Origin of the sequence: Rickettsia rhipicephali str. 3-7-female6-CWPP (assembly GCF_000284075.1) — a bacterium.
In the GTDB taxonomy this organism is placed as follows: domain Bacteria; phylum Pseudomonadota; class Alphaproteobacteria; order Rickettsiales; family Rickettsiaceae; genus Rickettsia; species Rickettsia rickettsii.
The window spans coordinates 519045-634387 of sequence record NC_017042.1; the positions used below are offsets into that span (position 1 = coordinate 519045).

The following is a 115343-nucleotide window of genomic DNA, read 5'->3' on the forward strand; positions in this document are numbered from 1 at the left end:
AATTAGGATTTAAATCAAACCGATTACAGCTAAATTCAGAAAGTTTTAGACACGATGAATTTAAAGGCAAGCTAGCTAGGCGTACAAAAGTACGTGAACACAGGCTTAGCTTGGAAAATTCGCTTGTATCAAGTAATCGAGATGACGCTGTACCTTCTTATATAGCTGCAGAAATTATTAAACAGGAGTTCTTAGAACCTAAAATAAAGTTGTTAAAAGAGAAAGATTAGTACTTGAAATCAGTGGTCCACAACATTTTCTGAATTATAATAAACATTAATATTACTATAATAAAAAAATATGTTTCCATATTTTTTCTTATAGTATTAATTTGTTTCATTAAAATTTTTAAATCATTGGAAATTTTTTTGTATTCCTCATTGTTATCAGAACGCATTGTTGTCAAGAAACCGGATAAGTTTCCTAACTTATTTTGTAAAGCTTTTAACCTTTCAGTATGTTCTTCGTATTTTAGATCGGTATTGTGATCTTGTATCATAATATATAATGCCCATTATAAGATCAGTATTAACGCCGGTATAGTAGTAATATGAACTTATGAATAAAAAGATTTATATTTTTTGTTTGTAATAAAAATTCTAACTTTTCATTTTACAGGAGTATACTATTGTTATAGTAAATTGGTTTGCGTTATTAATTTGTTGCTCATTAGTCATTTAGTTTTAATATTTTAATTACCAAATATTAAAACTATTGATTGATTTAGCAAAAACTATTTAAATTTAAATTTAACAAAAAATTAATTTTACTATATGTTATTTCAAATGTCAAGAAAAAAACCATATTTCGTGGTAATTTTTTTTATCAATATTTTTAAGCCTTATAAAAATAATAGTTATTATGTTAAACAACCTATTAAAAACTAAACTTTTTTTAGTTACAGTATTTCTAACTATATTTATTACTTTGCTAAATTTTAGTATATTTTATATTTTTGTGCCGGGTAATCTTACTCAAAATAAAACGATAATTATTGAATCTAAATTATCCGTAAATCAAATAGTTACAAAACTTTATTCTAATGAAGTAATCAAATATCCAAGAATTTTTAAGGTAATTGCTAAAATTTATTCTATAAAAAGACCTCTTAAAAGCGGTGAATATGTGTTTACTCGTAATATATCGCCTCTGCAAACTTTAAGAATATTAGCAAGCGGTAAATCTATAATACACAAGATAATTGTCCCGGAAGGTACGGTAGTTAGTGAGGTTATAAAGAAAATTAATGAAGAAAGTCGATTACTTGGAGAAATAAAAGGGATAATACCTGAAGGTTTTTTAATGCCTTCCACGTATTTTTTTTCTTACGGTGATCAAAAAGAGCAGATAATTGATCACATGAGAAATTTAATGTCTGCTAATTTAGATAAAGTAATGCAAAATCTTGCACCGGATTCTCCATTAAAAACTAGACTTGAGGTATTAACGCTAGCTTCAATAATTGAAAAAGAAGCCGGCTCAAATGCAGAAAAGCCTATTATAGCAGCAGTATTCATTAATCGTTTAAAGAAAAATATGAAGCTACAAGCCGATTCGACTACTATATATGCTTTGACTGAAGGAAAATTTAAATTAGCAAGAGCTTTAACAAAAAAAGATTTATTGCAAGAACTACCCTATAATACTTATTATATAAAAGGTTTACCACCCGGTCCGATTTCTTGTCCGTCGTTAAAATCTTTAGAAGCAGTGGTAAAATCTGCTAAAACGGATGCATTATTTTTTGTAGTTGACGGTAAAGGCGGGCATAATTTTTCTAACAATCTTAATGATCATAATAAATTTGTTGAAACTTATCGAAAAAGTTTGATTAAAGTACCTGAGCCGGCAATTGATCCTGAAAAACCATCTACTCGATGAACTTCAAAAATTGGCTACGTCGTCTTATATGGTGCTCACGTATTTAAGTATACGCTCCGCTCCTTGTCTTATAGATTCCTTGCTCTTTTTGAAGTTGATTTGCGTATATTTTTATCTACTTAAGGGATGTTATCATGAATAATAGTGAATTTAGTAAAATAGCCGAGACAACAATTGCATATATAGCAGAAAAGATAGAAGAGCAGGATAAAGAAGCAAGTATAGATGTAGATTTACAAGGCGATATATTAAACCTTGATACTGATAAAGGGGTATATGTAATAAATAAACAAAGTGTCGCCAAAGAAATTTGGTTGTCGTCGCCGGTTAGCGGTCCTTATCATTTTTTTTATGCACAAGGCGAATGGACAAATAGAGCAGGGCTTGAATTAATGGCTATTTTAACTGAAGAACTTAATATTAAATTTGATACTCGCCCCACTTGAAAAATTAGCAACAATGTCTTTGTAAGACCTCGGATGCTGAACGTTTAATATACGCTCCGCTCCTCGGCTTACAGACCGATTACTCTTTTCCAAGTTAAACTTCGTATCACTACTCTTCATTTTACTTCGGAGTATATATGAAAGATTTTGAAACTGCCGATAGTGCCGAAAAAGTTTATGATTTAATAATAAAAAATGCTCCTACTCGTGCATCTATATTCATTGATGTTGATGATACGCTTATAACTCTCCTAAATCAAAAACTTTTAAGAAGTCGCCTTATAATCAAATAATTGATAGAATTAAGGAAAATAAAAGTAGTTATGACCATTATGAGGAAATTATCAGTAATTGGCGTTTGCAGCGAAAAGTAATATTAATTGATGAAGAGTGGGTAGAAGTTATAAACAAGCTCAAGGAAAAGTTTCCGGTTTATGGTCTTACACAAATGAATACGGGAGCATTCGGCAATATTCCTTCTATGCAAGATTGGCGATATAAAGAACTAAAAGAGCTGGGTATCGAATTTTCAGATAATGAAAAATTAGTAATTTATAATTCAGGACAAAAGGATGATGCTATTTTTTATAAAGGTATATTTATAACCGGTAATCACTCAAAAAGTGGTACTTTATCAAAATTTTCTGAAGAGCTAAATGCTAGTTTTATTGTATTTGTTGATGATCGTGCGAAGCATATTGAAGATGTAGGAGATTATTGTAAAAAGAATAAAATAGGTTTTTTATACATTTTATTTGACGGGCTTAAAAATTTAACAGGCGAACCTGATCCTACACTTGCCGAATTTTAAGAATCATATTTAATAGAAAACGCTAAATGGCTTGAAGACATAGAAGCTTATGGGCTAATGGTCAGGAAGTAATAATTAAATAGAAATACATGCCTACATAGATATCGTCATTGTGAGCAGCCATATAGGCGGTGTGGCAATCCATAAAAAATAATAAAAATTCTGTAAATCAGAATTTTTAACTAGATTCAATTACTGCGTAATTTTCCTTGCAATGACGACTCAGTATCCACGCAACAATGCCACGCAGGAATGGTATCGAGAGTCGCACAACACTCTAAATAATCCCTAAAATCCATGAGTGTTAAAAATGTACTTTCTAAAAAATTTTTTGATAATATTCATAATTCTAATTTCAAATCTAGTATCCGCAAATACTTATAGGCAGATAAATTACAAAATAACACCTTTGTCTAATACGTCTGTTTCAGTTATCAAAGTTGAGACGGAAATAATCGGCAATATTAGTAGTGAGGTTGTTTTAGATTTACCCTATGCATGGGCAAATGCTACATATTACAAGCAAATCAAAAATTAGAATATCCTATTGGAAAATTACAGTTGAGAAATCAAGACTCGAATGAAGCTATTTTAAATACGGGAAAAATCAATATTATTCGTTTAAGCTACGAAATATATCAAAAAACCGGTGTAATCCTTGTGATATCCACGAAGCAATAATTAGACAAAATTTAATTCATTCACCGGGTTATGGGCTTTTTGCTACTCCCGGTGATCTAAATGGAAATGATATAGTAGCGTTTAACATTGAATGGAATAATATTCCTGATAGCTGGAAAACAATATCAGATTATGGTCTTGGTAAAAGCGTGAAATTTAAAGCTATGCCGATTGAATTATATAGTGCAGTTTATGTAGCGGGTGATTTACGTGTTTACAAAATTGTCGATCAAAAAAATCCTGTATATCTTTCGTTACATGGTCAATTTGATCTTAAAGATGAAGAAATAGTTTCTTATATAAATAAAATTATCAAGGAACAAAGAACATTTTTCCATGATAATGATTTTCCTTATTATCTAATAAGTTTAATCGAGGGGAATCAACCTAGACATATGGGCAGAACGGGCTTAACTCATAGTTTTACTGCATTTATTCCTCAAGGTTTGGACAAACAGGATTATATAACGTTACTTGCTCATGAACATCTACATAATTGGACAGGGAAGAAAATACGTAATAACTTAGAACGATTAAATTATTGGTGGAGTGAGGGATTTACCGATTATTATAGCAGGGTTTTAGCCTTACGTTCCAGTGTTATAACGCTTGAGGAATTTGTAGAAGAATTTAATAAATTCTTTGAGAATTATTATTTATCACCTGTTATAAATGAACCTAATAATTTAATCGAAACAGATTATTGGCAAGATTATGCAGTACAAAGATTGCCATATTATCGTGGATTTGTTTTGGCACTTTATTTGGACAATTTCATTAAAGAGAATAATAAGAGTAAATCGCTGGATAATGTTATGCTTGATTTATTTAAAACCTCAAAAGAACAAGAATTTTCAAGTGATTATTTTAAAAAAATAGTTAAAAATTATGTTCCAAAGGGTATAGATAAAGAGATAAACGAATATATAGAACAAGGTAAAACTATAGATTTAGCTAATGTTGCTAAAGTGCTGCCGATCGAGAAAATAACAATGGGGGCATATGATCGTGGTTTTGATAGAGATGCTTTAATAAATAATTATACAATAAAAAATATTGACGAAAATAGTAACGCTTATAAATCTGGACTTAGAAACGGGGACATAGTTATAAAATATGATTTTCCTAAATGTGGTTCTCCTGATCAGATAGTTACAATCAACACAATTAAAGGCGAGTTTCAATTTCAACCTGAAAGTGCTAATAAAAAAGATATATACAGGTTCAAGCCTACTTTGTCTAAAGAAGATACGCTAAAAATCAAAAAGTTTTTTAACAGCTAAACCTTCTTTTTATCTTAAAGTATTATTAATTTTTTAATTATTTATTAATAATATCCATTGACACAACCCAACATTTAAGTTATAATTGCGTCACGATTTAATTTTAAGGAGAAAAATCATGAAAAAAACTATACGGGGCCACAAACTGCAAAAAAAACATCTAGTTACTTTGACAGTGCTACAATTCATTTTCAAAATGCTATCAAAGCTGCGACAGATTTCACAATGTATCTACCTTAGCAACGGAACATGCTATTAATGTGATAGAAAATGGTGCAAAAACTGTATGTTCCGTTCAAGGTTTTGTTTCTGATGTGAACAACTCTAATTATTCTGTTGTATCTACATTTGCTCAAGCACCTGTAGTAAGCCTTGGAACTTTTGCTTATTATAATCCTCCGGCTCTTATCGGTGCTTTTACCTTAGGAGCAATTTTAATTTCGCCGTCCGATTCTATCGAATGTGTAAAAAATACAGTAAAAGCAGGACTAACTGCAGGATATGTAGCTTATGAAACTGTGGAAGGTTTAGTAGCAGGAACAGCAGGTATAGTTTCTCTTATTGCCGATAATATTTACGGTGATACCGCAGAGCTTGCCGGCTGCTATTAATACTAACATGATAGAGTATTATAGTTAAAATATTGTCATACTCAATCGTCATTGCGAGGAGTTGCATGGCTTCTATGTCATTCCCGCGAAAGCGGGAATGACATAGAGAGTTACGCACTAGTTAAACGCTTTATTATCTCTTCTCTATCAATCAAAGGTAAAACGCCTGTGATTTCCGGTCCTGATTCTCTGGCGGTTAAAGCAAGGCGAAGAGGTAAAAATAACTCCTTACCTTTCCTGCCTGTTATATTTGTTATTTCTTTAGTCCAAATGCTCCAGCTATCTTTAGTGATTTCACCTTTCGGTAATAATTCTGCTGCTTGCTTTAAATATTCCTTATCTAAATTTAGATTTTCTACATTCGGAGTTTGATGGCAAATTTCCCACCAATCTTTTACATCACGTAATTTTTGCAAGTTAGGGCTTACCGATAACCAAAAATGTTCATCAATATACTCGGCATCTATTTCTTTAAGGCGTTCTTTTACTGTATCAAAATCTAAACTTATAAGTAATTTATGATTTAATCTTTCTAAATCTTCCGGCTGATAGATAGTTGGACTTTTAGAGAAACTACTTATCTCAAATTGATTTGCTAGCTTCTCCATTGATTTATAAGGCAAGATTTGTGCTGATGAACCAAGTAAACTAAAAAAGCTAGCGATTGCCATAGCTTCGATTCCCATTTCTTTTCTAAGAGTTGCGATCTCAAACCCTCCAACTCTTTTAGAAATTTTCTCATCTTTATTGATTATTAAACCTAAATGCCCAAAAGTCGGAGGAGTAGTATTTAAAGCCTCAAACATTTGAATTTGAATGGTGGTATTGCTAACGTGATCTTCACCCCTAATAATATGAGTAATATCATAATCAATATCGTCAATAACTGAGCATAACATATAGGTCATACTACCGTCTGCTCTTATCACTATTGGGTCGCTTAAAGCCTTGCCGTCATATTTAACTTCGCCTTTGATCATATCATGCCAGTTAATCGGTTCATGATTTACCAAAAATCTATAATGCGGTTTTCTTCCTTGTTCTATATATTTCTTTGCTTGCTCTTCAGTGAGATTTAAGCTAGTTCGATCATAAATCGGTGGTAAACCTTTAGATAATTGAAATTTACGCTTTAATTCTAGCTCTTCAGGAGTTTCATAGCAGGCATATAATCTTTTTTTGTCTAGTAATAGATTTTTGATTTCATCATATCTACTTAAACGACTTAATTGATTAAATGTCTGATCCCAATTAATATTTAAAAATTTTAGATCTTCCTTGATAGCGTCTTTATATTCCTGTTTACTACGCTCTAAATCCGTATCGTCAAATCTTAAAATAAACTGTCCGTTATGCTTCTTTGCATATAGCCAGTTAAGCAATGCTGCCCTGATATTCCCAACATGTAACATACCGGTCGGTGACGGAGCAAATCGTGTTATAACTTTTGTCATAAATAAGTAATTTTATTAATTGTTATCCCGTGGCTTGACCACGGGATCTTGTATTACAGCCTGTGTCCTGAGACCCCGTGATCAAGTCACGGGGTGACACTAAACCATTTACGCCTGTTTCTTCTCTAATTTCGCTTTATTCTCTTCAATTAGCTTCATCGCATCATCTAAGCTTAAATTTAGAAAATCATATTTTTTTTGCACTGAAATAAATTTACCCATATATTTTATGTAAGGACCGAATTTACCGTATCCTATCATAATTTCCTCGTCGCTATCTTTATGAATACCTATTTTTAGCGGTAAGCTTAGAAGCTTTAATGCTATATCAAGTGTAATATCATTTTGGTTCAAGCTAGCAGGCACGGGGCTACGTTTCGGCTTTACTTTGCCTCCTTGTTCGCCAAGTTGAATATAAGGTCCGTAAGGTCCTTTTTTCAGATATATTTCTACTCCGTTTTTATCCGTACCTAAAACTTTATTCTCATTAGGCATAGCGGCAGGCTCGCCTTCATTCTCGTTATTATCGTTACCGCTAACAATAGATTTTCTAAAAGTACATTCAGGGTAATTACTACATGCTAAAAACGCTCCGAATTTACCAAGTTTTAAGCTAAGCTCGCCCGTGTTACATGAAGTACAAACTTTAGATTCTTTATTCTCACCGAACAAGTGATAATCAAGGGCTTTCTGTACATAGCTAATAATCTCGGTTATTTTCTGCTCGTTTACTGATTCAATATTATGGTTAAAACCGCTCCAAAAATTATTTAAAGCAGCTTTCCATTCAAGTTTGCCAGCTGCTATTTCGTCTAATTCGTTTTCAAGTCCTGCAGTAAAATCATATTCAACGTATTTTTTGAAGAAACCGACTAAAAATACCGTTACCAAACGTCCAAGCTCTTCAGGTATAAATCGTTTTTTCTCAAGAGCAACATATTTTCGATCTTGTAAAACCGATAAAATACTAGCATAGGTCGAAGGACGACCGATCCCAAGCTCTTCAAGTTTTTTTACTAAACTTGCTTCTGAATATCTTGGAGGCGGTTCGGTAAAATGTTGATTTGGAATAACTTCTTTAGTTTTAAGTGGCTCTTGTTCTTTTAAAGGCGGCAGTATTTTATTTTCTTCTTCAGCTTCATCTTCCACACTTTCACGATAAACCTTGTAAAATCCGTCAAAGGCTATAGTCGATCCGTTTGCTTTTGCCAAATATTCTTTATTTTCCGAAGCTAAATTTGCAACTACCAAATTCATTATAACATTTTCCATTTGGCAGGCTATAGTTCTTTTCCAAATCAACTCATAAAGCTTATAATAATCCTTTTCTAGTTTTTCTTTTAAGCTATCAGGAGTATAAGTAATATTTGTGGGTCTTATTGCTTCATGAGCTTCTTGAGCATTTTTTACTTTGGATTTATAAATTCTAGGGCTAGTCGGTAAATATTTATCGCCGTAACTTTTATCGATTAACTTACGTATATCTGCTATTGCATCATTTGATAATGTAACGCCGTCGGTTCTCATATAAGTAATAAGCCCTATAGTTTCCTTACCTATATCAACACCCTCATAAAGTTTTTGTGCTATTTGCATAGTCTTTTTAGCACTAAAACCTAATTTTCTTGCTGCGTCTTGTTGTAGTGATGAAGTAATAAAAGGAGGTTGTGGTTGACGTTTTTGTTGTTTTTTTTCTATCTTATCAACATGAAATTTTTGAGATTTTAATTTTTCGGTTAAATCTTTGGCCTTTTTTTCGTTAATAATTGAGAATTTTTCTAATTTCTGATCGTTTATGTGAGTCAATTTAGCAGTAAATAGTTCATTATTACTATTTTGCATTTTAAGGCTAATATCCCAATATTCTTCTGACTTAAAACGCTCTATTTCATCTTCTCGCTCACATATTAATCGCAGAGCCACGGACTGCACACGTCCTGCCGATTTACATCCCGGTAACTTACGCCATAAAAGAGGTGAAAGGGTAAAGCCGACTAAATAGTCTAAAGCTCTTCTTGCTTGTTGGGCATTTACTAAGTTAGTGTCAAGTTTCCTAGGGTTTTCAACGGCATGAATAATTGCTTTTTTAGTGATTTCGTTAAATGCTACCCTTTTGAAAAAATCATCGGATTTAACTTGATTCTTTTCTTTTATTACCTCTGCAACATGCCATGAGATAGATTCACCCTCACGATCAGGATCGGTTGCAAGATATACTGCATCAGCTTTTTTAGCATCTTTAACTATGGCATCTACATATTTACCGGCTTTATCGGAAATATCATATTTCATTGCAAAATTTTCATCAGGTAACACCGAGCCTTTTTTAGAAGGTAAATCTCTAATATGACCGAATGATGCAATGACCTTAAATTCATTACCTAAATATTTATTTATCGTTTTTGCCTTTGCCGGCGATTCTACTATTACTAATTTCATCTACTTATTATAAACTAATGATATTTTATTACCGGCGTGACGCATTACTGTCCCGGCGAGTTCTAATTCTAATATTACCGTATATAATATTATAGGAAGCGGTAATTCTATTTCTTTTTGTAAATATTCAAAGTCTATGGGTACTGTCGATAATAATTCCAATATAGCAGTACGCTCCTTTTGTGACGTAACATATCTCGTATTTACTGTTCCTAGCTCAACAAAACCCTTAAATAATCCATCATCTTTTTTCATAAATTCTTCATATTGCGGTAAATTAGCTACAATATCGTCTACTGATTCCACTAAATATGCTCCCTCTCTCATCAATTTATTTATACCTTGACATCTTGGATCTAAAAGAAAGCCGGGAACGGCAAATATTTCCCTATTTTGTTCAAGTGCAAATTTTGCAGTTATTAATGCACCGGATTTTAAGCTTGCTTCTACTACCACTACTTCTAAGGTTAGTCCCGATATTATCCTATTACGCTGTGGAAAATGTTTTCCAAGCGGGGTAGAGCCGATAGGTAACTCAGCTAATATTAAACCTTCTTCTGCTAAATTTTCAAATAGTTTTTTATTTTCCGGTGGATATATATGATCAATACCGTCTGCAATAACTCCGATAGTTTGAGAAATTGCAGCTTGATGTACGCTGCTATCTATTCCTCGTGCTAACCCTGAAACGGTTATATAACCTTCTTTTACTAAATCATTTGCAATTTTATGAGCAAAGCTTCTTCCGTTTGCAGCAGCGTTTTTTGCACCTACTATTGCAACGCATTTATTATGATTTAATAACTCTATATTACCTTTATAGCTTAATATTGGCGGTGGATCATAAATTTCAAGTAATAATTTTGATATTCCGGAGATTTATATGTGATGATCTTAGCATTGTCTTTTTCGAGAAGCTCTAACTCTTTTTCAGCATCGCTTTTACTGAAAATTTTAATTGGTTTTGACTTTCCGCCTCGCAATGAAAAATCCGGAACGTTATCTATGGCAGTTGCTGCATCACCGAATAATTTAATTAAACTAAAGAAAATTTTAGGACCAATATTTTCACTTCTAATAAGACGTAAAATATTAATTGTTTCAATATTATAAGATATTTTAGGAGCAGAAAATAATTCTTTCAACATTATTTAGGGTTATTTGATATTGCGTTAGTGCTGTATGTCATTCCTGCCTAGGCGGGAATGACATCAGAACCATGCAACAACACTAGACAAGCCACGGTAGGACAGTTTTCCACTTTAATAACAGTAATATATTACAGCTTCTCTGCATGTGAGCTTAAATAATGTGCTATACCTTCATGTGATGGGGTAATTGCTTCCTCACCTTTATGCCAGCCGGCAGGACAAACTTCGCCGTGCTTTTGATGATGAGTTAAAGCATCGATTACTTTTAATGCATAATTAATATCACGACCGATAGGTAAGTCGTTAACTAGCATGTGACGTACTATGAAATCCTTATCGATTAAAAAAGTTCCACGCAAAGCAATACCGTCTTCATTAAGTACATTATATTTTGAAGAAATATCCTTTTTTATATCGGAAACCATTGGAAATTGTACTTGTCCAAGTCCGCCTTTATTAGGCGGAGTATTTTTCCAAGCTAAATGGCTAAAATGAGAATCAACGCTAACAGCTACTACTTTAGTACGTCTTTCGGTAAATTCACCAAGCTTATTGTGAAATGCTATAATTTCCGATGGACAAACAAAAGTAAAATCTAGGGGATAAAAAAATAACACTATATTATTCCCTGCAGCATAATCGCTAAGTTTAAACTGATCGTCTATATTATTATTAGGCATAATAGCTTTAGCTGTAAAATCTGGAGCAGTTTTGCCGACAAATACTGACATATTCATAACCTTTTATTAATTAATAATCTGATATGATATATAAAACTAATTATTATTACAATAATAAATCTTTATAAATTGCTACTTATCTATTTTCGTTCCCGAAGAAGCTTTTAATTGGTTAAATATAGTTAACGCTCCAGTTATAAAACTACTCGGTTCTGAAAGATTTGCGGGTAAAATTACGGTGTTGGTATCTTTAGCCAAATTACCGAACGCACTAATATATTGCTCGGCTATTTTAAGAGCTACTGCATCACTTCCTCCCGTTTTTTGTACGGCAGTTGCGACAATCTCAATACTATTTGCCGTAGCGGTAGCGACTAAGCCTATTGCTTCAGCTTCACCTTTTGCCCTGTTAACTTGATCTGTATAAGAAGCTTCTGAATTCAGTACGATTTGTGCTTTTTCACCTTCTGCATGGTTAATTTTTGCTTGTCTATTACCTTCCGACTCTAGAATTTGAGCTCTTTTTTGACGTTCTGCCGCTACCTGCAATTCCATAGCTTTAAGTATAGTTTGCGGAGGTTGAATATCTTTAATTTCATAACGCATACATTGTATGCCCCAATTTATAGCAGCCTGATTAATAGCTGCTACAATTGCTACGTTTAAAGTTTCGCGCTCTTCAAAAGTTCTATCTAAAGGGAGTTTACCGATTTCCGAACGCATAGTAGTTTGAGCAAGCTGTGTTATGGCATAGTAAGGATTATTAACACCATAAGATGCTGCCATTGGATCAATGATCTTAACATATAAAACACCGTCTATAGATAATGTTACGTTATCGTTTGAAATAGCTGTTTGAGCGGTAACGTCTATTGCTTCTTCTTTTAAAGTATGTTTGTATGCTACTCTCTGAATGACAGGGATGAGTAAATTTAAGCCAGGCTGCAGTACCTTATCGAATTTTCCAAGTTTTTCTACTACCCATGCTTGTTGTTGCGGTACAACTTTAACCATTTGTATTATAACTAAAATCGCTATAATACTGAAAATTAATAATGCATATTCCATAATTCAATACCTTTTTTTATTTCCACTCTATATTATTTTTAATTATAAAAAAAGGATTTAAGTTAAACGGTACTTAATTATATATTTTTTTATCACTAAAATGGGTTTTAATTACTTTGAGTAAAGAAAGAATGCTTGAATATTCTTCAAGTTGTTCATTTACATTTTTTATCTCATTTAAAGCGCTATTAAACTCTTTCTGCAATAAATACGTTTCAGCAGCTTTATTTTGTTCTAGTGTTTTAAGTAAAATACTTTGTAAAAATCTATAATAATAGTCGTCTAGTTTAGGTGTATCATCAGACATAATAATAAATCGTATAATTATTGAGTTCTTAATTTATATATAAATTTTTTAATAATTCAATAATTTTTAACTAGATTTACATATACTTAAGTCTTTATCTATTATGTCGGAATCTATATTTAAACAGTCAAGGATTGAATGAAATACATAATCATGGCTAATTTCGGTATTAGCATAATTTTTAATTGAAGATACTGCTTTAGGATATTTGGCTTGAAAATCATCTGATACCCAAACTATAAGAGGTACGGTTATTTGTTCTGCAAGTAGTGGACCGCCGTGACCGTAATAACCATTTTCTCCGAGGGACTCGCCGTGATCAGATACATATAATAAAAATGCATTTTTATCTTTAAGCAAATCTATTAAATTAGATAAAAAAAAATCGGTATATAAAATAGAGTTATCATAACTGTTAACTAAAGCAAGCTTATCGCAATCACTTGCATCTCCCTTAACCTTAATAGGACAGGTAGGGGTAAAATACTCAAACTCTTTTGGATATCTCGCATTATAGTTCCAATGGCTGCCGGAAGTGTGCACTACTAAAAATTGTTTCTCTGAGTTTGTTATTATTGCTTTTATAAAAGGCAATATTTTTTCATCATGATCATTTAAAGAAAATAGGGCAGAGCCGCCCGGTAATATAGTAAAATTAACGTCATTATATATATTACTGAGGTCAAAATTTGCAAAACTCCTCATTAAAGTTTGAGTACCGATCCAGGTAGTATTAAAGCCAAGATTTGTTAAAATTGATAAAAAGCTGTTCTCTTGTCTACTATTTTCAATTTGACTTGCAGGATAACGTGAAAGTAACGACGGTACGGAAAGATAGGTAAGGTTAGAAGAAGATTTAGCTTTGAAAGAAATTAGGTTTTGAGTAGTCTTTAAGTAAGGAGTCGTATCTCTTTCATAACCGTTAATACCGAAATGATCAAATCTTGCTGATTCTCCTATAACTAAAACACCGATAATATCTTTATCTGACTTATCTATAAAGTTATATTGTTTGCTAATATCTATACATGCATAATTTTTATCACCGAAATTTCCGGCAAAATTAAGGTAGCTATTATGTAAATACTGAATGGGAAAATAATTTTTTAGTATCTTAAATGAAGGAGTAATAATATTATATACAAAAATAAGTAAGCAAGTGGCAGATAATAGTTTTGTTACGAATGATTTAGAATTTTCAGCGGCAAAAGATTTGAGAGTATAAAAACAGGTAAAAAGGCAAAAAATTATCCATATTATTAACTTAATGCTGGTTAATTCATAAACTTCGTTTAAATCCGTTGAGAAAAAACTACCTATTACTTGTTTAGTAGGATTGATTTTGAAGAAATAAATGTAATAACTAGCAATAGCGGATGTTATAAATAAAAACCCCACGCCGATTTTTAACACTAATCTATGTACGCTAAGACCGCAAAATGCTAAAAAAGAAAATATATAAATATAGCAAAAATCTTTTGATAACTCTAATATTCCTCTAAAGATTGTTGCTTTATAATAATCAAATTTATAAATCAATATTGCGGTATTAAATAATAAACAATAAATAAAGGCTAAAATCGCCGATAATTTAATTAATTTCGTATCTAAATGTTTCTGAATAGTTTTTAGCATAAATAATAATTAATAAAGTAATTTTTATAACTATCATGATCATAAAAAATCTTCAAGAATTTTATCGGCTTTTAATACCAAATGCTCCGCTTATCGCTATTGATTGCGGAAGCAAAAAATTAGGAATCGCATTATCTAATCAAGAACGTAGTATTGCTATGCCCTTAAATACTATAACCGAGATAAATACAAAAATTGTTATTACTTCCTTGCTTAATATCATCGAGAAATATAAAGTTTGTGGTGTTATAATAGGTCTACCGATTAATATGAGCGGAGCAGTAACGGAGCAAACAAATATAGTGATGCAATTTGCTGAAGAGCTAGCAAAATCTATAAACTTGCCTATATATTTACAAGATGAAAGATTAACTACCAAAGCTGCAAATAATTTCCTTAAGTCGTTTGGAGTGAAAAGAAAAGACCGTAATAATAACGATGATGCAGTAGCTGCTAGTATGATTCTTGAAACCGTGCTTGATGCTATAAAAAATATTTAATTAGGAAAGAATTGAGGAGTTGTTGTATGGATCGAAAAACCTACTCAATGTCATCCCCGCGAAAGCGAGGATCCAGACTAACAAATCTTTCATTTTGAAGATTTTTTATTATATAGTTTTTTTAAGTAAAGCTTTTAAAAAAAAGCTTTACTTTACTGGATTCCCGCCTACGCGGGAATGACATAAAACGGTCCATGCAACAAAGCCAAGAATTTATGACAAACAAATTACCTCCTATTTCACCGGGACAAATGTTACTAGCAGAATTTATGGAACCTATGGGGATTAGTCAAAGCAAACTTGCTCGTGATATTGATGTACCCGTTACTAGGATCAATAATATAATTAAGCATCATCGTTCAATTACCGCTGATACAGCCCTTCGTTTGGGTAAGTATTTTAATATTAATCCTCGTTGGTGGATTAATATGCAAGACCAATATGATTTAGAGCTTGCAGCAGATGAAGGTTGGAAAATTACAGAAGATAGCATAAGAACCTTTTCTATGGCAAGTTAATTATTTATAACTCAATATTGTTACGCACTCACAACACTATTGTAAAGATATATTATTTATGATAGAACCGATTCGGTCAAAATAAATAAAATATACTATGAAAATATTAATTTTAGGTGTTACCGGTATGCTAGGTAATAGCATATTCAGGTTTTTAAGTATTAATAAAAAATTTGACATTTTTGCAACAGCCCGAAATAATTCAGCTCGTTCTTACTTTTCTAAGGATTTATCCGATAAATTAATTACAAATGTAGATGTTGAGAACCATGATTCGTTAGTTGAGGTATTGAATCGAACAAAACCCGATATAGTAATAAATTGTATAGGGCTTGTAAAACAATTGGCAGATGCTAATGATCCGTTAAAAGCATTACCGATAAATAGTTTGTTGCCTCATAGGCTAGCTAATTTATGTAAACTAGTTAATTCAAGGTTAATCCATATTAGTACTGACTGTGTATTTTCAGGAAAAAAAGGTAATTATAAGGAAAGCGATTTTTCTGACTGTTATGACCTTTACGGTCGTTCAAAATTTCTTGGTGAGGTAGATCATCCGCATGCTATCACATTGCGTACTTCCATTATAGGTCATGAGCTAGCAGGCAATAGAAGCTTAATCAATTGGTTTTTAAGTGCAGAAGGTTCAGTGAAAGGGTTTGAGAAAGCTATTTATTCAGGATTCCCGACAGTAGAGCTTGCAAGAATAATAAGGGATTTTGTGTTACCTAATAAAGAGTTGCACGGGCTTTATCATGTTGCCTCAAAACCGATTAATAAGTTAGAATTGTTAAAATTAGTAGCAGAAATATATAATAAAGAAATTGATATTATTCCGTCAGATGAGCTTGTAATAGATCGCTCACTAGATAGCACTCGTTTTAATGAGGTGACAGGATATACGCCTCCTGAATGGCGTGAGCTTGTAAAGCGTATGTGTGAGTTTAAGTAAATTGACATAGAAGAAAAATGTCCGGTTACTATAGGCTTGTACACGGAATCCAGCATAAAGTGAGATAAATCGAGCTTTTTATGTTTGTATTTTTTATAACTGAATCCTGTGGACAAACCACAGGATGACTACCTTAGAGTGTTTCTCGATTGACACAATGACAGAATGAATAATAACAAAATAGGTATTTATATATAATGTTTGTAGATAAAACTTTAATGATTACAGGAGGCACCGGTTCGTTTGGTAATGCGGTGCTTTCTCGTTTTCTTAAATCCGATATTATTAACGATATTAAGGAAATTCGTATTTTCAGTAGAGATGAAAAAAAGCAAGAGGATATGCGTATTGCTTTAAATAATCCGAAACTTAAATGCTATATCGGGGACGTACGCAATTATAAAAGTATTGATGAGGCAATGCACGGTGTAGATTATGTATTCCATGCCGCTGCTTTAAAGCAGGTTCCGACTTGTGAATTTTATCCTATGGAAGCAATAAATACTAACGTCTTAGGTGCTGAAAATGTTTTAAGTGCTGCTATTAATAACAAAGTTACAAAAGTTATTGTACTGAGTACCGATAAGGCTGTATATCCAATTAATGCAATGGGATTATCTAAAGCATTAATGGAAAAGTTAGCAATAGCAAAAGCACGTATGCGTTCTCCAGGTGAGACTGTGCTTTGCGTCACTAGATACGGTAACGTTATGGCTTCCAGAGGTTCGGTAATTCCTCTTTTTATCAATCAAATAAAACAAGGTAAGGAATTAACCATTACAGAACCGTCAATGACACGTTTTTTAATGTCGCTTGTAGATTCTGTGGATTTAGTTTTATATGCGTTTGAGCATGGTCATCAGGGTGATATTTTCGTACAAAAATCTCCAGCAAGCACAATTGAAGTACTCGCAAAAGCATTACAAGATATATTCGATAGCAAAAATGAAATACGTTTTATCGGTACACGTCACGGCGAAAAACATTACGAATCATTAGTATCATCAGAAGAAATGGCAAAAGCTGATGATTTAAGGGATTATTACCGTATTCCTATGGACGGGCGCGATCTTAATTATGCAAAATATTTTGTTGAAGGTGAAAAGAAAGTAGCTCTTTTAGAGGATTACACTTCCCATAATACAAAACGTTTAAATTTAGAAGAAGTAAAAGAGTTATTACTGACTCTTGATTACGTACAAGAGGAGCTAAAAAATGCTTAAGGTAATGATGATTGTCGGTACTCGTCCTGAACTTATTAAACTATGCTGCGTGATTTCTGAGTTTGATAAATATACTAATCACATCCTGGTTCACACCGGTCAAAATTATGCATATGAATTACATCAGGTTTTTTTTGATGATATGGGAATTAGAAAACCCGATTATTTCTTAGAAGTAGCAGCAGATAATACGGCAAAATCTATCGGGCTTATTATCGAAAAAGTTGATGAAGTACTTGAGAAAGAAAAACCCGACGCTGTTTTATTTTACGGTGATACTAATTCATGTTTATCGGCAATTGCCGCTAAACGCCGTAAAATTCCGATTTTTCATATGGAAGCGGGAAATCGTTGTTTTGATCAGCGTGTACCTGAAGAAATAAACCGTAAAATCATTGATCATATTAGTGACGTTAACATTACGTTAACCGAGCATGCAAGACGTTATTTAATTTTCGAAGGTTTACCGCCTGAGCTTATTTTTAAATCAGGTTCGCATATGCCTGAGGTCCTGGATCGCTTTATGCCTAAAATATTAAAGTCTGATATTTTAGATAAATTGTCACTTACCACAAAGCAATATTTCTTAATTAGCTCACATCGTGAGGAAAATGTTGATGTCAAAAATAATCTGAAAGAATTATTAAGTAGTTTACAAACGCTTATTAAAGAGTATAATTTTCCTATAATCTTCTCAACACACCCAAGGACTAAAAAAAGGCTTGAGGATTTAGAGGGGTTTAAAGAACTTGGCGATAAAATAAGATTTTTGCCGGCCTTTGGGTTTACGGACTACGTCAAACTTCAGATGAATGCATTTTGTATTTTATCCGATAGTGGTACTATTACTGAAGAGGCGTCTATACTTAATTTACCTGCTTTAAATATTCGAGAAGCACATGAACGTCCTGAAGGTATGGACGCCGGAACGCTTATTATGTCGGGTTTTAAGGCTAAACGGGTACTACAATCGGTGAAAGCTATTACGGAAGAACACGAGAATAATAAACGCTTGCAAGATATCGTGCCGGATTATGCAGAAGCAGGACTTGTATCAAAGAAAATATTACGTATAGTTTTAAGTTATGTGGATTATGTTAACCGTACAGTATGGTTTAAAAAGTAATCCTATTCATTATTATCATATCAAAAACATGAAATTCTTTAAATTAATAAAACTTAACACTTTATTTTTAAGTGTTTTTTTACTAATAACTCTTATATCTTCTTTTTGCTATTCCAAAGAAAATTCTTATAAAAAAATAGTTTTCCTTGTTAGTACAGAGACATTCGGCGGCAAAGGCGTATACGCAATATATAATGAGATGAAAAAAATAGGTCATGATGTCAAAATTGTAATAGTACCTCATCCTCATCCCAATATTCAAGGAGGAATAGATACCGGGTTTATTAGTAAATTTGATACACAAGATGTGATATATCCATGCGGTAAGTATGCTTCTTATTCAAATGTTAATACAAAATGTGAAATTTCTGAATTAAAAAATTATCAGCCGGATTTTATTTTTACGCAAAACCCTTACGAAAATTTTCAAGGCTATATATCAGAACCTTTTACGGCTGCTAATTTGTATAAGAGCTTTAGAGGAACTAAAACAAAAATTATGTATATAGTCTATGGTCCTCATATCTTTCATCAAAAAAATATTGATAATGATAAGTTATCAAGTTGCATAGAGACGGTGTTTGTTGATTCAGAAAGTACAAAGGATATCTTTATTAGTAATTATAAATTTCCTAAGGATAGAGTTATTGTTTCAGGTTATCAACCATACTATGAAGTAAGAAATTATAATATTAAAGAAAAACCAAACTCGGAAACCATTTTATGGCTTCCTAGATGGGAATTATCATTTAAAAATAGAGATTTATATGAAGGAGGTTCTACTTTCTTAAATTATCACTATTTTTTCTATAATTATGCATTACAACATCCTAATATTCATTTTATTATAAGACCGCATGTTACACTATTTACCTATGCGGTCGGTAAAAATTACTTAAGCCAAAGTGATATGGATAATATATTAAGTAGATTTAACTCTTTAAAGAATGTTACTGTTTCTGCACATGCATTCAGGTCGTTACTGGATGATATAATGGTGTCAGATATTGTAATAAGTGACGGTACTTCATCTCTTGCTGAAGTAGTGGTTGCCGATAAGCCTATAATTTACTTAAGTAATGGTTGGAATAATGAATTTAATAGCAATGCTCTATCTAAAGAATTGAAAAAATATATGTATTTTGCTTATGAGCCGCAAGATATTATTAACTATATAGAATTTATTAAGCAAAATCATTATTTACCTTATCATGAAAATAGTAGTGGCAGAAATCAATTTAAAAAGATGCTTGATCCTGTAGAAAACCCTGCTGCATTTATCGCCGAATATTTATTAAAATTATAATAAAAGATTAATTCCTGGGGAAACTTATGATATTTTAGAGGTAATGCGTCATAAAATTAGCTATAAGATTTTTAAAAAAATTATAGAAGCCGATATACTTAATAGCCCATTAATGCTAAATCAAAAAATAAAAATTTTAGATATAGGTTGTGGAATGGGACATGGAACTTTCATGCTTAGCGATATATTAGGCGTAGAAATTACAGCAATAGATATCAGTAAAGAATCTATAATTTATGCTGAACAAAATTATGGAGCATCTAATATACAATATATTAAATCTGATTTAGTTAGTTTTATTAAAAAGGCAGAAAAATATGATTATATTGTATCACGATATGCACTTGAGCATATTGAAGATGGGTTAAATCTAGTACTTAATCTTAAATATAAAAAACGATTAATAGTAAATGTACCTTTTAATGAACCGGAAGGGAATATACATCATTTAGTTAATTGAATTACTGAAAAAGACTTTGAATCATATCCGAACAAAGAATTTTTCTATAAGGAGTAGATGGTGTAACTAACGACACGCATTCTGAAAAAATCCTCCTAATTCTATAATCTGTATATCTAGTAACTCAGATTTAAAGCCTATAAAACAATTATTTAACTATCCAATCTCAGCTTGGACTCTAGAATTTTTAGAAAAGCTAGGTTTGCAATCCCAAGATATATTAAAACAATTGCTGCACACTAGAGATGCATTTAAAAATAGCGAAGAGAAAAACTTAAACTATGAAATTAAATTAAATAATACTGTAACAGAGCTAAAAATAATGCTTTAGAAGAAATAAAAATTCTTAAAAATAAACTAATTATTAGTGAAGAAGAAAAATCTATTTTTCTAAAGCTCTATAGAAAATTTAAACAATAAAACTAACATTTTATAAATTATTTTTAAAAGTTATGACAATTAGGAAAGATAAACCTCTAAATATTTATCATACTTTAGTTTCCATTATTATACCTGTCTATAATGGGACTAATTATATGAAAGAAGCTATAAATAGTGCTTTAGCACAAACTTACAAAAATATTGAAATTATTGTTGTTAATGATGGTTCAAAAGATAATGGAGAGACAGAACGTGTAGCATTATCATATGGTGATAAAATACGCTATTTTCATAAAGAAAACGGAGGTTGCGGTTCGGCCTTAAATTACGGTATAAAAAACATGAAAGGGGAATATTTTTCGTGGCTTAGCCATGATGACATATATTATCCTAATAAAATCGAGCATCAAGTTGACATATTAAATAAATTAGATAATAAAGATACTATCATTTACGGTGGTTATGAATTAATCGATGAAAAAGGCAACTCTCTACGTTATATTAAACCGGATAGTGTGCTACCTATAAATAAACTTAATATTTCTTTATTACCTTTATTACGAGGATTAATACATGGTTGTTCGTTATTGATTCCTGCTAAATATTTTCATGAAGTCGGTATATTTAATGAGGCTTTACCGACAACGCAAGATTATGATTTATGGTTTAAAATTTTCCGTGTTGCCCCTATTCATTTTGACGAATCTATCCTAATTAAATCTCGTTTTCATTCAGAGCAAGGTAGTAAAAAAATATCAAATCATAACGAAGAATGTAATGTATTATGGTCATCGTTTCTTCACGAGTTAACAGAAGAAGAAATGATCAAAATGGAAGGTTCTCCTTATTTATTTTTAACTCGTACAGCTACTTTTTTATCCAATAATACTCCGTATAAAAAAGCCTGTGATTTAGCAAATACTATGGCTAAACAAGTACTAAATGATACTAAAATTAGTGTTATTATACCGGTATATAATAGAATAAATTGGGCAATTGAAGCTATAGAAAGTGTACTTATTCAAACACACAAAAATTTTGAGATACTTATAATAGATGATGGGTCGACTGATGATATATCAGAATTAACTTCAATATGCAAAAAAGATAAAAGAATAAAATATTTTCATAAAAAAAATGAAGGACCTGCTGCTGCACGTAACTTAGGTATTAAAAATGCTATAGGAAAGTATATTGCTTTCCTTGATTCGGACGATTTATTTTATAAGGATAAAATAGAAATCCAATTAAAGTTTATGGAAGAAAATAATTTTATATTTTCTCATACTTCATATCAAAAAATAAATGAAAAAGGAAAATATATAGAATCTGTTCGTTCCGGGTTTTTTAGTGGCAATGTTTTTCCTCAAGTCATACAAACTTGTCCAATAGCAATGCCGACAGTTATGGGAACTTTGACATTATTCCAAGAAAATTTATTTCCTGAAAATATAAGAAGTGGTGAAGATTGTTGTTTATGGATATCTATTGCTAGTAAAAACTCAATAGGCGGTATAGACAAAGAATTGTCTAAAGTACGAATTAGCGGTGGTACTAATACGTTTATGGACCCCAATAAATATTCAGTAGGTTTAATAAATATTACTTCTTATGTTCTTAATGATTCTTATTTAAGTAAATTTAGTCCGTTTACTATTAATTTGTTATTAGCAGCTGTTACACAATTAAGATTACTAGAAAATAAAAATGAAGACTATAAAAACAGTAATATTTCTTTTTTCAAAAATAACTATGTAATGCAAAAAATACGAACCTATTGCTTTGTGACAAAAATTTTGATTTTATTAACTATTACTTCTATAAGGCAAGAAGGAATACGTGCAACAATCTCTAGAATACAGAGATGGCTTAAAAAGCATATATAAATAACTATTCCTCAAGTATCTTAACTTTTGAGCCGTCACCAATTTTAGTCATACCTTCGGTAACGACTAAGTCACCTGCTTTAATATCGTCAGAGATAATTTCAATTAGACCTTCTGTACGTGTACCGATTTTTACATATAATTGTTTTATCGTATAACCGTCTATTTTATAAATAAAATGACCTTGATTATTTCGTTGAATACAACTTTCAGGAACGGTTAGGTTTTTATGAGGGTTAATTATAAGCGTAACATCTACAAAGCTATTATGCAGGATTTTTGTACCCATAGGTAAAATAATTTTCGCTGTTAAAGTACCATTATCTGATAAGTAATGCGATACTGCCCCGATTGTACTTTTAATTTTTCCTGCAATTAAAACTTCAGTATCGACTCCAACTTTTCCGCTTAAAGACTCCGGCAATTCAATAAAAATACTTTGTGAGTTTTCTGTTCCGGTAATGCTAAAAAGATAGTCACCTATTTTTACTTCATCGCCGACCATAGACTTAATTACGCCTATTTTACCGGAGTAGGGTGCAGTAATTATCATATCATTATATGTTTTTAGAGCTTTGGAATAATTAAATTTTGCATCTTCAAGTTCGCTTTTTGACCTTTTATATTCCTCGTTGCTTACAAATTTTTTAGCGAATAAAGCTTCTTTTCTATTATAATCTTCTTGTTTTGTATTTAATAACGCTGCTGCTTTAGATTTAGTGGTTTCTGCTATGTTTTTATCTATAACTAGCAATATATCCCCTTTTTTTACTATTTCTCCTTGATGTGCTGAGACTTGTTCCACTACTCCGGTGGCATTAGCATAATAATCACGACTATTATCATTCTGGCATTGCCCTACAATATTAAATATGTCGTAAAGCTCGGCAATTTGTACTTTAGTTGCTTTTACTCCTGTAATTTTTTCTTCTTCCTTTTTACTTGCCATAGTAGAAAGCGAGATAAGTAAGGTAAAAAGAACAATAAGTTTTGCAGACATAATATTATACTTTAAGGTGAATAGGTGTCATCTATAGTTTGTCCACGGCATCTAGGAAAAGCAACTAAAAATGTATGTTGTTGTGACATTTTTAGTTGGATACTGTGGACAAGCTACTAGATGACAAAGTATACTTTTTAAGTGCCTTATCCGTTAACCATTTATATTCTTTTTCTAGAATTTCAAATCTAATTTTTTCTAATTGTGCATCAAGAACAGGTTCAGGAACGATAGCAGAACCGGTAAACTCAAATCCTTGATAGTTAATTTTTAGGTTCTTACAAATTTCTTGTAATGATAATAAATTTTCTTCTATATCATCGATAAATATTATTGATTGTGGATAATAATTTGTTTTTCGTAATACATACTCAAGCATGCTTCCTTTATCATATTCCGCAGTGTAAATTATTCCGTCTTTTAATGTAGGTTTACCGTAGCCGGCATTAAAATCTTCTATTATTATCTCATTTTCTAAAGGTGAAAATTCTTGAAAATTTACCTTTAATTCAGTGAGTTCACGAATTCTCCATTCGATCATATCTTCAATTACGCCGAATTTACCGGTAGGAAGTTTAGTAAGACCCATTGCCGGTACATTTTTTTCTGTAAGTAGAGCAAATATCGTTAAGATATCTGGGTTAACAAATCTAGCTTTCCTATCTTTAAGAACAATACTAAGTAATAATTCACATTCTTTTCTAGTAAGTCTTTTTTCAATGTTCTTCATTAATTCTTTTCTATAATCATGTGTTAACCTAGATTCATCACTATCCATTACAATTACTTCATCTACATCAAAAAGCACCAAGCTAGTATTATCGGCTTGTTTTACCGCTTCTATAACTTCTTTAAAATCATGAACTTTATTTATTTTGCTATACATATTTATTGTTTATTTAATATTACTTAAGAGTCTAATTACTTCTTCTAAGGAATTTGTCATTACCGTTAAATCTTCTTCTCTAGATAAATTATGGTGACCGTCTTTAATTAGCTTCATTACTATTTGTTTGCTCGTTATTTTTTCTAATAATTTTACTGAAACATTATAAGGCACGTCTTCATCTAACATCCCATGCATTAGATGTACCGGTATATTTATATCAATCTGTTTCTTTGTCAATAATAAATGTTTTTTTGCATCTTCTATCAGTTTATAGCTTATAGGATATTTATGCTCACAATTTTTACCGCTTACTTCTAGTATTCCCTCTTTTTGCATCTTATTTTGATCATTTAGAGATATATTTTGCCAAATATTTTCAGTAAAATCTGAAGCAGGGGCTACACACACAAGTCCCTTTATTTTATCAGGAAATCTTAAAGCCGCAAGAAGTGCTAGCCATCCTCCCATGCTCGAACCTACTAATATCGCCTCCGTATTAATTAATTTGTCTAAAACTAGTGATACTCCTTCTAACCAATCACTAATTGTTTGATCCTTAAATTGTCCCGATGCGTTCCCATGGCCGAAATTATCAAAAACAATAAAATTATAATTGTTTTTTTTACAATAATCTATTAAATAGATAGCCTTAGTTGATTGCATACTAGACATTAAGCCGTGTAAAAAAATTACAGATGGAATATTTGTATTAATTATTCTATAATTATCATAGACAATAAATTTGTCTTGTGTTTTATTATAAAGCTTGTGCATTTTAAATATTTTAATAGATTGAGATTTAATGCCTTCATTAAAGTCAAGTAAACGATACAATAAATATACTATTTTACAAGTAGTTCCTGCTCTAGTTTCGGGAGGGGTTGAAAGAGGTACTATAGAAGTTGCAAAATATCTTAAAATTCTCGGTCATACTCCTATCATAATTTCAGCAGGCGGTACTCTAGTTAAAGAGTTAGATAAGGAAGATATATTGCATATTGAAATGAATAGTAGCAGTAAAAATCCTTTTGTAATTCTGAATAATGCAAAATTGATAGCAGAAATAATCAAAAAATATAATGTTGATATAGTTCATACAAGATCAAGAGCACCGGCATGGAGTTCATATCTAGCAACAAAATGGACAAATGCTAAATTTTTGACTACCTTTCATGGGGTTTATAATATTCCGAATAGTTTTAAAAAATATTATAATAGCATAATGCTAAAAGGCAAGAAAGTTATTGCCGTGTCTAATTTTGTAAAACAACACTTGCTCGAAAACTATAAAATTGATGAAGATAAAATAGTAGTAATTAAGCGTGGAGTGAATTGTAATTATTTCGATCCCGCAAATTTAACGCCGGAAAAACTCGCAAAATGTTGTGATAAATATGATGCACCAAGTAACATGCCGATAATATTCATGCCTTCTAGAATGACAAGCTGGAAAGGACATCTTGTTCTAGTAGAAGCATTAAGTAAATTAAAACATAGAGACTTTTATTGTTTAATGGTCGGTGATATATCTAGACATCCCAATTTTACTAATAGAGTAAAAGAGCTTATAGCTAATCTAAAACTTCAAAATAAAATTCAAATTTTTGGTAATGATTCGGATATAATAAACCTATATGGGATTTCCGATATTATCGTTTCTGCCTCAATCGAGCCTGAAGCTTTCGGGCGTACTATTATAGAAGGGCAGGCGATGGAGAAGCTTGTTATTGCAACTAATATCGGCGGGGCAGTAGAGACAATAAATAATAATATAACCGGTTTCCACGTAGAACCAAATAATGCCGAAGCGTTAGCACAGAAAATCGATTATTGTTTCTCGATTTTAGGTACTGATACTGCTAAGAAAATCCAAGAAGCGGCAAGACATACGGTAATTAATAATTTCTCTCTTGATCTGATGCTAAGAAAAAACCTTGAAATCTATAAAGAAATCTTAAAAAACTCCCATAATTGAACATCTAGATTTAGTATATACTTATGATAAATGAAAAGTAGTCAAGTATATAGGGTTGAATAGAATAGCTATTCTCCTAATAATTTTATTTCAGCATACAAATCTTCAAGATTTATATACTGATCATAAAAATTATTATAGTCATGAGATTTACTGTCATGATGCACTACAAGCATTAAAGTTTCCGGTAAAAATTCTTTTAAATCTTGTTGTGCATTTTCTATAGATATTTTATCAAGATTAGCAAATATCTCGTCTAAAATTAATATTTTAGGGTTTAAAATTATAGCTTTAATGATTCCAATTTTTTTCTTTTGACTGCCACTTGGTGCATTTATTACATCATAATTTTTATCACTTAAGTGCGTAATTAATGTACCTAGATCTAATTTTATAAATAGTGTGTTAATTTTTTCTTCTAATAATTGCTTATTACTTTTAATGATTGATTGATCAAGGCTGGAGGTTATTATTTCAAATAAGTAGATTAAACCGGTATGTAACTATTCTGATCAATAAATATTATTTTTGGATTGTGATAATGGGTAGGTATGGAAATTTCACCAATGCTATGGCGCATGGATCAGCAATACAATTGACTAAACTCTTTAAAAAAGTAGTGTGGCCTTTTCCTGAGGAAGCTGAAAGAATATAATGTGCTCCTAGTTTGAATACTAATTTTTCAAAACTCAAAATAGTTCTTTCTTCTATAATTAGGTTATAATCAGAAATTACAAGTTCATCGTTTGTATCATTAGTAGACCATGTTATTCCTTTTTTATTCTCAGAAGAAATTGCCTCTATTAATTTTGTAATTCTCGCTTGTGATATAACTGCTCCACTAAAGATTATTTTTAATGAGGAACTTGTTAAGAACGATTTTAAGGTTTCAAGCCAAGGATTAAGTAGTAGAGCTTGCTCAGGCGTAATCTCTTTTTTACTTTATAAATATAGTAAAGTGATTTTATGAATTTATCGGAGATATCTAGTATAGTAGTTATAGTATTTTTTGTGCTATCTAAAAACAACATTTTCTTTGATATTTCTTTTTTAGCTTTAAATTGCTTGGCATATTGATTTTGTACAAATTGAGCAGAATCAGTTAACAAGATATTTGAAGTATTAGAGGATATATTTCTTACTATAGAAGCTTTATTTTCGTTAATTTTCTCTGCTTCTTGCCTGTAAGAAATATCCAGTTGATATAATATATTTAAAAATCCTTGCTTAATATTTTCAAACTCATTAAATATAATAGCTCCTGGAACTAAATTCATTATATCTTGCAATGCAATAAGCTGTATAATTTTTTGAGTGGTTAATTTCCCTAATTGTAAAATTCCAATAGTGAAAGTATTATTAAGATCATTAAATAAATTATTAGTAATAGCTTCTTATATCCTTTAATCCTAAGATTTTACTTTTATATTCCTCGTTTAGTAACAGTTCTAAAGCTTTTTGTTCGATTAAATCTTGAGTATTTTGTGTTAAAGAAGCTTTATATGATTGGAATAGTGTGCTTATTATATTTTTGCCACACCATAAAATACTGATTTTTGCTCCTTGAGAAACAAGAGGTCCTATAGCAGCATTAGGGTCCTGTATGAGTAAGGTTAATGCAATTAATGTATTGCCATCATTTCCGGTATAGTTAATAAAACTACTAATTTATTTATGCTTCAATTAAATCTAAAACCCTTGGGTTACATCTTTAATTTCATTTTTTGAATCATGTTTAAAATTGTTAGAAAGTATATTAGAATCAATTACCCTAATATTAGGAGTTAAGTTTGTCTGCATTTCTTTTAAATTTTCCTGATAATTTAAGAAATCAGTCCCATAATATGCTAAGCCTACTATTGCAACTGTAGAAGTTAAATAAATTGGTACTGAATAATTAGGAAAAGTTGTGATGAGATTTGTAGTAATAGGGTAGATTAAACTTCCTTTAAATGTGGCAGAAGTAAGATAATGTTTCTGAAAATACCCTTCGGTTATTAAGATTTCATCAGCAAGAGTGGCCGAAACAAAAAGACTGCTTCCTGTTGTCCCATTTATAATAAAACCAGTTATACTGCTAATTATTAAATGCGTTCCATATGCTAACTTCTTGGAAAAGGTAGAAGCAGTATTATATGTTCTTAAAAATAATACGCAAGTAGAAACAATTATTATATATAGGGCATTATTTATTAAAAATAGGTATTAGGTATCGTCATTGTGAGCGGGCGTTGTTGTGTGTATCGAAAAAGGCACTCGGTGTCATACCGTGGTTTGACCACGGTATCCAAAAACAACTAAAAATACTAATAATGTTAGTATTTTAAACTGGATCCCGCGATCAAGTCGCGGGATGACAACTGAAAAACTGATCCACACAGCAATACCTTTCGGGCGATTGAAAGTAGCGTGGCACTCCATAAAAATAATAAAAAAATGCTAATTTTTAGCATTTTTTTATTTCCTTGCTTCGTCAAAATTACAGTCTTTTTCTTAGCTCAGACGTTAAATTCTTAACTAATCTATCTTTAATAAACGCTGCCGAATTAGGTGATAAGTTGTATTATAGTATAAAGAAAAAATGTAGGTGTAGGGAAAAAAGTAAAAAGGCAGATAAATAAAACCTACCTTTTTGTAATTATTAACGAGAATATAACTCGATTACTAAATGCACTTCTGCTTCAAAAGGATATGGGACATCAGAAAGAGCAGGAACTCTTAAATATTTACCGGTTAATGAAGGTACATCAAATGATAAATACCCCGGTGTTGTTTGACCTTGTTTTGAAACGGATTCTTGGATAAGCGGTATTTGTTTTACAGATTCTTTAACTTCTATAACATCGCCTGCCTTTAGTCGTATGCTTGCGATATCGACTTTCTTACCGTTTAATTTAATATGTCCGTGTGAAACTAACTGTCTTGCAGCAAAAATAGTTGGAGCTATATTCATTCTATAAACTACCGTATCAAGTCTACTTTCAAGTAACCCAATGAAGTTTTCACCGGTATTACCTTTCATTTTTTGAGCAAGTGCAAAAATATTTCTAAATTGTTTTTCAGTGACACGACCGTAGTGGCATTTCAATCTTTGCTTAGCTTTTAAATGTAAACCATAATCTGAAGTTTTAATCATGGTATTCTGCCCATGTTGCCCGGGACGATAATTTCGTGTATTGAAAGCATCCTTGCTATCACCCCATAGACTTACTCCAAGTCTTCTACTAGCTTTATATTTAGAACGAACAATTTTTGTCACTGATAATATCCTTAACTTATTATTTGAATTACAAAAAAATATATACATTTCTTGCATCAAAGTCAATCATTGATTTTTAACCTAAAACTTTTTATATTTAATTAAAAAATATTTCATATGAGTTCTTTAGTAAGGCCAATCAATTTAGGTAAAATCAATCATTCACAAAGTACTGTTAAAGACTATATTTTACTTATGAAACCGCGTGTAATATCGCTTGTGATTTTTACGGGTTTTGTAGGTATGTGGCTTGCTCCTTATTCCGTGCATCCGTTTATTGCTGGTATTGCAGTTGTTTGCATAGCTCTTGGGGCAGGTAGTGCAGGGGCAATTAATATGTGGTACGATAGAGACATCGATAGCTTAATGAAACGTACCCAAAAAAGACCGATAGTAAGAGGAGTTATAGAATCTGATGAAGCTTTATCTTTTGGTTTGATAACGGGATTTTTTGCAGTATTTTTTATGGCTTTATGTGTTAATCTACTTGCATCCTTTTTACTGCTATTCACTATTTTTTATTATATCTGTATTTATACTATTTGGTTAAAGCGTCGTTCTATACAAAATATCGTTATTGGCGGAGTATCGGGAGCATTACCTCCTGTGATAGGTTATGCAGCGGTAAGCAATACTATATCTCTAGAGTCGATTATATTATTTTTGATTATTTTTATTTGGACGCCGCCGCATTCATGGGCTCTTGCTTTATTCTGTAACGATGACTACAAAAACTGTAAAGTACCGATGATGCCTGCAGTAAAAGGGACTTTATATACTAAAAAACAAATTCTAATTTACAGTATTCTTTTATTTATTGTTTCGCTAATGCCTTTTTTTATTGGAATGAATAATTTTATATATTTAATAATTTCTGGTATTCTTGGGGTAGTATTTCTATATTATGCTGGTTCTTTATTCTATGACACCTCTGATAACAAACAAGCTAAACGATTTTTTGCCTATTCGATATTTTACTTGTTTTTTATATTTTTACTTTTGTACTCAACTAACACTATATCCACTATTAGCTGAGAGATAATAGTGTTGGGTTACTTTTATGGAAGATAAAATTGAAACACAACGTGAAGAAACATATCATAAGTTTATTTTCATGCAAGTGATTTTTTATTTATAACTGTAATTTTTAAATTTTATGCTTTTGTTTCGTAATTTTGATAAGTAGGAAGAGTTAGAATATATATCGTATTTTATTCCATGGGAGCAACCTATCATGCAACACACTCCATCGTTGGATAAAACTACTCTTAATATACCGGCTTTATAACGTACTGCCTTGCCTCCATATTCGCTTACTTTATTTTCCTGTATATTTGGTTGTCAAATTAAAGCTTCACTCTATAATCCATTTGAGGCAATATTTCTTTCATGCTGCTTATCGTTATGCGTTAAAAATATGCATTCCGCTTTTATAAACGGTTTATATTGGTTATTTATGTATTGAGCTAAATCTTCAAATAACTTTGCATATTCGGTAAGCCAGCCTTCATAAGCAATAATAGGAGCAAAGTTTAGATGAACTTCGTAACCTGCTTCAATAAAAATATTCACCGCTTTTATTCTCTCGATAATTGGACTCGTTTTTGGCTCTAATATCTCACTCATTCTTGCTGGCATCAAACTAAATCTAATCCTTATTTTGTTTTCAGGATTAAAATTAAGTAATTTAGGATTGACATATTTAGTAGCTAAATTTACTTTAGCACGTGGATCTTCTTTAAAGCAATTAAATATCTTTAACCAATTAGTGTGTTTCCAATGCAAACTTACATTGGTAGAACAACCTATATCATATGTCCAATATTTAGAATCTGTTTGATTGGAAATTTTAGTCGGTAAATTTGCTATATGTTTATCCAATACGTGTCAAGTATTTGATCTATATTTTCATTGATATATAATGTCTCATAGTTATGACGCATAACATAACAATAACTATTTCTGCAACCTCCGGCACAGCCATACATGAAGTTAGGCATTATGTAATCAGTTGATTTGCCATTATTAGGACGTACGTGCAAAGTTTTCGTATTTTGTACTATTTTCTTAATCATACGATTTTAAATTAAAGTTTATTTAAAATACTTACTTAGCTTTACAAACTTCAGATTTATTTACTTACATTGAAATTGTAGTTATAAATTATTAATTACAAATATATCATAAGTTATGGCAAAACCAAGCTATCTAAATTTTGATAATAAAAGTTATAAATGGAAAAATGATATTGAGTATCGTAAATGCCCGGAAAGCTATAGAGTAGGTAAAGGTGAGCAAGGAGTATGCATTGGTCAACCATATAAAAATGAAATTTTGCCTTATTGGAAGTTTAAAACTCCTGAAATTGCTAAAGAAAGTAGTGAAAAAATATATGAAATATTTTTAAAATCCTTAGATGATAATGATTGTGTTGGAGCTGATATGGCGCGTAAATATTTGCAGATGGGTTTTACTAGAAGTAGACGTTATGCTAATTATAAAGGTGGGAAAAAATATAACAAAGAACATGATTATAAGAAATTAGAAAGAGGAGGGGGATCCAAAAAAAAGTGAAAAGTGCCGATATATTTTTCAAAAAATGACAAGTGGCAGAAGAGTATGAGAAATATAAAAAGATGAAAATAGAATGGAAAAAACAATATGGGTAAATATTAGCTTTACCAAGTTAGTGTTTTTATATTATGGTAGATTAATAGAGGATAAATTATGACTAAAGATGAAATTGTGGAGCTGTTTAAAAAATATCTCGATCTTCATAACAGATATCAATATCAAGAAGAAAAAGACAATCTACGACAATTCGTTGACACTGATCCTGAAGAACTTTCAAATTTTATTGAAACTTAAACTGAAAAATATAACAATAGAGAAGCTGAAGTTTGTCATAGTTTAAGTTCTATTTTAATGGAAAAACAACAAGATAATGCGATTAAATTATTAAAGAAAGCTATTGAACTAGATCCAAGTAAAGCATACTCTCACGAAGAGTTTTTTAATAAATTACATAAAAATCCGGAGGAAGTACTCGCTTCTATCAAAAGAGCTATAGGGTTAAATCCAAATAAAAAATCATTATATGAAGACCTTATTATTTTGTTGACAAAGGCAAATTATGATGAAGAAGCAGCAAAAATTACTAAAGCAATTCAAGATTTCCCTAAAAACATACCTAATTTGGTCTTAGATACTGAGGAAACAAAGGATGTGTATCCATTAGGTTTGGCACAGGAATAACTGTATCAAAACGTGGGTATTTACGAGTTTTTCACTGTCATCTAGTTTGCTTACTAACTTAAAGTCTAGAAAAAATAACTTCAACATTGTTACTACACTATATGTTTTGCTGGATGATGACATAGAGAGGAATAATAAGTCACACAATACCCGTGACGGTCACATCAAAACAGTTTCTTCAATCCTTTTTGTAGAAGCTTATTCACAGGATCTGCTTGTTGGTTTTCCTGCAGAGGGCTGTTTTGTGCCTCTGTATTTGTATCCTTTTTCTTTCTGAGACCCAAAGCATCTTTAATAATATTTTCAGGTTTCTTCTCTCCGCTTTTTAAGTCTTTAATAACGCTATTAAATACGTTTTTAACTAAATATGTTTGAAAGGCTTGAACGTCTAATTTATGCTGCGGATTATTTATGAATCCGTATAATTTAACGGCTATAGGCGGCGGTAAATCCGCAATAGTAACGGTTGCACTAACATCCATCATATATTGTGGTAAGTTAATTTGACCGCGTGCATTTGTTGTGGCAGGTGAAGCATCTAAACTACATTCATTTAAATTAAGCTTGCCTTGCATTATATTTCCGCTGGCAATTAAATTTTTGAAATATGTGGATCCGCCACTAAAGGAGCTGTTAATAAGTCGCAATACTCCTTCGGTATTTTTAGCATTATTTACCGCATCTGCGATTCGGTTTAAATCAAATCCGCTTATTTTCCCGTTATCGCTATTTACGTTAAATTGTCCATTTAGATTATTAATATATGTATAAACGCTATTACCGCGAGAAGTAAGATCGGCTTTAAAGCTTAGTCGCCCATCAGTTATTTTTATTTTACCCGATTGCGGAGTGAAACTTTTGAGATAGGCATTTTTTAAATCGATTTTAATTGCAGCGTTTTGATCTTTTGCTAAACTCACATAACCGGTGCTACTTAGTTCGCCACCGTAAATGCTTGCATTAACTGAAGTAATATTCAACGTGCCGCCGGTGATATTTAGTTTTGCTTTTAAATTATTTATGATTAATGAGTCGTTAGTTAATTTATCAATATTTGTGGATAATTGCCCTTCAATTTTATTTAAAAACCCTAAATTAATAGGATTATTTGACCAAGGAGAATTATTTTTAGCTGTAGGTATGTTTTGAGTAGCAGGACTATTAGTTTTATTTGGAGCAGGAGTAGGACTATTACTTGTAAGAATTTTATCTAAATTAACTAACGGACTGTATAAGTTAAGATTAAAATTTGGCTTCTGAGTTGCTAAATTGATATCTCCTTTAATAGATATATTAGTATTAAAAGCGGATATTTTATTATTAATATGGAAAGTATCTTTAATTTTTTGCACTTCCCCATTTAACTGCAATACTCCAATCTTACTTAAATTACTTACTCCCATAAGAGACATAAACGACTCAAAATTATTAATTTTTAGATTGTGCGAAATAGTTATATCTTGTGCTAAATTTTTAAGCTCAATATCTCCCGTTAGATTACTATTTGCAGCCGATAAATTAATATTTTGTAATTTTATTGCTTGAGAATTACTAATTATATTAGAAGTAAGTATAAGTTTTTGGTTAATAATAGGCGGTAATTTATCGGTCTTTAGTTTTAGAGCATCAAGTATAGGTTTTAAACTATCAGCTTGTAGCATAATATTTGTCTTATCTAAATTAGAGCTAATCTCGGTTATAATGTTCCCGGGATTGATAATAATATTTGATTTTAGGTTATTACGCTCTATATCATAATTTGCCTTTGCTAGTAATTCTATATTTGGATAATTAAGTCTAGCATCTTTAATAGCTATATTTTTACTATTGGCAGTAATTGCCGTAGTTAGCTCGTAGTCATTTTGTAAATCAGCAGGCATACCTAAAGTTTTAGTATTACCTTTAATATTTGCGTTACCTATGAAAGAATTATTTTCGCTATCAAATTTTCCTTCGATTTTAATTTTTTCACCGGCAAGATTAATATTGGTACTTAACGGAATTATTTTACCGATTTCTTCAATATTTCCGTCTATATTAATTTGCTGTTCCAAAGCCTTTAAAGCTAAAGTCAAATCTATAGGACCTTTAAGGCTTTTAATTTTAGTCTCTAAGTTAATATCGTTAAATATTTTCTCACTGTTTTTTTCTATATATATTACTTTGCCGTCTATGATTTTAAAATGACTAATCAAAATAGGAAGTGCTAATTCAGTTTTAGTCTCGGTAGATTCTACAGAGCTAATTTCATTTGTTTTGGATGCATTATTAGGTGTAGAAAATTGCCAATTTTTTTGTCCATTACTTAAAACTTCTAGATTTATAATCGGTTTTTGCAGTTCTATAGAAGCTACTTCGATTGCTCCTCTAAAAAGAGGAAAAAGTCGCAATGACGCTTTAGCACCTTCAACGGAAACTAGATGAGGTTCTTTTGTACCTTTTATTGATGATAATTTAATTTCTGATAGTGATATTGCGGGATTCGGTAGTAAAGATAATTTTATGTCGCCGTTAATAGTTAAATCTCTATTTGTAGCCTCTTTAACTTTATCTATTACTATTCCTTTATAATTATTTAAAGGAATAAAGAAAGGAATAACAATTAATAATAATATTATACTTATAAATATAATAAGTGAGTATTTTAAAGTTTTAGGCATAGAGCTTAACCTTCTATTTATATACATATATTAATTATAGTATTTAAGGATTAATTGTCAATTTTATATAATTTACTCAATTAAGGATTCAAATAATTATATTCTATGTCATTCCCACGAGGCGTTGTTGCGTGGACCGGTAAAACCCACTGTATCACCCCGTCCCTGTGGCTTGACCACGGGGTCCATAAAAACAATAAATACTAATAAATTTAGTATTTTTAACTGGATCCCGTGGTCACGCCACGGGATGACAGAGGTGAATAAGAATCGTAGGGTACTATAAAGAAATTGAAAACTACGGTAAATTATTCAAGTTTCTCTTTGATAATTTAAAATCACATAATCTTTAGTTATAATAGGAAAAAATTCTTTATTGAAGGGTAATAATTCGGTTGTTTGATCTGAAAATTCTATTTCAATTATGTCACCGGCACCAAAGTTAAGAATATTTTTAATTTTGCCTATTTCTTTATGATCTTGGTTTAATATCGGTAAATGAGTTAAATCCGCTATATAAAATTCATCTTCTTCTAGTTCCGGTAAACTTGCTCTTAAGCAAAATATTTTATAACCTTTTAAATTTTCAGCTTCATTTCGAGTAGCTATATCATTAAATGTACAAATTAATTCTCCTTTGGCATTTTGGCTAATTAGCTTAATATGTATATTTGCTCCTGACTCATTTACTAAATTTCTTTCAAGTATTTTTGTAGCAGGGTCGGTAAAAGATTTTAACATTACATGACCTTTAATTCCGTGACATGATTTTATTACACCGACTAAAATTAAATTTTCTAAAGAATTCATTAATTTGCCTTTAAATTTTGATAATTATATATAATAATATATTTAAAAACTTTTTTACAGACATGATAAAAAAAATAGCTGCCGGCGTCATAATTTGTTTCTCATTATTGTTATTTATAATGTTTGGTGCATTATCGTTTGTTAACTATAATTCGGTTACTAATAATTTTACCAGTCATTTAGGAATTGCGAAAGAAAATATCGGAAAAATAAAGATGAATAAATTTCCTTTGTCCTATTTAGTTATTGAGACGATAAGAGAAGAAGGAAAGTTAGATTTAGAGCAGATTAAAATTCATTTTTCGTTGTGGTCGCTTATAAAATTTAATCCTAAAATTAATAAAATAGATATATTAGATGCTAAATTTTATTCACATTCTAATGTATTAAATATTTATAATCATGAAGAGTTAATAAAGAATTTCTTTAAATATAAATTACAAAATATAAATCTAAATGTTACTAATCTAAGTATTATTAATAAACAAGATTATTCTATTTTAAATTTTAATAATTGTATATTAAAAAAAGAAAATGTTTTATCGTCTAATTACATATTTAAAACTACAAGTAACTATATAGGTAAAATTTCAGGTTCAATTAATAAACGTGACGATATAGTAGATTTTAGTCTTAATATTGATAATAATGATTATGGTTTTAAGTTATCGCAAATTTACAAAGATTCTAAGCTTACTAGCGGTAGTGGTGAATATCAGATTAAAAATTTAGCATCGGTAATGTATAATATATTACCGGATTTAAACCATCTTTTTAATAAATTTAATCAACATGAGGCAGTAAACGTTAAATTTAATATTTCAAATAATGAAGATGAAATAGAGCTAAAAGACATAGTAATAGCATCATCTTTTATTATTGGTAATGGATTTGTTAACATTGCTAAAAATGATAATATTACTACTAATGTAAAACTAGATTTTCCTAAAATAGATTTAAGGTCGTTAATTTCTTCAAATGCAGAGGTAACATTTAATACTTCTTCTTCAAATATTAGATTTATTTTTGCCGATAAATTACTTAAAGCAGACGTGGCAATTAACGAAATAATTTTAAGTAATAATGAAGAACTAGAAAAAATAGTCTTTTCTTCTAACTTATCAAAGGGTACTTTAAAGATAAATGAATTTTCAGGTAATATTAAATCAGGTGGAGAATTTAAGCTTACAGGTAATGTAACACAGAATGCCGTTAGAAGTATGTTCGATGGACAGCTATATTTAAAGCACAACGATATAAATTCGTTACTGAATATTTTAGGATTTAATGACGTTACTATTAAAGAAGCTATTCCTTTTAGCTTGTCATCGGATTTAAAACTCACTTTAATAGATTTATTTTTTAAAAATTTATTACTCAAAACAGATAATTTAAATTTATCAGGAAATTTTTCTAGTAAATTTATTGCTCAAACACCTCGTTTAGACGCTACGCTTAATATATCTTCGCTTGACTTAAGCAGTAGAACGTATCCAATAATTTCACCACTTATCGAATTTACAAAAAATTTAACTAAAGATATGAAAGCTCTAGATTATCCAAGTAAATTCATCCCTATTAGAACAATAGGATATTTAGCTAATTTAGATATTCTGATAGATAGCGTTAAGTATAACAATCATGTATTTGACAAAATGAATTTGCTTGCTAAAATCGTACCGGCTAATATAAAAATTAGTAATTTAGATTTTAAAACTGCTAACAGCTATTTATCAACTAGCTGGAACTTAGATGCATCGAGTGTATTCCCGTCTTTGACCGTAGAAATTAAGGACGGTAATCTTACTACTGATTTATTATCACCGGCAGGAATGCTTAATTTAAGAAATAAATTAATAAATGATTATAGTTTAGATAAAGCTACCTTACAAGTTTCCGGTACATTGTCGACATTATTACAAAATGATTTAATATTGAAAAATGTTAAATTTTATGTAGCAAATAATAATAATTTATTACAATTTAATAATATTGAAGCAGAATTATTAGGCGGTAAGCTTCAAGGTAACGGCAATATTTTATTAGAACCTTATGCTATAAATTTCGTATATGCTTTAAATACAATAGATTTAAACAAAGTTTCGGCTCTTATGCCTAAAATATTTACTGCAAGTAGCGGAAAAATAAGTATAAGCGGTAGTTTAGGAACTAACGGTAACACTCTTCAAAGCCAGCTATATAACCTTACTACAAAATCACAATTTGCTATAAACAATATAGATGTTAATAATTTTGCAATTGATTCTTTTATAGAAAAACTTGATACAGCTGATTATAAGGTACAAAATTTAGATAAAGATATAAATAGTGCTATAACCACAGGACAAGAAAATATTAGAGGTATCAGCGGTGATATTGAACTACAAAAAGGTATTGCCCTTTTAAAGAAAGTAAAATTTGCAACACAATATAGTAACGGTGCGGCCTCTTTTGCAGTTAATATATATAATTTTGATATAGATGCATCTAGTATTTTATCATTTTACGTACCGGCAAGGCTTGTTAAGTTAAATGCCTCAAATACAAGTTCTGATAAAGATAGTGTGGCACATCTTAATATAAAAATGCAAGGGAGTATTTTGGCTCCTAAGAAAACTTTTGATAGTAGTGAGCTAAAAAAATTACTTATACCCCAAACAACTGAAGACAAAACTACTACAGATAACCATTAAAAAATAAAAATAAATGACTAATACTAAAACTTTAGAAGCAAATATTAGCTTTGAAGAAGCTTTAAAAGAGCTTGAGGAAATTGTTAAAAAAATAGATAACGGACAAGAGAGTCTAGAGACGGCAGTTAATAGCTTTGAAAGAGGTATTTTACTTAAGAATCATTGTGAGAAAAAACTAAAAGAAGCTCGGTTAAAAATTGAAAAAATTACTAAACTTGCTAATTCTACAGTGGTCTTAGAAGAGACGGAAGTGTAGTATTGATATAAAGCATACATTGTACTAATATCATATCATAAGATGACAAAGAAATGTAATTATAGCTTTTCTGCTGAAAAAAATTATAGGTTAATAAGTGAGCGCAAGGTAAGTTTTGAAGAAATAATATCAGTTATAGAAAGTAATTGTTTATTGGATATAATAGAACATCCAAATCCTAATAAATATTCAGAGCAAAAAATGTATATAGTTAAATTTAATGAATACGCCTACTTAGTGCCTTTTATTATTGAAGTTGATGGAACAGTTTTTTGAAAGACTATTATTCCACGTCGCAAAGCTACTCAGAAATATCTAAAAATAGGAAAAAGTAATGCGAAATAAAAATAAAGAGAATATATCAAATATAATACTAGATGCTGAAGAAAACGCCTTGCTGGAGTCTTTTGAAAATGATGAATGGCAAAGAATTAAAAATTTTGAACAAGAGAAACATATAGCACAAGTGGCAGCAGCTAATTATTTAAAAAAAGATACTCGAATAAATATTCGTATTTCTATTAGTGATTTAATGAGAATAAAACAAAAAGCTGCTTATGAGGAGATTACCTTATCAAACTCTTATTTCTAGTATATTATATAAATATTCAGCAGGACATGGTTAATAATACCTATGGTTAATCATATAATTGACTTTATCTATACCGTGCCTAATATTGTTTTGATGAGTTTTTGTGCGGGATGTGTATATTTAACAAAATACATTATTCCTAATAATTTTCAAAAAGAAGAGCTTGGAAATCTTGGCGGGTTTTTATCGGGTGTAGTCGGTAGTATGTATGTGGTCAACCGGTTTTGTATTAATTTATTTACTCGGTAATTTTAATAAAGCACAAGAAGGGGTGGCAGCAGAATCTATAGTGTTGATGAGGCTTGCAGATAGTGTAGGTTGGCTTCCCCATGAAATGAGACCTGCAATTTATCTAGATATTAAAAATTATACCAAAGATGTAATGCAGCGTGAATGGCAATTAATGAAAGACGGCAAGCAAATCGATCATGAAGCTCTTAGTTTCCTCCAAGATATTAATAAGAGACTACAAGCTTATAAAGCAAGCGAGCAAATGCAGCTATTGACTAAGCAGGAAATCATTGAGGAGATAAAAGAGCTTTATACCGTAAGGTATAACAGGATTAAAATGTCCTATTTTTCCTGAAATATTCAATATTGGATAGTTGTATGTATAATGACTGCTATTAATTTAATTTTTGTCTGTATGCTTGGCACCAAGCTTTATTTACATAAGATTTTGGTTGGTTTAGTTTGTATCACTTCATCATCAATGCTTTTGTTATTATTTATATTAGACAAACCTTTTCGAGGTCCTTTTGCCGTAAATCAATATGACCTTATTAAGGCTATACATTATATTGAGAGATTAAATTAGTGATATCTGTAATAACATAACGCCATAATTTATCCGTGCCTTTAGTAATACCTATACGAGCAGTAGTAGAGTAGGGTAGCTTTAAGCCGATATCGCCGACAAAAAATTCGTTGTTATTTATAAGATCGCATTTATTATGAGAAATATTAATTCCTAAATATTTGCATAATTTACCCGGACCGTTGAGGTATAGATTTTCAGGCGAAATAACATGTACGCCTCTTATTAAGGTCGCAGCAGGGAAGCCTTTAGCTTCAGTTACGAAATTTAAACAATAATACATTCCGTAAATTAAATAGACATAGCTAAAGCCTGCAGGACCAAACATTATATCCGTTCTTTTTGTCCGCCCTCTTGCTGCATGGCAAGCAGGATCATTCTGCCCTATATAGCTTTCAGTTTCAGTAATGATAGCTGTTTTACCTTGGAAATAAAGAGCTTTACCGATTAACTCAGTGCTTACTACATTAGTATCTCTTGCAAAAAATTCACGAGGTAAAGGGATTAGTTTATTCATGTTTTTGAAAAAAAATATTTAAATTCTTATGCCATTTTGTAGGAGTGAAGTTAGTAATTTCATATTCAGCTATATTATTTATATAAAAAGGATCTTCGCTTAATATATCTTTAAGTTTAAGTTGACTTAGTTTTTCTATATTAGCTAAAATAATACCGCCAATTCTTGGATGTATAGGACCTGATAAAATAAAATATCCTTTATCATAACATGTATCTAAAAATTTTCTATGTTCCGTAATAAATTTTTCAACAGAAGAAAAGGTCTAAGCCTAAGGTACATTGAAGGTTTACAATAAACATAATTTATATTTTTTTATTAAGTGGTTTAGAATTTTTTATAGAGATTGGAACGGTATCATATCCGCCGTCGCAAAACGGTTGGCATTTGATGATTCTTTTAAAGGTAAGCCACAAGCCTTTTATGCTGCCGTGCATTGATATAGCTTCTTTGGCATATTCAGAACAAGTGGGGTGAAACCGGCAATTATTGCTAAGTAGTGGAGAAATAAAATATTGATAAAATCTAAGTAATAATAATAAGATTCTAGTCATTTTGAAGCTTGTCTATTATTTTTTCCATTTTTTCTTGAGTTAGATCTTCATAATAATCGTCATTAATCTGTACGATCGGAGCGTTAACGCATGCTCCCAAACATTCTACCTCGCTTAAAGTAAATTTTTGATCTTCAGTAGTTTCTTTGAGTTTTACACCTAATTTCTTTTCACAAATTTTCATTATATCATCACTACCACGCAGCCAGCAAGGAGTAGTAGTACATACTTGGATATGATATTTACCAACTCGCTTTAAGTTAAACATAGTATAAAATGTTGCAACCTCATAAGCCCGTATATAAGGCATTTCTAACATATTTGCGACATATTCGATAGCAGGAACAGGTAGCCAGCCGCCGTTTTGACGTTGTGCTAGATCAAGCAGCGGAAGTATTGCACTTCTTTTTCCATGCGGTGGATATTTTTTTATAATCTCTTCTGCTAGATTTAAATTTTTCTTATTAAATGTAAAATTTGTAATTTTTGTATTCATATATTTTTAGTACGGTATAGTTTTATGTCATTCCTGCGAAAGCAGGAATCCATAGAACTATTCAATTAAATCTTTCCATTCAGGATTAGTTTTTTCTATCAGTTCTATTTTCCAACTACGTTGCCATTTTTTCAAGTTTTTTTCTCTTGTAAGTGCTTCTTGAATATTAGTCAATTCTTCTGTATAAACAAGCTTTATAATATTATATTTTGAGGTAAAACCTTTTATTATTTTTTGTTTATGTTCATAAGCACGACGTATTATATTATTAGTAATACCAATATATAAAGTATCATGCTTATTAGAGCATAATATATATACCCAATACATTTTTTGTTTTTTAGTTTTATTTTATGGATTCCTGCTTTCGCAGGAATGACAGAGCAACGCAAGTACAAGCCCACGGCATGACCCATATATTACCTATCTATCTCACCAAATACTATATCAAGCGTTGCAATAATAGTAATAACATCTGCCATTAAATGACCTTTAGACATAAAATCTAGTCCTTGCAAATGAGCAAAGCCGGGTGCTTTAATACGACATCTATAAGGTCTATTACCTCCTTGCGAGTATAAATATACACCAAATTCGCCTTTAGGGGCTTCTACGGCTTTATAGGTCTCGCCGGCTGGGACGTCATATCCTTCCGTATAGAGCTTAAAATGATGAATCATTGCTTCCATCGATTCTTTCATTTTGGCTCGTGTCGGTGGTGTTAATTTAGGATCATCGGTTTTAACTGCACCTTTCGGCATTTTTTCTATACATTGCTTGATTATCTTGATTGATTCGTACATTTCAAGCATACGAACGAAATATCTGTCGTAACAATCACCGTTTTTGCCGATTGGTACTTTAAAGTCCATTTCATCGTAAACGTCATAAGGGTTTGACTTGCGTAAATCCCAAGCTATACCCGAACCTCTAAGCATTGGTCCTGAAAACCCCCAGTCCATTGCCTCTTTTTGAGATGCAACGCCGATATCTACTAAACGTTGTTTCCATAATCTATTTTCATTTAGTAGACTTTCAATATCTTGAAGTTTAGGAGGAAACTGTTCTATAAACTTATCTATATCTTCAAGTAAACCTTCGGGTAGATCTGCTGCAACCCCGCCCGGTCTAAAGTAGTTTGAATGCATACGAGAGCCGGAAACATGCTCGTAAAATTCCATGATCTTTTCTCGCTCTTCAAAGAGCCATAATAAAGGAGTAGTAGCACCGATATCTAAAGCTTGGCTGCCAATATTCAAAGTATGGTTCAAAATTCTTGTTAGCTCTGAGAATAGTACCCTGATAAACTGAGCTCTTCTTGGGACTTCGCATTCTAATAACGACTCGACAGCTAAAGCAAATGCATGTTCCTGACACATCGGCGAAACATAATCAAGACGATCAAAATATGGTATAGCCTGCAAATATGTTTTATGCTCAATAAGCTTTTCCGTACCACGATGAAGTAACCCAATATGAGGGGCGGCATTATTTACTACTTCCCCGTCCATCTCAAGGATTAACCTTAAAACTCCGTGAGTTGCCGGATGCTGTGGACCAAGGTTTAGAGTTATAGTTTTGGTGTTGTTAGTCATAGTATTTTTCCTACTGTCACCTAGTTCGCTTGACCACGGGGTCCAGTCTTTTTTATTTTTTCTAGATCCCGCGATCAAGTCACAGGATGACATTCATTTTATTTCTGGATTCCTGCTTTCGCAGGAATGACATTGGTTGCCTTCTCATCACCTGGCAATACATAACTCGGGCTATGCCAGTGCGAGCTAAAATCAAACTCACGATATTCTATGTCTAAATCGACCGGTTCATAAGCTACTTTCTTTAGCTTCTTATCATATTTAACTTGTGTATAGCCTGTTAACGGGAAATCTTTACGTAATGGATGCCCCTCAAATTCGTAATCGGTTAGTATGCGTCTTTTATCGTCATTACCCTCGAAATTTACCCCGTACATATCATAAACTTCACGCTCATACCAACAAGCGGCACTAAATATATTCATTGCTGAAGGTATAGTTTCTTTTTCAGATATATATACTTTAATTATAAGACGCTTATTTAATTTTAAGCTTAATAAATTATATACTACTTCAAACCTTTTATAGTCAATTGATTTGGACTCGCCTACATTGTCGCTCGTCGCTCTCCTATTAGTTATAGGCTTCGCGCCTTGCTCCTTGTAGCCAAGCCCAACTGAATTGACTACGTTATTCTGAGGAAAATCAGCCCCAAATAAATCAGTAAGTAAAGTGAAGCGTAATTCTTCCGATTCTTTTAAAGCTTTTAAAAACGGCAATAAAAAATTCGGCTCGATTTTATAAGCTAGGTAATCTTTAACCGTGATCGGAGTTATTAAAATGCTAGATTTAGCTGCAAGTCTTTCAATGAGTTTGTCTAGTGCCATACTTAAAACCTGTAGTGCGTTTAATTTTTTTCTGTAACTGCATAAGCCCGTAAATTAATGCTTCGGCGGTAGGAGGGCAGCCAGGGACATATACGTCAACCGGTACGATTCTATCACAGCCACGCACTACCGAATAGGAAAAGTGGTAATAGCCGCCGCCATTGGCACAGCTACCCATTGAAAGTACCCATTTAGGTTCAGCCATCTGATCATATACTTTACGTAGAGCCGGTGCCATTTTGTTAGTAAGCGTTCCTGCAACTATCATAAGGTCGGACTGTCTTGGACTTGGTCTAAATAACATACCGAAGCGATCCATATCATATCTACTTGCTGCTGCCTGCATCATCTCAACAGCACAACAAGCAAGCCCAAAAGTCATAGGCCATAAGGAATTAGCTCTCGCCCAGCCTATAACGTCATCAACTTTAGTGAGTAAAAATCCTCTATTAGAAAGCTCATTACTTAATAATTCGTCTTCTTGATAAAAATTATTTTTCATATTACTACCAGTCTAAAGCTCCTTTCTTCCATTCATATATGAACCCGATAATAAGTACGAATAAGAAAAACATCATTGAGAAAAAGCCTATTTTACCTATCCTATTAAGACTAATAGCCCAAGGCACTAAAAATGCAATTTCAAGATCAAAGATAATAAATAAAATAGCAACTAAGTAAAAACGTATGTCAAATTTTGATCTTGCATCGCTAAAAGGCTCAAAACCGCACTCATAAGGTTCTAGCTTATCTTTATTATATTTTTTTGTCGATAATAGGTTAGGTAGAATCATTATTAAACCGGAAACCAATACCGCAATACCGAAAAATATAGCAATCGGTAGATATTCTTGTAAAAGTTCTGAGTTTTGTAGCATATGTTTTTTATTATATTTTTCCGTCATTGCGAGAAGAATTGCACAGTAATTCGACGAAGCAATTTCAGGATATTTGATGAAATTGCCACGCAGCCTACGGCTGCTTGCAATGACGTAGGTTTAATGACACTTAACTCTATATTTACCTCAAATAGCATCAATTATCAATGACAATATCAGGTTTAACTAGTAGCTTCATTAAAACTAGTACCCAAATACCGCTTGATATCCACCATATTTGCCAAATATTATATGAAATCATGCCGATAATATAGTAATTTATAAAACATGCATAGGAAATTGCCTTGAAATTTTTATTTGCGAGATTACTAATTTGTTTGAGATATTTATAAACTAAGCATAAAAATAATATTAAACCTATTATACCGAGTTCAAGAGTAATTTGTAATATATTATTATGAGGATGAAGCGGCAAAGGATGCCATTTTTCTCCGTTGTAATCGATCATTTCACTATCACCAGCTTCGATATATTTAGAAGAAGCTAAGCCATAGCCTAAAATCGGTTTTTCAATGATTTTGTTTACGACGAAATGCCAAATAAATAAACGATGAGCAGCGGAAGGTTGTGTAGCTAAATATTTTTCAGATAAATCTCGTGGTTCTATTTGTTTAGCCAGCACAGGAAATAGTAACGAGCCGGTAATTAAACTTATTGCGATTAATTTGAAAAATATCGGCTTCATAAATCTTGTTACAATAAATATTACTCCTCCTATACCGAAGCCTAAAAAACTTGCTAAACTATCGGAAATACTTAGTAAATAAAGCACTAATATATATAGCATTAATGCATATCGTTTTTTACCGTTAGAAAGTAAAATTATAATCGCTACCCAAGCGGTAATTGAAAGTAAAGCACAACCACGATCTAGCATATATAAGCCAAAACTAGCTTTGAATATTCTTGTTAAAAATCCATGAGAAGAATATTCGATGAAGAATAATAATATTGCTGTGAGAATTCCAAATATTAAGACTTTTTTAAGCTGTAGGCGATTTTGAAAAGGAGCAGAATTACTAACTGCAAAGCCAAGAAATAAGAGTATAAAAACTTGAGTAAAAGTAGCTAAGCTATTAATAAGATGAGTTGCGAATAAACAAGATATAAAGCACCAAGTGGTGAATAACATTGTCATTCCGCGAGCTTGTAGCGGGATCCAGTCTTTTTTTATTTTTTGGATACCGTGGTCAAGCCACGGTATGACATTGTTACTGGATTGCCACGCTCCTTTCAGTCGCTCGCAATGATGATTATTAATACCTCGCAGGAATGATATAAGCAAAAAAATTGTAACAGTAGCTGCAGCTGATAAGCCCGCCAGCATTCCAAGGCTTGGAATTAAAAATATTAAACTTGAAATTAAATATTGCATCTAAAAACAATCTTTAGCAAAAATTTCGTAGATTGGGTGTTCAAACGTTGAAAGTGAAATGCTTGAAGAAATCATCCATCCTTGAAAGAGTAAATTAGGATCTTCGTCTATTTTATATTCCGTTATGGTCATCAACAAATAATTATCTTCATTATATGGATCAAGGTTTTTTATACATCTGTGCAATTTGATTTTTATATTACCGAAATATTTTTCTTCCCCGACTTTAAAATCTATCTCTTCAGAAGTAGCAGTAATGTTATTTAGAGCAATAATTTTGCCATTTGTATAATTCTTAAACTCAGAACTATCATTAATATTATCGTTTGGATTTAAAATAGGATGATTTTCATCAAGAGGGATAAATACGTCATTTTCAATGTCTTCGGTTGTAGTAACCGACTCTAAATTTTCTGCGAATATAGGAAAATGAATGCATATAGTAATGGTAAAAATAATTTTTAGTAATTTCATAGATAAATATATTATTTTTCAAAATTATATACTATAGGGGATTAATGGCAATGATAATTTATGATAAGGTTTTAAGGTCATTGTGAGCGACTGAAAGGAGCGTGGCAATCTCAGGAATCTTGCCTGAGATTGCCACGCTCCTTTCAGTCGCTCGCAATGACGATGTAGGTACAATATGCTCCACTCTAAAGAGCTCTTAAATTCTATTTTACGACAGGATTTTCATAGTTTTATAATTAAGGTATTTAATACTATTAATCCTGGAGTGGAGTATTTATCCAAGTAAGCATATAAGAATAATTACTGATTATTTAAATGCCGTGCAAAGCGGTGATATTAATCGTTTAATAATTAATATACCGCCAAGGAGCTTACAATCTATTTGTGTTAGCGTTGCTTGGCCTGCTTATTTATTGGGGGTTAATCCTACCAAAAGGATTATGGTTGCCAGCTATTCTCAAATACTTAGCATTAAACACTCACTAGATTGTCGGTTCATTTTAAATTCTGATTGGTATAAAGAACTTTTCCCAAGTACTATCCTTAGTAAAACCCATAATCAAAAAAGTAAGTTTTTAACGACAGCTCATGGCTTTAGATTTGCAACATCGGTTGGAGGATCGGCAACAGGTGAGGGCGGTGATATCTTAATTATCGATGATCCTCATAACCCCCCGCAAATTCATTCTTATAAAATACGTAAGAAAGTTATAGATTGGTTTGAGCAAACTTTTGTTAGCAGACTAAATAATCGTAATAAGGGAGCGATAGTTTTAGTTATGCAGTGTCTGCATACGGATGATTTATCCGGTGATCTAATAATAGCAATTCAGGGCATCATTTAAAAATTCCGGCGATTAGCATTCAAGATTACTTCTTTAAATTAATGAATAAAGAATATCAATATCTTAGTGGTAAAGTATTAGACAGCTATAAAGAACCTCCTGATTGTTTAATGAAATTAGAGCAGGAAATAGGTAGCTATAATGATAATGCTCAATATTTACAAGAACCGATAGCACAAAGGTCATCGTTACTGAATATGGAAGATATTAGCTTTTATGAAAATCTACCTTCAAGATTTGATTATTTTGTGCAAAGCTGGGATACGGTAATTAAGATTTCCGAAGATTCCGATTATAGTGTTTGTACTATATGAGGGATTCTGGAACAGAAATATTATCTAATATCATTAGTACGGGAAAAAATTAATTATCCTGAGCTTAAGAATTTGACGGAAAAATTAGCTAGAGAATATCAGCCACAATTTATATTAATCGAAGATAAAGTAAGTGGTCAACAATTGATTCAAGATATAGGATTTTTAGGTGGTAATATTAGAGTGATAGGGATTAAGCCAAGATTTGATAAAGTTACAAGATTCGCCTCGGTAGTTCCTTTATTTCAATCAGCTAGTGTTCTAATACCTAAACAATCAAGCATAATTTTAAAGGAATTACTGAATTTTTCCCATATTAAAAATGACGATATATTAGATTTAGTTAGCCAGTTCTTGAATTTTATGAAGGATAAATCGTTTAAATATCCTGCAAGGATTAGGAGTGTAATATAAAAATAGTTGCTTTTTTGTATGGATGTTGGTAGTATTCATGTCATTCCCGCGAAAGCGGGAATCCAGTAAAAATACAATTATCCGTTTATGGATTCCTGCTTTCGCAGGAATGACATAGGATTGTGGTATGACACTGATTAGGCTGGGTAGCAAAGTGGTAATGCTGTGGACTGCAAATCCGCTATTCGTCGGTTCGATTCCGACCCTGGCCTCCATTATAGAAATTAAAACATCTTATGGAATTTATTTCGCAATTCCTAGAAATGCTTTTAGCCGAGAGAGCATTGTCAAAAAATTCCATACTTAGCTATAAGCGTGACTTATTCGATTTTCACAATTATCTTGCTACACAAAAATTATCCGAATTAAATATTACTACTGAGAATATTAGAGACTGGATTGAGTATCTAGCAAGTAATGATTTGCAAGCACGCTCAATCAACAGAAAAATCTCAACTATAAAAAGTTATTATGAATTTTTAATTAGCGAAAACCATACCGCTTTTAATCCGGTTCTTAACGTAGATTTGCCCAAATATCAAAATAAACTTCCCGAAATATTATCTATAGATCAAATTAAATCGTTACTTGAACATTGCTCTCAAGATAATTCTCCTGAAGGTATCAGGCTTAATGCTATGATTCATTTGCTTTATGCTAGCGGTTTTAGAGTCTCGGAGCTTGTGAGTCTTAAGCTTGCTGATATTCTGACTAATAAAACGTCTAAAGGAGAAGTAAGAAAAATATTTTCGGTACTTGGTAAAGGTAATAAGGAAAGAGTCATAGTAATAAATGAACAGGCAGTTATCAGTATTGCTAAATATCTTGCAATTAGAGATGTTTTTGTGAATAAAGCTAAACCAAGAAATCTAATTTATTTATTTCCCTCATCATCTTTAGCGGGTTATATGACTAGGCAAAATTTTGCTATTCTGTTAAAATCTGCTGCCCTTTATGCAGGACTTAACCCTGAGCATATTTCTCCGCATATATTACGTCACAGTTTTGCAAGTCATTTGCTTGAGGGCGGAGCAGACTTAAGAGTAATTCAAGAGCTGCTTGGTCACGCTGATATATCTACTACCCAAATATATACTCATCTTCAAACTAATCATCTCAAAAAAGCATTGTTGCATCATCCTCTCAATAAAAATTAATTTATCTTAATCTTCTCTAAAGTACTTGTTAATATTTACGTAACTAAATATAATACTACTTTCTAATGTAAGGAATAAATTATATGAAGCTAAAAGAAATTATGATCTCTTGTATTAGTAAACCTAGAGAAATTGAAAAAGGATATTCTAGATTAGTTCAAAAGAAAGAATCAGGATGCAAAAATCAAGAAGTAGAATTTAGCAACTATTATGAGTTACTTAAAAAAATTCAACAAGGAGCAATAACTTTAGAAGTTCTAGAAAATTTAAGGAAATTAAAAGTAGATGATAAAAAATCTTTTCTAGCAAATGCAGAAGGGATAATATCTAACAATAGGTTACATGAGCTTAATGAAAAAATAATGAAATATGCTTTAGATTTAGTTGATTCTAAAGATGCAGTTTTTTTACTTCGTAGAACAAAAGAGGATAGTATATTTCGAGATCTAATATATTTAGAAGCAAAAGAAAACAGGTTTACTGTAGACATTGATAAAAAAGGAACTTTGAAAATTAACTTTCCTAGTGGGGTACTTGAGCTTTACAAGCTATTAATTGATAATTTCTATTTGAAAAAATTTGAGGAGGAGGAATTGCAGAAAAAATTATATCAAGAATTATTACCTGATTTCAAAATTCCTTTTGAAGAACTAATGGAACAAAAGGAATTGCAGAAAAAACTATATCAAGAATTATTACCTGATTTCAAAATTCCTTTTGAAGAACTAAATTTTTTTGAAAATTTTATTGAATGCTTAAAAGAATTTTATATTAAAAATAGTTTAGCACGAAGCATAATGGGTTTATTTGTAAGTAGAGATATTAAAGAACATGCTGTATGTGAAGAATTACTTGAATTAGATACATTTAAAAAATTATTTGAGGCAAAAATGTCATTATATGGAACTTCTGCTGATTCTAAATTATTAGTGGTTGATTATGTATTAAATGATGTAAAAGGTGTTTATATTAGCAATTTAGCATCTTCAAATATTTTAGATTTAGTAATGCATAGTCAATCGAATAATGAAACAATAGAATCAATAGAAATTTTAGGTAATAGCTAAGGACCAGTATAACTTGCTAGATACTGTTTTAAAGTTTTGATTATAAATATAGTAAAAACATCTAGAAATTAATTTAATCTACCATTAATATTTAAATAATTATAAGTTAGATTAATACTAAATATGGCTACAAAAAATAAAAAAGAAACAGTGAATACTGAAACAAAAAATTTAGCAAATTTAGTTATCCAAGAAATAGGTGACGAAAATTTTGATTTTGGTGTTTTGCAAAAGATGCAGCAGGCTTTTAGTACTGCAAGTAAGCAAAAACAAAGAGAAGTTTTTATAAGTTTGTTAGATAAAAAGCTTAATAAAGAGCAATTACATAAACTCAATCAAGCAATAATGGAAAATGCAAATGAATTAATGCCGGATAACGATCCTAATTTCGTTTGTCGTACTCCTAATAATAAAGTTTTTCAAGAAATATTATTATTGGAAGCCAAACGCTCAGGTATGAAAGCAAAATTTAATGATAAAGGAGAATTACAATCTCTTGATGTAAAAGATATAACACAGGAAATATTAGATCACTATCGTATTTTACAAGAAAAATTTTATCCCAAAAGAGATTCTAAAGATTTGATAGATAGTAGAATAGCTCAAAGTATTAATTTTTTATTATATGCTCCACTTTTCCGAGAATCAGATATATATACAAAATTAGGTTTAAAATCTGCTGAGATAGAGCGAGAAATACAAGATCCTAACGGTAAGTATGCTAAACAATTAGTAGATGCTAAAATAGGAACTAATATAAATTTTAATGCCAAAGAAAATTTAGAAAATAAAGCACATGAAGGAAAAGAAACTAAGATATCTTCAATAATTGAAAAAGCAATAACAAAACTCGAGAAAGACAAAAAAGTCAATATTGAAGATAAGAGACAAGGAGAAATAAAAAGGCATTTATCTAAATCCCTAGAAGGAGCTTCTGATTATATATTAACATTCAAAAAAAATGATTTAGTAGATGTAATATATCAAGGATTAGATAAAAGACAAACTTGGTGGTCAAAGATTGTTAATTATATAGGTATAAAATCATATTCCATTTCTAAAGAAAATCTTGAGAAAATAGGCACAATAATAAATAGTGAAATGAAAAATTCTCATACTCCTTTAAAGATAGAAGTACAAGAACAGTTAGAACAAATCTCAAAAGAGTTAAATAGATTAAATAATCCGGCATTGCCGTCAGAGGCTAAAAAGGTTCAGGCAAAATCTAAAAAACCGCCTGTTCCTCCAAAACCTGAACACCTCAAAAAAAGAAATCATGGATTGTGATGATTTTGTTGTATGACTTGAAAAATACAGTTGTCATCCCATGATTTATTCACGGGATCTAGCTTAAAATACTAATATTATTAGTATTTTTTATTGTTTTTATGGACCCCGTGGTCAAGCCACGGAGTAACACAGTGGATTTTATTGGTCCACACAAGCAAGCCTTTTGCGGGAATGACATTAATCCCTACAATAATTTATAATTTATTACTTCCCATAATATTATAACCGCAATCTACATAATGGATTTCACCGGTAACACCTTTAGATAATTCACTAAATAAATATACTGCTGCTCCTCCTACATCTTCTTGGGTAGTATTACGTTTTAACGGTGCGGTTGCAGCGTGAGATTTAAGCATAGTACTAAAATCACCTATTGCACTAGATGCTAAAGTTTTGATAGGTCCTGCCGAAATAGCATTTACCCTAATATTATTTTCTCCCATATCGTTTGCTAGATATTTTATACTAGCCTCAAGTGCAGCTTTGGCTACTCCCATAACGTTATAATTAGGTATAACTTTTTCAGCGCCGTAGTAAGTTAATGTCACAATGCTTCCGCCGTCATGCATTAAGGCTTCTGCGGACCTTGAGAGTTCTAAAAGAGAGTAACATGATATATGTAAAGAATTATGAAAATTTTCTAAGCTAGTATCAACATAACGTCCTTTTAATTCATTTTTATCGGCAAAAGCCATACCGTGAAGTAAGAAACCGAAGCTACCCCATTTCTCTTTTATATCATCAAATAAATTACTAATTGATTTTGGATTCGTAACATCAAGTTCGCTAACAAAATTACAACCTATTTCCTCAGCGAGTGGTTTAACTCGTTTTTCTAGTACTTCCGATTGATAAGTAAACCATAGCTCTGCTCCGTGTTTTTTAGCAAGCTGTGCAATCGCCCACGATATTGACATATTATTTGCAATACCTGTAATTAAGCCTTTTTTTCCTTGTAGTAATCCTGTAGTCATTTATTTACTCATTATATTAAAACTTGCTGAAATGATAGCATGATGTATTATTTTGTAAACAAATAATCGATAAAAATGTATAAACCTAAAATCATATGTTTACTGCTAGGGATATTAAGTGGTTTAGTTTTTGCTCCGACTTTCTTTATGCCGGCATTATTAACGTTATCTTACTTATGTTATATAGTTCAAAAATCCAAAAATTGGCAAGAAGCCACAAAACTTGGTTATTTATTCGGTTTTGGGCATTTTTTAAGTGGAATATATTGGATAAGTATCGGTGTTAGCGTTTATATTGCAGATTTTTGGTGGGCAATTCCTTTTGCGTTATTTGGACTACCTATAGTTTTAGCCTGCTTTATATCGGCAAGCTGCACGCTTAGTTTTTTTGCTAAAAATAATAAATATTACCAATTTATATTCTGTTTATGTTGGGTATTATTTGAGTGGGTACGTTCGTGGATTTTTACCGGTCTTCCTTGGAATTTGATTGGTTATGCTTTTTCGTTTTCAGATATTTTAATACAGCCTTTAAGTATAATAGGGATATATGGGCTTAGTTTTATAGTTATATATATTTCTACATCAGCTTATCCTTTATTTAGCAAGCAATTTACTCAGTTAAAAATATTACTAGCTAGTTCAGTCCTAGTATTAACCGTAATTGTCATTTACGGAGCAGTAAGGCTAAGTAATAACCATACAAATTTCACTGATATAAAAGTACGATTAGTGCAACCTTCAATACCTCAAACCGAAAAATGGAATGAAGAAGAATTTTGGCATAATTTAATGCTACATATTAATTTATCGGAAAATTTGGAACCTACCGATTTAATTATTTGGTCTGAGGCAGCATTAGTAGTAGTACCTGATGATATACCGCAAGTTAAATCAAAATTATTAAAAATGCTAAATTCTACAAATGCTATTTTGATAACAGGAGGAATTTCGGATAATAAAAAACAAGGTGATGAGTTTGAACTTTACTCAGCTATGTATGCTCTTGATAAAAATAATCATAGATTATTTGAATACCATAAATCACATTTAGTACCTTTTGGTGAGTATATGCCCCTTAAAAAGATACTACCGTTTAAAAAATTAACTCATGGTTTAATTGATTATAAAGAAGGACACGGAGGGCTTGTTTATCTTGAAAAATATAATCTTAAAATTAAACCTTTGATTTGTTATGAATCTATTTTTCCTGATTTTGTAAGGACGAATAATGAAATAGCCGATGTAATAATTAATATTACAAATGATGCATGGTATGGTAAATCAAGCGGTCCATATCAGCATTTTCATATTAGTAGAAGTAGAGCCGTAGAGAACGGTTTACCTATGATTAGAGTAGCGAATAACGGTATTTCAGCTATAGTAGATCCTTTTGGCAGAACAATAAAAAAACTAAATCTAAATGAAATAAATTATACTCAAGGTTTAATTCCTAAAAAACTAATCTCTCCCACTATATTCTCGCAATTCGGTAATTTTACTATTCTATTACTCATCGTTTTTATACTTTTAATTAATTATTTATTAGCCTTGATTCTTGATAACCAAAGGGTTTTAGCATTATTATATTAAATTTTTAATAAAGTTGCTTGATTAAATATAAAGTAATATATACTACATTTAAAGTTGAATAGACTTTATTAATAATTAAAACTTATTGTTAAAATGAATGATTCAATAAAACATCCGGACAAACTCGCAAGTGAACGTTTAAAAGAATGACGTCTTGCTGTAGGTATTAGCCAAAAAGAATTAGGGCAAGCTTTAGATATTAGTGCTCTCCAAGTTAAAAAATATGAAGAAGGTTTAAGTAATATACCTATAAGTAGGTTATATGTTTTTTGCAAAAGTTTTAAATACGCCTTTAAAATATTTCTTTAATAGTTCTGAAGAAGAAAAGTTAAAAGCTGACGATGAAAATACTCCTAATAATAAAATTGAATATCTATTCAAAGAAATAGAAAGTGATTTCTTAAATAATATTGCTGAAGAAGAAGGGCAATATGAACATGACGTCTCTTTTGATTATCAAAAATTATCGAGGACTATGGAAAGAGCACTTTTATCGTTAACCAGAGTATTTACTAGAGTACAAAATCCAAATATTAGAAAAATAATCATTGAACTTGTCAAATCAGTATCGATACCTTGTGAATAATATTTAAATTTTCATTGACTTAGCATTACCACAGTATTAATTTTTGTTAAGGTTTAGTAAATTCTGAACCGTCAACAATTATTAAATATATTGGAGAAAGTTTATGAGTAAAAGTAAGGCTATCGAAAATAACGGTATTAGTAATACCAATAGTCCAAACGGTAAATATATGGCTCCAAGACCGGAAGGAGTAAAACCTACCTGTGTAGTAATTACTTATTCTGTAAGCAAGGATATTAAGGCTGTTTGTGAAGTATTGAATGAGCGAGGTGCAAGTGTTCATTACATAATTGATAAGGATGGGACTCAAAAAGAATATCATAATGATTTAACAGATCAAGCTTTTTATGCGGGCAAGAGTAGTTGGAAAGGAGAAGTAGGTGTTAATAAGTTTGGTATTGGAGTCATGCTTATTAATGATGCAAAAAGTGATTTTCCTGAAGAGCAAATAGGGAAATTAAAAGAATTTCTTAAGGATGTAACAGAAAGATATCCAGATTTAGATTTAAAACATGATTTAGTCGGTCTTGGTGAAGTAACTGTAAACCGAGAAGGAAATGCTCATATAGCTCCTGGATCAAAATTTCCTTGGAAAGAATTAGCTGAAGCTGGTTTTGGTAGATATTTTGAGACTACGCAAGAGCAAAAGAGTGAATTATTATTAAGTATTGATAGTACTGGAGAAAAAGTTAATACTTTACAGGAAAATTTAAAAGAATATGGCTATGGAGTAGAACCCACAAGTATATTTGATCAATTTACTCAGCAAGCAGTTAGAGTATTTAATGATCGTTATGGTACAGGTTTACCAAACGAAGAGCCGCCTGTAAGTTGGACTGAAGCAGGTCAAGATGTTCTATCGCAATTACTAGGGCAAACGGTATTAGAACAAACAGAAAATGCATAGTTTAAGAAATGAATTCCTTTTTCATTTTGCAAGCCTTGCTGCATGGGTACTGAATCGTCATTAATAGGATGAATGGCTTGTTTAGGTCATTCCTGCGTGGATTGATTCTACCCCTGTCATCCCGCGACTTGATCGCGGGATTCAGTTTAAAATACTAAAAATTTAGTATTTTTAAATTACTTTTATGGATACCGTGGTCAAGCCACGGTATGACATCGAGTAGGTTTTTTGTAGCCGTGCAACAACTTTATGCCAATAATAACGTTTCGTAAAAGCGGTCATGAAATCGAAGTATAGGCTATCTCAAGTAATTCTTTTAGGCAATACTGTTTATTGGTTATTGACATAATCTTAAAATGGTGCTAAACATTAAAAAATTAAGAGGCTATCTGTAAATAAGTTTTAATGATCAATTAAAACTTATTTACAGATAGCCTCTAAGGTAGAGCTTTCTTGACTATTTAGCTTCTAGTCAAAGAAAGATAAGTTTTTTATCTTTACTTTATATTGCTACAGTTAAAAATATTTATGATATCTTTAAAGGTTAATAGTTTAATACAAAATTGGCATTGGCGTAGATAATTTTTTGCGTTTATGTGTTTGCTATATGCAAATTTAAATTTTGATTATTAAATTATAACTTATAACAGAATATTAAAATGTTTATCTCTAATATTTTTCAAAAATTTTTTTCTTTTCTTTTTGTTTTATTCATCACAGCTGCAGTTTATGCGGGTCAAAAAAAAGTAGCAGTCATTGTTCCAATTGAACATGCCGCAATGACTGAGATTATATCAGGAATTAAAGAGTCGCTAAAAGATATAGATGCAGAAATTATAGTTAAAAATGCTCATGCTGATTCTAATATTTTACTTGCCATTATAAAGCAAATAACAGATCAGGATATTGATGTAATAATTCCAATAGGCACGACAGCCAGCCAAACTGTTATTTCTCATATAACAAATAAACCGATTGTTTGTGCTGCTGCTATGATTAATAGTAAAAACCTACCTTTAGTTACCGGTGTTAACGATGAAATAAAAATCACTGACACCATTAGTAAATTACCTTTTTTACAGAATATCACTTTAATTTATAGCAGTGGCGAGAAAGTTATACCTGAAGTAGAAATGTTAAAATTATATGCTGGAAAAAACAATATTTCTCTGCACACGGTAATGATACAACATTTCAATGATATGCCTGTGGCTGTAAAAAATGCTCCTGAAAATACGCAGAGTTTTATAATTTTGAAAGATCATTTAATAGTCAGTGGGATTAATATTTTAAAGCAAGAAGCATTTAAACGCCGTATTCCGATAATTGCTTCCGATGAAGGTTCGGTAATTAGCGGGGCAACTATTGCGGTAGGAGTACAAGAGAAGCAAATAGGCGTAGAAGCAGGTTTAATGGCAAAAAAAATCTTACAAGGAATAGAACCGAAAGATATTCCATTTGGGGATATGAAAGACTTAACTTTATTTATTAACCTTAAATCATTGGTTAAACAAGATATTCTTACTAAAGAAAATTTATCCGTACTTCCTTTCACGCGTAAAGAACTTGAAGAGTAGTAACATGCACATTTTAGTTACTGCTCTTGAGCAATCCTTAATAATGCTGCCGCTTATTTTAGGGATGTATATAAGTTATCGGATTCTCAAAATTACCGATCTTACCGTAGACGGTACTTATGTACTTGGTGCGGTAGTGTTTGCCCGCAGCCTTTCATTTGGGTTATTTCCTGCATTAATATTTGCCGTAATAGCAGGCGGAATTATAGGCAGTATAGTTAGTTTTATGCAGAAGAATAACCGCATTAACGGGCTTATAGCCGGAATACTTGCAAGTTTTATGCTTTATTCGGTTAACTTACAAATTATGCAGCGTCCTAATATATCGGTTCTTGGTATGCCGACTCTATTATCTATATTAGATCTCGAAAATTGGTTAATACCTTTAGTAATAATCAATTGTCTTATTATATGTTCAGTTATAATGTTATTAAAAGGTAAGCTCGGTTTATTTCTTCGTGCTTTTGGTTTTAATAAAGATTTATTGATTAATTTAGGAAAACCTGCCGAGTTTTACCGTACTATCGGTCTTAGCATAAGTAATTGTTTGGCTGCCTTAACCGGTACTTTATCTGCACAAGTAAATGGTTTTGCCGATATTAATATGGGTTTCGGGGTGGCACTAGTCGGTATCGGTGCGATTGTTATAGGGCGTCATATTTTAATCCATGCTAATAATTTTAATGCGTTTAAAGAGATATTTTCTTGTTTGATAGGTATATTATTTTACTTTATTGCTCTGGGCGTTTTACTCCGAATTGGCATCGATCCCATAAATCTTAAGCTTATTTTAGGGATAGTATTGTTTATTTCGTTGAGTTCTGTAAAAAGAAAGGCTTTATGAAACCTTATTTATATGCAGAAAATATACAGTTCAAAGTTAAAGAAAGAACCGAACCTATAATTGCTGAAACTACTTTAAATATTGCTAAAGAAGAGTTTGTTGTAATATTGGGTCATAACGGTAGCGGTAAGTCTACTTTAGCTAAAATACTTGCCGGCTATTTAAAACCTACTAGCGGGAAAGTGTGTCTAGATCAAGTCAGAATCGATAAAATACCTAAAGGACAAAAAGCTTCTACATTAGTTACATTAACACAAAAAGCTGAAGAGAGGCTATTTACCGAGCTAACCCTTGCAGAAAATATCATTTTGTGGGAAAGTAGATTCTCTAGTAATGAACGGTTAACAAGTAGCGAGTTGTTAGAGCTTACAGGTTCGCCTAAACGCTTTTTGCCTTTACTTTCACAGCCATTAGGTAAATTTTCCGGCGGAGAAAAACAGATTATACTGCTGGCACTTAGCATAGCTCATCCACCTAAAATATTATTTCTAGACGAACATACAGCAAATTTAGATCCGAAAGCTTCTTTGGAAGTGATGAAAAAAACAGCACAGATTATAGAGAAACATAAGATAACTGCCGTTATGATCACGCATAATTTAGAAGATGCCGTAAATTACGGCAAAAGGCTTATAGTCTTAGATAGTGGTAAGGTAGTACTAGACTACCTAAAACCACTGGGTTTTTCTTTAAAAGAACTTAAAGAGATTTTAAATTAGAATTGAATATCTGCACCTATCTGTCCGGCTAATTCAGTACCGAAAGAATATTTACAAATATAATCTATTAACTCTGCTCTTGTATCTTCATTAATACTAATCTCAATTAATGTATTAATAATGCCATCTTTATCTTCACCGTTTTTAAAACGTTGCATAACATCTTTTAATAATTTTTCGTGTGTATTTTTTGCAAACCCTTTTCATCCGGTAAATCATAATTATAATCATTAACATCCATGTCTTTATAATTGTTGGCTGATTTTGCCCCCAAGTATTTTTGTATGGTGTTAATTTTTAATTGCTCATTAATATGAGAATTATATTTTTTTAATGCATAAACTATCTTTTCTTTATCAACACCTATCTTTACAAGTTCTGCTATACTGTGATCAAATGGATTACGCAATAGAACACCTTGTCCTATATCAGCACCTTTAGATATTAACTTCTCAAGTAACCATTTATCTCTTGATGTTAGTGCGTGATTAAAAATTGACTCACCACACGCATTAATGTTAAGATTAACGTTATTATTTAAAAATAAGTCCAGTAACGTTTTATTTTGACCTGATTCATGCTTTAGTAGCAAATAGAAAAAAGGTGTGCCGCCATAATTGTCTACTGTATCAATTTCACTGCCGGGTTGTAATAAAATTTGAGTTATTTCGTGCTGTTTAGAATAAGTTGCATAATGTATAGATATACGTCCCTTTCCATCTTTAATATTAACATCCACATTTTTTTTAAGTAAAAAGTAAAAAGCTCCTTATGTCCTATTGTTGCCGCATATATGTATAGGTGAGTATAGATATTCATGCTCAACTTCAAAACTTGCCCCTTTATCTAATAAAATTTTAGCTATTTCTTTAGTGCTTGCATAAAATAATGCCGTATTTCCTTTCTCATCCTTAGCATTGACATCATGACCTTGCTCAATTAATTCTTGAACAATATTTGCCTTTCCGGCTGAGGCTGCTATACTAAGTGGTGTACAGTTGTCTTCAGCTTCAATTAAGGTGTCATATATTTCAGGGTCTGGTGCACGTACATTGTTCTTTCCTGCTATTTCTGTAGAAGTAGTGGTTGTTACTGGTGCCGGTGCTGCTACCGGAGCTATTACTGGATTATTATCGTTAATATTATAATTAAAAAGTTTTTCTATTAATTTCTCTCTTGTAACATCATCTATATCAGAATAAAATTCAGGATTCATAATTAATCCGTTGATAATTTTATTTTTATCATCCTCATTTTTAATATTTTTCTTCATCTCAGCAAGTTTTTGTTCTGCTTTGAATTCAGGCAGTGCTGAGCGTGCATTAGCGGAATCAGTTAGTATTTCTTTAATTTCTGGTTTAGATGCATAATCTATAGGTTTTTTTCCTTTAGCATCTAAACCATTAACATCGGCACCTTGTGAAAGTAAAAGTCTAACATTATTTACATTCCCTATACGTGCGAGCATTATACATAATATTTTGAATTTCTGCAAGCTAATAGTTAATTTTTTAACTATTTATTAGATTTTGGATAAAACCAAACGAGGAGTAAACAGATTAGAAGACCGATATTTAAGAGTAGGTTATACTCTGTCATAGAAATACCAAAGATTTTGATGGCGGGTTTCGTGCAGGACGTGATTGGCTGCGAGTAGAACATTTGTTTGATGTGTTGTATAGACAAGCCTTTTGGGATACGAATCATTGATGAACAAAGAGCACTTGGTTGTACTATGCCTCTTTCTACGAAGCTATGATAGGTTGATAATATGCAAGAGCTAAGGATAGTTAGGAGAATGAATATTAAAGTATACTTACTTAACTTTCGGATGATTAAAGCAGTTAAGCAAATTTTGATTAGGGTTAAATAGGGAAATCGTTCGTAAACGCATAAAGGGCAGGGTGTATAATGGAATATATATTCAGCAATATAAGCGGTAGCAAGTGCTATTATAGAAATTGCAATCAGTCCTAAATGTAGAACTTTATAGCTATCTTTTCTGATGTAATTTATAATAGTATTAAATGGCATGGTTTTTTTTGTTCTTAATGTCATTGCGAGCGACTGCCAGGAGCGTGGCAATCTCAGGAAGTTTGATGAGATTGCCACTTCGCTTCGCTCCTCGCAATGACAGCGTTTAATTTGATATTTTACAAATAAATAAATTTAGTATATTGTCACTGATTATTAATTAAAGTGCAAGAAAAATAAATGTCAGAAATTTGGGAAGATGCTATTAAGTCAAACGCGTGGCCTTTTGTTGAGGCTAAGAAGATATTAGACAGCTTAAACGGTAAAATTCCTGAGAAGGGGTATGTATTATTTGAAACGGGTTACGGTCCTTCAGGTTTACCTCATATCGGTACTTTTGGTGAAAATGCCCGTATGGTGATGGTACAGAAAGCATTTGAGCAATTATCCGATATTCCGACTAAACTAATTTGCTTTTCCGATGATATGGACGGGCTTCGTAAAGTACCTAGCAATATCCCAAATCCTGAAATGGTGGCACAGTATATGGATATGCCGCTTACTTCTATCCCTGATACATTCGGTGAATGTGAAAGTTATGGGCATTATATGAATGCAAAGCTTCGCTCATTCCTTGATAAATTCGGCTTTGAGTATGAATTTTATAGCAGTACTAACTGTTATAAAGCTGGTATGTTTGATGAGATGCTGATAATGGTGCTTGAGAAATATGACGAGATAATGGAGCTAATGCTACCGACTTTTAGAGAAGAGCGCAAGGCTACCTATTCACCTTGCATGCCTATATGTCCGAAAACAGGTAAGGTATTGCAAGTACCTATAGAGAAATGGGATGCTAAAGCAGGCACTGTAACGTATAAAGACGAAGCCGGTAATTATATAGAAGTACCGGTAACGGGAGGGCATTGCAAATTACAGTGGAAGCCGGATTTTGGTATGCGTTGGGCTGCGCTTAAAGTCGATTATGAGATGTACGGCAAAGACCATTTGGCAAATGCTCGTCTTTATTCGGAAATTTGCCGAATCCTAGGAGGAAAGCCGCCGGTGCAGTTATGTTATGAGTTATTCTTAGATGAAAACGGTGAGAAAATATCAAAATCAAAAGGTAATAGTATTAGCGTTGATGATTGGCTTAAATATGCTCCTGTTGAAAGTATGGCATTATTTATGTATCAAAATCCGACTAGAGCTAAGCGTTTGTTTTTTGATGTAATTCCTAAAAATGTTGATAAATATATTACTTTTAACCAGAAATATCATTTAGAAGAGAATAGGGCAAAGCGTTTTGCAAATCCCGTTTATCACATCCATCACGGAAATGTACCGCAAATTGAGACTTTTGGAATTACCTATTCGTTGCTTTTAAATCTTACTTCTGTGTGTAATCCTTCGGATAAATCGGTACTTTGGGGATTTATTAGCAAATATGAGCCAAAAGCAACTCCAAATACTAGCCCTTATCTTGACCATTTAGCAGAATTTGCTATAAGATATTATAATGACTTTATTAAAGCACATAAATCATATTTATCTCCTTCTGAAAAGCATAAGGTTATTTTGCAGGATATATTAGATATGTTATCTGATATAGCTGATCAAACCGAAGCTGAAGCAATTCAGAAAGCAATATATGATATAGGAATGAAAGCAGGATATGAAAATCTGCGTGATTACTTCAAAGATTTATATCAAATATTGCTTGGACAGAATGAAGGTCCAAGACTTGGGACTTTTATAAAGCTTTACGGGGTGCAGGAAATGAAAAAGCTGGTTGAAGGGCAGTTGTAGCCTATATATCATTCCCGCATGGGTATCTAAGCGTCATTGCGAACGAACGAAGTGAGTGTGGCAATCTCAGGAAGTTTGACGAGATTGCCACGTCGCTTCGCTCCTCGCAATGACGTTAAAATAAAAACTATTAACAAATGAATGAAATTTTTTGTAGTACGTTACCTATTTTTTTAATTACGCTGCTTGGTAGTATTATCAAAAATAAATGGTTAACTTCAGAAGAATTTTGGCGTGGTATTGAGAAGTTATCGTATTTTGTACTATTTCCTGCCATGCTGTTTAATTACGTATCTACTGCCGATTTAAGTGTTGCATCCATAAGTAAATTAGTAGCAGCTCTTATTATATCCACTATTCTTGTATCCAGCGGTCTTATAATTTACCAAAAAAAATACAACATAGATAAAGTCCAATTTACTTCCATTTTTCAAGGATCGATTCGTTATAATAGCTACATTTTTTTTGGGGTAAGTAGCCCCTTGCTTGGTCCTAGCGGGCTTTCAATCGTTGCCGTTATTTCTTCTTATATGATTATTTTTACCAATATTTTATCGGTAATGATTTTCGCTTATTATATCCCTAATAAATCTGTTACTAATACTATTAGAACTAGTTTTGTTTTAATGATGAAATTAATTGTGCGTAATCCGTTAATTATCGCAAGTTTAGTAGGATTCGTTTTTAATTACTCAAATCTTGAATTACATTTAGGGCTTAAGAAAACGTTAGATAGCCTTTCTAATGCCGCTTTAGCTATCGGTATGCTAAATGTTGGGGCAGGGCTTAATTTTACTATTAGACAAGAGCTTTTACATAATGTAATGCTTACAAGTTTTGTTAAATTAGTTGCATTTCCTCTAGTTAGTGTAGTAGTACTATGGTTAATGTCTATTGACGGATTAGATAGATCGGTAGGAATATTATATAGCTGCCTTCCATGTGCGAGTACGGCTTATGTTTTATCTCGTCAACTTGACGGTGATCCTGATTCTATGGCGTCGATTATAACATTTACTACTTTTTTCTCGGTAGTTACTATATCAATTATTATGTATATAATGGGGTGAATTTACCACGTCATTGCGAGCGACTGAAAGGAGCGTGGCAATCTCAGGAATGTTGCCTGAGATTGCTTCGTCGACGCCCATTGCGTCTGCTTGCAATGACGAAAAACCAAAACAAACAAATAAAACAGGAATTTCTAAAATGGATGAAATGAATAAAATAAATTATGCTGAGGCCCTTGAATATCATGAAAAAGATAAGCCTGGTAAGATCGCTATTTCTGCAATAAAGTCTTTAGTTACTCAGCAAGATTTATCACTTGCTTATTCCCCAGGGGTTGCGGCTCCTTGCCTTGAAATTGCTAAAAATTTAGAGGATGTATATAAATATACTGCTCGTGGTAATTTAGTTGCCGTAATCTCTAACGGTACTGCCGTACTTGGGCTTGGTAATTTAGGAGCTGCCGCTTCAAAACCGGTGATGGAAGGTAAAGCGGTGCTATTCAAAAAATTTGCTGATATTGATGCAATTGACTTGGAAGTGAATACGGAAGACCCTGAAGAATTTATTAATGCCGTGAAGTATCTCAGGTATAGTTTTGGGGGTATTAATCTTGAAGATATTAAAGCTCCGGAATGTTTTATTATAGAAGAAAAATTAAAATCTTTAATGGATATACCGGTCTTTCATGACGATCAGCATGGAACGGCGATTATTACCGCCGCAGGGCTAATAAATGCTGCGTATCTTACTAATCGCAAGCTTGAAGATTTAAAAATCGTAGTTAACGGAGCAGGTGCAGCAGCTATTGCTTGCATTGATTTATTAATTGCTCTTGGAGCCGATAAATCAAAGATTATTGTATGTGATACTAAAGGCGTTGTTTACAAAGAACGCCTAGAAGGTATGAATAAATGGAAAGAGCTATATGCAAGTGATACCAAGTTTAGAACTTTAGCGGAAAGCTTAAATAACGCTGATGTATTTATAGGGTTATCGGTAAAAGGGGCAGTAACTAAAGATATGGTGAGTAGAATGGCAAGTAATCCGATTATTTTTGCTATGGCTAACCCTGATCCGGAAATTACTCCGGAAGATATAAAACTTGTGCGCGATGATGCGATTGTAGCAACAGGGCGATCTGATTATAATAATCAGATTAATAATGTTATGGGATTTCCTTATATTTTTAGAGGAGCATTAGATGTAAGAGCTAAGACTATTAATACGGAAATGAAAATAGCTGCAGCAAAAGCCATTGCAGATTTAGCCCGTAGACCTGTACCGGAAGAGGTGTATAAAGCTTACTCAGGACGTAAGATGGTTTTTGGTAAGGAATATATCATTCCCGTACCGTTTGATCCTCGTTTAATTACCGTAGTAGCAGCGGCGGTTGCCGTTGCTGCAATAGAAAGCGGCGTTGCTAGGGTTAAAGATTTTAGTATAGGTAAATATAAGAAAGAATTAGGTAGCAGATTAAATCCTACTGCTAACTATATGAATTTCTTAGCTGAAAAAATTCATAATGCACCGCTTAAACGGATTGTTTTTGCTGAAGGTGAAGAAGAAGAAGTAATTTCTGCCGCTCTTATGATGCGAGACAAGAAATACGGTCATCCGATTATAATTGGTCGTGTTGAACGAATTGAGGCTACGTTAAAAAAGATAGGTCAAGATATTAGCTTAGACGGAATTCAAATAATGAATGCGGCCTTAAGCGATAGTTTAGAGAAATATACTGATTATTTATATAAAAGACTTCAGAGAAAAGGTTATTTATACCGTGATTGTGCAAAGCTTGTTAAAACTGATAAGAATATTTTCGCTGCTTGTATGTTAGCATGCGGTGACGGTGATGCTCTTTTAACCGGTGTTACGAAAAGTTATATCGATAGTTTAGAAGATATCATGAAAGTCATTTCACCAAAAACTAATCGTAGCATCCTTGGCTATTCAATTATGATTGCTAAAGATAATAATATTATTATTGCCGATAATTGTATTACAGAATATCCAAACAGCTGGGAACTTGCACAAATAGCAACCCAAACTGCAGAAATTGCTAAAAATATGGGAATCACTCCTCGTGTTGCACTTCTTTCTTTTTCAACATTCGGTAATTCTTCTAAGGCAAAAACAGCTCGTATTCGTGAAGCAGTAAATATACTAGATAATTTTAGCAAAGACAAAGAAGAGCTGAGCGGCATGAAGGTAGATTTTGAATATGACGGAGAGATGTCAGTTAAAGTGGCTTTAGATGGTGATTTACGTAAATTATATAAATTTTGTAGATTATCAGGATCTGCAAATGTATTAATTATGCCTGGTTTAAATTCAGCTGCTATTTCTACTGAGTTGTTACAAGCATTTTCGTCAAACAGCTTTATAGGTCCTATAACAAACGGTTTTGAAAAACCCGTTCAAATACTTCAAGCTACAGCAACAGCTAATGAAATACTAAAAATAGCAACTTTTGCTTGCGTTGAAGCTATAAAAGAGGTTTAATTACTATATCTTTAAAATCAATTAACTTGTGAGAGGTAAAGTGGCGCCGATTACAGAACTTCATAAAAATATACAAGAAATTACAAAAGATTTACGAAAACATGATCCTCAAATACCTGATACCAGTAAAAAACCGTTAGCTTCTAGAGAAAATTTTGAAGATCTAATACATTCTGATTTAGGAAAGCCTGTACGAAATAAACCGCTTGCTTTTGATGAAGAGTTAAAGAAAAAAGTTCAAATCAGACAAGTAAAGGATTCTTTCGAGCAGCAAACAAAGAGTACAGAAGAAAAAATAGATAATCATGCAAAACGTATAGAAGAATTAAAGCAAAAACAGAAAGAACTAGAAGAGAGGAAAAAGGGGCTTGAAGAAAAAAAAGCTAATTCTAATATTACTAGAGAAGAAAGATGGAAAATCGCTGCAGAATTAGAAGCTATTAATAATCAATTTAAGGCTATAGAAAAAGAACATAATACTATTAATAGTGCTTCCGATAGAGAAAAAAAGTTTGATAATAAAAATAAACACTTAACTTCTACAAAAAGAGAGCCGACAGCTGCAGATTTACAGCAACAAGGAGCATTAGCAGCTATAAAACGTGTGAAAGAAGAGAAGATAAAGCAGCAGCAAGCAGAAGCTGTTAATCAATCTTCAAAAAATACTCTAACTATGCCTAGCGGTACTATACCGATGCCACCTCCAATGCCTGGAACCGGTATTCCTATTTCCCCATCGCCTCCGCCACCACCTATATCAATTCCAAAAACTATAAAAAAAGAGGCAAAGGATATTGGTAAACAAATGCCTCAAGGAGGAGATAAGCATAAAAAAGAACTAGCAAAAGCTATGAAAGCACGAAGAGAAAAAATAGAAAAGCAACACTCAGGAAGAGAAAGGTAATTATTATAGTATCATAATGGCTCTTTTTTCAAATTTTATCATAAAATGAGCTGTTAGGCTCTATGAAGATTTCTAAGAAGATTTAATTTTAGTTATTTTTTGCTGCAAATTATAAGTTTTTTTTGAAATAGGAGTAGCTATTCTTTTAAAAATCTTATTAATTTTTGCTAAAAAATACCTCAAAATAGCAAATCAATTAGAAATCTTCATAGAGCCTAGCGAATTAGAACGATTTTACAATTTAATTGCAGTTTAGCCCAAATTTTATCTGCAGTATATATAGGATAGCATGTAATTAATCCTAGGCTAATGCAAGCTCTGTCACCAAGAGATAAGCCAAATTGTTCTGTTTCTTTCTTTAAGCGTCCAATTTCTATAGCTTGATCAAAATCTAAGGCTACAATTTTATTTATTGAAGCTGAGATCATTTCTTTACTTTGAATAAAAGATATGTTCAATTTTTTATCTAGTTCAGCTACTACTTCTGCTATATTTACTGTAGACATAATAGATAACGGTAATAATTCTTCGACCTTGTCACTACCAGTTTCTGAGTTAAATAATGCAAGTAAAGCAGATGAATCTAAAATATATTTATTCATTATTAAATTCCTTTCTTCTTGATTCAATTAAAGAGTCAACTAATGATATGTTATCTTTATTTCTAGATTTTACTAATGCTTGAAATTCTTTAATTTTATTTTTTAGAGGAATCAATGTTAATTCTTTATCAAGTATTAGCATTAACTGATCTCCTGAAGCAAGATGTAATTGATCACGAATTTTTGCAGGAATATTTATCCTGCCATTTTCAGATATAGTAACTTTATATTCTAAGTGCATATTTTTAAAACGGTTAAAAATTGAATATATACCAAATATAAAATTTTATAATTAAAACTACAATAGTAAAATAAATATAAAAGATTTCTATATTGAAATTATGCTGTAGTTGTATTGCAAAAAAATCTTATAATTTGTAGACAAAAAGAGTAAAAATAGATTAAATTAATTTTCTTTCACACAGTCTAAATAGTTGGTATCATATGATGTTGCCACAAAAAGAAAATATTATATGTCTAATTCAGCTTTTTTAGTTGCATTTTTTACAACGATTATCCGTTATTATGATTATGCTCTATTCGGTTTATCGGCTAGTATTCTTGCACAAAATTTCTTACCTAATATAGAGCAGGATAAACAACTACTCGGTTTTTTTGCTATTCTTAGTGCAGCCGTTATAGTACGACCTTTAGGGTCCTTAATTTTTGGATTTATCGGAGATAAATACGGGCGTACTAAATCTATCAAGATATCAATGTTCATGAGTAGCATTTCTACCGGATTAATTGCTATTACTCCTTCCTTTGAGATAATAGGTATTTTTGCTACGGTAATACTAACATTATGTCGAATGTTTTTTTTAGCAAGCCTTGCTGGAGAAGTTGACGGAATAAAGGTTTATGTAGCTGAAAAAACAGGAGATAATCGGAAAAATTTAAATATAGGAATAGTTTCATGCTGTAGCCAAATAGGTGCATTACTTGCGGCTATAGCTTATTATTACGCTAGTAATTCCGATATCCAATATTTATGGCGTTTTAATTTCTTTATTGGTGCAATATTTGGTTTATTTGCTATTTTGATGAGAAATTTTTTTAAAGAAAGTAGCAAATTTTTAAGAACGTCATCAAAAAGTACCTTGCGGCAAATTATATGGAATAATAAACTATCCGTTATAATAGCATTACTAATAAACGGTGCTATTGGAGGAGTGTATCACTTTTTAGTAATTTTCTTAGGAGTTTTTTTAACAAAAATAGCTTTTATAAATCATCCTGAAATAAGATTTATGAATATAGCTCTTACTACTACCTATGGAATATCAGCTGTTTTTGCAGGGCTGTTTGCCGATAAAATAAACCCTTTAAGACAGATTACATGGGCTTTATTTGCCAGCATTATTGTTGCTTTAGGAATGCAAATAATGTTATACAAACAAATATTTAATATTCTCTATCCCGTTATATTAATAGGACTTGCAGCATTTTATGCAGTACCGCTACAAATTATTGTTCAATCCTTGTTTAAGACTAATGTTAAAATGAGGCTTTATAGTCTATCACATTCTTTGGGAGGTATTATTCTATCCTCCACTACTCCTTTCTTTAGTATGTTGTTATGGCAAAATTTTAAGTCACTATCTCTAACTTTAAGCTTTTTCATATTTTTGCTTATAATATTAATGAGTACAGTGTTGGTTTTACGTAGGATGTCATCCTCACAAAAGTAAAGCCTTGTTGCATAGCTCGAAAAACCTACTCAATGTCATCCCCGCGAAAGCGGGGATCTAGAAAAATAACTTCAATATTGATACAGAATTTACATATTTGACAAAATAAACACATAAAAAACTTGTTTTTTATGTGTTTTACTGGATTCCCGCCTCTGCGGGAATGACATAAACGAGCCATGCAACAAGACCCAAAAACAAGAATTAATTGCCTTAGATATTTCTTCCGTCTTTAACTGCAACCTGTAGGTTTTATGCTAGGACTACTTGAAGATTTGGAGCTTTGCTGTGCTTGTGTCCCAATTTGCTTCGCTTCTTTTGCTAAGTTTTCAAATTTGTCTTTTAAGCTTTTTGTAGTATTGCCTTTTAGCTTTAAATCGTGAGTTATTTCGTTAATATTTCAATTTTTCAGGAGTTGGATGATATATAGGCTCTTTAGATTGAGTATGTTTAGAATATTCTATTGTAAATTTTGTACGAGGTCTTATTAGTGCATTCTCTTTCCCTGTATCTTTCTGTTTTTCTTTCTCCCATTTATCCCATTCCGCTGGTGATGTCCAGTATCTTGTTATTTTACTATCAAAGCCTTGTTCAAATTTGTTTATTAAATTTTTGGTGCTATTCTCTTTAATTTCTTTACCTCGATTTTCAAACTCAAAATTTTTCTTAGGAGTTATATAGTCAAGTTGAGTATTTTCATGTTGTTTTTCTACAGTCTGTTTCTTTTCTTCTGTCCAGTATTTTTTGATTTTGCTGTCAGCGTCTGCTTCAAATTTTGCTATTCTATCTTTTATACCGGTAATTGCTCCTGTAGATATTTTAGGTTGATCTTGGGTTGATTGTTTAATATGTTTCGGAGATGTATTTTTAGATAATTCATAAGTCAAAGATTCTAAATTAGATAAATTCTTTTGAACTTTTTCTATATTGGAATTTAAATATTCTATTTTGGGTCCCTTATATTCTATTATATTTTTTAATGTGGTATTAATTTCTACAAAAGATTCTTTAATCTCTTTATTAAATTTATCATCATTATTACTTATCTTACTACAATTAGTAGAAATTTTTTGAAGTGTATCTAATATATCATTAATTCTCTCATCTTGTTGAGAAGTTGATACCATACTTGCTAAAAATTCACTTCTTCCTAAATTTCTATTAACATTACTTCAATATAGAGGTATAGTAGAGGCTTTAGTATAATCTTGTGGAAATTTATCGATCTCTTCTTTAAACCTCTTTAAGAACTTTATTGTATCATCGAATATAGGATGAGTATTCCAGGAAAGCGCAGGAGGAGTCGTTATTGCTTCCTGCATTGGATGAGTTATTGCCTCAACTTGTTTCGGGGATATATCTTTAGATAGCTTTTCATTTTGTAGCTCAGATATATAATCATCTACTACTTCTTTTAATTTATCTAAAACGGCACTATTTTGGGAAGGAGGCAGCATTCCGGTGTCATCCCACTCTAAATCAATATCAGTAGTTATCATTCCAGTATCATCCTGCTCTAAAGCGATATTATCGCTTCTACGCTCCTCACGAGGATCAGTTAGCTTATAGTAATTTTTATTTAATAAACGAGGAACACGTGAATTGTCGCTCTTTTCATATTCCTTAATTTCTTCAAATATACCTAGTGTCTTATAAATATTATCTATTTCTTCTTGAGTAAGTCTTTCATTGCTTACTTCTTTTTGTTGGATAGATTTTTGTAATTCTTTTATGGCCGTTAACTTATCTTTTGCTGTATTTGAATTTGATAAAATTTTCGCTTGTGCTAAATCAAGAGCTTCAATTAAATTAGTAGAGCTGTTTTTTCCAAATGTGATAGATAATTCTTCTTGACTTGAGCCTATTCCTGAATCAATAGAAGAAGATCTAGAAACGGTATTAGATTTAGGATTAATATTTGCCTGTTGTACATAAGATTTGCCGGCATCTATTAATATTTTATCAGTGAATTGTGCTAGTGCATTAAATGAATTTTCTAGTTTTGCAAAAAGTTCTGTTGAGGAATGTACTATTGCCAGTGATAATTTAGGTATAGCATCTTCAGGTATAGTTTCTAAAGAAGGAGAATATTTACCTGTTTTTTTTTAGTACCGATATTTTGCTTGATTAAATTTGATATATTTTTAAATTTATTTGCTAATTCTTCAGATAATAATATCAATCTTGTTATTACTTCCGGCATATAAGACTAGAGCCTCCTTTATATTTTGCGAGATATTATCTGCATGATCTATTAACAACATCTTATATTGTAAATCTAATTCGCTTGAATGATTAGTATTACGGAAGTAATTTTTGTTTACTGATATACTTTTGCTGAGTATATTTTTAGAAGCTTCTATAAGTGCTTTTGCCCCTGTCTCTTCTTTATTTTTTAACTTCTCAAATAAATTTTGTAAACCATCTGAAAAATCCCCGGCATTATCAAGGTATAAAAATTTACTTCTTATAATCTCTTGTGCTTTTTGATTGGAAGCTTGTTGCACTTTTTGTTTCCCTTGCATTACTCCTAGAATGATATTTTTATCTAATGAATTAATCACATCATAAAAATTTTTTATTTCATCTAATTTTTCTCTAGGCTCTTTTATTTTTTGTAATCTCTCTCTTAATTCTTGAAATTTATCCCATTCATGTTGTTCAAGAAAAAATCCCTCTATTTTTGTATTTTTAGTATTAGGGCTTTCTCCGCTACTCAGGGTTTTATTTCTAGCTGCCTGTAATCTAGATGGTTGATGAGAGTTGATATTATTAATCAAATCTAAAATTTCTTTTGATGTCTTATTAAATTCTTCATTATTAGTTGGATTTTTGATTGTTTCTTGAACTGCTTCCCTTAACTTGATTATTTTTTCTTTAAGGCTAAGCTCTACTTTTTGTTGACCGTGTGTTATAGCTTGTTCGTTTTTTTGTGAGGTAAGTACTTTTTTATCTTGCTGTATATTTAAGCTCTTTTTTCCTACTTGCTGAACAGCTTCTTCCATCAATTGCAGTAGATTAATATTGCCCTTTATTTCTAGTTGTTGCTCATTAGTGATCGGTAATGGATTACTTAGTCTTAATAATGCTGAAAAATCTGAAGGGGATATGAGGACATCAAGTTGAGCCTTTGTTTTTCTACCTTTTCCGTCTTCCTTCAAGCCTTCAATTTTACCAATACTAATAGGTAGATTTTTTAAATAAATTTCTTTACTAGCACCCTGTATATTTTTATCATTTGCTACTTTGAAGTGAGCTTGTTGCTGAGAAACATACGGTCTCGGCGTTCTAGGGTCTATTTTGTTTATTAGAGCTTCTACAAAATTAGTTGTACGTGTTATAGCTAGTTTATCTGTTTCTAAAATATTATTTAAATTAGTATTTTTTATTAAATAAAAATTTCTTATTAGCCGGTCTAATTCATTCTTATGTTTCATAATTTCCCTCTATTAACAAAAATAAACCAAAATGTAATACCATTTATGTTCAATTAACAATACTAATAATTAGTATTAATTCAATATTTTAAATCTTGTTGCATTTGTGCTTCAATAATATAATTATATCATTTATTTTATCGTCTCAATGAGTTTTTTAACTCCCTCGACTGATTTATCAAATAGTGCTTTTTCCTCTGCGGTTAACTGTAGTTCTATTACTTTTAGAACACCTTCTTTACCGATCATAATAGGCACTCCGACATATAAATCATGTACGCCGTACTCACCTTGTAAATGAGCGGCACAAGTTAGAATCTGACGTTTATCTTTTAAATATGACTCAAGCATTTCTATTGCTGAGGCTGCAGGAGCATAATAAGCAGAACCTGTTTTAAGTAATGCAACAATCTCACCGCCGCCGTTTCTAGTACGATCGATTATTTTTTCAATATTTTCATTACTTGATAAGCCCATTTTTATCAAGTCAGGTATCGGCACGCCTGATATTGTAGAATATCTTGCAAGAGGTACCATAGCATCGCCGTGACCGCCGAGAACCGTGCTATTAACATTGCTAACCGATACTTTAAACTCTTCAGCAAGAAAAAGATTAAATCTTGATGAGTCAAGTACTCCTGCCATACCGATTACTTTATTGTGAGGCAATCCGCTTTCTTTAAGCATGACATATACCATAACATCAAGTGGATTGGTAATTACTATTACAAAGGCATCAGGAGCGTATTTTTTAACATTTGCTGCAACCGTTTTCATAATACCGGTGTTAATGCTAATTAAATCGTCTCTACTCATCCCTGGTTTTCTTGGTAAACCGGCAGTAATAATTATGGCATCAGATCCTTCAATATCTTTATAGTTGTTTGTGCCTTTTATTTTGATATCAGACCCGGTTATTGTACCGGCTTGCATGAGATCCAATGCTTTTCCTTGCGGTACTCCTTCAGTCACATCAAATAACACGATATTGCCGAGTTCTCTAAGGATAATTAAGTGAGCAAGCGTACCACCTATGTTACCGCTACCTATTAATGAGATTTTTGGATTTTGTTTCATTACTTCCTCTACAAATGTTAAATATGCCTATTACTATATTACAAATAGATTCAAGAAAAAAGAATTTTTAAATTATATTGTTAATTGGTTAATTCATAAAAATTAACCATTCACATTGATTTTATTAAAATAGATTAATATAATGCTGAGTCGAAAATACCATGAAACATGGAATTTTAATAAAATAACTAAAAAAATAATTATGCCTAAAATTTCTAAGTTAATAAATATTTTTAAATCTTGTATAGGAAAGGGGAGTAATGCAAAAGAATGTAAAATCGCTCCAGAGAAATGTTTCATGATTTACGCATTAGTATTAACAATAGTCTTAATAGTAAAACAGTAAAGATGTTAGTTTTGATACGGTAGATAGCCCAGAAAACAAAAGTACCCTACATTATGTAACTGACTTAGCAGACCTTAAAGAGTAACTGCAAAAAGGTATTGATCCTAATATACAAGATGAGAATGGTGATACTGCTTTAGAGGTTACAGGTAATTTTAAAAAAGCCAAAATGTTACTTGAATATGGTGCTACGGTGAATGACTATAAACAGATGGGTGAAGTATTACATTACTGTGGTCGTAACTCAGTAGAAAACAAAATTATTCTTTCACTATTAATGCATAACAATGCTAATACTAATTTTACAAAAGCAAATTTAGTAAGACAATGTAAAGAACCGCATGAAGAGGCAGAGCGATTAATAAAACAAATTGAAAAAATAGAGGGCTTAATATATCAAAGTAAAGAAGTAGAGACGTTAAGAGTATATGTTGACAGATTACAGAGCTTAAAAAATAAATATGAAAAAGCAAAGGATAGTATAGCCAAGCTGTTTTAAAAATAATATTAGATTATATTAAAAATCAATAGAGTGATGGTTTAAAAGCTAAACTTGTTATTACTTGTCAAAATCTAGGGTTAATCGACGATTATTCGGAAGTAGCTCAAGAAAATGCAGTATATAAGTGCTTGGATGAGGCTTTTGATTTGCTTGATCAAGGATTAATAGGAGTGGATGTTCAAAATACAGTAGTTTGATTCATAGCATCAAGCAATTTTTGAAAAGCACTGGTCATTCCTGTTCAGCATTGTATGCATGGAGCGTTTTATGTCATTCCCGCTTAGGTGGAAATCTAGTAAAACCTATAAAAATTTGTTTTTTTAGGTTTATTTTTTAATAAATAACTTCTATATCGATATTTGAAGTTATTTTGCTAGATCTACGCAACAAGGCTGAGCTAGGAATGACATCATACGCCTTTTCTGAGTCATGCAACAACGCCTACCTACGTAGCTCATGAAGATTAGGGATCAACGCAAGCAAGCCTTCACAGGAATGGATATCCTTATCAACGTTGTATCATCTTATTATAATATTTCGATAAAACTTTCACGCCATATAGCCATAATAGACATACGATAATAAAACTAAACATCAATAAACCAGCTATGTCGTTATGTACGGCGTTCGGGAAAATACTAAAGGATATGAATTGAATAATAGCACCTATTGATTTACCGATTTTAGCACCCATAACATCAACTGCAGCTTTACCTTTGGTCTTCATTTCACTATCGAGCGGAATATATACCATTTCTTTAGTAGCATCAAAAAGTGAATATTTTACGGATTTAGAAAGTATATGCCAAAGTCCGCCGATAAAAACTATAACGACAAGCGGCGCACTACTATAGCCGAGAGTATTTACGATATTTCCTAGGTGATTTTCAAAAACCGTGAATGAAAAGAACATAACACCTGCTCCGAACATCATAATCGGTGTTATAATAGCTCCCCAAAACCAGCCGCATATTCTAATTAAACTACTGCCTAAAAACGCACTAACTAATGTGAGTACTCCCGTCCAAAAAAACACTGTACCGTGATAGGCTATAAAATCCTTTGTAGCGGGATAGAGTTGCTTTACTTTGGACATCCATAATCCTTCTATTAGGCTAATACTCATAGAATAAGACATTACAAGAAGACAAATAAAACCGAGATATCTAGAAGTTAATATTACTTTTGCACTTTTGACCAAGCTTAATTTTAATATATCCGTTCTTTGGTTTTTAAACTTAATATTTTTGTCAGCTTCTACGACTGATTTATCAATAAGTTTATGAAGAGCTAGACAAATGAATCCGGATATTAAAATAACCGTAATAAATGATTTTAAAAGAATTTCATTTGTATCGTTTAGATGAGAAAATAAAGGTAATAAGAAATGCTCACTCTTAGCAAAATAAATAATTACGGTTCCTGAGATAAGTAAATTAGTTTGTCCGAATAAAGTAAAAAATGAGTAAAATCTTGGTGCTTCTTCGACTTTAGTAATTTTATTTGCAAGCTGCCAATATAAAAGAGTAAAGACTATAACCGGCCATAACTCTCCCATAATATAAAATAATACCAAACTCCACTGTCCCCAAATTATTAAAAACCATTTTAAGTGAGGAAGAACAGTGAGATAGTGCTTAATTAATTCGGGATCGGGATGAACAAACTCTCTGTACGGAAATAAAATAAAACCAAAAATTGCGAAGAAAAATAAAAAAGTACCGGTAATTATCCTAAAAACTTGCTCTGTTGTCATAATATTACAGAGTTTAGAATAAAAAATAACAAATAAAATTCCCATCGGCATTTCGCCCCAAAGTTTGATAAAACTCAATACTTCCGAGCTAATTAAGGTAACCACAAAACTATCTTTAATACTACGAACTAAGTTTTGATTAAGTAGAATAAAAAACATTAGTAAAGCCATCGGGATAAACTTGGTTAATTCATACGATCTAATCGGCCATACTATATGCCTAAATTTACTGTTTCTGGCTTTATTCCAAAGTGTGAAATTAGAATCCACGCTATCCATTGATTTACTATGAGCTTATTTTTTTAGTACCGGATAGTTTTTAAAAATGTTATGTTTTTGCAAGGCTTAGAGCTTTATATATGTCATTCCCGCATATGCATATGCGGGAATGACCTCAAACGTTTTTCAGAAACTGTCCGGCTATATTATTTTTTGCACCCTAGACTATAATAAAAACTATGTCAAGATTTTTTAAAATAGTCTCATATATTGTTGTTAATTACATTTGTTATACTCAATCGCTGCTTTAATAAACTGAATAAATAACGGATGAGCTTCAAAAGGTTTAGATTTAAATTCCGGATGAAATTGTACTCCTACGAACCAACGCAGTAGCGGTAGTTCAATTATTTCTACAATCTCTTTATCTTTTGAAAAACCGCTAAATACTATTCCGTGTTTTTCAAAAATATTTTGAAATTCATTATTAAATTTATATCTATGACGATGTCTCTCATTTATTTCAAGGCTTTTATAAGCATTAGCTGCAATGGTACTTGCGACCAAACTACAAGGATAAGAGCCGAGCCTCATAGTCTTTTTTACATTTTCAATTGTTATTTTTGAGTCTTCACAGTTTTTATTTATTTTCTCAATAATTTTTGTACCGTCTACTTGAAATTCTTCCGTTACTGCATCTTTAATACCGATTAAATTCTGAGCTATTTCGATCGTCGCAAGTTGCATACCGAAACATATTCCAAAAAAAGGTATGTTATTAGTACGGGCATATTTTATTGCTATAATTTTTCCTTTAGTCGCCCGTTCTCCAAATCCGCCTGGTACTAAAATCCCATCTATATCTAATAATTTTTTATTAATATTCTCTTCAGTTAGATTTTCAGCATTTATCCATACTAAATCAATTTTGTATTTGTAATAAATACCTGCATGATCAAGTGCCTCGATTACTGATTTATAAGCATCTTTTAATTTATGATATTTAGCTATTATAGCGATTCTTACTTTTGAATTAGAATCTTTTAGCCTATTAATTATATCATGCCATTTATCTAATTTAGACGGCATGGCATTAATATTAAAAAATTTTAATACTTTATTGTCAAGACCTGAATTATGATATGCAATCGGTACTAAATATATATTTTTTTGATCTATTGCCGGAACAACATACTCAGATTCTATATTACAAAATAAAGCTATTTTATCTATTTCGCCTTTTGAAATGTTACGTTCTGCACGACACACTAGTATATTAGGTGAAATACCTATAGCGCGTAATGCTTTAACTGAGTGTTGGGTAGGTTTTATTTTTAATTCACGGGCGGTTTTAACATAAGGTAATAATGTTAAATGAATAAATAAACAATTTTCGCTTTCTTAATTTGTTACCAATTTGCCTTATAGCTTCAAAAAACGGTAGACCTTCAATATCACCGACTGTACCGCCTATTTCACAAATAATGAAATCAAAACCCTTGGTGTTTGAAAATATAAAATCTTTTATTATATTTGTAACATGTGGGATGACTTGAACAGTAACGCCGGCGTAATTTCCTAAACGTTCATCTTTAAGTAATTTTGAGTATATCGTACCTGTTGTGATGCTATCAAATTTGCATGCGGCAACTCCGGTAAAACGTTCATAATGTCCAAGATCTAGATCGGTTTCTGCTCCGTCATCGGTTACATATACCTCACCATGTTCGTGAGGATTCATAGTTCCCGGGTCAATGTTAAGATAAGGGTCTAGTTTTCGTACACTGACTCTAAAACCTTTCGCTTGCAATAGCATAGCAAGAGATGCTGCCGTTAGACCTTTACCGAGTGATGAAACAACACCGCCGGTAACAAAAATGAAATGTACCATTATTATAAACCTAGTTTACTAATATTTTCGTAAAATTTTACTGCTTTTTTTAAGTCTTCTTCCGTATCTACGGAAATAGGAACATTCTCAACTAAACATGTACCTATAGTCATGCCGTTTTCAAGGACACGTAATTGTTCTAAACATTCTGTTTTTTCTAAAAAAGTTGGCTTAAGAGATACAAATTTTTCTAAAGCGTTTTTACGAAAACCATACATGCCTACATGATATAAAAATTCTTCTGCGCCGTTTGGGATAAGACTACGCGAAAAATACAACGCTGTCCCCGCCGAGTCAACCGCTACGGTAACATTACTACTAGCTTCCACTGATTCCCTATCTACTTTTACTATCGGTGTAACAATATCGTATTCGCTGTTTTTTAAATATTCTATAATTTTCAAAATAGAGCTAGGTTCAATGAAAGGCATATCTCCCTGTACATTAACTATGTAATTAATGTTTTGATTATTTGGAATTAATTTAAAAGCTTCATAAGTACGATCAGTACCGGTTGGGATAGCACTATCCGTGAACATTACTTTTCCTCCGACTTTTTTAATAACGCTTGCTATCTCTTCCGAGTCGGTCGCAACATATGTATGCTCAAGGCCCGCTTGATTTACTTGTTTGAATACCCGCTCGATTAAAGTTATAGAGCCGATAAGCTGCAGCGGTTTTTGTTTAAGCCTAGTTGAACTTAGCCTTGAGGGGATAATTATAGCCACGTCCTGATGCTGCATAAACTTCCTACATTTAAATTAAAAAATAATTGTTGACAGATTAGCCTTTTTCGGCGATAAAGTAAAACATAATTTTTGAATATATGCAATATATTTAAGAGCTCGTAGCTCAGTCGGTAGAGCATTTGACTTTTAATCAAAGGGTCCCGGGTTCGAATCTCGGCGAGCTCACCATACTTCTTACACTGTGGGTTTGTAGCTCAGCTGGTTAGAGCACACGCCTGATAAGCGTGAGGTCGGAAGTTCAAGTCTTCTCAAACCCACCATTCAATCCGCTACAACAATAAAATCTGTATTATCATAATTATAAATCAAGGTAATCATTTATTAATATTGCTAAGTTAGGATGATATTGTCAAACTAAGGTTTAGATTATGAAAAAATACAAATTTACTGAAAAAGAACAAGAAATACTAGATTATTTTGAACAAGATGAGCTTTTAGAGTTACCTAAAAAAGAACTAGAGAGCCAAAAAAATATAGCTAAAATTGCCGCAGCTAATTTTTTTAAAAAATCGGAAAGAATGAATATTAGATTGCTGTTATACGATTTAAATCATATAAAAAGAATTGCAGCACAAGAAAGAATGCCTTATCAAACTCTTATTGCTAGTGTTGTTGTACAAAAATACGCGTCCGGATATTTAAAATTAGATAAACTTAGTTAATCAATACTTTTTTTATATAAATAACATTTTTTTCTCAATGAGTCTTTTTAGAGGTAGACAAAGGTTAGAGGGTAAATTATCAAGAGCAAACCACTACCAGCTTGCTACTTTATGAGGCTCAAGATTCTGTAATTCATGCTCATTTAAACAATGAGCTTTAAGGAAAATCAAGACTTAATGCTTTTGTTCTTTTTCAAAAATATCGTTAGTCACCGCTATAAATTGTGGGTTTTCAATGATCAGATTTGTTTCTTCTAAAACTTCACGGATAGCACATTCTTCAAATGTTTCTCCAAATTCTAAATGTCCACCGACAGGAGCATAACTAGACTCACCATGGGAACTAATACAAATTTCATTCCTATTGTTAAAGATTAAAATACCGATACCGATGCGTAGGTGGTTAGTCATATCTAACTATTAACTCTGGATTGACTTATTAATAATTAATATCGTATGTTAGCTTCTAAAGCAAACAAAAAAATATTGCTTATTTAAATACCGTGAGCTATTTGTAGATTATATTTAATATTTACCTGTAGTTATGAATTCTACCAATCAATTACAAAATAGTAGCTTAACTAATTCTTGGCTTAGGCTTGGTATTTTATCCTTGGGATTTGCGGGTTTATATTCAATTATTTTGGTGGTACTACGTACTCCGCAATTATCAAGCTTTTTCCCAAATCCGCATATTTTCAAATCTGCTTTAATTATTCATGTTAATTTATCGGTATTGATTTGGTTATTGTCCGTTACGGCTAGTGTTTGGGGGGGTGAAACGTCATTGCGAGGAGAGGCGCAGCCTCGACGCGGCAATCTCATGAAACAATACAAAATTCCTGAGATTGCCACGCTCTCTACGTTCGCTCGCAATGACGTGTTTCGCCTTTACCCCAAACTTGCTTTTCTAGCTACTCTTCTAATCACCATCTCCCCAATAGCCGGGCATAATCCGGTGATGAATAATTATATACCGATGCTTGAAAATATCGTATTTATTTTGGGGTTAAGCTTATTTGGTGTTACGTTGCTATTGTACGCTATAAATATTTTATATTTCTTCGATTGGACAAACTTAAATAGTCTAGTTAATTTTACCGTATTATCGACTATTATAATGTTTATTTTAAGCTGTGTTTGTTTTGGATGGTCTTATAATGGCTTGCAAAACATCATTCAAATTATTCCAATCGAGATAGAATTTTATTATGAATTACTTTTTTGGAGCGGAGGTCATTTACTGCAATTTATATATACTCAAATATTAATATTTATTTGGGTTAGTTTATTTAGAAAGTTAATAGCTAGAGAATTGAAATTTCAAAAATTCTATCTTTTCTTACTTTATTTAAATTTTATTTTCGGAATTCTTACACTTTTCGGTCATGTATTTTATGATATTATCGATGGAGCCTTCAAAGTATTCTATACAAATCATATGAAATATCTAGGCGGCATTGCTCCTGTTTTATGTTTAATAGGTATGGGGGTTGAGTTGGTGTGGGTATTTGTCATCCCGCGATTTGATCGCGAGATCCAAACAAAATATCAGAATAATGTTATAGATCTCGCGATCAAGCTGCGGGATGACACGGTTACAATAAATGACAGAGTAATCAAAACCATCTTACTTTGCTCTATTACTTTATTCTTACTTGGCGGGCTTATAGCAATGAATATCACAGGTATAAATGTAGCAATTCCTGCTCATTATCACGGGTCTATAGTAGGGATTAGCATTGCTTGTATGGGGTGTAGTTATTTGGGTATTGGGAGGTATCAACGTCATTGCGAGCGACTAAAAAGAGCGTGGCAATCTCATGAGGTAATACAAAAACTCCCTAGATTGCCGCGTCGGCACTTCGTGCCTCCTCACAATGACAATATTATTAATTTTACATTTTACCTCCTAACATTCGGGCAGATTCTGCACATACTAGGTCTAGCATTCGCCGGTGGTTATGGTGTTATGCGGAAAGACCCAAATAGTGTAATGCCGATGTCAGCTAAGCTATTAATGGGAATGATGAGTGGAGGAGGGTTTATTGCTATAGTAGGCGGCTTGATGTTTGTATATATTTGTGTTAAAGTAATGTTTTTTAAAAGTATAAAACTAGCACATGAGTAAACCAACTAGAGAAGAAGCTAAAGAGGCAGTAAGAACGTTACTAAAATTCATTGGTGAAGATCCAAGCAGAGAAGGGCTGCTTAAAACGCCTGATAGAGTAATTAATAGCTACGCAGAAATATTTTCCGGTTATGGAAAGGATGTAGCAAAAATATTAAATACCAAGTTTTATGAAACTTGTAATTTTCAAGATTTTATCTTACTGAATATAAAATTTACTTCTTTCTGTGAACATCATATATTACCTTTTAACGGTACAGTAGATATAGCTTATGTTCCTGATAATTGTATTGTCGGCATAAGTAAGCTAGCACGAATAGTAAATATTTTTGCTAGAAGACTACAAATCCAAGAAAAAATGACGGTACAGATAGCAGAAAGCGTGCAGGAGAATTTAAAGCCGCTTGGCGTTGCCGTTAAGATTTCTGCTGTACATAGCTGTATGTCAATGCGTGGCGTAATGCAAGATAATAGCGTTATGAATACCATGCATTATACGGGTATATTTGCCGAACAGCAGAAATATCGTCATGAGTTTTTAAACCTTACTGCTAAAAGATGATACGTTATTAATATCATTTCTGCGGAAGCGGGAATCCAGTAATTTTGTCATACCGCGACTTGATCGCGGTATCCAGAAAAAAATTTAAAAAAATTGGATCCCGTGGTCTCAAGCCACGGGATGACAAAATAAATGATTATAAATATAGCAAGAAAGTAAATAAAATATGTTATTATCAAAATATTTTTTACCTGTGTTAAAGGAAGAGCCAAGTGAAGCTCAAGTAACTTCGCATAAATTAATGCTTAGAAGCGGAATGATTAGGCAGCAAGCAGCAGGGATTTATACTTGGCTTCCGCTTGGCTTAAAAGTATTGAAGAATATCGAGAATATAGTACGCTTAAATATGAATAAAGCGGGAGCTTTGGAAATTCTAATGCCTTGCATTCAGCCGGCACATTTATGGATGGAATCGGGACGTTTTGATAATTACGGTAAAGAAATGCTGAAATTTCAAGATCGCCACGATAATACTTTGCTATTCAGTCCTACTAACGAAGATATGATTACGGATATTTTTCGTCATAATATTAAGTCATATAAGGATTTGCCGAAAAATCTTTATCATATCCAATGGAAATTTCGTGATGAGATTAGACCTCGTTTTGGTGTTATGAGAGGACGAGAGTTTTTAATGAAAGATGCTTATTCTTTTGATATAAATAAAGAAAATGCCGTTAAAACCTATAATCAAATGTATAAGGCTTATATCAATGCTTTCAGGGATTTAGGTGTGTTTGCTATCCCTGTTATTGCCGATAACGGTCCGATCGGTGGCAATTTAAGCCATGAGTTTCATATAATCGCTGAAACTGGTGAAAGTACTATTTATTACGATAAAAAATTTAAGACATTAAAAGATAATCCTGATATCGATGTAGAGGAAATTAAAAGTTGGTACGCGGCAGCTGAAGAAAAACATGAAGTAAATAAATTACCTATATCTGAACAAGAAATAACCAGCAGTAAGGGAATAGAAGTTGGGCATATTTTTTATATAGGCTCAAAATATTCGGTTAATATGAATGCACTTATTAATGATGAGCATGGTAAACTAACTCCTATAGAAATGAGTTCTTACGGCATAGGCATTTCAAGGTTAGTTGCGGCTATCATAGAAGCAAATTGCGATGAGAAAGGTATCATATGGCCTTCTAGCGTTGCTCCTTTCAAAGTTTCTCTAATTAATTTAAATATTCATGATAGTAAATGCGTAGAGCTTGCGGAAATGGCTTATAAAGAGCTATCAGATAAAAATATAGAAGTGTTATATGACGATACCGAAGCACGTCCAGGCAGTAAATTTGCAACGCATGATCTTATAGGCTCACCTTATCAAATTATAATTGGTCCTAAAAAAGCCGCAAATAATATTGTTGAATTAAAAGATCGTAAAAGTGGTGTTATAGAAGATATTGAGGTAGGTAGTTCTAATGAGTGTATTGTAAAATAAAGAGATATACGTCATTACGAGGAAATTGCATAGCAATTGATGAGGCAATCTCAGGAGTTTGTTATTATTTCATGAGATTGTCACGCAGTCTACGGCTGTTCGCAATGACGATTTTGGAGTCATGCAATAAGGCTAATACCCTATGGGAATGATATAGAAAAAATATTCTTCGTAGACAATGATAGTATCATATGATACTATCATATAATGAATAGTAAACCGTCTTTTCAAAGAACTAATAAAATCTTGGAGTTGTCACAAGATATTTCTTATGAGCTTGGTATTTTAGCCGGTAGCAAGCTTTACTCTCAACCTATAAAACTTAGAAAAAATAATCAAATTAAAACCATCCATTCTTCTTTAGCAATTGAAGGAAATAGTTTAAGCGTAGAGCAGATAACCGATATAATAAACGGCAAGCGTGTACTTGCACCTGAAAAAGATATTTTAGAAGTAAAAAATGCTATAAAACTATACAATAATCTGACTATATTTAATCCCTTCAAAATTGAATCATTATTAAAAGCACATGAGATATTAATGCAAGGATTAGTAGAAGATAACGGAAAGTGGCGTAAAGGTAATGCCGCTATATTTAAAGGTACAGAGATTATACATTTTGCCCCTACGGCAAGCCGTGTATCTTTATTAATGCAGGATTTATTTGAGTTTATAGCACAAGATAAGAAAATTTCTGGAATAGTTAAAGCTTGTATATTTCATTATGAGTTTGAATTTATCCATCCTTTTTCAGACGGTAATGGACGAATCGGTAGATTATGGCAACAATTATTACTAATGCAAGCTAATAAAATTCTTGAGTATATTTCCGTTGAAAGTTTGATAAGGAATAATCAAAGTGAATATTATAGTGTTTTAAGTAAGTGTGATAAGCTTGGTGAATCGACCTTATTTATCGAGTTTATGCTTGATAAAATAGTTGCAGCATTAAGATTATATAGTAATAATATTACATATGAGGCAAATACGCCTTTATCTAGAATGGAATTTGCTAAAGTTCATTTAATAGATCAATGGTTTTCTAGAAAAGATTATATTACTGTACATAAAAATATTTCTACGGCAACGGCTAGTAGAGATTTGTTATATGGTTTAGAGCGTAAACTTTTAATAAGTAAAGGGGATAAGAATCAAACTTATTATAAGTTTGTGTAGTTTTTAATGTCATTCCCGCTTTCGTGTATGTGTGTTAACTTAAGAGAAGAAAAAATCTCTGATGCCATTCCCGCGAAAGCGGGAATTCAGTACTTTAAAGCTTTTTAAAAGCTCGATTTATCTTGTTTTATCCCTAGATTTCTGCTTTCGCAAGAATAACATCATATCACTGATTCAAAAAGAGATTAACATGAAAAATTTTATAAAATATTTGTTTTTTACCGGTCTATATATAGTAGTGACGATAATAGTTGCTTATATGGTTTTGGCTCAAACTATTCCTAACGATGGGCAGTGTCATATGATGGATAGACCGCTTGTTATTCATTACATCTTAGCAGCAATTATTACCGCTTTACCGACACTAATTTTAATATATAGTAAAAAGAAAAAGTAAATATATGATCGGTAAATTAAGCGGTAAAGTTGATTCCCAAGGCGATGATTACGTTATAATTGACGTAAATGGGGTAGGGTACTTAGTCTATGCTTCAGGTAAAACTTTAGGTAAACTTGCTGAAGGGGAGTTTTATAAACTATTTATCGAAACCCATGTTAGAGAGGAACATATTCATCTTTACGGTTTTTTGACTCTAGAAGAGAAGAATTTTTTTAATTTGCTACAATCAGTAAACGGTATAGGTACAAGAATGGCTTTATCTATCTTATCAAGCCTTACGCCTTCGGATATTCAAATTGCTGTAAATAATGAAGATAAAAATATATTTAAAGCAATATCCGGAGTAGGGGCTAAACTTGCTGAACGTATAGTGTTAGAGCTGAAAGGTAAAGTAGCGAAAATATCAAGCGGTTCAGCTATTATTAAAGATAGCTTAAATATTAAGAATATCACACCCGTTGCAAGTAATGAAGTAATAAAAGCTCTAGTAAATCTAGGATTTTCTAGATTTGAAGCTCAAAACGCCGTTCAAGGCATCATTACCCAACATCCCGAAACCTCTATTGATGAATTAATCAAAACAGCCCTGAAAAATCGAAATTCTAATTTTTAGTTGATAAATTAGCAGTTATTTTATATTAATTTTAATTACTAAAATTAATAGGTAAAATATATGTCCAAGTTAATAGAATATTTAGAAAAAATACAGGCTGAAGAAATATTAAAAGAGCTATAGAAAGACCCTGCTACTTTAAGTGTTACCGAGGTTAATTTTGTACCACAATCACCGGTATTTGCAGTTGCTGGATACTCTAAAATTCCTGAAGATGCTTTAAATGGGTTATTTAATGCTTTACAAGGAGACGCTACTATAAAGTAGTTAAGCACTGATAGTTTTTCGTGGAGTTTAAAATCAATAAAGTTTTTTGCTGAATTTTTTAAAGATCCGCTATACCGAATTACCGACATTAGTGTTATAAATGCTTTGAATAATGTTAATAAGATAGCTGTTCTTTTAGATACCTTAAGAGTAAACGGAACTATAGAAAATATTAAACTAGCTCATAATTATTTAAGAGATAAGGGATTAGATATAATTTATTTAAGAAATCTATAAAAACTTTAGTATTGCAAAATACAAATATAAGATTAGACAATGGAATAATAAATAATTTTATTAAATTTTTTAAAGAATCTAATATTGAAGCTCTTGATATTTCATCAAATCCTATAACACAAGAAAATTTAATAAAATTACTCGAAGATATAAACGCAACAAAAATAAGCGATTTAGATATAAGTGGGATATTTTGTGATAATAATAATGTTCCTGCCTGATCCTCATTTATTAAAAATACTAAACTTGTCGGATTGAATTGTTCATTAAGTACAGAAGTAAGCAAGGAATCAAAGAAAGCCTTATCGGATGCTATAAAAGAGAATAAAAGCTTAATTGGATGTAATATTTTAGGTTATAAGATAGGAATGAAATCTCAAGATAGACAAGCAGTGGACGCACAAATTACAGAAATAACTGATGAAAATAACCTTACTCTAAAAGATGTAGCAGAAGTTTTGAAAAATTATTATGAAAATCCTAATATAAAATATTATCAAATGAGATATTTGGTCATTATTTCAAGTGATATAAAGGATTAAATAAAAATTACCTTAAAGAAGAATTACAAAACTTAGGCGTCACTGGTACAGAAAAATTTTTTGAAACCGTAGATAAACTTAGAGAAGGGGTAACTAGTTTCTGTGAAGAGGGCTAATATAAAAGTCTAAAATAATTTATAGCATAAAACTATTTTTTAGCTATTATTAGTCATTATATTCGATTTAAAATAATGACTAATATATTATTATCACCTGAAAAAAGTGAAAATGATCAAGAATTGCCGATAAGGCCGTCATATTTGCAAGAATTTGTCGGTCAACAGCAGATTAAAGAAAATCTTTCGGTATTTATTAAGGCTGCAAAATCTCGAAATGAGCATCTTGATCATACTTTATTTTACGGTCCGCCCGGGCTTGGTAAAACTACGCTTGCTAAAATTATCTCTAACGAAATCGGCGGTAATTTTAAATCCACCTCCGGTCCTGCTATACTTAAGGTAGCTGATCTTGCTGCTATTCTTACCAATCTTGAAAGGAACGATGTATTATTTATTGATGAAATCCACCGCTTAAATACTGCGGTTGAAGAGGTTTTATATCCTGCTATGGAAGATTTTGAGCTTGATATAATTATCGGTGAAGGATCTGCCGCAAGGTCAGTGAAAATAACCTTGCCGAAATTTACCTTAATCGGTGCTACCACACGCCTCGGGCTGCTTAGTAATCCTTTGCGTGATAGGTTCGGTATTCCTATGCGGCTAAATTTTTATAATACCGAGGAATTGAAGAAAGTTCTAAATAGAGCAAGTAAACTACTTGATATTGATTTGACCGATTCGGGTTCTGAAGAAATAGCTAAACGAAGTAGAGGAACGCCAAGAATTGCATTAAGATTGCTTCGTCGTATAAGAGATTTTGCAGCAGTGGACGGTAAATCAAGAGTAGATAAGGAAATCTCTGATTTTGGGTTAAGTCGTTTGGAAGTTGATCGCATAGGACTTGATAGCAATGATTATCGTTATCTAAAATTCATAGCGGATAATTATAACGGCGGTCCTGTCGGAATTGAAACGATCGCAGCTGCCTTGTCTGAACAACGTGACGCACTTGAAGAAACCATAGAGCCTTATCTTATACAGATAGGTTTACTACAAAGAACTCCTAGAGGTAGGGTAATCACGATTGCCGCTTTTGAGCATTTGAAAATGCCTGTACCGAATCAATCAAATCATCAATTTAATATTTTTAACGAGAATGAATAACAATAATTTAAATGATAACTACACAGCCACAGATGTTATAAAAAGGCTGATAAAAGATCATGTTAAACCTTACGCAAATAAAATATATTTTTCGATATTTTGTATGGTTGTTGCAGCACTTTGTACGGCAGTGATCGTACATGCGGCTAGACCTATTATTGATAAGGTTTTTTTAACGCATGATAAAAAAATGCTTATAATAATGCCTATAGTGCTTACTGTAACTTTTGTTATAAAAGGAATTTCAGAGTATTATCAGAATTATATAATAAAATTTGTTGGGCAAAGGGTACTAAACGATTTACAGATAAAAATGTATGAGCATTTGTTATTTGCCGATATTTCTTTTATTCACAACCAATCTTCAGGACGTTTAATATCTCGTTTTACTAATGATATTTCTTTGATGCGTGGAGCTGTTTCTAACTTACTTGTCGGATGTGCTAAACATTTCCTAACTGTAGTATGTTTAATAGCAACAATGTTTCATTTAGAACCGCTATTATCTTGCGTAGTTTTTCTTGTTTTCCCTTTAGCTGTTTATCCGGTGCAAAGGATGGGTAGAAAGATAAGAAGAATATTTGCACAGTCACAAGAAGAGCTTGGGCATTATACCTCTCGGCTTGATGAAACATTTCAGTCAATTAAGATTATTAAATCTTTTGTAGGCGAAAAAATAGAAAGTAATAGAGCATCGTTGATTATTAATAATATTTTAGAGTTCTACAAAAAAACATCTAAGCTAGATGCGATGGTTTCACCGATTATGGAGGGTTTAAGCGGTTTTGCAGTTGGAGGGATGGTATGGTACGGAGGTAATCTAGTCCTTGAGGGGAAAAGTACGCCAGGGGCTCTTTTTGCTTTTTTGGCTTCTTTTGCAGCGGCTTATAGACCGTTTAAAAGTTTGGTATCGTTAAATATTAATTTACAAGAAGGAATAGCAGCAGCTAAGAGGGTATTTAGTATTTTGGATACCGAGCCTCTTATTAAAGATCATGAAGATGCTAAAGACGTAGATTTATATAATCCACAAATTACTTTTGAAAAACTAGCTTTAAGGTTTGAGAGTAAAATAGCTATAAAATATATAGATTTAAGGCTAGAGCCTCATAAAATTATTGCGTTTGTCGGGCGTTCAGGTAGTGCTAAGACTTCGCTTAGTAATTTATTAGTGCGTTTTTATGATCCAAATGAAGGAAGAATTTTAATTAATAATCATGATATTAAAGATATTAAGCTTACTTCACTTAGAAGTCAGATTTCCTTAGTTACTCAAGATACTCATTTATTTGATACAAGCGTTGCAGAAAATATAGCATACGGTCAGGAAAACGCTACAAGAGAAGAAATAATTAGAGCAGCAAAATATGCCGATGCTCATGAGTTTATTATGCATCTGCCGAACGGTTACGACACGCAGATAGGGGGGCAGGGGACGACTCTTTCAGGCGGTCAGCGTCAGCGTTTATCTATTGCTAGAGCTTTCTTAAAAGATGCCCCTATTTTAATTTGGGATGAAGCAACAAGCAGCTTAGACCAAGCTTCCGAACAGAAAATTCTAGAATCGTTAAAGAAATTACGCCAAGGAAAAACCACTTTAATTATTACGCATCGTTTAAGCAGTATTACCGATCTTGATAATATTATCGTCATGAAAAACGGTGAGATTTGTGAACAAGGAACTCATACACAATTGCTTAAGAATAAAGATGAATATTATAGGTTGTATAATAAGGAGTTAAGAGAAAATGCTTGATTTATAAAGTAAATAGCTTATATTTCTTAATTTTATTAATTATTATTGCAACACTAATATTTTCGTCATTGCGAGGAAATTATGTAAGTAATTGACGAAGCAATCTCAGGATGCTTGACAAGATTGTCACGTCGGGACCATGTCCCTCCTCGCAATGATGATTTAATGAAATATCACAATGCTCATTACCAAGGTTTTTAAAGACTATCGATTATTTGAAATATTTATTTTAGGAATAGTTAGCGGTATGCCGCTGGTTATAATTTTTTCTACTCTTGCGGTATGGTTAAAAGAATCCGGTATAGATATCGCCGTTATTACTACTTTTGCGGTTGCAAGGTTATCATATTCGTTAAAAGTATTTTGGTCGCCTCTAGTCGACAATTTTAAAATACCTTTTTTAAGTAGGTGGGGACATCGAAAAAGTTGGCTTATATTATGTAGCTCTTTAATGGCTTTAGTACTAATTGCTATGAGCAAGGAAAATCCTGAAGTTTCTTTAACTTCTTTATATTTTTTGACTATATTATTAGGCTTTTTATCTAGCACGTTTGATATTGCCGTTGATGCGTTGCGTATAAATAAGTTTGATCAAGAAACACAAAGCATAGCTAGTGCAACCGCAGTATTCGGTTATCGAATCGGTATGCTTATTACAGGGGCAGGTGCTTTGTACCTTGCAGAAATAACTGGAAATAATTGGCAACTAACTTTCTGTGTTATAGCTATAATATTTGTCGTTGCAACGATATTTATAATAACCGTAAACGAAAAAGAATTAGTAAGAGAAAAAATTAATATTATTTCTATTATTTCATGGATTTCTACAGTAATTAATCCTTTCAAGGATTTTTTCAAAAGAGAATTTGCCACAACTATTTTACTTGCGGTAATATTTTTTAAATTAGGCGATGCTATGCTTGGAGCGGTTGCCTCACCTTTTTATATAGAGCTTGGTTATACAAAAGGCGAAATAGCAATAATAGCTAAACTTTATGGATTGATTGCAACCTTAGTCGGCGGTTTTGTCGGTGGTATTGTAATGTATAGGGTGGGGAATTTTAAAGGTTTGATTATTACCGGTATTGCCCAAAGCTTAACGCATTTTGCATTTATTTGGCTTAATCATCAGCCTCCTTCTTTTGAAGCTTTATTAATTGCTATTACTATAGAGAATTTTGCTGCCGCTATGGGTGCTACTGCTTTAGTCGGATATATAGGTAATTTATGTAATAAAAAATATTCCGCAACACAATATGCTTTACTTAGTAGTGCTAGTAGTTTATGTAACAATACTGTCACTATTTATGCTGGAAAACTCGTAAATATGATGGGCTGGGACGTTTTTTTCATCTTTACTATAATTTTAGCCTTGCCTGCTTTGTTTATATTAATGTATCTTAATAAAAAGGTTAATGTGTAGTAAGTATTATTTTCATCGTCATTGCAAGCGACCGTAGTAGGAAGGGTGACAATCTAGGAAAATAATAAGAAAATGCTATGCATTTTTTACTGGATTGCTTCGTCAAAATTTTCAATTTTGTCTCGCAATGATGAAAAATCACACTTGATTTAGTTTGAATAATATTTTATTTATTTAAAATGTTTAGGGAATTTTTATTACCTTATATTTTTGTCGTAACATTTTTCTTTGCTCCTATAAGCGAAGCAACAAAAGCCGTAAAAAATACCCCTAAACCTCCTGTTCAAACTAGTTTAGTCATTGATGCAAAAAGCGGTAAAGTGTTGCAGGCCCATAATTCACAAATTCGGGTTTATCCCGCTTCTTTAACTAAGCTAATGACTCTATACTTAATGTTTGAAGCAATTGAAGCCGGTAAGTTACCTTTAGATAAAAAATTACTTGTATCAGCAAAAGCTTCAAAAATGCCGCCTTGTAAGCTGGGTTTAAAAGCAGGGGAAACTATAACCGTTCGAGAGGCAATTAATGGATTAATTATAAAATCTGCTAATGATGCTGCTGTAACGGTTGCTGAGGGCATGAAAGGTTCAGAGAAAGCTTTTGCTCATTTAATGAATATTAAAGCTAAACAGCTCGGTATGAAGAATACCTATTTTAAAAATGCTTCAGGTTGGCATGACCCATTGCAGCAAACTACCGCAAGAGATATGGCTAAACTTGCTATGGCTTTGAAGAGAGATTATCCTAAATTTTATCCGTTATTTGCTAAAACCAGCTTTGTATTTCGTGGAAACGTAGTAAACGGACATAATAGGGTTACTAAAAATTATCAAGGTGCAGAAGGGATGAAAACAGGTTTTCATACACCGGCAGGTTATAATTTAGTAACTACTGCTTCTAGGAACGGTAAATCATTGATTGCCGTTGTTACAGGCTGCAAAAGTGCCGCATCTCGTGATCAAAAGATGATGGGGCTACTAGATCAGCATTTTAATATTAAGCCTATAGTCCCTAAATATTCAATCAAGCTTGCCTCTAATAATAAATCTACTACAAAAGTTAAATCAAAAATAATAAAGAAAAAGAATATACGTAGTTGATATGTATAGTCATTACGAGACCACAAAGTGGTCGCGGCAATCTCATGAGGTAATACAAAAACTCCTGAGATTGCTTCGTCGAAACTTAAGTTGCTCCTCGCAATGACGTTAAAAATCGAGCCATGCAACAACACCTACGACTACTGACGATTTAATATTCACACATCTTTTAAGGATTTACTACCAATTTATACTTTAAATTTACAAGTTTTATATGACAATTAACGCTACATTTATTGTTTTTTGTACCTTTAGTAGATGAAGATTTTTTAGAGTTTTTAGCTAAAGTTTTACTTTGTGGTTTTTTTAGATTAATATTTTTTAGAAATTTCTCAGTTTCATTAGGTAAATATTCTATTTTTACTTTAGTTATACCTTGATTTTTAAATGCTAAAATTTCAGCCGCTTTTTGAGAAACATCTATTATACGATTTTTCTTAAAAGGACCTCTATCATTAACCATTAAAATTACTGCTTTATTATTGGCTTTGTTGGTAACTTTAACTAAGCAAGGGAGCGGAAGAGTTTTATGTGCAGCAGTTAATAAATTTCTATTAAATCTATCGCCGTTAGCTGTTTTTTTACCGTGAAAACCGTCTTTACGTCCACCGTACCATGAGGCATAACCTGTTTCGGTAAAAGATTTAGGGTTGTGAGGTTTGTAAGTCTTTCCTTTTATTTTATAATTTTTACCGACTTTATAATGTCCTTTATAAGTTAGATTATGAGGATCATCTTTTGATAATTCTTTGTAAGAATATTTGTGGGAATAAGGTAATCTTTTTGAGGTATTACAACCGCTTAGACCAAAACAAAAAATTAACAAAAGTAATAAACCCTTGGCATAACTTGCTCCTAAAGGTAATTTGTATACCGTAGATACTTCAAGATTTGGTACGTCAAATTTCGGGATTCGCCTGTGTTCACGTATTTTTATACGCTGTGCAGGCTCACCACTTATTTGATTTCCAACTTTTGAAATATCTACGGTATACGTCAATCCGGTACTCGTATCCTCACATACTAAAGTGTACGCTGCGGTGCTACGTGCCGTGTTTCCTTCAAATTTTTCTTTATTAGCTTCGTTCTGCAAGAGGTCTAATTTGAATTTATGATTCTTCACTATTCACTATTATCATTATTTGTGTTAAAGGTATTCATTATTTTAGCGTAACACACAACTTTTTCAACGCCTTTTATTTTTGATGCAATAGAAGCAAGCTTTTCTAGCTCTTCTTCTGATCTTGCAACTCCAAATAAATAAACAATATTATCTATAGTTAGAATAGTATAATTAGCAAATTTAATGTCTTTTCTGACTAAATTTTTAGCTTTAATTTGCGTGGTTATCATACTATCTTTAGTATATTGGGCTAAGTCAAAATGATTACTGTTTTTATTTACTTTCAACTCATTAATAACTTCTTTTACGCTTTTTTGATTCCAAGCAATTTCTACGGCTTTTAACGCATCAGATTCTTTTTGAATATTTCCTGTTAATAATACTCTTCCTTGTGATACTTCAACTTTTATTTTAGTACCTAAATCTCTAAAATTATTTTTTACTAAATCAGCTTTAATGCTGGCAGAAATCCTTGAATCATTTAATGTTTCAGACATTGGTTGATCTTTTGAAACAACAATGCCAGTAGTGGTTGCTGCGGTAAAAATAGCAGGTAAACAAGCAGATAGACTAAAAGAAAGAGCTATAAAAATTAGAACTTGTAATATCATAACAATAGTACCCTACGATTTTTAAAAAGCCATCAGTGTTATCTCTGTGAAAGCAGGGATCCAGTGCTTTTCTGTGTCATCCCGCGACTTGATCGTGGGATCCAGCTTAAAATACTAATAATATTAGTATTTTAAATTGTTTGTATGGACCCCGTGGTTAAGCCACGGGGTGACACAGTGGATTTGACCGGTCCATGCAACAAAGCCTACGCGGTAATGACATAAAGTAAAAATAGTAAGGTATTATATATCATATCTTACTATCCGGTAATTTATTCTTTAATAAAAGAGGTAATTGCAGTAAAATAAATATAACAGTAATAGGTATTACACCGAATACTTTGAATTTTACCCATGTTTCATCTGAGAAATTACGCCAAACTACTTCATTAACTACAGCCATAAAAAAGAAAAAAGCCGCTGTTCTATAGCTTAAGGTTATCCAGCTTTCTTCTTTAAGACGTACTATACTCTCTAAAGCATATTTGATAAAAGGATTTTTTCTTATACCGCTCATGAGAAATATTATTCCAAAAATAACATATAATATAGTAGGTTTGATTTTTATATACATTGAATTGCCGCTAATTAAAGTAATGCTTCCCGAAACTAATAAAACAGTCGTAGAAATAATAGAAAGCTTGGATACTTTCTTATCTATAACATAACAAAGGGTAATACAAATAACAGAGGTAATAAGCATATAAAGAGTAGCGTGTTGTATACCGCCTCCATAAAAAAAGCCTGCAAAAAATGCTATTATCGGACCAATTTCTGATAAAAGTTTTAACATATTTAATTGTTCTCTTTGATAAAATTAATTTGATTCATTTTTTTGTACTGATATTAAGTTATTTTTGGAATGTCTTAATTTTATTTGTATGACAATATTTATCAGTAATATAGTAGTAAAATAAGCCAGTACTTGTAGCCCGTTAGGTCTTGCAATATAACCGGTAACAATATGTAAGATTTTACCTATCATACTTCTATCTGCTATTAACCATGAACTATCCCAAAGTTGATCGGATAAAAACATAACTAGACCGGAAGAGGTTAAAATACCTGCAGCACTTGCTGCAAATCCGCCTGCTATTAGCATTAATAATACGGTAGAGATTTTAAAAATATATTTTTGATTAGCAATCTTAATGAAACCAAAATATATTACTAAACCAAGTAAGAAGCCACTTGTAGCACCTATTATCACTCCTTGCAGGTAAATACTGCTTGATATTGTTTCAACTGAAGATATGCTATATACTAAAATAATAATTTCTGCACCTTCTCGTAAGATAGTAGTGGCAACTAAAAAAACCAACATGAAATAACTGGCATTACCTTCATGAATTTTTACTGATAAGTCGTTTATATGTTGCTTTACTTTTATACCGTAACCTTGCATCCATATTATTGTCCAGCTAATCAGAATTGTTATTAGTATCATAATTCCGGAATCGAATAACTCGTCGCCTATTCCGCCAAAAGATAAAGATAATTTACGTGTAAAAAATGCAAAAATTGAAGCAAATACTACTCCAAGCATTACTCCAGCAATAATATAAAGACGAGATTTTTCTATTTGTTTTGTTACGACGAGTATTACACCAAGTAATAAGGATATTTCTAAACATTCACGAAACACTACTAAAGCAATTTTAAACATATTTTTTATCTAATCATTAACAATTATAAAACCCTGAGCTGTATCTTGATGAAAATCTCCAAAAAATTCATATTTTCCGGACTTGAGAGGTGCAAGTATAATATGTATGGACTCATTTGGCATAACTATTTTTTCACGATGTAAATCATGACTTTCAAACTCTTCTACCGTATCATCTTCATTATGAACAATTAACCTTATCTTAGTCGATTTTGGTACTTCAACTATATTCGGAATAAATTTATGATCTTGTATAGCTATCTTTACTTCTAATATATTATCGTTTGTTTTATTATCGGAACTCTTACTTGTAGAGATATAAATAATTACTGCTAACAATATTAAACCTACTAATATAATAATATTTTTGTTTTTTTTAATAATGTCCATACTCCTAGCGTAATTGAAGTTTAAAGTAAGATGCTTATATACTCGTTTAATTTGAGTGTTAAATTTTTAATAATTACAAAATCTATCCTGCAATTTTTATTAATGCTATAAGATATACAATTATTATCATTATGACAAGGATAGATAATAAAATATAATTTTTTTGTCTTTGAATTTTATTTTGTTTCATATTTATTTAATTTTGTTTAAAGTCTCCTAGTTCAAGCAAAAGATATTCATTTATTGGTAACGATTCATGAGAAATAATTTTATTTATGTTAGAACCTAAAGTTTTAAATGTTTTGCCTTTAGCAATAACACTGCGTGTTCCAACCGTTACTTTACCCTGCAAGGCGTAAGAAAAAATTAAAGGATATGTAATATCGCCGATTTTCATATCTATTTGTTGTCCTTTTGCTTTTGAATCATATAGTATTTTACCATTTGATAAGCGAGTAATTTTAGCATTAAAGCTTACTTTTTCACCACATAATAAAGGAACACGATAAGCTATCTCATCGTCATAAATTTTAACTTCATTACTTTTAACAAAATTTTGCGGTAATATGGATTTTAAAATTACATTAACTTTATAATTATAAGCATCATCGAAGATAATATTATTACTATTATTAACGGCATATTTTGCCGGAATAATAGCTTCTCGTGCTTCTCCTACCATCATACCGATTATTACATTATCTAAGCCAAGCATTACAGGAGCAGAGCCTAAAGTAAAAGTCTTAGTATCTTCAGATATTAAAGTATTGTTCATATCTGATATTTGATACAATACGGTAACTACATGTCCGCAAGAAGCGGGACCAACATTACCGCTACCGAGCGTATTAATTTTGAACAGTGTTTTTACTAAATCCTTACGTACTTCAATAGTGTAATCATTAGGATTGATAGGTCCATTTAACGGTTGTAAAATATTTTCAAAAAATGCTTTCCCTTCTTCGGTTTTAAGAGCATTTATTACTATTTTTGAAACCGTACGTTCAAATAAGTTACCGTTTAATGAAATAGGGGGTTCATTATTTATACTAGTGTGGTTTTCATCGGTAGATGAATTATTTGAAGCCGTTTGCTCTACAGTTGTAGGATTATTGTTGTCGGGAGATATTTTTAACTTTACTATATTGTAAAGTATTAGAATTACAATTATTAAAGATAAAAATTTTTGCATATATATTAATGTTTTAGTATAACAAAGTTTACTATAACAATCAATTACTTAATAATCAAATGAGAATAAAAATAATTTGATTAATAAAAATAATTGATTTAAATTTAGATGCAGAATTTTATAAATATAGTGGTGAAAAGTGAAAAAATTTATATTTTGTTTTTTATGTTTATGGACATTAAACATATTTGCTGCTTCTAAAACTTACTCTAATAAGCTTAATCGTTGTAAAATTACTAGAAATATATTTAATGATTATGAACCGAAAGTTTTTGAAACTACTAATAATTTATTACGTAAAACAGGAAGATTATCAAAATTTTACGGTGAAAGGATATTAATTAAAGGAAAAGTATTAGATCAAAATTGCGTGCCTGTTGCGGATGCTAAAGTTTATTTATGGCAAGCAGGAAGCGGAGGTAAATATCCTTACGAACCTTTAAAAACTAGAGTTGATAAAAGAAGATTTACAAGTAAAAGCGATTCAAGCTTTACCGGTTCCGGTATTGCTACTACTAATAATAAAGGAGAATATTACTTTATTAGCATGTTGCCTTATAAATTTTCTCGTTATTTGAGAAGTGCAAATATAAGAATAGAGCATCCTAGTCTTACTACTCTCGAAACACGCTTAGACTTATCTGATAAAAATATGTGTGATAATGAGTGCGGTGAAGTAAATCCGATATTGATCGAACCGCAAGAAAATATGCCGTCTTATTGTTTTGACTTAGTTTTGCAAGGTACGACGCTTAAGAGGTATTGATACAGTACGTCATTGCGAGGAAAATTACGAAGTAATTTGACGAAGCAATCTCAGGATATTTGACGAGATTGCCACGCAGTCTACGACTCTGCTCGCAATGACGTGTTGCCTCTTTCTGCGGTGCTTCTAAAGGCTTTTTTATACCACAACTACATAATGTAAATGCTAATACGAATAAATAAAATGTCTTCATTACTATAAATTATTATATGACCTTAAGAAATTATAATAAATATCTTATATGTATTATAGTATTTTTATTATCTATAATAATTTTTATTCCTAAAATTCATGCTAAGCTCTATGAGAAGCCTAAGGATAAATTAGCCTTTTTAAGGGGTTCAAGCGTTCCTGATAATATAATTTTTTTTGATGAAGAAAAAAATCAATATTCTCTTGATCAGTTTGAAGGAAAGACTATATTGTTAGTGTTTTGGGCTACTTGGAGTGCGCCTTGTGTCAAAGAAATGCCTGATCTTGATATGTTGCAAAAAGATTTTAGGAAATTACCTTTTTCAGTAATTCCGATTTCAGAAGATTATCAAGACATAAAAGTTGTGAAAGAATATTTTAAAAGCTATCAAATAAGATATTTGCCGATTTATCATGATTATAGAAATGAATTATTTAAAGCCTTAGGGGTTGTTAGTTTACCGACTAGTATATTAATAGACCCAAACGGCAAAATAGTAACTAGCTTTGTCGGCAATACAAATTGGTATGACGAAAAAGTTCGAGATACTATTTTATCTGCCATTCCCGGAAATTATCCTGAACCTAAAAATAGTTATAACGAGCAATCTCTGAATAAACCGGCTAAGCCTTTGCCGCCAATAAAAAAGGATGCTATAGTAACTCCAAGTAAATAGACGAAGTGTAATTTGGAAAAGAGCAAGGAGTCTATAAGGCGAGGAGCGGAGCGTATACTTAATAGGTGAGTACCGCAGATCTTATAAGACGACGTAGCCAATTTTTCAAATTAAACGAGTATATTAAATTAAAAATGAGTAAAATTAATGAATGAAGTAAATAAATCAACTATGGCGAATGCTGAATTTGATCAGATAATAACCAAACGGCAGATAAGTAAATTAGATCAATTATTTGCTTCGGTTTTTGGTAATTCTAAAGAGGTGATTGCCGTTTTACGCCTTAGCGGTGTTATCGGTAAAGTAAGTACTATGCAATCGGGACTTACTTTAGAATCATTAAATGAACTAATAGAAAAAGCTTTTAAAATAAAGAAATTAAAAGCATTATGTTTAATTATTAATTCTCCCGGCGGTTCTCCGGTACAATCTGAACTTATTGCAAAACGTATTCGTGACCTTGCTAAAGAAAATAAAATAAAAATTTATAGTTTTATTGAAGATATGGCGGCTTCAGGCGGATATTGGCTTGCTTGCAGCGGTGACCGGATATATGCTTTGCCGAGTTCGGTTATCGGTAGTATTGGAGTAGTATCAAGCGGATTCGGTTTTCATGAAGCAATTAATAAACTTGGGATAGAGAGAAGAGTTTATACGGAAGGTAAGAATAAATCAGTATTGGATCCGTTTAAACCTATTAATAAAGATGATCTTAAAATTATCAAAAATTTGCAAAAGCAGGTTTATGAACATTTTATAGAATATGTAAAAACAAGAAGAGCAGGGAAGTTAACTCAGCAAGACGAAATTTTATTTAACGGTGAATTTTGGGCAGGGCAAACGGCGCTTGATTACGGCTTAATTGACGGTATAGGTGATATGTATAGCGTAATGAAAGAAAAATTCGGTGATAATATTAAGTTTCAATATCTGTGTGCTAAGCAGTCTTGGCTTAAAAAGAAACTTGGCATGGGAAGTAAGATATTAACCGATAATCTTGCTAATTCTTTAATTGATGCGGTAGAAAATAAAATTATTAACGATAAATTTGATATGAAATAATATGACAATAACACAAGTTAAAATTAAAAAACTAGAAAATTTTTCTGGCAGTCTGCCGGAATATGCTACAGAGCATAGTGCGGGGATGGATTTAATAGCCGCAAACGAGCAACCTATAACAATAAAAGCAGGCGCAATACAGCTAATTCCAACAGGTATCGCTATAGCACTACCGGATTCGTTTGAAGCCCAAATAAGACCCCGTTCGGGTCTTGCCGTTAAACACGGTATCACGGTTGCTAATTCACCCGGTACTATTGATGCAGATTATCGAGGTGAAATAAAGGTCATTCTTATTAATCTCGGTAAAGAAGATTTCATTATAGAAAAAGGCATGCGAATTGCACAGATGATAATCGCAAAGTACGAACGTATATTATGGGAAGAAAGTAGTAGTCTTATGGAAACGATGCGTGGTAGCGGTGGCTTTGGTTCTACGGGTGTTTAGTTGGTCTCTATGTCATTCCCGCGTAGGCGGGAATCCAGAAAAAATAACCTTAATATTGATACAAAAATTACATATTAGGTAAAAATAAACCTATAAAAAATAAGTTTTTTATAGGTTTTACTGGATTCCTGCGTTCGCAGGAATGACATAAACGAGCCATGCAACAACGCTTTTAGTAGCTCGTAATGACTATTAGGTATCCACACAAATCATAAAACTTATTATGAAAATCACAATAAAATTATTAACTTCTATATTCTTGTTATTAGCTTTGAAAGTAAATGCTAATTCTGATTCTGTAGATAATGTTAAGCAAGTTTTTACCTATATCGATCAAAAAAATTGGTCACAAGCCGAAGATTTAGCTCTAGAAGTAAATAATAAAATTTTAACAAAAATTGTACTTTCTCAGAAATATTTAGATAATAAATATTCAGATAATAGTTTTGAACATGTAATAAGGTTTTTATGCAATAACCCGGATTGGCCTCAAAATAAGCTGCTTGAAGAAAGAGTGGAAGAATATCTAAATAATAATACAAATAAAAAAGTAATTTTTGATTGGTTTAGTAAACATCCTCCTCTTACCGGCAAAGGTTATAAATTTTATGCGGCAGCTGCAAGTAGTTTAATCAAAGATCAGAAGATATTACTACCTATTATTAAAGAGGCTTGGGTATACGCCAATTTCACTCCTGAAGAAGAAAATGTATATTACAATAAGTGGCATAAATATTTAACTGCGAGTGATCATTTAGAGCGAATAGAAGAACATTTATGGAAAAATGATATTAGATATGCTGAGCAATCCCTGAAATATGTAGATCAAGGTTACCGTAATTCTTTTAAAGTCCAAATTGCGATTATAGGTAAATCGCCAAATGCTGAAAAGCTTTTTAAAAGTGTTCCTGAAAAATACTATACTTCCGGTTTATTATATCGTTATTTAGATTTAAAAAAAATGCAAAAGCCGACAAAGGAAATTATTACTTTGTTTAAGAAAGCTAAAAATAACCGTAAACATTTTGCTAAATGGTGTCGTATTCAGTCCTATTATGCTCGTAAATTCATCGATTACAAAGATTTTGCTAATAGCTATAGAATGGCAACGCTTCCTTTTGCTACTTGTCCTGAAACTATAAGGGAGCAGGAGTGGCTTGCGGGCTGGCTTTCTTTAAGTTTTTTAAAAAAGCCTGATCAAGCATTAGTACATTTTAATAAGTTTATTAAAGTTGTTAAGACTCCGATTAGTTTGGCACGTGGGTTTTATTGGCTCGGTCGTACTTATGCAGCAAAAGGCGATAAGCAAACGGCTAGAAAATTTTACGAGCAGGCAGCCAAATATTCTTTTACCTTTTATGGGCAGGTAGCAAATATTGAATTAAATAGGACAAAGTTAGTTTTACCTCCTATTCCCGTAATAACTTCTGAAGAAAGGAAAATTATAGAAAATAAAGAGATTATTAAAGCAATAAGGTTATTGGTTAAATATAATAAAAACTACTTAGCCCTGATATATTCCAAAGCAGCAATGAAAAACACTAAAAATTCTGCAGAAATTCAAATAATTGCGAATATTATTAAAGCAAATAATAATACCAATCATATGGTTGAGGTGGCAAAAATTGCCGCCCAAAATAATGCTTTTATTCCGGATTATGCTTTTCCAACGCCTTATAATCTAGTAGGTTTGCCTATCCCACCTCATTTAACTTATGGAATAATTAGACAAGAATCGGTTTTTGATCATAAAGCAGTAAGTTATGCAAATGCTATGGGTCTCATGCAACTTATTAAAGGTACTGCTTGTGATACCGCAAGATCCATAAATGTTAAATGTAATGTAGCAGACTTAACTAGAAATCCGGTATATAATATTAAACTTGGTTCGCATCATTTCAAAAAATTATTAGATGATCATAAAGGTTCTTATATTCTATCCATTGCTTCTTACAATGCCGGAAGTCATAATGTAGTAAAATGGATAGATAGGTTTGGTGATCCAAGGGATATAAAAGATACAAGAAAAGTTATTGACTGGATAGAACTTATACCTTATCGAGAAACAAGAGATTACGTTCAAAGAGTACTTGAAAATGTGCAGATTTATCGGGTAATCTTAAATAAGAATAGTAGTTTGTACTTTAAGCGTGACTTACATGCTTGTGATATAGCAAAAAGTTAATTTCTATTAGTGTTTTATTGTGACATATAGTAATATATAAGTATAATATGGACACTAATTAAAAATATGAATTAAGGAGGAGAGTATGAAAAAATTAGAGCAACACTTTAAAAAAACAGCGTAATGATACCGATATTCAAGTAAAGAAATATAAAAACGATCTTGATGTAATCGGCATTAGATATGACCATAAATCTGCACATGTTGAAGTTCCAAATCATGCTACCGGCGGGTTTGAATATTTTAAATGGGATTGGATGACAAGCACTACGGGTAGTCATTCAGAAATAGTACCAAGATTTAAGAAAATAGTAAGCACTTTAAAAGAAGCTAAAAGTAACCCAGCCCAGTATGAAAACTTAGTATCTAACTTGGATGCTAGTACTAAAAATGCACTTGAGGCTACTATTAAGAGTAATAATATTACTGTACCGACACAAGACACTAATAAGGTAATGTCAGAAATATTATCAGGAATGCAAACATGGCTAGATACAAAAAGTCATATCCCTATGGACCTTAAACAAAAATTTTTAGATTTAGGTTCTAATAATTTAGAACTATTCATAAAAGCTGCTTATAACAAATTTAACAATACGTGGATAGTTTAAAGAGTTTCTTGATAATGCTGTAAAAACTGGAGAAGAAGGTAGAAAATATCTAGCCGATTGTGATTGTAGTTCAACTGACCAGCTATGGACAAAGCTTGTTGAACCTAAAATAGAAAATCTTAGAATAAGCGAAAATTCAACTGATAAATCTGAAGATGATGAAATATCAGAGGCTTCGGCGAATAAACTTGGAGAAAAAGTAAAGACTTTAGCACTATCTATCTAATACTCATGAACTACCAGCGCAAAAAGAAGCATTAAAGCTTGTATATGATATGAGGAAAGGTAATATAGATAAAGCAACTGTTGTTAAGAACATTAATTTTTTTGGTCAGGACGCTACTTTATTTAGGTTGGTTTGTAGAATATAGTGGCCTTACTATTGACCAAATCAAGGCTAAAGCAGTAGAGCTTACCGGTGATGCTGCTGCTTTTTATTTAGAATAGTTTCTTAAGGTTATTCTCATTTTCTATGTCATTTCTGTTCCCTTTTATGTCATTCCTAGCTAAAATGGGAATCCAGTGCTTGCCTCTGTCATAGCGTGGCTTGTCCACGGTATCTAGAAAAAATAAAATAAAGACTGGATGCCGTGGTCAAGCCACGCTATGACATAGTAGGTTTACCTGTTCATATAACAATACCTATCAATTATATTCATGATTCTTAAAAAGATATCTTTACTAATAATATTATTTTTTTCAATATCAACTTTTTCTGCTGGTCATAGTCTAAAAAATATCTCTATTACTGTTGTTGCTCCGGCAACAGGAGCGGATAATAAAACCTTGTCGGATTTAAAAAATATTAATGGACTAAATTTACAAATTCCTTCTAAGTGTTGTGCTAAAGGTAAGCTACCCTTTCTTGCAAGTAGCGATGAAGTAAGATTTAATTGCCTGCGGGATGCATTATTTGATGAGTCTGATAATATAGTATGGAGTTTACGAGGTGGTTACGGCTCTGCGAGAATAATTCCCGATTTACTAAAGCTATCAAAACCAAATAAAGAGAAATTATTTATAGGGTATAGCGATATAACGGCGTTACATCTTTTTCTATCACAAGAATGGGGCTGGAAAACTATTCACGGCAGTAATATAGCCGATCTCTTAAAGCCGGAACAAGATCAAGGTAATTTTACCAAGATTGCTGAAATATTAAAAGGTAAAGTAAAGCAGGTTACTATAGATAATTTAGTGCCTCTTAACGATATAGCAAAATCAAGTGATCTTGTTAACGGCAAACTAACAGGCGGTAACTTAACTATGGTGCAGACTAGTATAGGAACGAGTTGGCAAATAAAGACTAAGGGCAAAATTCTTTTTTTAGAAGATGTGAATGTAGCTCCTTTTAGATTAGATCGTGAGCTTTTACACTTAAAGCAAGCAGGGTTACTTGAGGATGTTAAGGCTATAATATTTGGTTCATTTGGTAAAGATCTTGATGCCATAATGTTAGTGCTTCGTAATTTTGCAGATAGTTTAGATATACCGGTATTTAAAACAAATAGATTCGGTCATGAAAAAATTAATGATCCGATTATTTATAATACGAATAGTAAGATTATTAAAAGTAAAGAATTTAAGTTAGTGATGGGGTTGTAAAGCACTATTGCGAGCAGTTGCTAAGCCATCATTGCGAGCGACTGAAAGCCTTGTTGCATGGTTTGTTTATGTCATTCCCGCGTAGGCGGGAATTCAGTACTTTAAAACTTTTTTTAAAGCTCGATTTATCTCGCTTTACCCTAGATTCCCGCCTACGCGGGAATGACATCGAGTCTTAAGTTGACACCCATGCACCTTCGCAGGAATGACATAATTAGCCTATCGACTCAAATGCAAATAATCATTATACTTTGATAAGTTCAAATCATAAGAAAAGAATTTATTTGTAATATAATGTTCAAGTAATTTTACTAATCCTGCTTTATGTCTATTTAAAGTTTCGATGCTTAAAGCTATTTCCGTTGTTTGCACATAAGGTTCGGTACTAGTTATTTTTATGTAGGCGATAGTAATATTGTTATTCATAACTGGATTCCCGCTTTCGCGGGAATAACACAAAAGGGGTTGGGGATGACATAAAAGGGACAGAGAATTACATTTCGTAAATCCGTTTTCTAGTAACATCAAACTTTCTATGATAAGTTGCGGAGAGAGTCCAAGTTCTATTTCTTTCTTAGTCGGAATAGTACCGGTCTTATAATCTAGTATAGTTATATTGTTTGATTTACTTATTTCAATTCGGTCAGCTATACCGATTATTTTTATATCTTGACCTACAATATTTAGCCGTAACTCCCCTTTAGTTTCAAAATAGATTTCTTTGCAGTTTTTTCGGCGTTCTATATCAAATAAAATAAAAGCTTTGCTGAAAGCCGTGAGTTTTATTTGCCAAGTTTTTTTTGTGTAGCTTGGTAAAATAGTGCTATATAAAATATGATTACCGATATTTATTAAAGCATTTTGTTTATCAAGCAAATTTAAATTAATATATTGTTTGTCGTAATTTTTAGAATATTCCTCTAAAACTTTATGAATCAAATTACCGAAATCCGATATTTTAGGCTCTTCCCATATATGATCTTTTTTACGTAGTCCAAGAATTTTCTTAGCATAAAAACCGTATGGGTTTCTTATTAATGTTTCTATTTCGGTTACTGATAAGGTGGTTGGGAAAGAGGGGCTGTGGATCTCAATACTCTTATCATACCGTGGCTTGACCACGGTATCCATATAATTACTAGACCCCGTGATCAAGTCACGGGGTAACACAGAACCTTTTTCTAGCTTCAAAAATAAATTACTCGGCACTGACAACTTCCCATCATATTTTTTAGCATTCAGTATAACTATTTGTTTATTTTGTAGAAATAAATTGAAGTAATCTGAATATAGAGTAGGGGCGATTTCATCGTAATCTATATTTAGTATCTGCAAGGCTTTCTTGCTAAGCCATGGGTGAGCTTTAGCACTAAGTGTCCAGTTTTCATTATTAAAATGCGGTAATATAATTAAGTCAAATTCACATAATGCTAAATCTTCAGGCCGTCCTATAATAATACTAGTAGTGTTGGTATTTTTGTAATGTTTGATATTAGAAAGTAAAAAAGAAAAAATTTTAGGAAAATCCTTTTTATCCGTTGAATTTATATATTTACTATATGCGGTTAAATTTGTTAAAAACTCAAGTAGTTCTGCTCCTCCTTCTTTTTCCCAAATAGTAGGCAAAAGTTTTTCAGTTATTTCTTTAGTTAAGGTTAGAATAGCTTGTATATTATGTGGGGTATCGGTAAATAAAATATCTATTAAGTTACGGCAATACTCTCTTATATCCTCATTATCAAATTGTAATTGCAATAAATATTTCGGTGAGGATATAAAACGGTTTTTATTAGATAGCATTAACTCTAACTGCTGCACAGTAGGGCAGTTAATTAAAGGATTTTTAAGTAATAAAAATAGAAGTTTTAAATCAAAATTATTACATAATATTTTAATAATGGAAGTTAGTAATTCACCTATATTAGTAAGCCTTAAGTCATTACCTAGTAGATCTTCATATTTGTCTAAAAAATTACAATATACTCTTTTAAGCTTATTATTATTTGTAACGATTGCAATCCGTCTGTCTTTATTACGGCTACATATATAAGCTATTTGTTTAGTTTCTTCATAAATGTCATTAGGTTCATAATAAGATATACCATCGCTAATCTGCTTGGAGGCAGGATTATAGTGAATTATGTAATCCTTTAATTCTTCTTCAAATCTTTTAAAAAAAACATTAGGCTTGAATATTCCGGCGAGTATTACCTGCTTATGTCCCTTTTTTATTTTTATTATTTCTTCTTGTAATAGCTTGAATTTATAAACTGCTTTAGTTTGTTTTTGAGTACACGATATTTCTTCTTGCCATCTTAAAAAGCAATATTCTAGAAGTTTATAAATCTTTTGCCAATAGTTAGAATTGTTATAGACTTCAATTAATTTTATATCGATATTATTGATTATAAGATCATTAAACAATTTTCTTAAAAGTTCTGCAGTTTTTAATGATTCATTTTTATTAAAAGGTAATTCTTTATATTCGGTGATAATGGATGATAAAATAAGTAATTCTTCTATTTTAGATATATAATCCGAATCGGTTTTTTTTGAAATAAGAGAATTAAAAGGAATAATGATAGGTAATTTAATTTTATATTTATCGGTTAAAATCTTCTTTAATTCTAGGCACGAGAAATTATTAGGCAATATTATTTGAACTTCTGTACCTTTACCTAATTTATCAATGATATACTCAGCAAAACTTTTCAAAAAAGAATAATCAGCAGTCATAAATAATGTTTTTGACGCTAATATAGCAGATCAAAGGTTCGAAATCTTGTTTAAAATGATAATATAGTACAATAAATAATATTTGATTATTAGTTTCTTATTAAGTATCTTAAAATATATTAATTTAAATTTAATAAATAAGGTATCATATGAAAATTTTTATTATATTATTTACTATTATAGTCTCTATAACATGAGTTTATGCTAATAATTTAAACTCACATATAGCTTATTGTGATAATATACAAGTAGAACAACAAGAAGATTTGGTAATACAAAAATTGGTTAAACTATTTGTGACTGAAATTAATTGTATTATTAGCGGCTGTTTACAACAATGGGATGTGCAAGATAATCGGGTAAAATATTCAATTGCTTGGCAAGAACAATGTGGACCTGTAATTTATGGTCAGTATCAACTAGAAGACAATGGTAGAGGTTCTACTTTCGTATATGAACGCTCTAAAAATTCCGTATGTTGCCGCTTGGATATATAATAAAGCGTTTGTAATATGTTCATCTAATGATGTTAAAAACTAATATTTACTTACTAACTTTTACGAATTCTTTAAATAATTCTAAATCTACTCCATTATCGTTAAGATATTCAGGATGCCATTGAACGCCGATAACAAATTTATGTTTTGTTGATTCGATGGCTTCAATTATACCGTCTTCTGCTTTTGCAGATACGATAAGATCATTACCAAGTTGTTTAGCAGCCTGGTGATGAGTCGAATTAACCATAGTTTGTAGCTGATTATTAGCTATTTTAGCAAGTTTAGTATTTGCTTCTATATTAATTGCATGCGAAACGATGTTTTTAGGCGAAGGTTGTGTATGATTAATTACAGTTTCAATATAATCAGGAATATGTTTAATGAGCGTACCCTTAAAAATAACGTTTAATAACTGCATACCTCGGCATATTCCTAAAACCGGAATATCTCTCTCTAATGCTTTCTTTAAAACTAATATCTCAAAATTATCACGTTCTTCATTGGAAACTACTACATCTTCGGCGTATTCCGGCTCATAAAATTTAGGATGTATGTCCTCATCACCGCCTGGCATTACAACACCATCAACAAGTTCCATAAGCTGATTTATTGTATCACTTTGATAAGGTAATAATAGCGGTACACCGCCGGCTGCAATAATCGCATCGGTATAGTTTCTTCGCAAGGCGTACCATGGAAAAGCAGCGTAAGTATATTTTTCACAATTTTGAGCTAAATCAGGTGTAACACCTATTATCGGTTTTTTATACATTTTATTATCGTTTTATTATTTTTCTGTCAGCTATGTCATTCTTCATAGTACCGGACAGTGCATAAAGGTCCCGTCATTGCGAGCCAGTATTTATGTTGACGTGGCAATCTCAGGAGTTTTTTTATATTATCTTATGAGATTGCTGCGTCGTTGCTAACGCAACTCCTCGCAATGATGACTTGGCATCCACGCAGCAAAGCCACTATTACCCCTCAATATGCGGTGGTGTTTCAAAAGTATGGAACGGCGGTGGTGAGGTAAGTGTCCACTCTAATGTGTCTGCTCCTTCTCCCCAAGGATTGTTTGGACAATCTTTGCCGTATTTTAGCGTATAGAAAACGATAAATACAAAATAAAGGGCAGCAAACATAGAAATACCGGCTCCTATCGACGAAACCATATTCCAGCCGGCGAAAGCTTCAGGGTAGTCCGGTATTCTTCTTGGCATGCCCGCAAGACCTAAGAAATGCTGCGGGAAGAAAGTTAAATTAACGCCTATAAAGGTAATCCAAAAATGAATTTTGCCTAAAATGTCCGGATATTGTTTACCGGATATTTTGCCAAACCAATAATAAAAGCCTGCAAATGCCGTAAATAAAGCACCGAGCGACATCGTATAATGGAAATGTGCAACAACATAATATGTATCGTGCAGAACTCTATCAAGTGCTGAATTTGATAGGATTATGCCGGTTACGCCGCCGATCGTGAATAATATAATAAATCCTATCGAAAATAGCATAGGAGTTGGGAATGTAATCGAACCACCCCACATAGTCGCTATCCAGCTAAATATTTTAATACCCGTCGGAACTGCTATAATCATCGTTCCGGCAGTGAAATATATAAGTGCATTATAAGAAAGCCCAACAGTAAACATATGGTGAGCCCATACGATAAATCCAACAAAGCCTATTATCACCATAGCCCCGACCATACCTTGATAGCCGAATATAGGTTTGCGTGAAAAAGTTGAAATAACTTGACTTACTATACCAAAGCCTGGAAGTATTACGATATATACTTCAGGATGACCAAAAAACCAAAATAGATGCTGAAATAATACAGGATCACCGCCGCCGTCAGGCTTAAAGAAAGTAGTTCCAAAATTACGATCTGTAAGTAGCATAGTAATAGCTCCACCAAGTACTGGCATAGCAAGAATTATTAGAAATGCGGTAACTAAAATAGACCAAACGAATAACGGCATCTTGAAAAGCCCCATTCCCGGAGCTCTCATATTAAAGATAGTAACGATTAAGTTAATTGATCCAAGGATTGACGATAGACCGGTTAAATGTAAACTGAAAATAGCCATATCAACGGCTGCACCGGGGTGACCACTTAAATTACTTAAAGGAGGGTAGAGCGTCCAGCCCGTTCCCGGCCCACCGTCAACAAAAGCTGATCCCATAAGTAAAAGAAAAGCAGGAACTAGTAGCCAAAAACTGATATTGTTAAGGCGTGGAAATGCCATATCGGGAGCCCCTATTAACAGAGGTACGAAATAGTTACCAAAGCCACCGAACAAAGCCGGCATAATCATAAAGAATACCATAATAACCGCATGTGCTGTGATAAGCACGTTATATAGCTGGAAATCATGATTTAAGAAAGTGCCGCCGGGCATTGCAAGCTCTAACCTAAAAAGCAGTGAGAACACACCTCCGATAATTCCAGCAAAAACGGCAAATATGATATACATAATGCCGATATCTTTGTGATTGGTAGAAAAAAGCCATCGCCTCCAACCGTGTGGGGTGTGGTGGTCATCGTGATAAATTTCGGTAGTAGTTATATCCATAATTATTATTCTGCCTGTTTTAATTTTTCGATATTTGCGCCAACAATTGCCGGAGTATTCCGAGTGATTTTATCCTAATCCCAATCCCACCATTTAATTTCAAGTAATTGCTCAACTATCTCATCAGGAAATCTATAGCGTACTATCTTTGCAGGATTACCGGCAACAATACTATACGGGGGTACATCTTTAGCTACTACTGAGCAAGCACCGACATAGCAATAGCACAAAATTTTCCTATAATCAATTTAACAAAATAAGCTCCTCTAATATTTTCATATTCAAATTTCTCAGGGTGATTAGCGTTAAGTGTAATCTCCGACTATTATATTTGGATTATGGATAAAATGTTTTAAAAATATCGTTTCTTTCGCTTGTTTAGGAAAAAGATGGGGATAAGGGTTATTGTGGTTAGTCATATATTAAAAAATTTAAAGTAATAGTTTTAGTTTATAAAATACTTTCTTTATAATGCTTCTTTACCTTCTGAATCATCACTACTTAATAATTTCTTGATGTCGATTAGAATCGGTTATATTGTTTAGTAATTTATCTAGTTCAGATATTTTTGTATTATAATTTGTCCATAGAACTTCTAAATATAATTAGTTAGCTGCCAATTTTGGCTTCTTGTCATTCATAGCCGTCTTATTCTTGCTTGCAATCCAATTGTCAAAATCCTCTTTACTTACTACTTCTATAGCAATCGGCATGAAGCCGTGATGGATGCCGCATAGTTCGGAGCATTGTCCGTAATATACGCCTTTTTTAGCCACTCTTGTCCAGGTTTCGTTTATTCTGCCTGGGACTGCGTCTATTTTAAACCCAAGTGATGGAACGGCAAAACTATGTATTACGTCACCTGCGGTAATGAGAAACCTTACGGTAGCATTTTCAGGGATAACAATTCGATTATCAACATCTAATAATCTTTTTTGGTTAGGTTTTAAATTCTCATCAGAGATCATTACGCTATCAAATTCTAAATTATCATGATCAGGATATATATAATGCCAATACCATTGATAACCTACTACTTTAATAGTTAAATCCGTTTCGGGTATTTTTTCGGCATGACGCAATATTTTAAAAGACGGCACTGCAATAATAACTAAAATTATTATAGGTATTACAGTCCAAATTATTTCTATTAAAACATTATGTGAAAACTTTGCCGGTACGGGATTATTTTTTGCATTAAATCTGATGCATACAAAGCCAAGTAATCCGGCAACAAATAAAACAATAGCTGTTGAGATATAAAGCAGAAAATTATGAAAATGATGTAATTCCTCCATAATCGGACTTGCTGGCGGCTGGAACGTTACTTGCCAAGGTAACGGCTCAGAAGCAAAGCAATTACTACTAATAATCAAAAAACAAATTAAAGCAATAGACATCTTTCCAAATTTCGCTTTTGGAGGTAATTTATACGTCGATCCGGTACTCGAATCCTCACGTACGCTTTTGTACGCTGCGGTTCGAGGGGAAGTGTCTCCTTTAAATTCCTCTCTATAAGCTGGTTTGGAAAGATGTCTAATAATATTTTCCATAGCACATATAAAGTTATTTATATTTAATATAAATGGGTATACACTTTTATTAAAGTAAAAATCGATAAATTTTTGTAAAAACTACATATTTTTAATAATATTTGAGCTAGAAAGTGTACCTATATTAGGATGTTGCAGTAAGTCAATAACTTCTATTACTTTCGCATTTATTAATTTTGCTTGAATTGATTTATTTATTAACTGAGGATCGTGCTTTGTTACGGCGATTACAGAAGGACAAATATTTTGCACTAACCGAGCGTAATCATTAAAATCTTTTAGTTTAGGTAATATAAGTACTTTATCAACAAATGTGAAAGAACTTAAAATTTTTGCTCGTTGTAATTGATTATGGATAGGTTGACGTTTTTTATATTTAATAATTGTTTCATCCGGCTCTAAAGCAACGATTAAGTATTTACCGTGTTTTTTAGCTTTGCGTAGAAATTCTATATGACCGTAATGTAATAAATCAAAACAACCGCCTACTAGAACTATTTCACTATTTATAGGACAGTTTTTATTTAAAGAAATATTCTCATAATATTCTATTTTGGGTAATTTGACAGTATTATGGCTAGATGAGCAGGACATAAGATTTATAAAAATTAATAAAAATAGGACAAGTCTAGGCATAATATTTATCTATATAAGTTAATGAAAATGAACTTATATAAAAAATTAAATTTTAATCAATAAAAAACTAATAAGACAGAAATAAAACAAAATTTTACAATTTTCTATTGTAATTTGTTTGTATATGGTTCATATTATTATTAGTAATGAAAAATTGATTCAAATAATCTTCAGAGCAATTTTAATGAATGATACCGCACTATCTTATGATTTTAATGGCATATTACCATCATCTTTTATTAGTGCACGTCTCAGGAAAATCCTCACCTCTGCCTCCTTATTATTATTTATAGGATTAGTTGTTTTTGTCTCTTTTGCCGTTAATAATTATGTTAACGACACTTTATCCATAACTTTAGTACAACCTGATAGTAGTGAAGAAGAAACAATTTCATTTAAAGAAGTAGTAGTAAAAAAAGGCGATACTATAAAGTCAATTTTGATAGAACAACATATCCCTAAAAATGAAATAGACAAAATTGTAAGTTTAATAAAAGAGGGAAGATTATCTTCTGCTCTTAAAATAGGGCAGCAAATTACTTTTGAATATGAAACAAAAATTACCGAAAACGAGGATGAAGATTTAACCTCAGAGGTAGCATTCTTAAATAAAATCGTTATAATTATCGATAAGCTAAAAACTATTGAAGTAATTAGAGAAGGTGATAATTTTAAAGTTGAAGAAATTGTAGTACCTTTAAATAAAAAAGTTGCTAAGTCGTCGGTAAGTATTGAAGCAAATTTTATTTCAGCTCTTAAAAAACTGG

At 31.8% G+C, this 115343-nt stretch carries 118 protein-coding genes, 3 tRNA genes and 8 pseudogenes (2 of these 129 cut by a window edge); 72 read left to right on the top strand and 57 right to left on the bottom strand.

Annotated features, from left to right (window positions below):
• A protein-coding gene (gene lpxB, locus MCC_RS02835; RefSeq protein WP_014408450.1) for a lipid-A-disaccharide synthase crosses the window boundary here: on the top strand, positions 1 to 230 show its 3' portion. The gene continues 1111 nt to the left of window position 1, outside the view; 230 of the gene's 1341 nt are visible here — the last part of the coding sequence; the start codon falls outside the window, past its left edge; it ends in the stop codon at positions 228 to 230.
• Here the strand turns inward: lpxB and MCC_RS02840 are convergent.
• Positions 227 to 499, bottom strand: a complete 273-nt coding sequence (locus MCC_RS02840) for a hypothetical protein (RefSeq protein WP_014408451.1) — start codon at positions 497 to 499, stop codon at positions 227 to 229. The genes lpxB and MCC_RS02840 overlap by 4 nt on opposite strands.
• 362 nt (positions 500 to 861) lie before the next feature.
• Here MCC_RS02840 and mltG point away from each other — a divergent pair, with 362 nt between their 5' ends.
• The 7 genes from mltG (at position 862) to MCC_RS09435 (ending at position 5713) form a co-directional block, all read left to right on the top strand.
• Positions 862 to 1881 carry an endolytic transglycosylase MltG gene (mltG, locus tag MCC_RS02845; protein ID WP_014408452.1) on the top strand — a complete coding sequence of 340 codons (1020 nt, stop codon included), beginning with the start codon at positions 862 to 864 and terminating at the stop codon, positions 1879 to 1881.
• A 134-nt stretch (positions 1882 to 2015) separates the two neighbouring features.
• Positions 2016 to 2327: an iron donor protein CyaY gene (cyaY, locus tag MCC_RS02850; protein ID WP_014408453.1), complete on the top strand. Its 312-nt coding sequence runs from the start codon at positions 2016 to 2018 to the stop codon at positions 2325 to 2327.
• Positions 2328 to 2464: 137 nt separating this feature from the next.
• On the top strand, positions 2465 to 2620 hold the full coding sequence (locus MCC_RS10165) for a hypothetical protein (RefSeq protein ID WP_231288748.1): 156 nt from the start codon (positions 2465 to 2467) through the stop codon (positions 2618 to 2620).
• Between the two features lie 65 nt (positions 2621 to 2685).
• Entirely contained in the window at positions 2686 to 3138 is a 453-nt protein-coding gene (locus tag MCC_RS02855; RefSeq protein ID WP_231288749.1) for a DUF2608 domain-containing protein, read from the top strand.
• A 409-nt stretch (positions 3139 to 3547) separates the two neighbouring features.
• Complete coding sequence (locus tag MCC_RS10840; RefSeq protein WP_269208681.1) at positions 3548 to 3676, top strand: hypothetical protein; 129 nt, start codon at positions 3548 to 3550, stop codon at positions 3674 to 3676.
• 307 nt (positions 3677 to 3983) lie between these two features.
• On the top strand, positions 3984 to 5102 hold the full coding sequence (locus MCC_RS02865) for a M61 family metallopeptidase (RefSeq protein ID WP_231288750.1): 1119 nt from the start codon (positions 3984 to 3986) through the stop codon (positions 5100 to 5102).
• 260 nt (positions 5103 to 5362) lie between these two features.
• A complete protein-coding gene (locus tag MCC_RS09435; protein WP_014408456.1) occupies positions 5363 to 5713 on the top strand; it encodes a hypothetical protein in 351 nt (116 codons plus the stop codon).
• A gap of 110 nt (positions 5714 to 5823) precedes the next feature.
• Here MCC_RS09435 and gltX read toward each other — a convergent pair whose 3' ends face one another.
• The 8 genes from gltX to MCC_RS02910 form a co-directional block, all read right to left on the bottom strand.
• Positions 5824 to 7167, bottom strand: a complete 1344-nt coding sequence (gene gltX / locus MCC_RS02875) for a glutamate--tRNA ligase (RefSeq protein WP_014408457.1) — start codon at positions 7165 to 7167, stop codon at positions 5824 to 5826.
• Between the two features lie 108 nt (positions 7168 to 7275).
• Positions 7276 to 9606, bottom strand: a complete 2331-nt coding sequence (gene topA / locus MCC_RS02880) for a type I DNA topoisomerase (RefSeq protein ID WP_014408458.1) — start codon at positions 9604 to 9606, stop codon at positions 7276 to 7278.
• On the bottom strand, positions 9607 to 10485 hold the full coding sequence (gene dprA / locus MCC_RS07790; protein ID WP_331270634.1) for a DNA-processing protein DprA: 879 nt from the start codon (positions 10483 to 10485) through the stop codon (positions 9607 to 9609).
• Positions 10431 to 10754 carry a hypothetical protein gene (locus MCC_RS10170; protein ID WP_014408460.1) on the bottom strand — a complete coding sequence of 108 codons (324 nt, stop codon included), beginning with the start codon at positions 10752 to 10754 and terminating at the stop codon, positions 10431 to 10433. The genes dprA and MCC_RS10170 overlap by 55 nt, the downstream gene beginning before the upstream one ends.
• A gap of 131 nt (positions 10755 to 10885) precedes the next feature.
• Positions 10886 to 11488 (bottom strand): peroxiredoxin, encoded by a 603-nt coding sequence (locus MCC_RS02895; RefSeq protein ID WP_014408461.1) that lies wholly within the window; start codon positions 11486 to 11488, stop codon positions 10886 to 10888.
• A gap of 81 nt (positions 11489 to 11569) precedes the next feature.
• Entirely contained in the window at positions 11570 to 12505 is a 936-nt protein-coding gene (locus MCC_RS02900; protein ID WP_014014149.1) for an SPFH domain-containing protein, read from the bottom strand.
• A gap of 73 nt (positions 12506 to 12578) precedes the next feature.
• Positions 12579 to 12812: a hypothetical protein gene (locus tag MCC_RS02905; protein WP_014365971.1), complete on the bottom strand. Its 234-nt coding sequence runs from the start codon at positions 12810 to 12812 to the stop codon at positions 12579 to 12581.
• Positions 12813 to 12878: 66 nt separating this feature from the next.
• Positions 12879 to 14447, bottom strand: a complete 1569-nt coding sequence (locus MCC_RS02910) for a phosphoethanolamine transferase (protein WP_014408462.1) — start codon at positions 14445 to 14447, stop codon at positions 12879 to 12881.
• Positions 14448 to 14482: 35 nt separating this feature from the next.
• Between MCC_RS02910 and ruvX the strand changes: the two genes are divergently transcribed.
• The 8 genes from ruvX (at position 14483) to MCC_RS02950 (ending at position 22799) form a co-directional block, all read left to right on the top strand.
• Positions 14483 to 14947 carry a Holliday junction resolvase RuvX gene (gene ruvX, locus MCC_RS02915; protein WP_014408463.1) on the top strand — a complete coding sequence of 155 codons (465 nt, stop codon included), beginning with the start codon at positions 14483 to 14485 and terminating at the stop codon, positions 14945 to 14947.
• 194 nt (positions 14948 to 15141) lie between these two features.
• Complete coding sequence (locus MCC_RS02920; RefSeq protein ID WP_014408464.1) at positions 15142 to 15465, top strand: HigA family addiction module antitoxin; 324 nt, start codon at positions 15142 to 15144, stop codon at positions 15463 to 15465.
• 97 nt (positions 15466 to 15562) lie between these two features.
• On the top strand, positions 15563 to 16417 hold the full coding sequence (locus MCC_RS02925; protein ID WP_014408465.1) for a dTDP-4-dehydrorhamnose reductase family protein: 855 nt from the start codon (positions 15563 to 15565) through the stop codon (positions 16415 to 16417).
• Positions 16418 to 16614: 197 nt separating this feature from the next.
• Entirely contained in the window at positions 16615 to 17640 is a 1026-nt protein-coding gene (gene capD / locus MCC_RS02930) for a UDP-glucose 4-epimerase (protein WP_014408466.1), read from the top strand.
• A complete protein-coding gene (wecB, locus tag MCC_RS02935; protein WP_014408467.1) occupies positions 17633 to 18766 on the top strand; it encodes a non-hydrolyzing UDP-N-acetylglucosamine 2-epimerase in 1134 nt (377 codons plus the stop codon). The genes capD and wecB overlap by 8 nt, the downstream gene beginning before the upstream one ends.
• Positions 18726 to 20072 (top strand): hypothetical protein, encoded by a 1347-nt coding sequence (locus MCC_RS02940; protein ID WP_014365965.1) that lies wholly within the window; start codon positions 18726 to 18728, stop codon positions 20070 to 20072. Before wecB ends, MCC_RS02940 begins: the two co-directional genes overlap by 41 nt.
• A gap of 43 nt (positions 20073 to 20115) precedes the next feature.
• Positions 20116 to 20532, top strand: coding sequence for a class I SAM-dependent methyltransferase (locus MCC_RS02945; RefSeq protein WP_014408468.1), 417 nt, complete (start codon positions 20116 to 20118; stop codon positions 20530 to 20532).
• 452 nt (positions 20533 to 20984) lie between these two features.
• Positions 20985 to 22799, top strand: coding sequence for a glycosyltransferase family 2 protein (locus tag MCC_RS02950; protein ID WP_014408469.1), 1815 nt, complete (start codon positions 20985 to 20987; stop codon positions 22797 to 22799).
• 4 nt (positions 22800 to 22803) lie between these two features.
• On the opposite strand, the gene MCC_RS02955 is transcribed toward MCC_RS02950, so the two are convergent.
• The 3 genes from MCC_RS02955 to MCC_RS02965 all read right to left on the bottom strand — a co-directional run bounded on the left by MCC_RS02955 (position 22804) and on the right by MCC_RS02965 (position 25462).
• Positions 22804 to 23802, bottom strand: a complete 999-nt coding sequence (locus MCC_RS02955) for an efflux RND transporter periplasmic adaptor subunit (protein ID WP_196792994.1) — start codon at positions 23800 to 23802, stop codon at positions 22804 to 22806.
• An 88-nt stretch (positions 23803 to 23890) separates the two neighbouring features.
• Positions 23891 to 24685 (bottom strand): DUF2608 domain-containing protein, encoded by a 795-nt coding sequence (locus MCC_RS02960; protein WP_014408471.1) that lies wholly within the window; start codon positions 24683 to 24685, stop codon positions 23891 to 23893.
• Between the two features lie 9 nt (positions 24686 to 24694).
• Entirely contained in the window at positions 24695 to 25462 is a 768-nt protein-coding gene (locus tag MCC_RS02965) for an alpha/beta hydrolase (RefSeq protein WP_014408472.1), read from the bottom strand.
• 28 nt (positions 25463 to 25490) lie between these two features.
• On the opposite strand from MCC_RS02965, the gene MCC_RS02970 reads away from it, so the two are divergent.
• A complete protein-coding gene (locus MCC_RS02970; protein ID WP_014408473.1) occupies positions 25491 to 26663 on the top strand; it encodes a glycosyltransferase family 4 protein in 1173 nt (390 codons plus the stop codon).
• 881 nt (positions 26664 to 27544) lie between these two features.
• Here MCC_RS02970 and MCC_RS10175 read toward each other — a convergent pair.
• Positions 27545 to 27940 (bottom strand): hypothetical protein, encoded by a 396-nt coding sequence (locus MCC_RS10175; RefSeq protein ID WP_014408476.1) that lies wholly within the window; start codon positions 27938 to 27940, stop codon positions 27545 to 27547.
• Between the two features lie 1364 nt (positions 27941 to 29304).
• Entirely contained in the window at positions 29305 to 29922 is a 618-nt protein-coding gene (gene rpsD / locus MCC_RS02990) for a 30S ribosomal protein S4 (RefSeq protein ID WP_014408479.1), read from the bottom strand.
• A 117-nt stretch (positions 29923 to 30039) separates the two neighbouring features.
• Between rpsD and cyoE the strand changes: the two genes are divergently transcribed.
• Entirely contained in the window at positions 30040 to 30957 is a 918-nt protein-coding gene (gene cyoE / locus MCC_RS02995) for a heme o synthase (RefSeq protein WP_014365955.1), read from the top strand.
• 324 nt (positions 30958 to 31281) lie between these two features.
• Here cyoE and MCC_RS03000 read toward each other — a convergent pair whose 3' ends face one another.
• Entirely contained in the window at positions 31282 to 31803 is a 522-nt protein-coding gene (locus tag MCC_RS03000; RefSeq protein ID WP_014408480.1) for a spore photoproduct lyase family protein, read from the bottom strand.
• 309 nt (positions 31804 to 32112) lie between these two features.
• Between MCC_RS03000 and MCC_RS03005 the strand changes: the two genes are divergently transcribed.
• The 3 genes from MCC_RS03005 (at position 32113) to MCC_RS03015 (ending at position 33177) form a co-directional block, all read left to right on the top strand.
• Positions 32113 to 32496, top strand: coding sequence for a DUF4385 family protein (locus MCC_RS03005; protein ID WP_014408481.1), 384 nt, complete (start codon positions 32113 to 32115; stop codon positions 32494 to 32496).
• A 153-nt stretch (positions 32497 to 32649) separates the two neighbouring features.
• A complete protein-coding gene (locus MCC_RS08895; protein WP_155813856.1) occupies positions 32650 to 32790 on the top strand; it encodes a hypothetical protein in 141 nt (46 codons plus the stop codon).
• A gap of 57 nt (positions 32791 to 32847) precedes the next feature.
• Positions 32848 to 33177 (top strand): hypothetical protein, encoded by a 330-nt coding sequence (locus tag MCC_RS03015; protein ID WP_014408482.1) that lies wholly within the window; start codon positions 32848 to 32850, stop codon positions 33175 to 33177.
• A gap of 164 nt (positions 33178 to 33341) precedes the next feature.
• Here the strand turns inward: MCC_RS03015 and MCC_RS03020 are convergent, their stop codons facing one another.
• Both MCC_RS03020 and rimM read right to left on the bottom strand, forming a co-directional pair.
• Positions 33342 to 35837, bottom strand: a complete 2496-nt coding sequence (locus MCC_RS03020) for an AsmA family protein (protein WP_014408483.1) — start codon at positions 35835 to 35837, stop codon at positions 33342 to 33344.
• A gap of 312 nt (positions 35838 to 36149) precedes the next feature.
• Positions 36150 to 36647: a ribosome maturation factor RimM gene (gene rimM, locus MCC_RS03025; RefSeq protein ID WP_014408484.1), complete on the bottom strand. Its 498-nt coding sequence runs from the start codon at positions 36645 to 36647 to the stop codon at positions 36150 to 36152.
• A gap of 62 nt (positions 36648 to 36709) precedes the next feature.
• Here rimM and MCC_RS03030 point away from each other — a divergent pair, with 62 nt between their 5' ends.
• The 5 genes and pseudogenes from MCC_RS03030 (at position 36710) to MCC_RS11105 (ending at position 41005) form a co-directional block, all read left to right on the top strand.
• Entirely contained in the window at positions 36710 to 39340 is a 2631-nt protein-coding gene (locus MCC_RS03030; protein WP_014408485.1) for an AsmA-like C-terminal region-containing protein, read from the top strand.
• A gap of 13 nt (positions 39341 to 39353) precedes the next feature.
• On the top strand, positions 39354 to 39596 hold the full coding sequence (locus MCC_RS03035; protein WP_014365948.1) for an exodeoxyribonuclease VII small subunit: 243 nt from the start codon (positions 39354 to 39356) through the stop codon (positions 39594 to 39596).
• Positions 39597 to 39638: 42 nt separating this feature from the next.
• Positions 39639 to 39872 carry a hypothetical protein gene (locus tag MCC_RS03040; protein WP_050987079.1) on the top strand — a complete coding sequence of 78 codons (234 nt, stop codon included), beginning with the start codon at positions 39639 to 39641 and terminating at the stop codon, positions 39870 to 39872.
• A 58-nt stretch (positions 39873 to 39930) separates the two neighbouring features.
• Positions 39931 to 40188, top strand: coding sequence for a hypothetical protein (locus MCC_RS03045; protein WP_231288752.1), 258 nt, complete (start codon positions 39931 to 39933; stop codon positions 40186 to 40188).
• A gap of 93 nt (positions 40189 to 40281) precedes the next feature.
• Positions 40282 to 41005 (top strand): annotated as a pseudogene (locus tag MCC_RS11105) (bestrophin-like domain).
• Here the strand turns inward: MCC_RS11105 and MCC_RS03055 are convergent.
• From MCC_RS03055 to MCC_RS03100, 11 genes are all read right to left on the bottom strand, one after another.
• Positions 40977 to 41522: a DNA-3-methyladenine glycosylase gene (locus MCC_RS03055; protein ID WP_014408486.1), complete on the bottom strand. Its 546-nt coding sequence runs from the start codon at positions 41520 to 41522 to the stop codon at positions 40977 to 40979. The pseudogene MCC_RS11105 and the gene MCC_RS03055 overlap by 29 nt on opposite strands.
• On the bottom strand, positions 41515 to 41763 hold the full coding sequence (locus MCC_RS11110; protein ID WP_331270635.1) for a YciI family protein: 249 nt from the start codon (positions 41761 to 41763) through the stop codon (positions 41515 to 41517). Before MCC_RS11110 ends, MCC_RS03055 begins: the two co-directional genes overlap by 8 nt.
• 64 nt (positions 41764 to 41827) lie before the next feature.
• Complete coding sequence (yidD, locus tag MCC_RS03060; protein WP_012152684.1) at positions 41828 to 42076, bottom strand: membrane protein insertion efficiency factor YidD; 249 nt, start codon at positions 42074 to 42076, stop codon at positions 41828 to 41830.
• A complete protein-coding gene (gene nuoE, locus MCC_RS03065; RefSeq protein WP_014408487.1) occupies positions 42069 to 42572 on the bottom strand; it encodes an NADH-quinone oxidoreductase subunit NuoE in 504 nt (167 codons plus the stop codon). Before nuoE ends, yidD begins: the two co-directional genes overlap by 8 nt.
• 57 nt (positions 42573 to 42629) lie before the next feature.
• Positions 42630 to 42902 carry a GIY-YIG nuclease family protein gene (locus MCC_RS03070; RefSeq protein WP_014408488.1) on the bottom strand — a complete coding sequence of 91 codons (273 nt, stop codon included), beginning with the start codon at positions 42900 to 42902 and terminating at the stop codon, positions 42630 to 42632.
• A gap of 89 nt (positions 42903 to 42991) precedes the next feature.
• On the bottom strand, positions 42992 to 44167 hold the full coding sequence (nuoD, locus tag MCC_RS03075) for an NADH dehydrogenase (quinone) subunit D (protein WP_014408489.1): 1176 nt from the start codon (positions 44165 to 44167) through the stop codon (positions 42992 to 42994).
• 98 nt (positions 44168 to 44265) lie between these two features.
• On the bottom strand, positions 44266 to 44994 hold the full coding sequence (locus MCC_RS03080; protein WP_014408490.1) for an NADH-quinone oxidoreductase subunit C: 729 nt from the start codon (positions 44992 to 44994) through the stop codon (positions 44266 to 44268).
• Positions 44972 to 45496, bottom strand: a complete 525-nt coding sequence (locus MCC_RS03085) for a NuoB/complex I 20 kDa subunit family protein (RefSeq protein WP_014408491.1) — start codon at positions 45494 to 45496, stop codon at positions 44972 to 44974. The genes MCC_RS03080 and MCC_RS03085 overlap by 23 nt, the downstream gene beginning before the upstream one ends.
• A 4-nt stretch (positions 45497 to 45500) precedes the next feature.
• Positions 45501 to 45872: an NADH-quinone oxidoreductase subunit A gene (locus MCC_RS03090; protein ID WP_014408492.1), complete on the bottom strand. Its 372-nt coding sequence runs from the start codon at positions 45870 to 45872 to the stop codon at positions 45501 to 45503.
• A 157-nt stretch (positions 45873 to 46029) separates the two neighbouring features.
• Positions 46030 to 47268 (bottom strand): O-antigen ligase family protein, encoded by a 1239-nt coding sequence (locus MCC_RS03095; protein WP_014408493.1) that lies wholly within the window; start codon positions 47266 to 47268, stop codon positions 46030 to 46032.
• Complete coding sequence (locus MCC_RS03100) at positions 47269 to 47742, bottom strand: DUF2155 domain-containing protein (protein WP_014408494.1); 474 nt, start codon at positions 47740 to 47742, stop codon at positions 47269 to 47271. It abuts the gene before it with no gap.
• 320 nt (positions 47743 to 48062) lie between these two features.
• Between MCC_RS03100 and MCC_RS10190 the strand changes: the two genes are divergently transcribed.
• The 7 genes from MCC_RS10190 (at position 48063) to MCC_RS03130 (ending at position 52826) form a co-directional block, all read left to right on the top strand.
• A complete protein-coding gene (locus MCC_RS10190; RefSeq protein WP_231288755.1) occupies positions 48063 to 48587 on the top strand; it encodes a hypothetical protein in 525 nt (174 codons plus the stop codon).
• Positions 48588 to 48628: 41 nt separating this feature from the next.
• Complete coding sequence (locus MCC_RS10195) at positions 48629 to 48901, top strand: hypothetical protein (protein WP_231288756.1); 273 nt, start codon at positions 48629 to 48631, stop codon at positions 48899 to 48901.
• Positions 48902 to 48907: 6 nt separating this feature from the next.
• On the top strand, positions 48908 to 49315 hold the full coding sequence (gene terL, locus MCC_RS10200; RefSeq protein ID WP_458693780.1) for a phage terminase large subunit: 408 nt from the start codon (positions 48908 to 48910) through the stop codon (positions 49313 to 49315).
• 140 nt (positions 49316 to 49455) lie between these two features.
• A tRNA-Cys gene (locus MCC_RS03115) sits at positions 49456 to 49530 on the top strand.
• A 21-nt stretch (positions 49531 to 49551) separates the two neighbouring features.
• Positions 49552 to 50472, top strand: a complete 921-nt coding sequence (locus MCC_RS03120) for a site-specific tyrosine recombinase XerD (protein WP_014408495.1) — start codon at positions 49552 to 49554, stop codon at positions 50470 to 50472.
• 83 nt (positions 50473 to 50555) lie between these two features.
• Positions 50556 to 51539, top strand: a complete 984-nt coding sequence (locus tag MCC_RS03125) for a DUF5410 family protein (RefSeq protein WP_014408496.1) — start codon at positions 50556 to 50558, stop codon at positions 51537 to 51539.
• Positions 51540 to 51662: 123 nt separating this feature from the next.
• Positions 51663 to 52826 carry a DUF5410 domain-containing protein gene (locus MCC_RS03130; RefSeq protein ID WP_014408497.1) on the top strand — a complete coding sequence of 388 codons (1164 nt, stop codon included), beginning with the start codon at positions 51663 to 51665 and terminating at the stop codon, positions 52824 to 52826.
• 197 nt (positions 52827 to 53023) lie between these two features.
• On the opposite strand, the gene fabI is transcribed toward MCC_RS03130, so the two are convergent.
• Positions 53024 to 53806: an enoyl-ACP reductase FabI gene (gene fabI / locus MCC_RS03135; protein WP_012152695.1), complete on the bottom strand. Its 783-nt coding sequence runs from the start codon at positions 53804 to 53806 to the stop codon at positions 53024 to 53026.
• A gap of 75 nt (positions 53807 to 53881) precedes the next feature.
• Here fabI and lnt point away from each other — a divergent pair, with 75 nt between their 5' ends.
• From lnt to MCC_RS03165, 7 genes are all read left to right on the top strand, one after another.
• Positions 53882 to 55399, top strand: coding sequence for an apolipoprotein N-acyltransferase (gene lnt / locus MCC_RS03140; RefSeq protein ID WP_014408498.1), 1518 nt, complete (start codon positions 53882 to 53884; stop codon positions 55397 to 55399).
• A gap of 198 nt (positions 55400 to 55597) precedes the next feature.
• The gene (locus MCC_RS10205) at positions 55598 to 55708 is read left to right on the top strand and encodes a hypothetical protein (RefSeq protein WP_231288768.1); all 111 of its coding nucleotides are present in this window, start codon (positions 55598 to 55600) and stop codon (positions 55706 to 55708) included.
• A complete protein-coding gene (locus MCC_RS03145; RefSeq protein ID WP_014408499.1) occupies positions 55662 to 55985 on the top strand; it encodes a hypothetical protein in 324 nt (107 codons plus the stop codon). The genes MCC_RS10205 and MCC_RS03145 overlap by 47 nt, the downstream gene beginning before the upstream one ends.
• 103 nt (positions 55986 to 56088) lie before the next feature.
• On the top strand, positions 56089 to 56892 hold the full coding sequence (locus MCC_RS03150) for an N-acetylmuramoyl-L-alanine amidase (RefSeq protein WP_014408500.1): 804 nt from the start codon (positions 56089 to 56091) through the stop codon (positions 56890 to 56892).
• Between the two features lie 659 nt (positions 56893 to 57551).
• Positions 57552 to 58469, top strand: coding sequence for an ABC transporter substrate binding protein (locus tag MCC_RS03155; RefSeq protein WP_014408501.1), 918 nt, complete (start codon positions 57552 to 57554; stop codon positions 58467 to 58469).
• Positions 58470 to 58473: 4 nt separating this feature from the next.
• Complete coding sequence (locus tag MCC_RS03160; RefSeq protein WP_014408502.1) at positions 58474 to 59313, top strand: ABC transporter permease; 840 nt, start codon at positions 58474 to 58476, stop codon at positions 59311 to 59313.
• Positions 59310 to 60032 carry an ATP-binding cassette domain-containing protein gene (locus MCC_RS03165; RefSeq protein WP_014408503.1) on the top strand — a complete coding sequence of 241 codons (723 nt, stop codon included), beginning with the start codon at positions 59310 to 59312 and terminating at the stop codon, positions 60030 to 60032. Before MCC_RS03160 ends, MCC_RS03165 begins: the two co-directional genes overlap by 4 nt.
• A gap of 44 nt (positions 60033 to 60076) precedes the next feature.
• On the opposite strand, the pseudogene MCC_RS03170 reads toward MCC_RS03165, so the two are convergent.
• The 4 genes and pseudogenes from MCC_RS03170 to MCC_RS07835 form a co-directional block, all read right to left on the bottom strand.
• Positions 60077 to 60306 (bottom strand): annotated as a pseudogene (locus MCC_RS03170) (hypothetical protein); the annotation flags it as partial.
• 495 nt (positions 60307 to 60801) lie between these two features.
• Complete coding sequence (locus MCC_RS11115; RefSeq protein WP_331270636.1) at positions 60802 to 61101, bottom strand: ankyrin repeat domain-containing protein; 300 nt, start codon at positions 61099 to 61101, stop codon at positions 60802 to 60804.
• Positions 61102 to 61440: 339 nt separating this feature from the next.
• Positions 61441 to 61500, bottom strand: a pseudogene (locus MCC_RS11410) (hypothetical protein); the annotation flags it as partial.
• A 47-nt stretch (positions 61501 to 61547) separates the two neighbouring features.
• Positions 61548 to 62066 (bottom strand): disulfide bond formation protein B, encoded by a 519-nt coding sequence (locus MCC_RS07835; protein ID WP_081498461.1) that lies wholly within the window; start codon positions 62064 to 62066, stop codon positions 61548 to 61550.
• Between the two features lie 180 nt (positions 62067 to 62246).
• Between MCC_RS07835 and MCC_RS03185 the strand changes: the two genes are divergently transcribed.
• From MCC_RS03185 to MCC_RS10210, 4 genes are all read left to right on the top strand, one after another.
• Complete coding sequence (locus tag MCC_RS03185; RefSeq protein ID WP_014408508.1) at positions 62247 to 63815, top strand: lysine--tRNA ligase; 1569 nt, start codon at positions 62247 to 62249, stop codon at positions 63813 to 63815.
• Positions 63816 to 63952: 137 nt separating this feature from the next.
• Positions 63953 to 64885, top strand: coding sequence for an AEC family transporter (locus MCC_RS03190; protein WP_014408509.1), 933 nt, complete (start codon positions 63953 to 63955; stop codon positions 64883 to 64885).
• A 139-nt stretch (positions 64886 to 65024) separates the two neighbouring features.
• Entirely contained in the window at positions 65025 to 67328 is a 2304-nt protein-coding gene (locus MCC_RS03195; RefSeq protein ID WP_014408510.1) for an NADP-dependent malic enzyme, read from the top strand.
• Between the two features lie 28 nt (positions 67329 to 67356).
• Positions 67357 to 68232, top strand: a complete 876-nt coding sequence (locus MCC_RS10210; protein WP_231288758.1) for a hypothetical protein — start codon at positions 67357 to 67359, stop codon at positions 68230 to 68232.
• A gap of 215 nt (positions 68233 to 68447) precedes the next feature.
• Here MCC_RS10210 and MCC_RS03205 read toward each other — a convergent pair whose 3' ends face one another.
• Entirely contained in the window at positions 68448 to 68834 is a 387-nt protein-coding gene (locus MCC_RS03205) for a type II toxin-antitoxin system VapC family toxin (protein ID WP_014408513.1), read from the bottom strand.
• Positions 68827 to 69075, bottom strand: a complete 249-nt coding sequence (locus tag MCC_RS03210; RefSeq protein WP_010977150.1) for an AbrB/MazE/SpoVT family DNA-binding domain-containing protein — start codon at positions 69073 to 69075, stop codon at positions 68827 to 68829. The genes MCC_RS03205 and MCC_RS03210 overlap by 8 nt, the downstream gene beginning before the upstream one ends.
• Before the next feature lie 232 nt (positions 69076 to 69307).
• Between MCC_RS03210 and MCC_RS03215 the strand changes: the two genes are divergently transcribed.
• Complete coding sequence (locus MCC_RS03215; RefSeq protein WP_014408514.1) at positions 69308 to 70525, top strand: MFS transporter; 1218 nt, start codon at positions 69308 to 69310, stop codon at positions 70523 to 70525.
• A 213-nt stretch (positions 70526 to 70738) separates the two neighbouring features.
• Here the strand turns inward: MCC_RS03215 and MCC_RS07850 are convergent.
• From MCC_RS07850 to MCC_RS08905, 3 genes and pseudogenes are all read right to left on the bottom strand, one after another.
• Positions 70739 to 70922: pseudogene (locus MCC_RS07850) on the bottom strand (hypothetical protein).
• Complete coding sequence (locus tag MCC_RS07210) at positions 70918 to 71652, bottom strand: hypothetical protein (protein WP_014408515.1); 735 nt, start codon at positions 71650 to 71652, stop codon at positions 70918 to 70920. The pseudogene MCC_RS07850 and the gene MCC_RS07210 overlap by 5 nt, the downstream one beginning before the upstream one ends.
• A 45-nt stretch (positions 71653 to 71697) precedes the next feature.
• Positions 71698 to 72024: a hypothetical protein gene (locus tag MCC_RS08905; RefSeq protein WP_014408516.1), complete on the bottom strand. Its 327-nt coding sequence runs from the start codon at positions 72022 to 72024 to the stop codon at positions 71698 to 71700.
• Positions 72025 to 72256: 232 nt separating this feature from the next.
• Here MCC_RS08905 and MCC_RS10845 point away from each other — a divergent pair, with 232 nt between their 5' ends.
• Positions 72257 to 72379, top strand: coding sequence for a hypothetical protein (locus tag MCC_RS10845; RefSeq protein WP_014408517.1), 123 nt, complete (start codon positions 72257 to 72259; stop codon positions 72377 to 72379).
• 84 nt (positions 72380 to 72463) lie between these two features.
• Positions 72464 to 72634, top strand: a complete 171-nt coding sequence (locus tag MCC_RS09450) for a hypothetical protein (protein WP_196792973.1) — start codon at positions 72464 to 72466, stop codon at positions 72632 to 72634.
• A gap of 56 nt (positions 72635 to 72690) precedes the next feature.
• Here the strand turns inward: MCC_RS09450 and MCC_RS10215 are convergent, their stop codons facing one another.
• The gene (locus MCC_RS10215; RefSeq protein ID WP_014408518.1) at positions 72691 to 73962 is read right to left on the bottom strand and encodes a hypothetical protein; all 1272 of its coding nucleotides are present in this window, start codon (positions 73960 to 73962) and stop codon (positions 72691 to 72693) included.
• Positions 73963 to 74094: 132 nt separating this feature from the next.
• Positions 74095 to 75039, bottom strand: a complete 945-nt coding sequence (gene mdh, locus MCC_RS03250) for a malate dehydrogenase (RefSeq protein ID WP_014408519.1) — start codon at positions 75037 to 75039, stop codon at positions 74095 to 74097.
• A 515-nt stretch (positions 75040 to 75554) separates the two neighbouring features.
• Here mdh and MCC_RS07215 point away from each other — a divergent pair.
• Entirely contained in the window at positions 75555 to 75884 is a 330-nt protein-coding gene (locus MCC_RS07215) for a hypothetical protein (RefSeq protein ID WP_014408521.1), read from the top strand.
• 511 nt (positions 75885 to 76395) lie between these two features.
• Here MCC_RS07215 and tlc2 read toward each other — a convergent pair.
• From tlc2 to MCC_RS03275, 3 genes and pseudogenes are all read right to left on the bottom strand, one after another.
• Positions 76396 to 77922 carry a nucleotide exchange transporter Tlc2 gene (tlc2, locus tag MCC_RS03265; protein ID WP_014408522.1) on the bottom strand — a complete coding sequence of 509 codons (1527 nt, stop codon included), beginning with the start codon at positions 77920 to 77922 and terminating at the stop codon, positions 76396 to 76398.
• Between the two features lie 216 nt (positions 77923 to 78138).
• A pseudogene (locus MCC_RS03270) lies at positions 78139 to 79753 on the bottom strand (CTP synthase).
• Positions 79754 to 79755: 2 nt separating this feature from the next.
• Complete coding sequence (locus MCC_RS03275) at positions 79756 to 80496, bottom strand: 3-deoxy-manno-octulosonate cytidylyltransferase (RefSeq protein WP_014408523.1); 741 nt, start codon at positions 80494 to 80496, stop codon at positions 79756 to 79758.
• Between the two features lie 98 nt (positions 80497 to 80594).
• Between MCC_RS03275 and MCC_RS03280 the strand changes: the two genes are divergently transcribed.
• The 3 genes from MCC_RS03280 to MCC_RS03290 all read left to right on the top strand — a co-directional run bounded on the left by MCC_RS03280 (position 80595) and on the right by MCC_RS03290 (position 81164).
• A tRNA-Lys gene (locus MCC_RS03280) sits at positions 80595 to 80670 on the top strand.
• Positions 80671 to 80685: 15 nt separating this feature from the next.
• Positions 80686 to 80762: transfer RNA gene (locus tag MCC_RS03285), tRNA-Ile, on the top strand.
• Positions 80763 to 80870: 108 nt separating this feature from the next.
• Positions 80871 to 81164: a hypothetical protein gene (locus tag MCC_RS03290; RefSeq protein ID WP_014408524.1), complete on the top strand. Its 294-nt coding sequence runs from the start codon at positions 80871 to 80873 to the stop codon at positions 81162 to 81164.
• 93 nt (positions 81165 to 81257) lie between these two features.
• Here the strand turns inward: MCC_RS03290 and MCC_RS03295 are convergent.
• Positions 81258 to 81575 (bottom strand): annotated as a pseudogene (locus MCC_RS03295) (nucleotide triphosphate diphosphatase NUDT15).
• 133 nt (positions 81576 to 81708) lie between these two features.
• Here MCC_RS03295 and MCC_RS03300 point away from each other — a divergent pair.
• The 6 genes from MCC_RS03300 (at position 81709) to ruvA (ending at position 87499) form a co-directional block, all read left to right on the top strand.
• Positions 81709 to 83295 (top strand): cbb3-type cytochrome c oxidase subunit I, encoded by a 1587-nt coding sequence (locus MCC_RS03300; RefSeq protein WP_014408526.1) that lies wholly within the window; start codon positions 81709 to 81711, stop codon positions 83293 to 83295.
• Positions 83288 to 83857, top strand: coding sequence for a GTP cyclohydrolase I FolE (folE, locus tag MCC_RS03305; RefSeq protein ID WP_012152713.1), 570 nt, complete (start codon positions 83288 to 83290; stop codon positions 83855 to 83857). Before MCC_RS03300 ends, folE begins: the two co-directional genes overlap by 8 nt.
• 166 nt (positions 83858 to 84023) lie before the next feature.
• Positions 84024 to 85310, top strand: coding sequence for a proline--tRNA ligase (gene proS / locus MCC_RS03310; protein WP_014408527.1), 1287 nt, complete (start codon positions 84024 to 84026; stop codon positions 85308 to 85310).
• 207 nt (positions 85311 to 85517) lie between these two features.
• Positions 85518 to 86486 (top strand): Fic family protein, encoded by a 969-nt coding sequence (locus MCC_RS03315; protein ID WP_014408528.1) that lies wholly within the window; start codon positions 85518 to 85520, stop codon positions 86484 to 86486.
• A 190-nt stretch (positions 86487 to 86676) separates the two neighbouring features.
• Positions 86677 to 86883 (top strand): hypothetical protein, encoded by a 207-nt coding sequence (locus tag MCC_RS03320; RefSeq protein ID WP_014408529.1) that lies wholly within the window; start codon positions 86677 to 86679, stop codon positions 86881 to 86883.
• Positions 86884 to 86887: 4 nt separating this feature from the next.
• A complete protein-coding gene (ruvA, locus tag MCC_RS03325) occupies positions 86888 to 87499 on the top strand; it encodes a Holliday junction branch migration protein RuvA (protein WP_014408530.1) in 612 nt (203 codons plus the stop codon).
• 44 nt (positions 87500 to 87543) lie between these two features.
• On the opposite strand, the gene MCC_RS03330 is transcribed toward ruvA, so the two are convergent.
• The gene (locus tag MCC_RS03330; protein WP_014408531.1) at positions 87544 to 87855 is read right to left on the bottom strand and encodes a hypothetical protein; all 312 of its coding nucleotides are present in this window, start codon (positions 87853 to 87855) and stop codon (positions 87544 to 87546) included.
• Between the two features lie 159 nt (positions 87856 to 88014).
• Here MCC_RS03330 and MCC_RS10220 point away from each other — a divergent pair, with 159 nt between their 5' ends.
• The 6 genes from MCC_RS10220 to MCC_RS03360 all read left to right on the top strand — a co-directional run bounded on the left by MCC_RS10220 (position 88015) and on the right by MCC_RS03360 (position 94047).
• Positions 88015 to 88224, top strand: a complete 210-nt coding sequence (locus tag MCC_RS10220) for a hypothetical protein (protein WP_014408532.1) — start codon at positions 88015 to 88017, stop codon at positions 88222 to 88224.
• A 33-nt stretch (positions 88225 to 88257) separates the two neighbouring features.
• Positions 88258 to 88545 carry a hypothetical protein gene (locus tag MCC_RS10225; RefSeq protein ID WP_014408533.1) on the top strand — a complete coding sequence of 96 codons (288 nt, stop codon included), beginning with the start codon at positions 88258 to 88260 and terminating at the stop codon, positions 88543 to 88545.
• Positions 88546 to 88736: 191 nt separating this feature from the next.
• Positions 88737 to 89768, top strand: a complete 1032-nt coding sequence (gene ruvB / locus MCC_RS03345) for a Holliday junction branch migration DNA helicase RuvB (RefSeq protein WP_014408534.1) — start codon at positions 88737 to 88739, stop codon at positions 89766 to 89768.
• A complete protein-coding gene (locus MCC_RS03350) occupies positions 89761 to 91524 on the top strand; it encodes an ABC transporter ATP-binding protein (RefSeq protein ID WP_014408535.1) in 1764 nt (587 codons plus the stop codon). Before ruvB ends, MCC_RS03350 begins: the two co-directional genes overlap by 8 nt.
• Before the next feature lie 178 nt (positions 91525 to 91702).
• Positions 91703 to 92947, top strand: coding sequence for an AmpG family muropeptide MFS transporter (locus MCC_RS03355; protein ID WP_014408536.1), 1245 nt, complete (start codon positions 91703 to 91705; stop codon positions 92945 to 92947).
• A 179-nt stretch (positions 92948 to 93126) separates the two neighbouring features.
• A complete protein-coding gene (locus MCC_RS03360) occupies positions 93127 to 94047 on the top strand; it encodes a D-alanyl-D-alanine carboxypeptidase family protein (RefSeq protein WP_014408537.1) in 921 nt (306 codons plus the stop codon).
• Positions 94048 to 94216: 169 nt separating this feature from the next.
• Here the strand turns inward: MCC_RS03360 and MCC_RS03365 are convergent, their stop codons facing one another.
• The 6 genes from MCC_RS03365 to MCC_RS03390 all read right to left on the bottom strand — a co-directional run bounded on the left by MCC_RS03365 (position 94217) and on the right by MCC_RS03390 (position 99029).
• Positions 94217 to 95173, bottom strand: coding sequence for a septal ring lytic transglycosylase RlpA family protein (locus MCC_RS03365; RefSeq protein WP_041405407.1), 957 nt, complete (start codon positions 95171 to 95173; stop codon positions 94217 to 94219).
• On the bottom strand, positions 95170 to 95781 hold the full coding sequence (locus tag MCC_RS03370) for a BON domain-containing protein (RefSeq protein ID WP_014408539.1): 612 nt from the start codon (positions 95779 to 95781) through the stop codon (positions 95170 to 95172). Before MCC_RS03370 ends, MCC_RS03365 begins: the two co-directional genes overlap by 4 nt.
• A gap of 250 nt (positions 95782 to 96031) precedes the next feature.
• Positions 96032 to 96574 (bottom strand): septation protein A, encoded by a 543-nt coding sequence (locus MCC_RS03375; protein WP_014408540.1) that lies wholly within the window; start codon positions 96572 to 96574, stop codon positions 96032 to 96034.
• Positions 96575 to 96598: 24 nt separating this feature from the next.
• On the bottom strand, positions 96599 to 97447 hold the full coding sequence (locus MCC_RS03380) for an FTR1 family protein (RefSeq protein WP_014365896.1): 849 nt from the start codon (positions 97445 to 97447) through the stop codon (positions 96599 to 96601).
• A 9-nt stretch (positions 97448 to 97456) separates the two neighbouring features.
• Positions 97457 to 97837, bottom strand: a complete 381-nt coding sequence (locus MCC_RS03385; protein WP_014408541.1) for a cupredoxin domain-containing protein — start codon at positions 97835 to 97837, stop codon at positions 97457 to 97459.
• A gap of 196 nt (positions 97838 to 98033) precedes the next feature.
• Entirely contained in the window at positions 98034 to 99029 is a 996-nt protein-coding gene (locus MCC_RS03390) for an FKBP-type peptidyl-prolyl cis-trans isomerase (RefSeq protein ID WP_014408542.1), read from the bottom strand.
• A 139-nt stretch (positions 99030 to 99168) separates the two neighbouring features.
• Between MCC_RS03390 and MCC_RS03395 the strand changes: the two genes are divergently transcribed.
• The 7 genes and pseudogenes from MCC_RS03395 to MCC_RS03425 all read left to right on the top strand — a co-directional run bounded on the left by MCC_RS03395 (position 99169) and on the right by MCC_RS03425 (position 106575).
• Positions 99169 to 99795 carry a dioxygenase family protein gene (locus MCC_RS03395; protein WP_014408543.1) on the top strand — a complete coding sequence of 209 codons (627 nt, stop codon included), beginning with the start codon at positions 99169 to 99171 and terminating at the stop codon, positions 99793 to 99795.
• Between the two features lie 209 nt (positions 99796 to 100004).
• The gene (locus tag MCC_RS03400; RefSeq protein WP_014408544.1) at positions 100005 to 100664 is read left to right on the top strand and encodes a TlpA disulfide reductase family protein; all 660 of its coding nucleotides are present in this window, start codon (positions 100005 to 100007) and stop codon (positions 100662 to 100664) included.
• Positions 100665 to 100811: 147 nt separating this feature from the next.
• Entirely contained in the window at positions 100812 to 101726 is a 915-nt protein-coding gene (locus MCC_RS03405) for a S49 family peptidase (protein ID WP_014408545.1), read from the top strand.
• Position 101727: 1 nt separating this feature from the next.
• The gene (gene dut, locus MCC_RS03410) at positions 101728 to 102174 is read left to right on the top strand and encodes a dUTP diphosphatase (protein ID WP_012152731.1); all 447 of its coding nucleotides are present in this window, start codon (positions 101728 to 101730) and stop codon (positions 102172 to 102174) included.
• Positions 102175 to 102397: 223 nt separating this feature from the next.
• Positions 102398 to 104359: a lytic transglycosylase domain-containing protein gene (locus tag MCC_RS03415; protein ID WP_014408546.1), complete on the top strand. Its 1962-nt coding sequence runs from the start codon at positions 102398 to 102400 to the stop codon at positions 104357 to 104359.
• A gap of 85 nt (positions 104360 to 104444) precedes the next feature.
• Positions 104445 to 105417 (top strand): annotated as a pseudogene (locus MCC_RS03420) (hypothetical protein).
• Between the two features lie 210 nt (positions 105418 to 105627).
• Positions 105628 to 106575, top strand: a complete 948-nt coding sequence (locus MCC_RS03425) for an LD-carboxypeptidase (protein WP_014408547.1) — start codon at positions 105628 to 105630, stop codon at positions 106573 to 106575.
• Between the two features lie 219 nt (positions 106576 to 106794).
• Here MCC_RS03425 and MCC_RS03430 read toward each other — a convergent pair whose 3' ends face one another.
• Positions 106795 to 109311, bottom strand: a complete 2517-nt coding sequence (locus tag MCC_RS03430; protein ID WP_014408548.1) for a PD-(D/E)XK nuclease family protein — start codon at positions 109309 to 109311, stop codon at positions 106795 to 106797.
• A gap of 296 nt (positions 109312 to 109607) precedes the next feature.
• Between MCC_RS03430 and MCC_RS03435 the strand changes: the two genes are divergently transcribed.
• Positions 109608 to 109808 (top strand): hypothetical protein, encoded by a 201-nt coding sequence (locus tag MCC_RS03435; protein ID WP_231288759.1) that lies wholly within the window; start codon positions 109608 to 109610, stop codon positions 109806 to 109808.
• A 46-nt stretch (positions 109809 to 109854) separates the two neighbouring features.
• On the opposite strand, the gene MCC_RS03440 is transcribed toward MCC_RS03435, so the two are convergent.
• From MCC_RS03440 to MCC_RS03455, 5 genes and pseudogenes are all read right to left on the bottom strand, one after another.
• Entirely contained in the window at positions 109855 to 110583 is a 729-nt protein-coding gene (locus MCC_RS03440; RefSeq protein WP_012152737.1) for a gamma-glutamyl-gamma-aminobutyrate hydrolase family protein, read from the bottom strand.
• Positions 110584 to 110788: 205 nt separating this feature from the next.
• Positions 110789 to 112387, bottom strand: a complete 1599-nt coding sequence (ctaD, locus tag MCC_RS03445; protein WP_014408550.1) for a cytochrome c oxidase subunit I — start codon at positions 112385 to 112387, stop codon at positions 110789 to 110791.
• A 5-nt stretch (positions 112388 to 112392) separates the two neighbouring features.
• A pseudogene (locus tag MCC_RS07870) lies at positions 112393 to 112806 on the bottom strand (acyltransferase).
• A gap of 186 nt (positions 112807 to 112992) precedes the next feature.
• Positions 112993 to 113940: a cytochrome c oxidase subunit II gene (gene coxB, locus MCC_RS03450; RefSeq protein ID WP_014408552.1), complete on the bottom strand. Its 948-nt coding sequence runs from the start codon at positions 113938 to 113940 to the stop codon at positions 112993 to 112995.
• An 81-nt stretch (positions 113941 to 114021) separates the two neighbouring features.
• On the bottom strand, positions 114022 to 114534 hold the full coding sequence (locus MCC_RS03455) for an adenylyltransferase/cytidyltransferase family protein (protein WP_331270637.1): 513 nt from the start codon (positions 114532 to 114534) through the stop codon (positions 114022 to 114024).
• 226 nt (positions 114535 to 114760) lie between these two features.
• Between MCC_RS03455 and MCC_RS03460 the strand changes: the two genes are divergently transcribed.
• Positions 114761 to 115343, top strand: partial view of a M23 family metallopeptidase gene (locus MCC_RS03460; protein WP_014408554.1) — the start only. 782 nt of this gene lie beyond the right edge of the window; only the first 583 of its 1365 coding nucleotides appear in the window; it begins with the start codon at positions 114761 to 114763; its stop codon lies off the right edge, out of view.

What these genes read in the sequence shown, in the direction of transcription:
- MCC_RS02840 (WP_014408451.1), bottom strand. Translation starts at nt 499, where the DNA reads ATGATACAAGATCACAATACCGATCTAAAATACGAAGAACATACTGAA.
- mltG (WP_014408452.1), top strand. Translation starts at nt 862, where the DNA reads ATGTTAAACAACCTATTAAAAACTAAACTTTTTTTAGTTACAGTATTT.
- cyaY (WP_014408453.1), top strand. Translation starts at nt 2,016, where the DNA reads ATGAATAATAGTGAATTTAGTAAAATAGCCGAGACAACAATTGCATAT.
- MCC_RS10165 (WP_231288748.1), top strand. Translation starts at nt 2,465, where the DNA reads ATGAAAGATTTTGAAACTGCCGATAGTGCCGAAAAAGTTTATGATTTA.
- MCC_RS02865 (WP_231288750.1), top strand. Translation starts at nt 3,984, where the DNA reads ATGCCGATTGAATTATATAGTGCAGTTTATGTAGCGGGTGATTTACGT.
- gltX (WP_014408457.1), bottom strand. Translation starts at nt 7,167, where the DNA reads ATGACAAAAGTTATAACACGATTTGCTCCGTCACCGACCGGTATGTTA.
- topA (WP_014408458.1), bottom strand. Translation starts at nt 9,606, where the DNA reads ATGAAATTAGTAATAGTAGAATCGCCGGCAAAGGCAAAAACGATAAAT.
- MCC_RS10170 (WP_014408460.1), bottom strand. Translation starts at nt 10,754, where the DNA reads ATGTTGAAAGAATTATTTTCTGCTCCTAAAATATCTTATAATATTGAA.
- MCC_RS02895 (WP_014408461.1), bottom strand. Translation starts at nt 11,488, where the DNA reads ATGTCAGTATTTGTCGGCAAAACTGCTCCAGATTTTACAGCTAAAGCT.
- MCC_RS02900 (WP_014014149.1), bottom strand. Translation starts at nt 12,505, where the DNA reads ATGGAATATGCATTATTAATTTTCAGTATTATAGCGATTTTAGTTATA.
- MCC_RS02905 (WP_014365971.1), bottom strand. Translation starts at nt 12,812, where the DNA reads ATGTCTGATGATACACCTAAACTAGACGACTATTATTATAGATTTTTA.
- MCC_RS02910 (WP_014408462.1), bottom strand. Translation starts at nt 14,447, where the DNA reads ATGCTAAAAACTATTCAGAAACATTTAGATACGAAATTAATTAAATTA.
- ruvX (WP_014408463.1), top strand. Translation starts at nt 14,483, where the DNA reads ATGATCATAAAAAATCTTCAAGAATTTTATCGGCTTTTAATACCAAAT.
- MCC_RS02920 (WP_014408464.1), top strand. Translation starts at nt 15,142, where the DNA reads ATGCAACAAAGCCAAGAATTTATGACAAACAAATTACCTCCTATTTCA.
- MCC_RS02925 (WP_014408465.1), top strand. Translation starts at nt 15,563, where the DNA reads ATGAAAATATTAATTTTAGGTGTTACCGGTATGCTAGGTAATAGCATA.
- capD (WP_014408466.1), top strand. Translation starts at nt 16,615, where the DNA reads ATGTTTGTAGATAAAACTTTAATGATTACAGGAGGCACCGGTTCGTTT.
- wecB (WP_014408467.1), top strand. Translation starts at nt 17,633, where the DNA reads ATGCTTAAGGTAATGATGATTGTCGGTACTCGTCCTGAACTTATTAAA.
- MCC_RS02940 (WP_014365965.1), top strand. Translation starts at nt 18,726, where the DNA reads ATGTGGATTATGTTAACCGTACAGTATGGTTTAAAAAGTAATCCTATT.
- MCC_RS02945 (WP_014408468.1), top strand. Translation starts at nt 20,116, where the DNA reads ATGCGTCATAAAATTAGCTATAAGATTTTTAAAAAAATTATAGAAGCC.
- MCC_RS02950 (WP_014408469.1), top strand. Translation starts at nt 20,985, where the DNA reads ATGACAATTAGGAAAGATAAACCTCTAAATATTTATCATACTTTAGTT.
- MCC_RS02960 (WP_014408471.1), bottom strand. Translation starts at nt 24,685, where the DNA reads ATGTATAGCAAAATAAATAAAGTTCATGATTTTAAAGAAGTTATAGAA.
- MCC_RS02965 (WP_014408472.1), bottom strand. Translation starts at nt 25,462, where the DNA reads ATGCACAAGCTTTATAATAAAACACAAGACAAATTTATTGTCTATGAT.
- MCC_RS02970 (WP_014408473.1), top strand. Translation starts at nt 25,491, where the DNA reads ATGCCTTCATTAAAGTCAAGTAAACGATACAATAAATATACTATTTTA.
- MCC_RS10175 (WP_014408476.1), bottom strand. Translation starts at nt 27,940, where the DNA reads ATGAATTTAGTTCCAGGAGCTATTATATTTAATGAGTTTGAAAATATT.
- cyoE (WP_014365955.1), top strand. Translation starts at nt 30,040, where the DNA reads ATGAGTTCTTTAGTAAGGCCAATCAATTTAGGTAAAATCAATCATTCA.
- MCC_RS03005 (WP_014408481.1), top strand. Translation starts at nt 32,113, where the DNA reads ATGGCAAAACCAAGCTATCTAAATTTTGATAATAAAAGTTATAAATGG.
- MCC_RS08895 (WP_155813856.1), top strand. Translation starts at nt 32,650, where the DNA reads ATGACTAAAGATGAAATTGTGGAGCTGTTTAAAAAATATCTCGATCTT.
- MCC_RS03015 (WP_014408482.1), top strand. Translation starts at nt 32,848, where the DNA reads ATGGAAAAACAACAAGATAATGCGATTAAATTATTAAAGAAAGCTATT.
- MCC_RS03020 (WP_014408483.1), bottom strand. Translation starts at nt 35,837, where the DNA reads ATGCCTAAAACTTTAAAATACTCACTTATTATATTTATAAGTATAATA.
- rimM (WP_014408484.1), bottom strand. Translation starts at nt 36,647, where the DNA reads ATGAATTCTTTAGAAAATTTAATTTTAGTCGGTGTAATAAAATCATGT.
- MCC_RS03030 (WP_014408485.1), top strand. Translation starts at nt 36,710, where the DNA reads ATGATAAAAAAAATAGCTGCCGGCGTCATAATTTGTTTCTCATTATTG.
- MCC_RS03035 (WP_014365948.1), top strand. Translation starts at nt 39,354, where the DNA reads ATGACTAATACTAAAACTTTAGAAGCAAATATTAGCTTTGAAGAAGCT.
- MCC_RS03040 (WP_050987079.1), top strand. Translation starts at nt 39,639, where the DNA reads ATGACAAAGAAATGTAATTATAGCTTTTCTGCTGAAAAAAATTATAGG.
- MCC_RS03045 (WP_231288752.1), top strand. Translation starts at nt 39,931, where the DNA reads ATGCGAAATAAAAATAAAGAGAATATATCAAATATAATACTAGATGCT.
- MCC_RS03055 (WP_014408486.1), bottom strand. Translation starts at nt 41,522, where the DNA reads ATGAATAAACTAATCCCTTTACCTCGTGAATTTTTTGCAAGAGATACT.
- yidD (WP_012152684.1), bottom strand. Translation starts at nt 42,076, where the DNA reads ATGACTAGAATCTTATTATTATTACTTAGATTTTATCAATATTTTATT.
- nuoE (WP_014408487.1), bottom strand. Translation starts at nt 42,572, where the DNA reads ATGAATACAAAAATTACAAATTTTACATTTAATAAGAAAAATTTAAAT.
- MCC_RS03070 (WP_014408488.1), bottom strand. Translation starts at nt 42,902, where the DNA reads ATGTATTGGGTATATATATTATGCTCTAATAAGCATGATACTTTATAT.
- nuoD (WP_014408489.1), bottom strand. Translation starts at nt 44,167, where the DNA reads ATGACTAACAACACCAAAACTATAACTCTAAACCTTGGTCCACAGCAT.
- MCC_RS03080 (WP_014408490.1), bottom strand. Translation starts at nt 44,994, where the DNA reads ATGGCACTAGACAAACTCATTGAAAGACTTGCAGCTAAATCTAGCATT.
- MCC_RS03085 (WP_014408491.1), bottom strand. Translation starts at nt 45,496, where the DNA reads ATGAAAAATAATTTTTATCAAGAAGACGAATTATTAAGTAATGAGCTT.
- MCC_RS03090 (WP_014408492.1), bottom strand. Translation starts at nt 45,872, where the DNA reads ATGCTACAAAACTCAGAACTTTTACAAGAATATCTACCGATTGCTATA.
- MCC_RS03095 (WP_014408493.1), bottom strand. Translation starts at nt 47,268, where the DNA reads ATGCAATATTTAATTTCAAGTTTAATATTTTTAATTCCAAGCCTTGGA.
- MCC_RS03100 (WP_014408494.1), bottom strand. Translation starts at nt 47,742, where the DNA reads ATGAAATTACTAAAAATTATTTTTACCATTACTATATGCATTCATTTT.
- MCC_RS10195 (WP_231288756.1), top strand. Translation starts at nt 48,629, where the DNA reads ATGAATAAAGAATATCAATATCTTAGTGGTAAAGTATTAGACAGCTAT.
- MCC_RS03120 (WP_014408495.1), top strand. Translation starts at nt 49,552, where the DNA reads ATGGAATTTATTTCGCAATTCCTAGAAATGCTTTTAGCCGAGAGAGCA.
- MCC_RS03125 (WP_014408496.1), top strand. Translation starts at nt 50,556, where the DNA reads ATGAAGCTAAAAGAAATTATGATCTCTTGTATTAGTAAACCTAGAGAA.
- MCC_RS03130 (WP_014408497.1), top strand. Translation starts at nt 51,663, where the DNA reads ATGGCTACAAAAAATAAAAAAGAAACAGTGAATACTGAAACAAAAAAT.
- fabI (WP_012152695.1), bottom strand. Translation starts at nt 53,806, where the DNA reads ATGACTACAGGATTACTACAAGGAAAAAAAGGCTTAATTACAGGTATT.
- lnt (WP_014408498.1), top strand. Translation starts at nt 53,882, where the DNA reads ATGTATAAACCTAAAATCATATGTTTACTGCTAGGGATATTAAGTGGT.
- MCC_RS03145 (WP_014408499.1), top strand. Translation starts at nt 55,662, where the DNA reads ATGTTTTTTGCAAAAGTTTTAAATACGCCTTTAAAATATTTCTTTAAT.
- MCC_RS03150 (WP_014408500.1), top strand. Translation starts at nt 56,089, where the DNA reads ATGAGTAAAAGTAAGGCTATCGAAAATAACGGTATTAGTAATACCAAT.
- MCC_RS03155 (WP_014408501.1), top strand. Translation starts at nt 57,552, where the DNA reads ATGTTTATCTCTAATATTTTTCAAAAATTTTTTTCTTTTCTTTTTGTT.
- MCC_RS03160 (WP_014408502.1), top strand. Translation starts at nt 58,474, where the DNA reads ATGCACATTTTAGTTACTGCTCTTGAGCAATCCTTAATAATGCTGCCG.
- MCC_RS03165 (WP_014408503.1), top strand. Translation starts at nt 59,310, where the DNA reads ATGAAACCTTATTTATATGCAGAAAATATACAGTTCAAAGTTAAAGAA.
- MCC_RS07835 (WP_081498461.1), bottom strand. Translation starts at nt 62,066, where the DNA reads ATGCCATTTAATACTATTATAAATTACATCAGAAAAGATAGCTATAAA.
- MCC_RS03185 (WP_014408508.1), top strand. Translation starts at nt 62,247, where the DNA reads ATGTCAGAAATTTGGGAAGATGCTATTAAGTCAAACGCGTGGCCTTTT.
- MCC_RS03190 (WP_014408509.1), top strand. Translation starts at nt 63,953, where the DNA reads ATGAATGAAATTTTTTGTAGTACGTTACCTATTTTTTTAATTACGCTG.
- MCC_RS03195 (WP_014408510.1), top strand. Translation starts at nt 65,025, where the DNA reads ATGGATGAAATGAATAAAATAAATTATGCTGAGGCCCTTGAATATCAT.
- MCC_RS03205 (WP_014408513.1), bottom strand. Translation starts at nt 68,834, where the DNA reads ATGAATAAATATATTTTAGATTCATCTGCTTTACTTGCATTATTTAAC.
- MCC_RS03210 (WP_010977150.1), bottom strand. Translation starts at nt 69,075, where the DNA reads ATGCACTTAGAATATAAAGTTACTATATCTGAAAATGGCAGGATAAAT.
- MCC_RS03215 (WP_014408514.1), top strand. Translation starts at nt 69,308, where the DNA reads ATGTCTAATTCAGCTTTTTTAGTTGCATTTTTTACAACGATTATCCGT.
- MCC_RS07210 (WP_014408515.1), bottom strand. Translation starts at nt 71,652, where the DNA reads ATGGTATCAACTTCTCAACAAGATGAGAGAATTAATGATATATTAGAT.
- MCC_RS08905 (WP_014408516.1), bottom strand. Translation starts at nt 72,024, where the DNA reads ATGATAACTACTGATATTGATTTAGAGTGGGATGACACCGGAATGCTG.
- MCC_RS10845 (WP_014408517.1), top strand. Translation starts at nt 72,257, where the DNA reads ATGGCCGTTAACTTATCTTTTGCTGTATTTGAATTTGATAAAATTTTC.
- MCC_RS10215 (WP_014408518.1), bottom strand. Translation starts at nt 73,962, where the DNA reads ATGAAACATAAGAATGAATTAGACCGGCTAATAAGAAATTTTTATTTA.
- mdh (WP_014408519.1), bottom strand. Translation starts at nt 75,039, where the DNA reads ATGAAACAAAATCCAAAAATCTCATTAATAGGTAGCGGTAACATAGGT.
- MCC_RS07215 (WP_014408521.1), top strand. Translation starts at nt 75,555, where the DNA reads ATGTTACTTGAATATGGTGCTACGGTGAATGACTATAAACAGATGGGT.
- tlc2 (WP_014408522.1), bottom strand. Translation starts at nt 77,922, where the DNA reads ATGGATAGCGTGGATTCTAATTTCACACTTTGGAATAAAGCCAGAAAC.
- MCC_RS03275 (WP_014408523.1), bottom strand. Translation starts at nt 80,496, where the DNA reads ATGCAGCATCAGGACGTGGCTATAATTATCCCCTCAAGGCTAAGTTCA.
- MCC_RS03290 (WP_014408524.1), top strand. Translation starts at nt 80,871, where the DNA reads ATGAAAAAATACAAATTTACTGAAAAAGAACAAGAAATACTAGATTAT.
- MCC_RS03300 (WP_014408526.1), top strand. Translation starts at nt 81,709, where the DNA reads ATGAATTCTACCAATCAATTACAAAATAGTAGCTTAACTAATTCTTGG.
- folE (WP_012152713.1), top strand. Translation starts at nt 83,288, where the DNA reads ATGAGTAAACCAACTAGAGAAGAAGCTAAAGAGGCAGTAAGAACGTTA.
- proS (WP_014408527.1), top strand. Translation starts at nt 84,024, where the DNA reads ATGTTATTATCAAAATATTTTTTACCTGTGTTAAAGGAAGAGCCAAGT.
- MCC_RS03315 (WP_014408528.1), top strand. Translation starts at nt 85,518, where the DNA reads ATGAATAGTAAACCGTCTTTTCAAAGAACTAATAAAATCTTGGAGTTG.
- MCC_RS03320 (WP_014408529.1), top strand. Translation starts at nt 86,677, where the DNA reads ATGAAAAATTTTATAAAATATTTGTTTTTTACCGGTCTATATATAGTA.
- ruvA (WP_014408530.1), top strand. Translation starts at nt 86,888, where the DNA reads ATGATCGGTAAATTAAGCGGTAAAGTTGATTCCCAAGGCGATGATTAC.
- MCC_RS03330 (WP_014408531.1), bottom strand. Translation starts at nt 87,855, where the DNA reads ATGTCGGTAATTCGGTATAGCGGATCTTTAAAAAATTCAGCAAAAAAC.
- ruvB (WP_014408534.1), top strand. Translation starts at nt 88,737, where the DNA reads ATGACTAATATATTATTATCACCTGAAAAAAGTGAAAATGATCAAGAA.
- MCC_RS03350 (WP_014408535.1), top strand. Translation starts at nt 89,761, where the DNA reads ATGAATAACAATAATTTAAATGATAACTACACAGCCACAGATGTTATA.
- MCC_RS03355 (WP_014408536.1), top strand. Translation starts at nt 91,703, where the DNA reads ATGCTCATTACCAAGGTTTTTAAAGACTATCGATTATTTGAAATATTT.
- MCC_RS03360 (WP_014408537.1), top strand. Translation starts at nt 93,127, where the DNA reads ATGTTTAGGGAATTTTTATTACCTTATATTTTTGTCGTAACATTTTTC.
- MCC_RS03370 (WP_014408539.1), bottom strand. Translation starts at nt 95,781, where the DNA reads ATGATATTACAAGTTCTAATTTTTATAGCTCTTTCTTTTAGTCTATCT.
- MCC_RS03375 (WP_014408540.1), bottom strand. Translation starts at nt 96,574, where the DNA reads ATGTTAAAACTTTTATCAGAAATTGGTCCGATAATAGCATTTTTTGCA.
- MCC_RS03380 (WP_014365896.1), bottom strand. Translation starts at nt 97,447, where the DNA reads ATGTTTAAAATTGCTTTAGTAGTGTTTCGTGAATGTTTAGAAATATCC.
- MCC_RS03385 (WP_014408541.1), bottom strand. Translation starts at nt 97,837, where the DNA reads ATGGACATTATTAAAAAAAACAAAAATATTATTATATTAGTAGGTTTA.
- MCC_RS03390 (WP_014408542.1), bottom strand. Translation starts at nt 99,029, where the DNA reads ATGCAAAAATTTTTATCTTTAATAATTGTAATTCTAATACTTTACAAT.
- MCC_RS03400 (WP_014408544.1), top strand. Translation starts at nt 100,005, where the DNA reads ATGACCTTAAGAAATTATAATAAATATCTTATATGTATTATAGTATTT.
- MCC_RS03405 (WP_014408545.1), top strand. Translation starts at nt 100,812, where the DNA reads ATGAATGAAGTAAATAAATCAACTATGGCGAATGCTGAATTTGATCAG.
- dut (WP_012152731.1), top strand. Translation starts at nt 101,728, where the DNA reads ATGACAATAACACAAGTTAAAATTAAAAAACTAGAAAATTTTTCTGGC.
- MCC_RS03415 (WP_014408546.1), top strand. Translation starts at nt 102,398, where the DNA reads ATGAAAATCACAATAAAATTATTAACTTCTATATTCTTGTTATTAGCT.
- MCC_RS03425 (WP_014408547.1), top strand. Translation starts at nt 105,628, where the DNA reads ATGATTCTTAAAAAGATATCTTTACTAATAATATTATTTTTTTCAATA.
- MCC_RS03430 (WP_014408548.1), bottom strand. Translation starts at nt 109,311, where the DNA reads ATGACTGCTGATTATTCTTTTTTGAAAAGTTTTGCTGAGTATATCATT.
- MCC_RS03440 (WP_012152737.1), bottom strand. Translation starts at nt 110,583, where the DNA reads ATGTATAAAAAACCGATAATAGGTGTTACACCTGATTTAGCTCAAAAT.
- ctaD (WP_014408550.1), bottom strand. Translation starts at nt 112,387, where the DNA reads ATGGATATAACTACTACCGAAATTTATCACGATGACCACCACACCCCA.
- coxB (WP_014408552.1), bottom strand. Translation starts at nt 113,940, where the DNA reads ATGGAAAATATTATTAGACATCTTTCCAAACCAGCTTATAGAGAGGAA.
- MCC_RS03455 (WP_331270637.1), bottom strand. Translation starts at nt 114,534, where the DNA reads ATGTCCTGCTCATCTAGCCATAATACTGTCAAATTACCCAAAATAGAA.